The 115,343-nt window shown below is 52.0% G+C and carries 108 protein-coding genes, 1 tRNA gene and 1 pseudogene (2 of these 110 only partly in view); 53 read left to right on the forward strand and 57 right to left on the reverse strand.

The window, feature by feature from the left end; all coding sequences use genetic code 11:
- Positions 1 to 773, forward strand: partial view of an NAD(P)H-dependent flavin oxidoreductase gene (locus tag HALO_RS11650; RefSeq protein WP_035579469.1) — the 3' portion only. 187 nt of this gene lie to the left of the window's left edge; the window shows 773 of its 960 coding nt (coding positions 188-960); the start codon falls outside the window, past its left edge; its stop codon occupies positions 771 to 773.
- Here HALO_RS11650 and HALO_RS11655 read toward each other — a convergent pair.
- The 7 genes from HALO_RS11655 to HALO_RS11685 form a co-directional block, all read right to left on the reverse strand.
- Entirely contained in the window at positions 755 to 1,534 is a 780-nt protein-coding gene (locus HALO_RS11655) for an enoyl-CoA hydratase/isomerase family protein (protein ID WP_035579467.1), read from the reverse strand. The two genes, HALO_RS11650 and HALO_RS11655, sit on opposite strands and share 19 nt — an antisense overlap.
- Before the next feature lie 48 nt (positions 1,535 to 1,582).
- Complete coding sequence (locus HALO_RS11660) at positions 1,583 to 2,701, reverse strand: acyl-CoA dehydrogenase family protein (protein ID WP_050713449.1); 1,119 nt, start codon at positions 2,699 to 2,701, stop codon at positions 1,583 to 1,585.
- 7 nt (positions 2,702 to 2,708) lie between these two features.
- Positions 2,709 to 3,902, reverse strand: a complete 1,194-nt coding sequence (locus HALO_RS11665) for an acyl-CoA dehydrogenase family protein (protein ID WP_035579462.1) — start codon at positions 3,900 to 3,902, stop codon at positions 2,709 to 2,711.
- Complete coding sequence (locus tag HALO_RS11670) at positions 3,899 to 5,311, reverse strand: enoyl-CoA hydratase/isomerase family protein (RefSeq protein WP_035579460.1); 1,413 nt, start codon at positions 5,309 to 5,311, stop codon at positions 3,899 to 3,901. The genes HALO_RS11665 and HALO_RS11670 overlap by 4 nt, the downstream gene beginning before the upstream one ends.
- A gap of 62 nt (positions 5,312 to 5,373) precedes the next feature.
- On the reverse strand, positions 5,374 to 7,383 hold the full coding sequence (locus HALO_RS11675; RefSeq protein WP_035579458.1) for a TRAP transporter permease: 2,010 nt from the start codon (positions 7,381 to 7,383) through the stop codon (positions 5,374 to 5,376).
- 50 nt (positions 7,384 to 7,433) lie between these two features.
- Positions 7,434 to 8,594, reverse strand: coding sequence for a TAXI family TRAP transporter solute-binding subunit (locus HALO_RS11680; protein WP_050713450.1), 1,161 nt, complete (start codon positions 8,592 to 8,594; stop codon positions 7,434 to 7,436).
- A gap of 224 nt (positions 8,595 to 8,818) precedes the next feature.
- A complete protein-coding gene (locus HALO_RS11685) occupies positions 8,819 to 10,519 on the reverse strand; it encodes a SulP family inorganic anion transporter (protein WP_035579455.1) in 1,701 nt (566 codons plus the stop codon).
- Between the two features lie 246 nt (positions 10,520 to 10,765).
- On the opposite strand from HALO_RS11685, the gene HALO_RS11690 reads away from it, so the two are divergent.
- A complete protein-coding gene (locus HALO_RS11690; RefSeq protein WP_050713451.1) occupies positions 10,766 to 12,427 on the forward strand; it encodes a methyl-accepting chemotaxis protein in 1,662 nt (553 codons plus the stop codon).
- On the opposite strand, the gene rarD is transcribed toward HALO_RS11690, so the two are convergent.
- Positions 12,398 to 13,306: an EamA family transporter RarD gene (gene rarD / locus HALO_RS11695; RefSeq protein WP_035579450.1), complete on the reverse strand. Its 909-nt coding sequence runs from the start codon at positions 13,304 to 13,306 to the stop codon at positions 12,398 to 12,400. The genes HALO_RS11690 and rarD overlap by 30 nt on opposite strands.
- Positions 13,307 to 13,378: 72 nt before the next feature.
- On the opposite strand from rarD, the gene HALO_RS11700 reads away from it, so the two are divergent.
- Positions 13,379 to 14,206: an amidohydrolase gene (locus HALO_RS11700; protein ID WP_035579448.1), complete on the forward strand. Its 828-nt coding sequence runs from the start codon at positions 13,379 to 13,381 to the stop codon at positions 14,204 to 14,206.
- Positions 14,207 to 14,208: 2 nt separating this feature from the next.
- On the forward strand, positions 14,209 to 14,913 hold the full coding sequence (locus HALO_RS11705; RefSeq protein WP_050714166.1) for a pseudouridine synthase: 705 nt from the start codon (positions 14,209 to 14,211) through the stop codon (positions 14,911 to 14,913).
- A 182-nt stretch (positions 14,914 to 15,095) separates the two neighbouring features.
- Here the strand turns inward: HALO_RS11705 and HALO_RS11710 are convergent, their stop codons facing one another.
- The 6 genes from HALO_RS11710 to gloB form a co-directional block, all read right to left on the reverse strand.
- Positions 15,096 to 16,679 (reverse strand): ABC transporter ATP-binding protein, encoded by a 1,584-nt coding sequence (locus tag HALO_RS11710; RefSeq protein WP_035579446.1) that lies wholly within the window; start codon positions 16,677 to 16,679, stop codon positions 15,096 to 15,098.
- Positions 16,672 to 17,748 carry an ABC transporter permease gene (locus tag HALO_RS11715; protein WP_035579444.1) on the reverse strand — a complete coding sequence of 359 codons (1,077 nt, stop codon included), beginning with the start codon at positions 17,746 to 17,748 and terminating at the stop codon, positions 16,672 to 16,674. Before HALO_RS11715 ends, HALO_RS11710 begins: the two co-directional genes overlap by 8 nt.
- 2 nt (positions 17,749 to 17,750) lie before the next feature.
- Positions 17,751 to 18,824 (reverse strand): microcin C ABC transporter permease YejB, encoded by a 1,074-nt coding sequence (locus tag HALO_RS11720; protein ID WP_035579443.1) that lies wholly within the window; start codon positions 18,822 to 18,824, stop codon positions 17,751 to 17,753.
- Positions 18,825 to 18,900: 76 nt separating this feature from the next.
- A complete protein-coding gene (locus HALO_RS11725) occupies positions 18,901 to 20,880 on the reverse strand; it encodes an extracellular solute-binding protein (RefSeq protein ID WP_035579441.1) in 1,980 nt (659 codons plus the stop codon).
- Positions 20,881 to 20,923: 43 nt separating this feature from the next.
- A complete protein-coding gene (locus HALO_RS11730) occupies positions 20,924 to 22,147 on the reverse strand; it encodes a transglycosylase SLT domain-containing protein (RefSeq protein ID WP_035579439.1) in 1,224 nt (407 codons plus the stop codon).
- A gap of 30 nt (positions 22,148 to 22,177) precedes the next feature.
- Entirely contained in the window at positions 22,178 to 22,945 is a 768-nt protein-coding gene (gene gloB, locus HALO_RS11735; protein ID WP_035579436.1) for a hydroxyacylglutathione hydrolase, read from the reverse strand.
- A gap of 111 nt (positions 22,946 to 23,056) precedes the next feature.
- Here gloB and HALO_RS11740 point away from each other — a divergent pair, with 111 nt between their 5' ends.
- The 4 genes from HALO_RS11740 to nudC are packed head-to-tail and all read left to right on the forward strand — an operon-like array spanning position 23,057 to position 25,919.
- On the forward strand, positions 23,057 to 23,944 hold the full coding sequence (locus HALO_RS11740) for a class I SAM-dependent methyltransferase (RefSeq protein WP_035579434.1): 888 nt from the start codon (positions 23,057 to 23,059) through the stop codon (positions 23,942 to 23,944).
- Positions 23,937 to 24,407, forward strand: coding sequence for a ribonuclease HI (rnhA, locus tag HALO_RS11745; protein WP_035579432.1), 471 nt, complete (start codon positions 23,937 to 23,939; stop codon positions 24,405 to 24,407). Before HALO_RS11740 ends, rnhA begins: the two co-directional genes overlap by 8 nt.
- Complete coding sequence (gene dnaQ / locus HALO_RS11750; RefSeq protein WP_035579430.1) at positions 24,407 to 25,144, forward strand: DNA polymerase III subunit epsilon; 738 nt, start codon at positions 24,407 to 24,409, stop codon at positions 25,142 to 25,144. The genes rnhA and dnaQ overlap by 1 nt, the downstream gene beginning before the upstream one ends.
- Complete coding sequence (nudC, locus tag HALO_RS11755; protein ID WP_035579428.1) at positions 25,137 to 25,919, forward strand: NAD(+) diphosphatase; 783 nt, start codon at positions 25,137 to 25,139, stop codon at positions 25,917 to 25,919. The genes dnaQ and nudC overlap by 8 nt, the downstream gene beginning before the upstream one ends.
- A 25-nt stretch (positions 25,920 to 25,944) precedes the next feature.
- Here nudC and HALO_RS11760 read toward each other — a convergent pair whose 3' ends face one another.
- The gene (locus HALO_RS11760) at positions 25,945 to 26,256 is read right to left on the reverse strand and encodes an SCP2 sterol-binding domain-containing protein (RefSeq protein WP_035579427.1); all 312 of its coding nucleotides are present in this window, start codon (positions 26,254 to 26,256) and stop codon (positions 25,945 to 25,947) included.
- 189 nt (positions 26,257 to 26,445) lie between these two features.
- Here HALO_RS11760 and sohB point away from each other — a divergent pair, with 189 nt between their 5' ends.
- A complete protein-coding gene (gene sohB, locus HALO_RS11765) occupies positions 26,446 to 27,489 on the forward strand; it encodes a protease SohB (RefSeq protein ID WP_050713452.1) in 1,044 nt (347 codons plus the stop codon).
- Between the two features lie 16 nt (positions 27,490 to 27,505).
- Here the strand turns inward: sohB and HALO_RS11770 are convergent, their stop codons facing one another.
- Positions 27,506 to 27,826, reverse strand: coding sequence for an ArsR/SmtB family transcription factor (locus tag HALO_RS11770; protein WP_008956925.1), 321 nt, complete (start codon positions 27,824 to 27,826; stop codon positions 27,506 to 27,508).
- 250 nt (positions 27,827 to 28,076) lie between these two features.
- Between HALO_RS11770 and HALO_RS11775 the strand changes: the two genes are divergently transcribed.
- The 3 genes from HALO_RS11775 (at position 28,077) to HALO_RS11785 (ending at position 31,774) form a co-directional block, all read left to right on the forward strand.
- Complete coding sequence (locus tag HALO_RS11775; RefSeq protein WP_269449294.1) at positions 28,077 to 30,050, forward strand: propionyl-CoA synthetase; 1,974 nt, start codon at positions 28,077 to 28,079, stop codon at positions 30,048 to 30,050.
- Between the two features lie 186 nt (positions 30,051 to 30,236).
- Positions 30,237 to 30,905 carry a 7-cyano-7-deazaguanine/7-aminomethyl-7-deazaguanine transporter gene (locus tag HALO_RS11780; protein WP_050713454.1) on the forward strand — a complete coding sequence of 223 codons (669 nt, stop codon included), beginning with the start codon at positions 30,237 to 30,239 and terminating at the stop codon, positions 30,903 to 30,905.
- 65 nt (positions 30,906 to 30,970) lie between these two features.
- Positions 30,971 to 31,774 (forward strand): alpha/beta fold hydrolase, encoded by an 804-nt coding sequence (locus tag HALO_RS11785; RefSeq protein ID WP_050713455.1) that lies wholly within the window; start codon positions 30,971 to 30,973, stop codon positions 31,772 to 31,774.
- Between the two features lie 35 nt (positions 31,775 to 31,809).
- On the opposite strand, the gene HALO_RS11790 is transcribed toward HALO_RS11785, so the two are convergent.
- A complete protein-coding gene (locus tag HALO_RS11790; RefSeq protein ID WP_050713456.1) occupies positions 31,810 to 33,195 on the reverse strand; it encodes a 3'-5' exonuclease family protein in 1,386 nt (461 codons plus the stop codon).
- 40 nt (positions 33,196 to 33,235) lie between these two features.
- On the reverse strand, positions 33,236 to 34,402 hold the full coding sequence (locus HALO_RS11795; RefSeq protein WP_035579415.1) for an ABC transporter substrate-binding protein: 1,167 nt from the start codon (positions 34,400 to 34,402) through the stop codon (positions 33,236 to 33,238).
- A gap of 152 nt (positions 34,403 to 34,554) precedes the next feature.
- Between HALO_RS11795 and HALO_RS11800 the strand changes: the two genes are divergently transcribed.
- Positions 34,555 to 36,261 (forward strand): potassium/proton antiporter, encoded by a 1,707-nt coding sequence (locus HALO_RS11800; protein WP_035579413.1) that lies wholly within the window; start codon positions 34,555 to 34,557, stop codon positions 36,259 to 36,261.
- Between the two features lie 49 nt (positions 36,262 to 36,310).
- A tRNA-Ser gene (locus tag HALO_RS11805) sits at positions 36,311 to 36,401 on the forward strand.
- 133 nt (positions 36,402 to 36,534) lie between these two features.
- Here HALO_RS11805 and HALO_RS11810 read toward each other — a convergent pair.
- The 4 genes from HALO_RS11810 to HALO_RS11830 form a co-directional block, all read right to left on the reverse strand.
- Positions 36,535 to 37,218 carry a tyrosine-type recombinase/integrase gene (locus HALO_RS11810; protein WP_231896704.1) on the reverse strand — a complete coding sequence of 228 codons (684 nt, stop codon included), beginning with the start codon at positions 37,216 to 37,218 and terminating at the stop codon, positions 36,535 to 36,537.
- Between the two features lie 53 nt (positions 37,219 to 37,271).
- On the reverse strand, positions 37,272 to 37,610 hold the full coding sequence (locus tag HALO_RS11815; RefSeq protein WP_231896705.1) for a DUF2303 family protein: 339 nt from the start codon (positions 37,608 to 37,610) through the stop codon (positions 37,272 to 37,274).
- A gap of 647 nt (positions 37,611 to 38,257) precedes the next feature.
- Positions 38,258 to 38,548 (reverse strand): helix-turn-helix domain-containing protein, encoded by a 291-nt coding sequence (locus HALO_RS11825; protein ID WP_088701400.1) that lies wholly within the window; start codon positions 38,546 to 38,548, stop codon positions 38,258 to 38,260.
- Positions 38,538 to 38,855 (reverse strand): hypothetical protein, encoded by a 318-nt coding sequence (locus tag HALO_RS11830; RefSeq protein ID WP_035579411.1) that lies wholly within the window; start codon positions 38,853 to 38,855, stop codon positions 38,538 to 38,540. The genes HALO_RS11825 and HALO_RS11830 overlap by 11 nt, the downstream gene beginning before the upstream one ends.
- A gap of 844 nt (positions 38,856 to 39,699) precedes the next feature.
- Between HALO_RS11830 and HALO_RS11840 the strand changes: the two genes are divergently transcribed.
- Positions 39,700 to 40,896 carry a DUF3800 domain-containing protein gene (locus tag HALO_RS11840; RefSeq protein WP_050713457.1) on the forward strand — a complete coding sequence of 399 codons (1,197 nt, stop codon included), beginning with the start codon at positions 39,700 to 39,702 and terminating at the stop codon, positions 40,894 to 40,896.
- An 86-nt stretch (positions 40,897 to 40,982) separates the two neighbouring features.
- Complete coding sequence (locus HALO_RS11845) at positions 40,983 to 41,582, forward strand: hypothetical protein (protein ID WP_050713458.1); 600 nt, start codon at positions 40,983 to 40,985, stop codon at positions 41,580 to 41,582.
- Positions 41,583 to 41,740: 158 nt separating this feature from the next.
- On the opposite strand, the gene HALO_RS11850 is transcribed toward HALO_RS11845, so the two are convergent.
- On the reverse strand, positions 41,741 to 42,367 hold the full coding sequence (locus HALO_RS11850; protein WP_050713459.1) for a tyrosine-type recombinase/integrase: 627 nt from the start codon (positions 42,365 to 42,367) through the stop codon (positions 41,741 to 41,743).
- A gap of 189 nt (positions 42,368 to 42,556) precedes the next feature.
- On the opposite strand from HALO_RS11850, the gene HALO_RS11855 reads away from it, so the two are divergent.
- The 4 genes from HALO_RS11855 to HALO_RS23525 all read left to right on the forward strand — a co-directional run bounded on the left by HALO_RS11855 (position 42,557) and on the right by HALO_RS23525 (position 48,717).
- A complete protein-coding gene (locus HALO_RS11855; protein ID WP_050714167.1) occupies positions 42,557 to 45,355 on the forward strand; it encodes a hypothetical protein in 2,799 nt (932 codons plus the stop codon).
- A gap of 76 nt (positions 45,356 to 45,431) precedes the next feature.
- Positions 45,432 to 46,325: a hypothetical protein gene (locus HALO_RS11860; RefSeq protein ID WP_050713460.1), complete on the forward strand. Its 894-nt coding sequence runs from the start codon at positions 45,432 to 45,434 to the stop codon at positions 46,323 to 46,325.
- 523 nt (positions 46,326 to 46,848) lie between these two features.
- Positions 46,849 to 47,049 (forward strand): hypothetical protein, encoded by a 201-nt coding sequence (locus HALO_RS11865; protein ID WP_092490835.1) that lies wholly within the window; start codon positions 46,849 to 46,851, stop codon positions 47,047 to 47,049.
- Between the two features lie 993 nt (positions 47,050 to 48,042).
- Entirely contained in the window at positions 48,043 to 48,717 is a 675-nt protein-coding gene (locus HALO_RS23525) for a hypothetical protein (protein ID WP_050713461.1), read from the forward strand.
- A 111-nt stretch (positions 48,718 to 48,828) separates the two neighbouring features.
- On the opposite strand, the gene HALO_RS23745 is transcribed toward HALO_RS23525, so the two are convergent.
- The 13 genes from HALO_RS23745 to HALO_RS11940 form a co-directional block, all read right to left on the reverse strand.
- Positions 48,829 to 49,170, reverse strand: a complete 342-nt coding sequence (locus tag HALO_RS23745) for a tyrosine-type recombinase/integrase (protein WP_269449327.1) — start codon at positions 49,168 to 49,170, stop codon at positions 48,829 to 48,831.
- A 447-nt stretch (positions 49,171 to 49,617) separates the two neighbouring features.
- A complete protein-coding gene (locus HALO_RS11890; RefSeq protein ID WP_008958466.1) occupies positions 49,618 to 51,930 on the reverse strand; it encodes a heavy metal translocating P-type ATPase in 2,313 nt (770 codons plus the stop codon).
- A complete protein-coding gene (locus tag HALO_RS11895; RefSeq protein ID WP_008958467.1) occupies positions 51,923 to 52,381 on the reverse strand; it encodes a hypothetical protein in 459 nt (152 codons plus the stop codon). The genes HALO_RS11890 and HALO_RS11895 overlap by 8 nt, the downstream gene beginning before the upstream one ends.
- A 27-nt stretch (positions 52,382 to 52,408) precedes the next feature.
- Positions 52,409 to 53,746 carry an APC family permease gene (locus HALO_RS11900; protein ID WP_008958468.1) on the reverse strand — a complete coding sequence of 446 codons (1,338 nt, stop codon included), beginning with the start codon at positions 53,744 to 53,746 and terminating at the stop codon, positions 52,409 to 52,411.
- 220 nt (positions 53,747 to 53,966) lie between these two features.
- Positions 53,967 to 54,311, reverse strand: coding sequence for a hypothetical protein (locus HALO_RS11905; protein WP_022522184.1), 345 nt, complete (start codon positions 54,309 to 54,311; stop codon positions 53,967 to 53,969).
- Positions 54,312 to 54,351: 40 nt separating this feature from the next.
- Positions 54,352 to 54,558, reverse strand: a complete 207-nt coding sequence (locus HALO_RS11910; protein ID WP_035586996.1) for a DUF2933 domain-containing protein — start codon at positions 54,556 to 54,558, stop codon at positions 54,352 to 54,354.
- Between the two features lie 236 nt (positions 54,559 to 54,794).
- Entirely contained in the window at positions 54,795 to 54,920 is a 126-nt protein-coding gene (locus HALO_RS23610) for a hypothetical protein (protein ID WP_269449295.1), read from the reverse strand.
- A 166-nt stretch (positions 54,921 to 55,086) separates the two neighbouring features.
- Positions 55,087 to 55,497: a hypothetical protein gene (locus HALO_RS11915; RefSeq protein WP_157693169.1), complete on the reverse strand. Its 411-nt coding sequence runs from the start codon at positions 55,495 to 55,497 to the stop codon at positions 55,087 to 55,089.
- Between the two features lie 131 nt (positions 55,498 to 55,628).
- Positions 55,629 to 56,399 (reverse strand): copper resistance protein B, encoded by a 771-nt coding sequence (locus HALO_RS11920; RefSeq protein ID WP_050713463.1) that lies wholly within the window; start codon positions 56,397 to 56,399, stop codon positions 55,629 to 55,631.
- A gap of 9 nt (positions 56,400 to 56,408) precedes the next feature.
- On the reverse strand, positions 56,409 to 58,232 hold the full coding sequence (locus tag HALO_RS11925) for a copper resistance system multicopper oxidase (protein ID WP_026001905.1): 1,824 nt from the start codon (positions 58,230 to 58,232) through the stop codon (positions 56,409 to 56,411).
- Between the two features lie 68 nt (positions 58,233 to 58,300).
- Positions 58,301 to 59,635 carry a sensor histidine kinase gene (locus tag HALO_RS11930; protein ID WP_208458210.1) on the reverse strand — a complete coding sequence of 445 codons (1,335 nt, stop codon included), beginning with the start codon at positions 59,633 to 59,635 and terminating at the stop codon, positions 58,301 to 58,303.
- A complete protein-coding gene (locus tag HALO_RS11935) occupies positions 59,622 to 60,287 on the reverse strand; it encodes a response regulator transcription factor (protein WP_009288249.1) in 666 nt (221 codons plus the stop codon). Before HALO_RS11935 ends, HALO_RS11930 begins: the two co-directional genes overlap by 14 nt.
- Before the next feature lie 14 nt (positions 60,288 to 60,301).
- The gene (locus HALO_RS11940) at positions 60,302 to 60,802 is read right to left on the reverse strand and encodes a cupredoxin domain-containing protein (RefSeq protein WP_050714168.1); all 501 of its coding nucleotides are present in this window, start codon (positions 60,800 to 60,802) and stop codon (positions 60,302 to 60,304) included.
- Between the two features lie 560 nt (positions 60,803 to 61,362).
- Between HALO_RS11940 and HALO_RS11945 the strand changes: the two genes are divergently transcribed.
- Together HALO_RS11945 and HALO_RS23350 are read left to right on the forward strand one after the other, a co-directional pair.
- The gene (locus tag HALO_RS11945; protein ID WP_050713465.1) at positions 61,363 to 62,613 is read left to right on the forward strand and encodes a hypothetical protein; all 1,251 of its coding nucleotides are present in this window, start codon (positions 61,363 to 61,365) and stop codon (positions 62,611 to 62,613) included.
- Positions 62,614 to 63,514: 901 nt separating this feature from the next.
- A complete protein-coding gene (locus HALO_RS23350; protein ID WP_231658664.1) occupies positions 63,515 to 63,856 on the forward strand; it encodes a hypothetical protein in 342 nt (113 codons plus the stop codon).
- Positions 63,857 to 64,005: 149 nt separating this feature from the next.
- Here the strand turns inward: HALO_RS23350 and HALO_RS11955 are convergent, their stop codons facing one another.
- Both HALO_RS11955 and HALO_RS11960 read right to left on the reverse strand, forming a co-directional pair.
- A complete protein-coding gene (locus HALO_RS11955) occupies positions 64,006 to 64,749 on the reverse strand; it encodes a copper resistance D family protein (RefSeq protein ID WP_223828031.1) in 744 nt (247 codons plus the stop codon).
- Between the two features lie 165 nt (positions 64,750 to 64,914).
- Entirely contained in the window at positions 64,915 to 65,286 is a 372-nt protein-coding gene (locus HALO_RS11960) for a copper resistance CopC family protein (protein ID WP_050713467.1), read from the reverse strand.
- A gap of 362 nt (positions 65,287 to 65,648) precedes the next feature.
- On the opposite strand from HALO_RS11960, the gene HALO_RS11965 reads away from it, so the two are divergent.
- From HALO_RS11965 to HALO_RS11970, 3 genes and pseudogenes are all read left to right on the forward strand, one after another.
- Entirely contained in the window at positions 65,649 to 66,200 is a 552-nt protein-coding gene (locus HALO_RS11965) for a hypothetical protein (RefSeq protein WP_008957444.1), read from the forward strand.
- Between the two features lie 36 nt (positions 66,201 to 66,236).
- A complete protein-coding gene (locus HALO_RS23615; protein ID WP_008957443.1) occupies positions 66,237 to 66,371 on the forward strand; it encodes a hypothetical protein in 135 nt (44 codons plus the stop codon).
- Positions 66,372 to 66,500: 129 nt separating this feature from the next.
- Positions 66,501 to 66,962, forward strand: a pseudogene (locus tag HALO_RS11970) (transposase); the annotation flags it as partial.
- Between the two features lie 182 nt (positions 66,963 to 67,144).
- On the opposite strand, the gene radC reads toward HALO_RS11970, so the two are convergent.
- The 6 genes from radC to HALO_RS11995 all read right to left on the reverse strand — a co-directional run bounded on the left by radC (position 67,145) and on the right by HALO_RS11995 (position 70,828).
- Complete coding sequence (gene radC, locus HALO_RS11975) at positions 67,145 to 67,642, reverse strand: RadC family protein (protein ID WP_050713469.1); 498 nt, start codon at positions 67,640 to 67,642, stop codon at positions 67,145 to 67,147.
- Positions 67,643 to 67,726: 84 nt separating this feature from the next.
- A complete protein-coding gene (locus HALO_RS11980) occupies positions 67,727 to 68,338 on the reverse strand; it encodes a lambda exonuclease family protein (protein ID WP_050713470.1) in 612 nt (203 codons plus the stop codon).
- 33 nt (positions 68,339 to 68,371) lie between these two features.
- Positions 68,372 to 69,127 carry an ERF family protein gene (locus tag HALO_RS11985; RefSeq protein WP_050713471.1) on the reverse strand — a complete coding sequence of 252 codons (756 nt, stop codon included), beginning with the start codon at positions 69,125 to 69,127 and terminating at the stop codon, positions 68,372 to 68,374.
- Positions 69,128 to 69,149: 22 nt separating this feature from the next.
- Complete coding sequence (locus HALO_RS23105) at positions 69,150 to 69,320, reverse strand: hypothetical protein (RefSeq protein ID WP_157693170.1); 171 nt, start codon at positions 69,318 to 69,320, stop codon at positions 69,150 to 69,152.
- A gap of 120 nt (positions 69,321 to 69,440) precedes the next feature.
- Positions 69,441 to 70,409 (reverse strand): DUF932 domain-containing protein, encoded by a 969-nt coding sequence (locus HALO_RS11990; protein ID WP_050713472.1) that lies wholly within the window; start codon positions 70,407 to 70,409, stop codon positions 69,441 to 69,443.
- A gap of 80 nt (positions 70,410 to 70,489) precedes the next feature.
- Positions 70,490 to 70,828 (reverse strand): hypothetical protein, encoded by a 339-nt coding sequence (locus HALO_RS11995; protein ID WP_050713473.1) that lies wholly within the window; start codon positions 70,826 to 70,828, stop codon positions 70,490 to 70,492.
- 155 nt (positions 70,829 to 70,983) lie between these two features.
- On the opposite strand from HALO_RS11995, the gene HALO_RS12000 reads away from it, so the two are divergent.
- The 6 genes from HALO_RS12000 to HALO_RS12025 all read left to right on the forward strand — a co-directional run bounded on the left by HALO_RS12000 (position 70,984) and on the right by HALO_RS12025 (position 78,001).
- Positions 70,984 to 71,430, forward strand: coding sequence for a LexA family protein (locus tag HALO_RS12000; RefSeq protein ID WP_050713474.1), 447 nt, complete (start codon positions 70,984 to 70,986; stop codon positions 71,428 to 71,430).
- Complete coding sequence (locus HALO_RS12005; RefSeq protein WP_050713475.1) at positions 71,427 to 72,704, forward strand: Y-family DNA polymerase; 1,278 nt, start codon at positions 71,427 to 71,429, stop codon at positions 72,702 to 72,704. The genes HALO_RS12000 and HALO_RS12005 overlap by 4 nt, the downstream gene beginning before the upstream one ends.
- Before the next feature lie 453 nt (positions 72,705 to 73,157).
- Entirely contained in the window at positions 73,158 to 73,382 is a 225-nt protein-coding gene (locus HALO_RS12010) for a helix-turn-helix transcriptional regulator (protein ID WP_231896707.1), read from the forward strand.
- Positions 73,383 to 73,397: 15 nt separating this feature from the next.
- A complete protein-coding gene (locus tag HALO_RS12015) occupies positions 73,398 to 74,873 on the forward strand; it encodes a YfjI family protein (protein WP_050713476.1) in 1,476 nt (491 codons plus the stop codon).
- 180 nt (positions 74,874 to 75,053) lie between these two features.
- Positions 75,054 to 76,088, forward strand: a complete 1,035-nt coding sequence (locus tag HALO_RS12020) for a YagK/YfjJ domain-containing protein (RefSeq protein ID WP_050713477.1) — start codon at positions 75,054 to 75,056, stop codon at positions 76,086 to 76,088.
- 671 nt (positions 76,089 to 76,759) lie between these two features.
- On the forward strand, positions 76,760 to 78,001 hold the full coding sequence (locus HALO_RS12025) for a hypothetical protein (RefSeq protein WP_050713478.1): 1,242 nt from the start codon (positions 76,760 to 76,762) through the stop codon (positions 77,999 to 78,001).
- Positions 78,002 to 78,338: 337 nt separating this feature from the next.
- On the opposite strand, the gene HALO_RS12030 is transcribed toward HALO_RS12025, so the two are convergent.
- The 4 genes from HALO_RS12030 to HALO_RS12045 form a co-directional block, all read right to left on the reverse strand.
- The gene (locus HALO_RS12030) at positions 78,339 to 79,457 is read right to left on the reverse strand and encodes a hypothetical protein (RefSeq protein ID WP_050713479.1); all 1,119 of its coding nucleotides are present in this window, start codon (positions 79,455 to 79,457) and stop codon (positions 78,339 to 78,341) included.
- A 23-nt stretch (positions 79,458 to 79,480) separates the two neighbouring features.
- Complete coding sequence (locus tag HALO_RS12035; protein ID WP_092490838.1) at positions 79,481 to 80,683, reverse strand: tyrosine-type recombinase/integrase; 1,203 nt, start codon at positions 80,681 to 80,683, stop codon at positions 79,481 to 79,483.
- Between the two features lie 505 nt (positions 80,684 to 81,188).
- On the reverse strand, positions 81,189 to 81,599 hold the full coding sequence (locus HALO_RS12040) for a hypothetical protein (RefSeq protein WP_035579409.1): 411 nt from the start codon (positions 81,597 to 81,599) through the stop codon (positions 81,189 to 81,191).
- Between the two features lie 201 nt (positions 81,600 to 81,800).
- Positions 81,801 to 81,986, reverse strand: a complete 186-nt coding sequence (locus HALO_RS12045; protein ID WP_035579407.1) for a hypothetical protein — start codon at positions 81,984 to 81,986, stop codon at positions 81,801 to 81,803.
- A gap of 165 nt (positions 81,987 to 82,151) precedes the next feature.
- Here HALO_RS12045 and HALO_RS12050 point away from each other — a divergent pair, with 165 nt between their 5' ends.
- The 6 genes from HALO_RS12050 (at position 82,152) to HALO_RS12075 (ending at position 85,730) form a co-directional block, all read left to right on the forward strand.
- On the forward strand, positions 82,152 to 82,811 hold the full coding sequence (locus HALO_RS12050; RefSeq protein WP_231896708.1) for a metallophosphoesterase: 660 nt from the start codon (positions 82,152 to 82,154) through the stop codon (positions 82,809 to 82,811).
- A gap of 137 nt (positions 82,812 to 82,948) precedes the next feature.
- Positions 82,949 to 83,329 (forward strand): VRR-NUC domain-containing protein, encoded by a 381-nt coding sequence (locus tag HALO_RS12055; protein WP_050713480.1) that lies wholly within the window; start codon positions 82,949 to 82,951, stop codon positions 83,327 to 83,329.
- The gene (locus tag HALO_RS12060) at positions 83,329 to 83,520 is read left to right on the forward strand and encodes a hypothetical protein (RefSeq protein WP_035579403.1); all 192 of its coding nucleotides are present in this window, start codon (positions 83,329 to 83,331) and stop codon (positions 83,518 to 83,520) included. Before HALO_RS12055 ends, HALO_RS12060 begins: the two co-directional genes overlap by 1 nt.
- The gene (locus tag HALO_RS12065) at positions 83,517 to 83,885 is read left to right on the forward strand and encodes a hypothetical protein (protein ID WP_152561132.1); all 369 of its coding nucleotides are present in this window, start codon (positions 83,517 to 83,519) and stop codon (positions 83,883 to 83,885) included. The genes HALO_RS12060 and HALO_RS12065 overlap by 4 nt, the downstream gene beginning before the upstream one ends.
- Before the next feature lie 148 nt (positions 83,886 to 84,033).
- Positions 84,034 to 85,206 (forward strand): XRE family transcriptional regulator, encoded by a 1,173-nt coding sequence (locus tag HALO_RS12070; RefSeq protein WP_035579399.1) that lies wholly within the window; start codon positions 84,034 to 84,036, stop codon positions 85,204 to 85,206.
- On the forward strand, positions 85,206 to 85,730 hold the full coding sequence (locus tag HALO_RS12075; RefSeq protein WP_035579397.1) for a DUF4411 family protein: 525 nt from the start codon (positions 85,206 to 85,208) through the stop codon (positions 85,728 to 85,730). Before HALO_RS12070 ends, HALO_RS12075 begins: the two co-directional genes overlap by 1 nt.
- A gap of 388 nt (positions 85,731 to 86,118) precedes the next feature.
- Here the strand turns inward: HALO_RS12075 and HALO_RS12080 are convergent, their stop codons facing one another.
- Genes HALO_RS12080 through HALO_RS12095 form a run of 4 tightly spaced genes read right to left on the reverse strand, consistent with a single transcriptional unit; the run spans position 86,119 to position 89,877 of the window.
- On the reverse strand, positions 86,119 to 87,609 hold the full coding sequence (locus HALO_RS12080; protein ID WP_050713481.1) for a tripartite tricarboxylate transporter permease: 1,491 nt from the start codon (positions 87,607 to 87,609) through the stop codon (positions 86,119 to 86,121).
- A gap of 15 nt (positions 87,610 to 87,624) precedes the next feature.
- Positions 87,625 to 88,071: a tripartite tricarboxylate transporter TctB family protein gene (locus HALO_RS12085; protein WP_231896709.1), complete on the reverse strand. Its 447-nt coding sequence runs from the start codon at positions 88,069 to 88,071 to the stop codon at positions 87,625 to 87,627.
- Between the two features lie 29 nt (positions 88,072 to 88,100).
- Positions 88,101 to 89,063, reverse strand: a complete 963-nt coding sequence (locus tag HALO_RS12090) for a Bug family tripartite tricarboxylate transporter substrate binding protein (RefSeq protein WP_009287855.1) — start codon at positions 89,061 to 89,063, stop codon at positions 88,101 to 88,103.
- A gap of 55 nt (positions 89,064 to 89,118) precedes the next feature.
- Entirely contained in the window at positions 89,119 to 89,877 is a 759-nt protein-coding gene (locus HALO_RS12095; RefSeq protein WP_035579391.1) for a GntR family transcriptional regulator, read from the reverse strand.
- 146 nt (positions 89,878 to 90,023) lie between these two features.
- Between HALO_RS12095 and HALO_RS12100 the strand changes: the two genes are divergently transcribed.
- The 12 genes from HALO_RS12100 (at position 90,024) to HALO_RS12155 (ending at position 103,706) form a co-directional block, all read left to right on the forward strand.
- Positions 90,024 to 90,821, forward strand: coding sequence for an amidohydrolase family protein (locus HALO_RS12100; protein WP_231896710.1), 798 nt, complete (start codon positions 90,024 to 90,026; stop codon positions 90,819 to 90,821).
- Between the two features lie 553 nt (positions 90,822 to 91,374).
- Positions 91,375 to 92,313: a sugar ABC transporter substrate-binding protein gene (locus tag HALO_RS12105; RefSeq protein ID WP_035579387.1), complete on the forward strand. Its 939-nt coding sequence runs from the start codon at positions 91,375 to 91,377 to the stop codon at positions 92,311 to 92,313.
- 234 nt (positions 92,314 to 92,547) lie between these two features.
- Positions 92,548 to 93,495 (forward strand): ABC transporter permease, encoded by a 948-nt coding sequence (locus HALO_RS12110; RefSeq protein ID WP_035579385.1) that lies wholly within the window; start codon positions 92,548 to 92,550, stop codon positions 93,493 to 93,495.
- A 16-nt stretch (positions 93,496 to 93,511) separates the two neighbouring features.
- On the forward strand, positions 93,512 to 94,471 hold the full coding sequence (locus HALO_RS12115) for an ABC transporter permease (protein WP_050713483.1): 960 nt from the start codon (positions 93,512 to 93,514) through the stop codon (positions 94,469 to 94,471).
- Positions 94,468 to 96,048 (forward strand): sugar ABC transporter ATP-binding protein, encoded by a 1,581-nt coding sequence (locus tag HALO_RS12120; protein ID WP_081899072.1) that lies wholly within the window; start codon positions 94,468 to 94,470, stop codon positions 96,046 to 96,048. The genes HALO_RS12115 and HALO_RS12120 overlap by 4 nt, the downstream gene beginning before the upstream one ends.
- A 71-nt stretch (positions 96,049 to 96,119) precedes the next feature.
- On the forward strand, positions 96,120 to 97,199 hold the full coding sequence (locus tag HALO_RS12125) for a maleylacetate reductase (protein ID WP_035579382.1): 1,080 nt from the start codon (positions 96,120 to 96,122) through the stop codon (positions 97,197 to 97,199).
- Positions 97,196 to 98,581 carry an amidohydrolase family protein gene (locus HALO_RS12130; protein WP_050713484.1) on the forward strand — a complete coding sequence of 462 codons (1,386 nt, stop codon included), beginning with the start codon at positions 97,196 to 97,198 and terminating at the stop codon, positions 98,579 to 98,581. The genes HALO_RS12125 and HALO_RS12130 overlap by 4 nt, the downstream gene beginning before the upstream one ends.
- A complete protein-coding gene (locus HALO_RS12135) occupies positions 98,578 to 99,516 on the forward strand; it encodes an NAD(P)-dependent oxidoreductase (protein ID WP_035579378.1) in 939 nt (312 codons plus the stop codon). The genes HALO_RS12130 and HALO_RS12135 overlap by 4 nt, the downstream gene beginning before the upstream one ends.
- Before the next feature lies 1 nt (position 99,517).
- Positions 99,518 to 100,381, forward strand: a complete 864-nt coding sequence (locus HALO_RS12140; protein ID WP_035579377.1) for an intradiol ring-cleavage dioxygenase — start codon at positions 99,518 to 99,520, stop codon at positions 100,379 to 100,381.
- Between the two features lie 59 nt (positions 100,382 to 100,440).
- Positions 100,441 to 101,031 (forward strand): malonic semialdehyde reductase, encoded by a 591-nt coding sequence (locus HALO_RS12145; protein ID WP_035579375.1) that lies wholly within the window; start codon positions 100,441 to 100,443, stop codon positions 101,029 to 101,031.
- Positions 101,032 to 101,148: 117 nt separating this feature from the next.
- Positions 101,149 to 101,886 carry a sulfite exporter TauE/SafE family protein gene (locus HALO_RS12150; protein WP_050713485.1) on the forward strand — a complete coding sequence of 246 codons (738 nt, stop codon included), beginning with the start codon at positions 101,149 to 101,151 and terminating at the stop codon, positions 101,884 to 101,886.
- Positions 101,887 to 101,924: 38 nt separating this feature from the next.
- Positions 101,925 to 103,706, forward strand: coding sequence for an ABC transporter substrate-binding protein (locus HALO_RS12155; protein WP_035579372.1), 1,782 nt, complete (start codon positions 101,925 to 101,927; stop codon positions 103,704 to 103,706).
- A gap of 67 nt (positions 103,707 to 103,773) precedes the next feature.
- On the opposite strand, the gene HALO_RS12160 is transcribed toward HALO_RS12155, so the two are convergent.
- From HALO_RS12160 to HALO_RS12175, 4 genes are all read right to left on the reverse strand, one after another.
- The gene (locus HALO_RS12160) at positions 103,774 to 104,577 is read right to left on the reverse strand and encodes an SDR family NAD(P)-dependent oxidoreductase (RefSeq protein WP_035579370.1); all 804 of its coding nucleotides are present in this window, start codon (positions 104,575 to 104,577) and stop codon (positions 103,774 to 103,776) included.
- A gap of 270 nt (positions 104,578 to 104,847) precedes the next feature.
- Positions 104,848 to 106,026 (reverse strand): toxic anion resistance protein, encoded by a 1,179-nt coding sequence (locus tag HALO_RS12165; protein ID WP_035579368.1) that lies wholly within the window; start codon positions 106,024 to 106,026, stop codon positions 104,848 to 104,850.
- Positions 106,027 to 106,089: 63 nt separating this feature from the next.
- Entirely contained in the window at positions 106,090 to 107,031 is a 942-nt protein-coding gene (locus HALO_RS12170; protein ID WP_035579366.1) for a hypothetical protein, read from the reverse strand.
- 111 nt (positions 107,032 to 107,142) lie between these two features.
- Positions 107,143 to 107,331, reverse strand: a complete 189-nt coding sequence (locus HALO_RS12175) for a YgaP family membrane protein (protein ID WP_035579364.1) — start codon at positions 107,329 to 107,331, stop codon at positions 107,143 to 107,145.
- Between the two features lie 458 nt (positions 107,332 to 107,789).
- On the opposite strand from HALO_RS12175, the gene HALO_RS12180 reads away from it, so the two are divergent.
- From HALO_RS12180 to HALO_RS12190, 3 genes are all read left to right on the forward strand, one after another.
- Complete coding sequence (locus HALO_RS12180; RefSeq protein WP_035579363.1) at positions 107,790 to 108,911, forward strand: endonuclease/exonuclease/phosphatase family protein; 1,122 nt, start codon at positions 107,790 to 107,792, stop codon at positions 108,909 to 108,911.
- A 319-nt stretch (positions 108,912 to 109,230) separates the two neighbouring features.
- On the forward strand, positions 109,231 to 110,538 hold the full coding sequence (locus HALO_RS12185; protein WP_035579362.1) for an ATP-grasp domain-containing protein: 1,308 nt from the start codon (positions 109,231 to 109,233) through the stop codon (positions 110,536 to 110,538).
- Between the two features lie 573 nt (positions 110,539 to 111,111).
- Positions 111,112 to 112,017, forward strand: a complete 906-nt coding sequence (locus HALO_RS12190) for an extracellular catalytic domain type 1 short-chain-length polyhydroxyalkanoate depolymerase (RefSeq protein WP_035579360.1) — start codon at positions 111,112 to 111,114, stop codon at positions 112,015 to 112,017.
- Positions 112,018 to 112,292: 275 nt separating this feature from the next.
- On the opposite strand, the gene HALO_RS12195 is transcribed toward HALO_RS12190, so the two are convergent.
- Positions 112,293 to 112,667, reverse strand: a complete 375-nt coding sequence (locus tag HALO_RS12195) for a hypothetical protein (protein ID WP_035579358.1) — start codon at positions 112,665 to 112,667, stop codon at positions 112,293 to 112,295.
- A 194-nt stretch (positions 112,668 to 112,861) separates the two neighbouring features.
- Between HALO_RS12195 and HALO_RS12200 the strand changes: the two genes are divergently transcribed.
- Positions 112,862 to 115,343, forward strand: partial view of an HAD-IC family P-type ATPase gene (locus HALO_RS12200; RefSeq protein WP_035579356.1) — the 5' portion only. 251 nt of this gene lie beyond the right edge of the window; 2,482 of the gene's 2,733 nt are visible here — the first part of the coding sequence; it begins with the start codon at positions 112,862 to 112,864; its stop codon lies beyond the right edge, outside the window.

Below are 115,343 nucleotides of genomic sequence, written 5' to 3' on the forward strand. Positions count from 1 at the left end.
ACTACGACGAACAGAACCCCGAACAACCCTCAGCGCCCTTTGCGGTGAACCAAATCGTGCACCCCACCAATGATCGCCTAGAGCACGATGTCGCGCTATGTGCCGAGTTCAAGGTGCCGCTGGTCATCACTAGTCTGCACGCACCTAACCAAGTGGTGGAAAAGGTGCACGCCTATGGCGGGCTGGTGTTTCATGATGTGACCACGTTGCGGCACGCCAAGAAAGCGATTGAGGCGGGGGTCGACGGGCTGATACTGGTCTGCCACGGTGCGGGCGGCCATGCCGGACGCTTAAACCCTTTTGCGTTTGTGGCCGAGGTGCGGCGCTTCTACGACGGGCCGCTGGTGCTGGCGGGGGCGATTACCCAAGGCGAACAGATCGTTGCCGCTCAAGCGCTAGGCGTTGACTTGGTGTATATGGGCACGCGCTTTATTGCCACCCAAGAGGCAAACGCTCAAGCCGCCTATAAGCAGATGGTGTTAGACGCCGCCGCGGGGGACATTGTCTATACCAACCTGTTTACTGGGGTGCACGGTAACTATCTACGTCAGAGTATTGAACAGGCAGGATTGGACCCGGATGCGCTGCCTGAAGGCGATAAAAGTGCTATGCGCTACGGCTCGGGGGGTAGCAGCAAAGCCAAAGCGTGGCGGGATATCTGGGGGGCGGGGCAGGGCGTAGGCAGTATTTCCACACTTAATAGCGTGGCAGAAGAGATAGACACGCTGCGCCAGGACTACCAGCAAGCGCTGAATCATTTACGCCGGCTTTGACGAAACGCCGCCAGGCGTATCTGGAAATCTTCAGAGGCTTTGCACTGATCCTGTAACTCGCCCTCCAACGCCATCGTGTCATTCAGCGAGCGTTGTGCGGCTTCACGCAGGGCGCATTTGGTAGCGCTTAATGCCTGGGACGACTGCGCGACCAGCGCTTGGGCCAACGAACGCGCCTCCGCTAGCACCTGGTTATCTTCGACGACGCGGTTAGCCAAGCCGAGTGCGACGCAGCGCTCACCCGCAATGGGGGTTGCCAAGGCGGCCATTTCAAACGCCTGAGCATGGCCAAGCTTGCGTACCAGATGCCAGCAGGCGCCCCCGTCGGGAATCAAACCAATATTGATAAAGGCAAGCTTGAGATAAGCAGAGCTGCCCATCACCACCATATCGCTGGCGAGCACATAAGAAACGCCTATACCTGCAGCAGCTCCGTTAACGGCCGCTATCACCGGCTTATCCATCGTCATTAAACTGCGCAGGGCGGGTAGAAAGAGCGTTTCCAGCCGCTCGCTGGCGGGCTCAGCCGTGGCTTTCTCAAACTCCGCCAGATCAGCGCCAGCGCAAAACGCGCTGCCTTCCCCACGCAGAATCACGCAGCGAACCTGTTCATCAATTGCCACTGCCGCTAGCGCCTCATTGAGTGCCAAGGCGGTGGCTTCATTGAGGGCATTACGTACCTCTGGGCGCGCAATCGCTACTTCGACGATGCCATCATCAATAGCGCTGACAGTGACTAACTCGCTGAGAGGGTCTGGCATATAGCGCTCCACTTTAACTTTTCAAGGCAACATTGTTAGGCAATATCGTTAGGCAACCTTTAATAGTTCGCTGACCGTTTCAAGGTGGTAGTCGCTGTCGCCTAAATGGTGATCGAACATTACCAGATGCTTGGCGTAACTGGCGACATAACACTCTTCGGACATCCCCATACCGCCGTGGAGTTGGATCGCCTGTTCGGCAATAAAACGCGCCGATTCGCCGCAGTACGCCTTGGCCGCGGCAATTTTATAATCCCGCTCACTGGCTGGCAGGGTTAGGCTAGTGGCAGCTAAAATCGCCATTGAGCGCGACTGTTCCAGGTGCAGATGCATATCCACCATGCGGTGCTGAAGCGCCTGGAAGGTAGATAGCGGCATGCCAAACTGCTTGCGCTCTTTCAGGTAGGCCAGGGTCTGATCGCAGGCCTCTTCCATTGCACCGATAGCTTGGGCACACAGTGCGGCACGACCAAGGGCGAGAACCTCGGCCAGCGCATCGCCGACATCGTCACTCAGGCAGTTGGCTGGCGGCAGCGTGACGCTGTCCAGGGTCAAATCACCGGCGGGCTGGTCGTCGATAGTGCGGTAAAAGKGCGACGATGTGCCCGGTGCATTCGCAGGGACGATAAATAGTCCTAGCTTGCCGTTATCCAATCGAGCGGAAACCAGACTAGCCGCTGCTGCTTCAAGGTTCAGGACGACATCTTTTCTGCCGCTTAACTGCCATTGCCCATCTTGCTGGGTCGCTTGGGTAGCGATCGCCAAGGCGTCGTAACGGGCGTTGTGCTCTTGCCATGCAAGGGCTAGCTGGTGTTCGCCTTCAAGCAGCGGGGTTAGCCACTGGGTTTGCTGATCGCTATTGGCAGTTAACGCCAGCAGTTGACCTGGCAGCACCAGACCGGCCAGATAGGCTTCTGGCACCAAGCCGCGTCCCAGCGCCTGCATGATAATCATCAGGTCGGTGCCGTCGCCGCCTAATCCGCCGACGTCTTCGCCAAAGGGCATATGCAGCAGGCCCAGCTCGGCAAAAGTGCGCCATAGCGCAGAAGCACCATTGGGAGTAGCGGCAAGCATAGTACGGCGCTGTTCGGGCGAAACCTGGTCGGCCACCAAACGGGTGAGCGTCTCTTCGAGCATGCGCTGCTCGTCGGTTAAAGCAAAATCCATGGTGACCTCACATGTTTAAAATGGTTTTGGCGACGATACTTTTCTGTATCTCGTTGGCACCGCCATAAATCGACAGCTTGCGACGGTTGAAGTACTGGGCGCTGGCGGCTGCGCTTTGGGCGCGCTCGTCATCCAGGCTGCCTTCGCCATGCAGGAAGTCGGGGAAGAATGGCAGTGCGGCGGGGCCAAGGGCACGGCGGGTGAGTTCGCTTAGCTCCTGGCGAAGCTCTGAGCCACGTACTTTGAGTAGTGAGCTTTCTGCACCGGGTACGCCGCCATCCCGGGCCGCGGCAATCACGCGTAGGTTGGTGACTTCCAGCGCCATCAATTCAAGCTCGGCTTTGACGACACGGTGGCGAAAGCTGGGCAGCTCCAGCAGCGGCTTGCCGCGATGCTCGATTCGGCTGGCCAGTGACTTTAAGTGACGCAGCGCCTGCTTGGCGTGGCCAAGCCCTGCAATGCCGGTGCGTTCGTGGGTGAGCAGGAATTTGGCGCAGGTCCAGCCCTGGCCCTCTTCACCGACACGGTTTTCAACCGGCACTCGAACGTTATCTAAAAAGACTTCATTAACCTCATGGGCGCCATCCAGGGTAATAATGGGCCGCACGGTAATGCCAGGGGTTTGCATATCAATCAGCAGAAAACTAATGCCTGCCTGCTTTTTCGCCTCTGGGTCGGTACGTACTAAGCAAAACAGCATGTTGGCGTGCTGGCCTAGGGTCGTCCACGTCTTCTGGCCATTCACGATATAGTGGTCGCCATCGCGCACCGCGCGTGTATTCAGTCCCGCCAAATCAGACCCTGCGCCGGGCTCAGAGTAGCCTTGGCACCACCAATCCTGGTTGCTCAAAATACGCGGCAGGTAATGCTCCTTTTGCTCAGCGCTACCGAATTTCATAATCACCGGCGCCACCATATTAACGCCAAAGGGCACGACTGTCGGCGCGTGGGCCGCGGCGCACTCTTCATCAAATATATGCCGCTGCACGGGCCCCCAGCCTGGGCCGCCATGCTGTTTAGGCCAGTTAGAGGCTAGCCAGCCCTGTTCGCTGAGGAGGTTCTGCCAGCGCAGGTGATCATCGGCACGCAGGTGGCGCCCTAGGCGCACGCGTTCACTAATATCGCTGGGCAGCGCATCGGCTAGAAAATGGCGAACCTCTGCGCGAAAGGCCTGCTCTTCGGGGCTAAAGGTGAGGTTCATCGGGGGGTGTCCTTTAGGGTTGATTGACGGTGAGGCCCACCTAAGTGACGCGGGTATCCCAGTACTTCCACCGCCAACAAATCGATATCGCTCTCGCGGTAGCAGAAGCCGTTCTTTGCGATGCCGACGCTCGCCTGTTCAAGGGCAGTTTGTCTGTCGCTCGCTGTAGCCTGCTGGCTAGCAAGTTGCAGCGTATTCAGAAGGCTTTGCTGTCGGCTGACCACAACGTTTAACCGCAATGCTTTAAGAGTGAGTGCCGCTCGCTGTTGGGTAAGTGGCTCTGCGCTTAAGTTGACCAGCTCTACCATGCTGCCGTTTTCAGCAACGATAAGGCTTAGCGCGCTATCGCTGCCGCGGCTGATGCCAATGTTTTCTAGTGCGATGGTAGGGAGCGCTGTGCCTGATTCCCTCGCTGCATTTGGCGCCAATAGGCAGAGTTCAGTAGCGTTGTCTGGTGCACTGGTTAGGGTAATGCCCGCCTTTTGTGCGGCTTTTTGCAGGCGCTCAAACAGTGGATCTTCGCCGATTAGCGCAACGTGTTTAAACGCGTCGGCTTTCTCAACCTCAGGCACCATATGGGGGCTACGCGCAGCGAAAAAGAGATGAATCAGTCCGGCGCGTTGAGGGGAGTCCATACAGGCCAAAAACAGCTCCCGCTCACGGCGCAGGCCGTCTTGGAGTGATTCAGCCGTCACAGAGGCCTCCACAGCTTCCACAATGCGAAACGGTGAGAAGAGCTCGGCAGCGTCTTGATGCAGCCGTTCCAACATAGCGGAGATTGCCTGGGGATTAGCCGTTGGCGCTGGCAGTTGGCCCGTAACACGTGCCATTGGGTTGTCTGCAAGCACTGCTTGGGCCGCAGCTAAACCCGCTTCAAGCGGTGTTTCAGCACTGCTAATGGCGTCGATAATGCCTGCCTCAAGTGCTTCTTCTGCTTCCACAAAACGCCCGCTGGTGATCATCTCTAAGGCGCGCTCAACGCCTACTAAACGCGGTAAACGCTGGGTGCCACCAGCGCCGGGCAGTAGACCCAGCTTAACCTCCGGAAGACCCACCCGGGTTCCCGCCAGTGCCACTCGATAGTGGCAGCCCAAAGCCACTTCCAATCCACCGCCCAGGGCTGTGCCGTGCAGGGCGGCAATCAGCGGTTTTGGGCAGGCTTCCAGTTGGTTAATCACATCGGGCAGCAGAGGGGCTTGAGGCGGCTTACCAAACTCACGAATATCTGCCCCGGCAATAAAGGTGCGGCCATCGGCGAGCACGACCAGCGCTTTAGCATCTGCGTCAGCAACACCCTCTTTAAGCGCATCGACTAAGCCACTGCGTACCGCGTGACTTAAGGCATTGACCGGCGGGTTGGCTATTTGAATAACGCCTATATCGCCGTGACGCTGATAATGAACGGACATAGTTAGGCTCTCGTATTTCGCATGATAGTGAATTGAAAAGAGTACGCTTGGTGCCCCATCTGTTACGCAGCAGAGGCGCTTTGCGAACGCCGATGGTGGCGCTGGCTTAAGCGTGCCATCAAAACACCGGGTACCAGCGCGGCTGCGGCCAGACCGATCAATTCCCACTGGCTAAGCGGCACCATCCCACCACCCGGTAGCGCCAGGAGCAGGCCAGCGATCAGTATCAGGGCACGAATCACGATCTCTTGCAGTGCGCCATAGCCCAGTCGACCAACCCCCATCAGGTAGCCCTGCATGGCAGAGGCAAACAGGATGATGCCGATGACCGCCTGGATAAAGACAGCCACGATCATCAGCGGCGCGCCCTGCATAATCAGCGCGGGGTTGAGTACGAATAGGAAGGGAATAAAGTAGATCACGCTACCCAGACGCATCGCCTGCAGGCCCGTTTCCATGGGCCGGGCACCGGCCACGGTAGCCGCGGCAAAGGCACCCAGTGCCACTGGCGGGGTAATAAAGCTCAGCATGCCCCAATAGAGAATGAACATATGTACGGCCATGGGATCCAGTCCGCCGCCTTGAATCAGTGCAGGGGCTAGAGCAACGGCGAGGAAGATATAGGCAGCCGTCACGGTCATGCCAATACCCAGCACAAAACTGGTAACTGCGCCCATAATCAGCAGCAGCGGCACGCTGCCACCGGCAATATTGATAAAGTCGTTAGCGATGGTGCCGGAAAGGCCGGTCATCGAAAGTGCGCCCACCAGCATGCCCACGCCAGCCAAAATAGCGATTAACTCGGCAAACAGCTTGGCCGCAGACGACAGCGTATCGGCTACATCCTTCCAGCCCCAGCGGTTATGTTTGGAAAGCTGGTTGAGCACCAAAAGCAGCGCGGTGGCGTAGAAAGGTGCCACGGCTTCGCGCTGCATAATCAGCAGCATCCAAACTAATAAAGCAAAGACAAAAATAAAGTACCAACCCTCTTTGAGGGTTTGCCATAGCGAAGGCAGTTCAACGGCGGGCAAGCCTTTAATGTCGTGGCGGGCCGCGTAGGCATCAATCTGAATAAACAGACCCAAGAAATACAGAATTGAAGGAATGACGGCAGCCAGTGCTACCGCGGAATAGGGAATGTCGAGAAACATGGCCATGACGAAAGCGGTTGCGCCCATCACCGGTGGCATCAATACACCGCCGGTTGAGGCGCAGGCTTCCACACCGCCAGCAAAGGAGCGGCTCATACCGATACGACGCATGGCGGGAATCGACAAAACACCGGTGGTTAGTACGTTACTAATAACGCTGCCGCTCATCGAGCCCATCAGGCCGCTGGAGAAAATCGACACCTTAGCGGGGCCGCCGCGCACATGGCCCAGCAGCGCAAATGCCAGGTTGATAAAAAACTTACCGCCGCCGCTTTTTTGCAGCACGACACCAAAGACCAAAAAGCCGATCACCAGGCCCGCGAACGCCTGCAGCGGCACCCCCATGATGCTTTCGGTACTCATGGTGTGGTACATAGCGGTCTGTTCAAGCGTCGAAGGAAACGCCTGGATAGGGCCGGGGACGATATCCGCCACCAGCGGGTAAAGAGAGAAGACCCCCGCAATAATAGCAATCGGTAAACCGCCTGCCCGGCGGGCCGCTTCGATAATGAGCAGCCAGTAGGCATAGCTGGCATAAATAGCGATCTCAGGCGCAGAAAACGCCCAGCCGCGCTCTAAAATAGGGACTGCGTTATAAACAAAATAGCCGCCAACGATTAGCGTTATAGCGCTCAATAGGTAGTCGTACCAAGGGATAGGCTGTTCTTGTTGGCGACTCCGCATGGGCCAAAGCAAGAAAACCAGCGGKAGCAGTAGTGCCACAACGGCATAGTAGAACTGTGTTTCCAAGCCGGTTACGAACGTCAGCAAGCCAACGTTGAAAAGATAATCCAGCGTCATCGCCATCAAGATGACGGTGACCGTGGCGGGGATCCAGCGCAGCGCAGGGGGAAGCTGACGAATTTGGCTGATTTTTTCTTTAACCTGCTGATTATTGGCAGGTGAGGTATCTGTGGTCATGAGGGCATCCGTCAATCAGCAGGGGGCGGCAAGTGCCGCCCCGTGGCGTATTACTCGAAGATCGGTTCGAAACCGGCATCGCTAAGCGCGGTGGCTCGGGCTTCCATCCAGTCGGCAGTAAACGCCTCGTCATCACTGGGGGCGTCTTGCATAAAGCTTTCCCAGGCGCTTAGCAGTACATCCTGACGTTCAACCAGCTCATCCTGATGGGCCTGCATTTCATCAGTCCATACGTCGATCTCTTTGTAGTACTCCACGACCGCATCGTGGAACGGCACTACCCATTGAAGATCTTGCTGTTCCAAGGCGTAGCCAAGCGCCCCTGGGGCGTTATCTTTGTAGTCGTCGAAATTTTCCTGCATGGCCTTGATTAGGCCATAAGCGACGTTGTCATCCAGGTCTTGGTTGGCGACCACAATGGGGTATGGGTAGCTAGCGCTGGGCACCGGGTTTTCGGCGCTGATGCCACCAGCCCCAGAAGTGACTTCGTGCGGGCGGAAGTAGGGCGCAACGGCGGCCATGCGCTCCCAGCCTGCTTCGTCGTTGGGGTCTAGCACTGGCCAGCTAATGCCGCGCGGACTACTGGCCAGCTGCTGGGCTGGCGGGGTCMCCGTGGTGGTAAAGGAGGCATCCACATCGCCAGCGATAATGCCATCGAACGAGCGCCCGTAGCCGGGGTAATCAACCCGCTCTACGTCATCCCAGGTCAAGCCACCAAAGGCAAGGTAAGCTTCGGTGCCTTTATTGAGCGCATCGTCACCGCGGATATAGGCGATGCGCTTGCCGGCCAGGTCAGCGGGCGTTTCAACGTCCAGGTCGCCCGCAACCGCAAGAGAAAGACCAAAAGAGGCAGTGGAAGTGGTAATGACGCGTAGTGGCTGAGGACCCCAGTCGCGGTCGGCAAACATCATTACCCCTTCAGCGCCGTAGTAGCTGGCGATCCCGCAGGCGCAAAGGTCAACGCGGCCCTGCTTAAGCGGCGTCATCCGTGAAACATCGTTGTCCCCCGGCAGGATACGCACTGATGAATCGTATTTGTTCTGCAGCATATTGCCGATGGCGACGGCTTGGGCATAGCCGCTTGAGTTAGTGCCATAGGCCGTCCAGGCCATGGTGCCGGGGAGTTCAATGTCACTGGCGTGGCTGACTGCTGCGCCGAGTAGCGATAAAGGTAAGGCGGCGATGAGTAGGCGGTGAGCAAATGGATGCATTGGGATGCTCCTTTATTGTGGTTGTGTTTAAGGTTTTAGTTACGTTTTGCTACATAGTGTTTTGCTATGCGGTACTTGGTTTTGCTAAGTGGTCGGCTGATAGTAGAGAAGCCGCTGGGTGGCTGTCAATGCTGTTGTCAGCAGCGGTGCCCGTTGGTATACAACAGGTATAAAAAAACCAGGCAAAAGCCTGGTTTTTCAGAGCGGTAGCGAGAGCAATGCAGTTAAGAAAATTCACGCCAAGCGGCGTAGGTGCTTAAAAACACCCGCCCGGTAAGCGCATCCAGAAAGTCACTCTTCTTTAGCTGATCCATCACCGGGCCTTTGACCTCGGATAAATGCAGTTTTACATCGGAGTCTTTTAAGCGGGCGTTGATGGCATCCAGGCTTTCTAGCGCCGAGGCATCAATCAGGTTAACCGCCGAACAGATCAATACAACGTGCTCAAGCTCGGGGTGGCTCGCTACCAGGTTATAGACGGTGTCTTCCAAATAGCGGGCATTGGCAAAATAGAGGCTCTCATCAATGCGCAGCAGGGCAACGGTATTGACCGTCTCGACATCGTGGCGGGTAGTATTTCTAAAGTGTTCGGTGCCGGGGACGCGGCCTACCAAGGCGCTATGAGGGCGGCTGGTGCGGTACAAAAATAGCGCAATAGAGAGCGTTACCCCGCTGATGATGCCCGCCTCAACGCCTTCGCACAGTGTCAGCAAAATCGTCACCGCCATGGCGGCAAAGTCGCTGCGGGAGTAGCGCCAGGTTTGCCGCAGCATGGGGATGTCCACAAGCGTCAAAATCGAAACGGTGATCGTTGCGGCCAGGGTCGCGATGGGCAGGTAGTAGAGCCAGCCGGTGAATGACATAGTGACCAGCGCAATACCTAGCGCCGCAAAGGCACCTGCCGCAGGCGTTTGTGCGCCTGCATCGTAGTTGATGACCGTGCGGGATAACCCCCCAGTGACTGGCATGCCGCTGGAAAGCCCGGCGGCTAAATTGCTGGCACCAAGGCCCACAAGCTCCTGATTGGGAGAGATACGCTGGCGCCGCTTCGCGGCCAACATCTGGCCCATGGAAACCGACTCCACAAAGCCGACCAGACTAATCAGCAGCGCGGGGATCACAAGTGCCCGCCACAGTGAGTAGTCTCCCAATGGGAAGCTCAGTGCGGGTAACCCGCCTGGAATTTGTCCCACAACGCTGACGCCTTTATCGCCCAACTGCCAGTACCAGGTAACCAGGGTGGTAATCACGACGGCAAAGACCGGCCCTGCTTTGGCAATCAAGTCTGCCAGGGTGCGTGGCAAGCCCATTGAGTGCAGGGCGGCTTTACCATGGCGTCGCATAACGATCAAAAACAGCAGCGTTCCACTGCCGATCAGTAAGGTGGGTAAGTTGAAAGTGGCTAAATTAGGCACCAGGGTGACAAGGCGTTCCACCAGGGTAAAGCCACTACTCTCAACCCCCAGCAAGCTGCCCAGCTGGCTAGCAGCGATCAATATGCCCGACGCCGTTAAGAAGCCGGAAATAACCGGGTGACTGAGAAAATTGCTGAAAAAGCCCATTTTAAGCAGCCCCATGATTACCAGCATGCCACCGGAAAGCAGGGACAGGATGAGCGCGGCCTGTAAATAAGTCTCTGTGCCTGTGACCGCCACGGAGGAGAGTGCGGCACCGGTCATCAAAGCGATGATGGCGACCGGCCCGACGGCAAGGGTCTTGCTGGTGCCAAACAGGGTATAGACCAGTTGCGGCAGGATGCTGGCGTAGAGGCCTACCACTGCAGGCAGTCCGGCTAGCAGCGAATAGGCCAGCGACTGGGGAATGACCATCACCGTGACGATCAAGCCCGCCAAGAGATCGGCCCCAAACAAGCGTTTATGGTAGTGGGGTAGCCACGTCAGGATCGGCAAATAGCGCTTTAGCATGGGTTCCAGGTGTTATCGGAGTGGCAGAATAAAGAGAGTAAGGGATATTCCATTTCATTGCAGTGCTTATATTCATTTCTACTGCGGTAAGCCAATGATGAACCAGCGCTTATACACTTTCGTTCTGCCCCCAAAGTGCTACTTCTTTCATTAGCGTAACACGCTAAGCTTAGCCGCAAAGGGGAGTTAAGCCCCCTAAAATAGGGTTTTCGATACTCAATAACGTCAATAAAAAGAGTACTGCTCATGCGCTTACTGCGATTGTTAGTTCCGGGGTTTTTGTTGGCGCTGTCCGTAGGTCTTGTCGTACAGGGCGGTGTCTGGATTTATCTGGCGCTCCTGTCCGCTGCACTGGGGGGCGGCGTTGTACTGCTCAGTGCGCTTGAAAGCGTGTACCGGGCCGACCAACGTCGTCTTGAACAGCGCCAGCGTGGCTTTAAGCCCCTACGTGATTACCGTTCGTTACGTGGTATGGCGTACCGGTTAATGAATCGCGCCAGCAGTACCGCGATTGCCTCGGCAGAAGTGTCACACTATGCCGACCTGATGGATCAGCGCCTTTCCAAGCAAGAGGCCATGGCCCGTGAGGCTTCATCGAGCATGACGGCGATTAATGCGGCCATTATGCAGGTCAGTGCCAGCGCCAGCCAGGTGGCGGCACTGGCAGAGAGCGCCCGAGAAGCTAGCCATCACAACCATGCTGAGCTGGACGATATAATCCAGGATATGAGCGACGTTGCCGACCGCTCCAACCAAGCATTGGAAATGCTGACTGCGCTGAACGATAAGATTGAGCGCGTGCGCAGCGTCACCTCCATGATCGAGGATATCGCTGAGCAGACCCATCTGCTATCGCTCAATGCGTCAATTGAAGCAGCACGTGCGGGGGAGCACGGGCGTGGGTTTGCGGTAGTCGCGGGTGAAGTGCGTAATCTGGCACTAAAGACCTCAACCGCGACCCAGAGCGTCGATGAATTAGTTAAGGATATGCATCAGAGCGGTCAATCGGTGGTCGCTACCATGGGTCAGTTAATGACCCGCATCAGCGAGCGTTCCAAAGGATTGCAAGTGGTCGGCAATAGCCTGGGTACGATGACCCAGGAATTCGATCAGGTGCAGAGCGAAATTACCCGGGTTGCCGGTGCGATGGAGAACACACGCCAGCATAGCCAAACCGTGGCGGATGGCCTTAGCCAGCTAGAAGATGATGTGGATGAAGGCAACCGTAATATGCATGATTTGGCCGAGCAGGCGCGGGCGCTGATGGAAGCCGCAGAAGGCGTCGATGGGGAACTGGCTCAACAGCATTTAGAAGGGCGCCACCAGCAGGTGTTCCGCGCGGCACGCTCAACGGCCAATAAATTGGGCAAGTTGCTGGAAAAAGCGATAGCCAGSGGGGAGCTTTCAGATACCCACCTGTTCCAGCCCCAGTATGAACAGATTCCGGGTACGCAGCCGCCACAGTATACAACCGGCTTTGATAGTTTCACCGATAGGTATCTACCTGATCTGCAGGAGCCTTTGCTCACTCAGCTAGGTTTGAGCTACGCAATTGCCTGTGACCGTAAAGGCTATGTGCCTACCCATAACAAGGCAGTTAGCCTCGCGCCAACCGGTGATTACGCCCACGATCTAAAATTCTGCCGCAACAAACGCATTTTCGATGACCCAACCGGCAGCCGCTGTGGCGCTCATGAAAAGCCGTTACTGCTGCAAACCTACAAGCGCGACACCGGCGAGATCATGCACGACCTCTCGGTACCGGTGTATGTCCAGGGTAAGCACTGGGGCGGTTTCCGGGTTGGCTACCAGCCTGAGCGTGATATAGCGGCTCCCCCTGCGTTGCAGTCAGAGACCGCTCCAGCGCCACCGCTTGCACTAACTAGCCGCAGCGTAGCGCGGGCGTGACTGCCACGCCGACCAGGAGTAAAGCGCGAGCCCGATCCAAATAAGCACAAAAGTGGCCAACTGGATAATGCCCAGGGGCTCGCCGAAAACCGTTAGCGCGATGAGAAATTGGATACTGGGATTGATGTACATAAGAAAGCCAATGGTCGCTAAGCGTAGCCGACGGGCCGCGCCGGCAAAAGCCATAAGCGGCAATGCGGTCAAGACACCGCTGGCGATTAGCAGACTAGTGGTAGATGTATTTTGCAAAAAGTGCGAACTGCCGTTCCAGCTTAGCCAAGTCAAGGCGATCAGGGCGAGGGGAAATAGCAACAGGGTTTCTACAAACAGTCCTGATAAGCCGTCCAGCGGCACCTGCTTACGAAACAGGCCATAACTGCCGAAGCTTAACGCCAGCATCAGGCTAATCCAAGGCAGTTCACCCAGCATCACAAACTGGATGGCAATGGCCACGCTGGCCAGCCCCAAGGCGACCAACTGCAACTTTGCCATCACTTCCCGCAGCACCAGCATGCCCAGGGCGACATTCACTAGCGGCGTTAAGAAGTAGCCCAAACTTGCCTGCAGTACCTGCTTAGACTCCACTGCATAAATATAGATACCCCAGTTAAACGCAATCAATAGCGCGCAGGCCAACACGCGGCCAAGCCGCTTGGGTTCACCCAGTGCAGTGACCACCGGCGGCCAGCGGCGCAGTAAGGTAATCAAGCCGACCAAGAAAAGACACGCCCAAATGATACGGTGAATCAATATTTCAAAGGCGGGAACGCCGTCAAACAGGGCAAAAAAGAGCGGAAAGCAGCCCCACATGGTGTAGGCGGTTAGCCCAAACATAACGCCTTTGACGGCAGCGGGATCGCGTGTTGGAGTAGGAAGCATAGCAGCCTCATTATTTAAAGATGCTAATCTAGCATAAACTTTGCAATCACACTGGCGGAATGGAGGTGTTCAATGAGTGACTCTGGAAACAGCCAACTTAGCAGCACGCTAGTGCAGTGCGACCTGCGCTGGGAAGACCCCCAGGCCAACCACGCCCATCTTGAACAGTTGCTAGGCGAACTGGATGGCCGCGATACGGATCTGATTGTATTGCCGGAAATGTTTGCCACTGGCTTTACCATGAACTCCCGCGAGATGGCTCAGCCGATGGCAGAGAGCCAAAGCGTTGCTTGGCTGCAGGCCCAGGCGAAGGCGCGCAAATGCGTGATGACGGGCAGCGTGGCGATTGAAGAGCAAGGCGAGTTTTATAATCGCTTGATCTGGGCCACCCCAGAGGGCGACTTAACCCACTACGACAAGCGCCACCTGTTCCGTATGGCCGGTGAGCATGAGCGCTATGGCATGGGTAGTGAGCGCAAAGTGGTGGAACTCAACGGCTTTAAACTGCTGCTCAGCGTTTGCTATGATCTGCGTTTTCCTGTGTGGATGCGCCAGCAGCCAGCAGAGGGGGAGCATTTCGAGTATGATGCGCTGCTGTGTATTGCCAACTGGCCAGCACCGCGTCGTCACCCTTGGCGCACGCTGCTACAGGCCCGTGCGGTAGAGAACCTAAGCTATGTGATTGGCGTTAATCGCGTTGGAGAAGATGCCAAAGGGCTTGCCTATAGCGGCGACTCCCTGTTGGTCGACTTCAAAGGCGAAGCGTTAATTGATAAACCTGCCCATACCCCGTTTATAGAGACGGGCACGCTGGATAAAACTGCCCTTGATGCTTTTCGTGAAAAATTTCCTGCCTGGCAAGATGCCGACCATTTTAAGCTGCTGCCAGGAGTCGGTTAATGATGCGCCTTGATCGCTTTTTGAGTGAAMCCTCACCGTTAACCCGCAGTCTCGCCAAGCGGGCACTCAAAAATGGCGAAGTGACCCTGAACGGTGAGCCGATCAAACAGTCGGCGACCCAAATCGATACCGATAATGATGTGGTGGTACTCAACGGCGAGCGGCTAGCGCTGGTAGGCGTTCGCTACATTATGCTGCACAAGCCCGTCGACGTTGAATGTAACGCCCGCCGCGGTCTCTACCAAAGAGCAATCGATCTAATTGATCTACCCAAAGCGGATCGGTTGCAGCCGGTAGGGCGGTTAGATGTAGATACCACGGGCTTACTGCTATTAACCGATGATGGTCAGTGGTCTCACCGCGTCACATCTCCGCGCCATCGCTGCGCCAAGGTGTATATCGCCGAGCTAGCCGAGCCTATGGAAGGCGCCGCGGCGGAGTGGGCGATTGGCCAGGTCGCCGATGGCCTGATGCTGGATGGGGAAGAGACACCGACCCAACCTGCAACGTTAAGACTTCTTTCGCCTACCCAGGCGGAGCTCACCATTACCGAAGGGCGCTATCACCAGGTGAAGCGGATGTTTGCCGCCCTGGGAAACCATGTGAACTCACTGCACCGAAGTTCCATCGGCGATTTAGCGCTGGATGAGAACCTGGCGCCTGGCGAGTGGCGGGAATTAACCAGCGACGAAATCGCGCTTTTCTGAGTGCCGGTTTAAGGTCTGCTTTAGCCGCTTCCTCAATGGATGAGCGGCTTTATTTTTAATTTAATATTTATACCGTTATCTTACGTTTTCGCCCCAAGTTATTGCCTGGAGATTGTGCGAATCAGGTGGAAAGTCGTAGGCGGAAACTGCCTTCCAGCAGTTCCGTTAGCCGTTGCTTCGTCTTAAGGGGCTAGGTGGGCAGCAGCAATCAGCGCTTGGGTATAAGCGTGCTGGGGCGCTGAAAGCACCTCTAGGCAGGGGCCTTGTTCGACCACTTCGCCATCCTTGAGCACCATAATGCGGTGTGCCATGGCGCGGACAACGGCTAAATCATGGCTTATAAACAAATAGCTAAGCTGCCGCCGCGACTGTAGGTCACGCAGTAGCGCGACTAACTGCTTCTGCACGGTACGATCTAGCGCTGAGGTCGGCTCATCCAGCACCAGCAACTCTGGTTCTAGGATAATCGCTCTGGCTACGGCAATGCGCTGGCGCTGACCACCGGAGAACTCGTGGGGATAGCGGGCGGCACAGCTTTCGGGCAAACCTACCTCGTGCAGGGTTTGATTAACCCGCTGGGCGACTTCTTCAGTGGTGAGGTGAGGGTAGTGAAAGCGCAGGCCCTCACTAACGATATCGAACACCGGCATACGGGGTGAGAGGGCGCCATAGGGGTCTTGAAACACCATCTGCAGCCTGTGGCGATGACGGCGCAACGCATCGCCGGTCAGGGAGCTTAGCTTATCGGTACCAAGGCTAACCTCGCCATGGCTGGTAACCAGTCGCATGACCGCCGAGGCCAGCGTGGTTTTACCTGAGCCGGACTCGCCCACAATGCCCAGAGTCTCTCCCGGCGCAATATGGAAATCGGTTGGTTGAACGGCTACAAAAGCGGGCGGCTGGCGCTTAAATAAGCCGGTTTTAGGGCGCTTAAAGCTGACGCTTAACTGACGAGCGGTTAATAGCGGCGCTGTTTGCTCAATGGCTTGGGGCCGACCCTCCGGCTCGGCAGCCAGTAACGCTTTGGTGTAATCACTCTGCGGATGCTGAAAGACCTGCTCCACCGGGCCGATTTCCTGAATGCGCCCCTGGTACATCACGCAAATTCGGTCTGCATAACGGCGAACTAGGTTTAAGTCGTGGCTGATAAACAGCATACCCATGCCATGGTGATCGCGTAGTTCACGCAGCAGAGCGAGAATCTCCTGCTGTACCGTGACGTCCAGCGCAGTGGTGGGCTCATCGGCAATCAACAGTGAGGGATTGTTGGCAATCGCCATGGCAATCATCACCCGTTGACGCTGCCCACCCGAGAGCTGGTGGGGCCAGGCGTCCAGCAGTTCGTCCGGGCGCGGTAGTTTTACTTGTTCCAGCAGCTCTTTGCTGCGCTCACGGGCCGCCTGGCCGCGCAGTCCTTGATGCAGCCGTAACGCTTCACCAATCTGCTTACCCACCCGATGCAGTGGATTGAGCGAGGTCATCGGCTCCTGGAAGATAAAGCCGACGCGATTACCGCGTATAGTGTTCCACTCAGTTTCCGTTAAAGTGGCCAGATTGGTATCACCCAGCCAGCGTTCGCCCTGAACGCTAGCGTTACTGGGCAGCAGATTTACCATACCCAGCGCCGATACCGATTTGCCGGAGCCTGACTCACCGACAATAGCCAGGGTTTCGCCCGCATTGAGAGTGAGTGAGAGTGACTGGACCACCGGGTTGCCATCAAAGGCGACATCAAGATGTTCAATGCGCAGCAGGGGATTATGCATGCTGAGTCTCCTGGGCAGGCCCAGCTTGGCGCTGCTGCACGTGACGAGGATCAAAGGCATCGCGCAAGCCTTCGCCGATAAAGACCAGCAGCGAGAGCATGATCGCCAGGGTCATAAACGCCGTGATACCCAGCCAAGGAGCGTGAAGATTATTTTTACCCTGGGCTGCCAGTTCACCTAGCGAGGGAGCGCCGGGGGGCAGGCCGAAACCGAGGAAATCCAGTGCGGTGAGCGTGCCAATTGCACCGGTAAACAGAAACGGAATAAATGTCAGTGTCGCGACCATGGCGTTGGGCAGCACGTGGCGCCACATGATCAGGCGTGACGGCAAGCCCATGGCTTTGGCCGCGCGCACGTACTCGAGATTGCGCGCGCGCAGGAACTCGGCGCGCACGATATCCACCAAGCCCAACCATGAGAAAAGCAGCATAATCCCCAGTAACCACCAAAAACCTGGCTGAACAAAGCTGGCCAAAATAATCAGCAGGAACAGCACCGGCAAGCCGGACCAAATTTCGGTGAAGCGCTGCCCAATCAAATCAATTTTGCCGCCAAAGTAGCCCTGCACGCCGCCCACCACAACGCCGATGACTAATGACCCGGCGGTGAGTACCAGGGCAAAGGCCACCGAAAGACGAAAACCATAAATGACCCGTGCCGATACATCCCGCCCCTGGTCGTCGGTGCCCAGCCAGTGGCGGCTATCCGGTGGAGCCGGGGAAGGGCGGGTCATATTCATATCCAGAGTCTGATACGAAAACGGAATGATAGGCCAAAGCGCCCAGCCGTGATCTTTAATCTGTTGTTGAACAAAGGGATCCAGATAGTCCGTTCGGGTCGGCAGGAAGCCGCCAAACTCGGTTTCTGGGTAGTCCACCTGCATGGGAAAGTACCACTGGCCTTCGTACTGCATAATGATCGGTTTGTCGTTGGCAATCAGTTCGGCAAACAGGCTAACAATAAACAGCGTGGCAAATAACCAGAGTGACACCCGGGCACGACGATTGGCTTTAAAAGCGGCCAGCCGACGGCGAGTGATAGGTGCTAAACGTGACGATAAAGCGGCCATTATCACGACTCCCGAGTCGAAAAGTCGATACGCGGGTCTACCCACACGTAGGTCAGATCGGAAATCAGCTTGAGGATTAAGCCGATCACGGTATATAGAAACAGGGTGCCGAAAATTACCGGATAATCCCGCTGCATCACCGCTTCAAAACCGAGCAGTCCCAGCCCATCCAGGGAGAAGATCACTTCGATAAGCAGCGCCCCGGTGAAGAAAATGCCGATCATCGCAGCGGGTAGGCCGGCGATAATAATCAGCATGGCGTTGCGAAACACATGGCCGTAAAGCACGCGCCGCTCGTCGGCGCCCTTAGCGCGAGCGGTAATCACATACTGCTTGTGAATCTCATCAAGGAAGCTGTTTTTGGTAAGCATTGTCAGGGTGGCAAAGCTGCCAATCGAGGCGGCGATTACCGGCAGCGTGATATGCCAGAAGTAGTCTTTGACCTTGCCCCAGGCTGAAAGCTGGTCGAAGTCGGGTGAGGTCAAACCGCGTAAAGGGAATAAGTCCCAGTAGGTGCCCCCGGCAAACAGGACAATGAGCAGGATGGCAAACAGGAAGCCCGGAATGGCATAGCCGACAATCACTAGTCCGGATGACCAGACGTCAAATCGGGAACCGTGACGCAGTGCCTTTTTGATGCCTAACGGGATGGAGATTAAATAGACCAGTAACGTTGTCCAAAGTCCTAATGATATGGAGACCGGCAGCCGCTCTATCATCAGTTCGGTGACCGGGCGGTCACGGAAGAAACTGGTGCCAAAATCGAGGGTGAGGTAGTCCGCCATCATGCCGATAAAGCGTTCATGGGCGGGTTTGTCAAAACCAAACTGCTGCTCTAGCTGTTCGATAAAGCGCGGATCAATGCCCCGGGCACCTCGGGAGTCGTCGCTGACCTGGACGTCGGCGCCGCCCATATCCAAGCGAGTGCTGGCCATGGCGTCAGCACCCTCAAACCGCGCCAACATCTGATCAATTGGCCCGCCCGGCGCCGCCTGAACAATCATAAAATTGAGTAGCATGATGCCGAACAAGGTCGGAATCATTAGCAGCAGTCGGCGTAAGGTATAGCGGGCCACAGAGCACTCCGAGGTTTATGACGATGAAACCGTTAAGGATAAGCCGTTGCAATCAGTCGTTGTCATCGCGGCCGTGTTAGCGTCCGCGTTGACGGCGCTGTAGTGCTGCTTCACGGTCGGTGTCTACCCACCACGCATCCATATCCATGGCGTACTCTGGGAACGGCTCGGGGTAGCCAAACTTATCCCAAATGGCGATACGGGTCTCCCCTGAGTGGTAGTGGGGAATCACATAGAACCCCCAGCGCAGCACACGATCCAGCGCGCGGGTGGCGGTATCCAGCTCTTCACGGCCATCGGCACTAATGATCGTTTCCACCAGGGCATCGACCGCAGGGTGTGCCAGCGCCATCCGGTTGCGGCTTTGCGGCGCCTCGGCGGCGGCACTGGTCCAGAAGTCACGCTGCTCATTGCCCGGATTGTTCGACTGAGGGAAATGACTAATCACTATGTCATAGTCGTAATTGCGCTGCCGATTTAAATATTGATTAATATCAACGATACGCAGCGATGTCTGCACCCCTAAGCGGGCCATATTGCGCAGCATGGGTTGAACCACCCGTTCAAGTCCAGAATCGTAAAGTAAGACTTCCAGACTTAAAGGACGTCCGCTGTCTTGGTTGACCAGCACGCCGTCCTCAACCCGATAACCTGCCTCACGGAGTAAATCAAGCGCTTTACGCAGCCGTTCGCGTAGCTCGACGGGCTCATCGATAGGCAGCGGCTCGGTAAACAGGCGATCAGAGCCATGGGAGGCCATTAACTCTTCACGGAAGGGCTCCAGCAGCGCTAGCTCTGCCTCTGAAGGCAGCCCGGTGGCTTCCATTTCAGAATTTTGGAAAAAACTCTCGGTGCGTTGGTAAGTACCGTAAAAAATATTGGTATTAAGCCACGGGAAATCGAAGGTAAGGCTCAATGCTTCTCGTACCCGTGGGTCTTGAAACTTCTCCTTCTGCAGGTTGAAGACAAACGCCTGCATCATGGATGGATTAACGTCCGGCACGGTAAGTCGCTTGACCAAGCCCTCTTCGTAGGCAGGAAAGTCGTAGCCAATTGCCCAGGTGGCGGCGCGGGCATCGGTACGAAAATCGGTCAGACCGGCTTTAAAAGCTTCCCAGGCAATGTCGCGGTCACGGTAGTAGTCGTAAATGATGCGATCGATATTGTAACGACCCACGTTGACCGGTAAATCTTTACCCCAATAGTTCTCATCGCGCTGATAAACAATGCGCCGACCAGGGTCGACTTCGCTAATACGGTAGGGCCCGGAGCCTGGGTGCGCGACTAGGGTGGGTGAGGTGAATTCCCGGGGCTCCCAATAGTGGCGGGGGAGTATGGGTAACTGGGCAATGATTAACGGCAGCTCTCGGGACTCGGTATCGTTAAACGTAAAACGCACCTGATGCTCGTTTAGCGCGATGGCTTCCTCTACCCCAGCGTAGTAGCTGGCGTAAAACGGGTTGCCTTCTTCGCGGAGCAAGTTAAGCGAGAACACCACATCATAGGCCGTAACCGGCTCACCATCCTGGAAACGTGCTTCAGGGCGCAGGTCGAACTCAATCCACTGCCTATCTGGATCAAGGCGTACACCCTCAGCCAGTAAGCCGTAGAGGCTAAAGGGCTCATTAGGGTTGCTGGCCATTAGGGTGTCGTAGATTTGTGAAATGCCGGTAACCGGCGTACCGCGAATAATAAACGGGTTTGTCGAGTCAAAGCTGCTGCCCACGGCGGTATGGGTAATGGTGCCGCCTTTGGGGGCCTGCGGGTTTACGTGAGGGAAGTAGGGGAAATCTGCTGGTAGCTCGGGGCTATCGTACAGCGATAGCGCGTGAACGGTTTCAACCGGCACCACGTTATGCGCGTCGGTATTTAAATCACCCACCACGTTGGCGCTGGAGGTGGTGTCAGAAGCATCGCTATTAGTCGCTGTTTCTGAAGCGCTGGCCTCTGAAACAGTGTTCTCTGAAGCGATGCTCTCTGAAGCCAGTACCGATACGTTGAATAGCAGGCCACTGATGAGTAGAAGCGATTTCGCAAAAAACAAACCACGCGGCATTGGTGACATCCCATGTGAACAAAGCCAACTATGTTAACCCGGTTTAACGCCCTGAAAGTGTCAGCAGTTGGCCTGGTTGTAAAGCGCCGGGGCGGTCAATCGCATTCCAGCGGATAAGGTCTTGCTGGTTGACATTATAACGGGCTGCAATCGCCGAGAGGCTATCGCCACTTTCAACGCGGTGGGTATCGGCGCTGCCATTTTGTGCAACCGCTTGGCGACTGTCTTGTGCTTGACTACCGTCTTGTGAGAGTTGCGCGAGCATCTGCGTGTCGACCTCTTCAGGTACCAGCAGGGTCTGAGCACTGCGTGGATCGATACTGCCATTCAGCAGGCCTGGATTGAGCTCGGTTAACGCCGTCTTACTGACATTCAGCAGCTGCGAGGCTTCCGAGAGCGTCACCGCGTGGGTCAGCTTCACTTTCGCGAAGGCTGGGTCAACGTGTATTTCCGGTAAGCTGACGCCGTACTCCTGAGGATCGTTAATGATCGTCGCGATGGCTTTCAGTTTGGGCACATACTGCATGGTTTCGTAGGGCAGCGAGAGATCCCAATAATCGCCGTTTAAACCTTGAGCCTGGGCCTGATGCTGAGCACGGTTAACGGTTCCGGCGCCTGCGTTATAAGCGGCTAATGACAGCATCAGATCACCTTCGTACCACTGATCAGCCTGCATTTCCAAGTAGTCCAGCGCTGCCTCGGTGGAGGTCAAAACGTCTAACCGGCCATCGTAGTTTCCATTACGTACCAACCCCAACGCATCCCCGGTACCGGGCATAAACTGCCATAGCCCAGCGGCACCGCGGTGGCTCCGCGCGCCTGGGTCAAAGGAGCTCTCTACAAAAGGAATTAATGCCACTTCACCGGGTAGACCGCGCTCACTAACCTGCTGGGTAATCCAGGCGAGCCAAGGGGTAGCGCGTTCGGTGATAGTGGCAATATTTTCGGGGCTTGAACGGTAGTACTCAATCCACTCGTCTACCCGCGCTTGGGCCTCGGCGGGTAGTGACTTCTCTTGCCACTGAAAGCTTTTACGCAGCGTTGTCCAGGCGTCTTGAGGCTCCAGTTCCAGCGCTTCCCAGAAGTGGATCTGGAACGGCGTTGGGCGTGGCTTTGTAGCGTCTACTGGGGTGCCTGTTGATGCAGTTGGTCTTTCATAGGCTGTGGCAGAGGCTTGAGAGCTTGCCGCAGCGGCTAACATTAGGCCCATAATTACGGTACTGCCAGCGCTCAGCATCAAGCGCTGGCGAATCGTTCGATAGGTCATAGTGGCATTCGTTTGGTTTCGATAGCGTTCTTAAAAACGGTTCTTCCACTCGCGTAGAGTGGTGAACGTAGCGAGATCATCATTATTAACACCCTGGGTACCTGCCGCCTGGCGCACGCTATCAGTGCCCACGCGGAGGTAGGGATTAATCTTCAGCTCGCGTCCTATCGTGCTGGGTAAGGTGGGGCGATCCAATGCCCGCGCCTTCTCACACTCCTGCAAAGCGTGTTTGACGTCTTCGTTTTCAGGATCCGCAGCACGAGCAAACGTTAGGTTTGCCTGAGTGTACTCATGGGCTGCAAAGACCAGTGTATCTTCAGGGAGTTCCGCAAATTTTTTCAGCGCGGTATACATTTGCTCCGGCGTACCCTCGAATAAACGACCGCAACCGGCGCAGAAAAGTGTGTCACCGCAGAACAGTAGCGCAGGGATACCGGCGGTGAAGTAGCTGATATGATCCAGCGTGTGGCCGGGTGTCTCCATAACGTCAAACAAACGGCCCATAATGCGAACTTCGTCGCCGTCGCCCACGGTTTCATCAATGCCTGCAATGTTAGGATTGGCCGGGCCGATCACGTGAGGCGAATAGCGTTTAATTAATTCCGCTAAACCACCGGTATGATCATGATGATGGTGGGTAATCAGAATACAGTTTAGGGTTAGCGACTCACGCTCAAGAAACTCGATCACCGGGGCAGCTTCACCGGGATCCACCACGCAAACGCTTTGACTATTATCTTGTCTTAATAGCCAAATATAGTTGTCGCTAAGGGCGGGGATCGGTGTCACGCTCATCATCGACGAGATCCTTTAAGTTACGAAAAAACACATCAAACTTTGCGCTTATCAGCGCTAAATCGGTGCGTAAAAGACGTTAAAAAGCCGTTACTGTGGAGGGAAGCGCTGTTCATGTCAAATTCGACGACGGCCACGACACTGGCTAAGCGCTTACAAAGTAGCCAGCCTTATTGGCAAACAGAGGCGGGGCGTTCGCTTTGGGAAACTCAGCGCGCCTGCTTAGGGCCCGTGGTGGAATCGCGGGTGGGCGGCCACAGCTTGGAAATGAGCATGGGGCCGACACTGATGACCATGTCGGCCATTCCACACCCCATACGCTGGTCGCCTACGCGTCAGTTAGCCGATACCGATAGCACCTTAATATGTCCGCCGGATCAGCTTGCGCTGCCGGATCGCTGTTTGGACGTAATGGTCATTCACCACTGGCTTGAGCATTTAGCTGATGCCCACTTCACGCTTCAGGAGGCCGCACGGGTGACCGCCGATAACGGCATTATGGTGCTGTTTGGTTTTAACCCTATCGGTGTGAGCGGGCTTGCCCGGCAATTGCGAAAGGGGCAGCAGGCGTTTCCCTGGAACGGTAGCTGGCGCTCCGCTAGCCGCCTGCGCGACTGGTTGGCGTTTGTCGACTTTGAGGTGGAGCGAGTAGACTATTGCTGCTTTCGGGGGCGGATGAATGCCAAGTGCGGTGAATATTGGGAGTCGTTAGGGCGGCGGCATAACCTGCCGTTGGGCGAAAGTTATATGATTCAGGCTCGCCGACAGCAGCGCCAAGCGCCGGTGCAGCGCCTGAAATTTGGCTTGAAGGCACCGGCATCCCCGGCGTCGTTGGGTGTTACCCGCTCAGGCACATCTGCCCATTACTCGTCTTATCAAGAGTATCCGACTCAAGTGGCTCCCGCTAAAAGGCATGAACCTGAGTCGCAAAAAACCGGGCCATTTAAAACTAAGTCACGCAAAACTGTTTCATTTCAACCAGGGGATCAAGAGTTTGACTAAAGAGGCGGCCGGAGATCTACCCCGGGTAACGGTGTATACCGATGGAGCGTGCCGTGGCAATCCAGGCCCCGGCGGTTGGGGCGTCGTGCTGGCGAGTGGCGAGCATGAGAAAACCTTGAAAGGTTATGAGGCGGATACCACTAATAACCGCATGGAGTTAATGGCGGCGATCATGGCACTGCGCACCCTTAATACCCCGTGCGAAGTGGCGCTATGGACCGACTCCCAGTATGTTCGCCAGGGTATCACCCAGTGGATTCATAACTGGATCAAGCGCGGCTGGAAAACTGCTGCCAAGCAGCCGGTCAAAAATGCCGAGCTGTGGAAAACCCTGCACGAAGAGACCCAGCGCCATAAAGTCGAGTGGCACTGGGTAAAAGGGCACAGCGGGCACCCAGGCAACGAGCGTGCCGATTCGCTGGCCAATGAAGCGATTGATGAGCACCAAAAAAGGAGAGCATGATGCGTCAGGTGATCTTAGATACTGAAACCACGGGTATCGACCCCAAAGATGGCCATCGCTTAGTCGAAATTGGTGCCATTGAAATGGTCAATCGCCGCTTCACTGGTCGCACTTATCACCAATACATCAACCCCGAGCGGCATATCGACGCTGAAGTCGTCGACGTTCACGGGATTGATGACGCCAGAGTTGCTAACGAGCCGATATTCGCTGCAATTGCCGATGAGTTTTGGGCGTTTATCGAAGGCGCAGAGCTGGTGATTCATAACGCCCCCTTCGATGTGGGCTTTATTGACCACGAGCTCGGCATGTTGAATCGGCAGCGTAAATCCCCTCTGTTGGGGCCCGTCAGCGATCATTGCAGGATACTCGATACGCTGACTATGGCGCGCAAAATGCACCCCGGCCAGCGCAACAGTCTTGACGCATTATGTAAACGCTACGATATCGACAATGGCCACCGGGTGCTGCACGGCGCCCTGTTAGACTCTGAGATTCTCGCTGAGGTCTACCTGGCGATGACCGGTGGGCAAACCGCGCTGACCTTAGACGCGGCCAGTGCCGCGGAACAAGAACAGGCGGATACCTCCAATGAAGGGCTGTCGATTCAGCGTGTCTCCCTAACGCCTGGCCAACTGCGCGTGGTGCGCCCAACCGACGAAGAACAAGCGGCCCATAAGGCCAAGTGCGAGGCGCATAAGCTGCATTGGTTTGAGGGTGCGGCCAGCGATGCTTAGGCGAGAAATTCCCCATCATGAACAAGCCGGGCGGGTAATTCGTCTATCGCGCAGCCTGTTGGCGCCCGCACCGCTAAGCGGCAGCGAAGCATTAACGCCGTTGCAGCCCTACCAACCCTGGACAGAGCAGATGCAGCCGCTTTGCTACTGGGATGACGAACCGGTGGCGCTGCTCGTTGAGCCCCAGGCCGGAAGCGGTTGGATTGACGGTCGCCAATGGATGAGCGAACTCTCCACCGGCTGGTTTAGCCTGCTCTCTACGGCGCTACAGGTAGGTGCTTGGTTAGAGAACCATCGTTTCTGCGGACGCTGTGGTGCACCGGCCACCAAACTCACAGCGGAATTCGCGATGCACTGCCACGCCTGCGGGCACCGCAACTATCCGCGTATTTCCCCGTGCATTATCACCCTGGTAACCAGCGGGGAAGCGATGCTGCTTGCCCGTGGCCCGCGCTTCCCACCCGGGCGCTACTCCACCTTGGCAGGTTTTATCGAGCCAGGGGAGTCAGCGGAAGAGGCGGTACACCGCGAGGTGTTTGAGGAAGTGGGCGTGCATATCGATCAACTGCGTTATCACCAAAGTCAGGCGTGGCCATTTCCGCACTCGCTGATGTTTGGCTATTTTGCTGAAGCGACCACTCGGCGCATTCGTATCGACGGGGTAGAGATTAGCGATGCGGCGTGGTTTTCACCCCGTCAGTTGCCCTCTCTGCCGCCGCCTTACTCGATATCCCGCGAGTTGATCGAAACGCATTTGGCACGCTGGCGCGAGTAAATGGCGCCGCGTGCCGATATCGCCATTACTCGCTAGGGAATAAGCTTGTCAGCTTTGTGGCCAACATGACATTGCCGGTGGCTTTCAGCTTGCCGGTCATAAAGGCCGTCATGCCATTGATCTCGCCACTCATAATGCCTTTCAGCGTGTCAGTGGTTAGGCTTAAGCTGACAGAAGGATCGTCGTGCTCACCCTCTTGTACGTCCAACGTGCCATCTTGGATGTTTAAGTAGTAGCTGCCAGCATCGGTAAAGTGAAACTGGAAAACTTCATTCATGCCCTTTGCTGCTTGCGGACTGAAACGCGCTTTTAGCTTCTCAAGGGTAGTGTTTGACATAACATATCTCTCAGTTAGGTAGATGAACTTAAGTAGATGGGACTAAGGCTAGCGACCACCGCCAATATAAACAATCGCAAAGGCAAGCGAGGTTATTTCATACGTGCGTTCCAATCAAGCACTGTCCCGATCAGGTATATGCCAAAGTACACGTCATAAAGGAATCAACCCTCTAAATGGAGAACGTCAATGAGTGAATGGGTAGCAGAAATAGGCACCTTTGTTGTGCAAACCACTATCGTGATGGCGCTGATAGGCGTTGGCTTGCTGCTGATTGCGCGCACCAAGCAAGACAAAGAGAGTGACCTGAAGCTCACTATCGAGCCGCTAAACGATCAGCGCCGCCGCCGTGGTCGGCGTTTACGGCTGGCTGCTACCTTGCCGGGGGCGCGTAAAAAGCTGCTGAAAGTATTTCGTAGCGAAGATAAAAAGCGCCAGAAGGGGCATAAATCGGAGCAAGATGCTGCCCCAGCGTCGCAGGTTTGGGTGCTCGACTTCCACGGCGACCTGAAAGCCTCCCAAACTGAGCATTTTGCGCAAGAGGTGTCCGCTATTATCGACGTTGCCGCTAAACAGGATGAGGTAGTGGTGCGCCTTGAGTCTGCGGGTGGGCTAGTGCATGCCTACGGCCTGGCAGCCGCCCAGTTAGACCGGCTGCGCACGGCAGGGCTGACCAMCACGGTGTGTATCGATAAGGTGGCAGCAAGCGGTGGCTACTTGATGGCGTGTACCGCACAGCATATTAAGGCCGCGCCCTTTGCGGTGATTGGCTCTATCGGCGTGGTGGCACAAGTCCCCAATATTCACCGCCTGCTCAAGCGCCACGATGTTGACGTTGAGCTGCTTACCGCCGGCAAATACAAGCGCACCTTGACCGTGCTGGGTGAAAATACCGAAGAGGGCAAAGCAAAGTTCTTAGAGGATTTAGAGAATACTCACCGCTTGTTTAAAAGCTATGTGGCAGAACGGCGCCCCACCATGGACATCGATACACTCGCTACGGGCGAGATTTGGTACGGCAGCGAGGCATTGCCCCAACAGCTTGTTGACAGCGTAGGTACCAGCGAAGCCTATTTGGTTGAACGCATGACCGAGGCGCAAGTCTTCCTAGTGAAACTAGAAGCACCTAAAACCGTCAGTCGGAAACTGGGCTTGGCCGTGTCGGAAGGGATCGAAAAAGCGGCGCTGAAGGCGCTGGGTGTAATCGACGCCGCTGGGTGGCAGCGGCGCTGAGATTAACCTTAAAACATCAGGCAGCGTAATGGTGTGCCAAGGTGGCGATTACTGCCTTGGCACTTTCACTGCTTAATGAGTAATAGATCGTTTGTGACTCCCGCCGGGTATCGACGAGCTCATCACGCCGCAAAATAGCCAGATGTTGAGAAAGCGCTGACTGGCTTAACGCAAGTTGTTGATTAATTTGCGTTACTGACAGCTCTTTCTCGGCAAGAAGGCAGAGTATTTGCAGCCGTTTCTCGTTGGCCAACGCTTTAAGCAGGTTAGTACCCGCTTCAATCGCGCGACAGTTATGTTCAAGCAGGCGTGTGGCGGCGCTTGTAGAAGCAGACATAAAGTTCTCCTTGCCTACACTGTTACATCAGCGTTTTATAAGCATTGTTATACGTTGTCGAGGCATCGTCGCGTCGCGAGGATTAAGTTGTTTAATGATCAGTAATTTAGCGAGTTTTGTCCAAGCTGCTGTTTAACGATTAATCAATGGTAGTTGTTCGCCATCTTGTCGACAATGTCGAGGGCTGTCTAGCGCTTTAGTCGCTATTTAGCCCATAGTATGAGGGTGAGGCGTCGGTTTCCTTTGTAAAGTGTCAACAATCCTTTTTGATCGCTACTACAAAAAAGATAGGGACACCATGAGCCGCTACCAACACACCTTCCAACGCTCCATCGAACACCCGGAATCGTTTTGGGCCGAGCAGGCCAAACGTATTCCCTGGTACACGCCGCCGCAAACCATACTCAGTTTTGATGGCCAGCACCCTGCACAAAAACATGCACGCTGGTTTAGCGACGGTGAAATGAATCTTAGCTACGCTGCGCTGGATTACCATGTTGAAAATGGCCGCGGTGACCAGGCGGCGATTTTTTGGGATTCGCCCGCCGCCGAGGCCAAGCTAACCATTAGCTACCGGGAAATGCGTGACAAAGTGGCGTACTTCGCGGGGGCGCTGACCCAGCTAGGTGTCACCAAGGGGGATCGTGTGATCATCTATATGCCGATGATCCCCGAAGCCCTGGTGGCTATGTACGCCTGCGCCCGTCTTGGCGCCATTCACTCGGTGGTGTTTGGAGGCTTCGCCCCCCATGAACTGGCGGCACGCATCGAAGACGCCGAACCTAAAGTGGTGGTTGCCGCTTCCTGCGGTATCGAATTGGGCAAGGKGTTGCCCTATAAGCCAATGGTAGACCAAGCCGTTGCATTAAGCGCCCATAAGCCGGATGCCTGTGTGGTTTATCAACGCGCAGCACACCGTGCTGAACTGGGAGCAGGCGATCATGACTGGGAAACGCTGGTCGCCAAGGCGCCGTTTGCAGAGTGTGTCCCGGTAAAGGGCACCGACCCGCTGTATATCCTGTATACCTCGGGTACCACTGGAAAGCCCAAGGGGGTTATGCGCGATACGGGTGGCTACGCGGTGGCGCTGGCTTATTCGATGCAGGCGATCTACGCCATGGAGCCCGGCGACGTATTCTTTACCGCCTCGGACGTGGGCTGGGTCGTCGGGCACTCGTATATTGTTTATGCGCCTTTGTTAGTGGGTTGCACCACAGTAGTGTACGAAGGAAAACCGGTAAAAACTCCTGATGCAGGCAGCTTTTGGCGGTTGATTGAAGAGTACCGGGTTAAGAGCTTCTTTACCGCGCCCACCGCCTTTCGCGCGATTAAGAAAGAGGATCCCGATGCCAAATTGCTGCAGAACTATGATATCAGCAGCTTGAAGCACCTTTACGTGGCCGGTGAACGCCTTGATCCTCCTACATTTCATTGGCTGGATGACCTTTTKGATGTGCCGGTGATAGACCACTGGTGGCAAACCGAAACTGGCTGGCCGATTGCCGCTAATTTGCCGGGCATTGAGTCAACGCCGACCAAAGCGGGGTCAGCGACATTCCCGGTTCCCGGCTTTAATGTACAGGTGCTTAATCGCGACGGTGAGCAGGCCAAACCCATGGAGCAGGGCAGTGTGGTGATCAAACAGCCCATGCCTCCGGGGTGTTTGACCGGCGTTTGGCGGGACGAAAAGCGCTTTCATAGCGCCTATATGGCGGCGTTCCCCGGCTACTATTTAACCGGCGATGGCGGCTATTTTGATGAGCAGGGCTATCTGTTCATTATGGGCCGCACCGATGATGTCATTAGCGTCGCGGGTCATCGGCTTTCAACAGGGGAAATGGAAGAGGTGGTCGGTGCCCACCCAGCGGTGGCCGAGTGCGCTGTAATTGGGATTCATGATGATCTGAAAGGGCAGCTGCCAATCGGCTTAGTGATTCCCAAAGATGGCTTTGATGGTGATGAAGCCACACTAGAAGCCGAACTGATTGCGCGGGTTCGCGAACACATTGGCCCGATTGCCTGCTTCAAGCAGGTGTTAGTGGTAGATCGTTTGCCCAAAACCCGTTCGGGTAAGATTTTGCGCAAGCTGCTGCGCACGATTGCTGACGGTCAAGAGTTTGCTATTCCCTCCACTATTGATGACCCCACCAGCTTGGCGGATGTTCACGCCGCCATGCGTGAGCGCTCGGTAGGCGCGGCGGACAGAGCCACTCCGCTGGATTGACGTTTGGCAGGCCCAAGCCGCCCGAGATTGAGGGCGGCTTTCATTAGCCGACTTTTAATACCCCACAGAAGCCGTATAATGCGCTCCCCAGAACAGCGCCAGCTTTATCAACGTTGATGTAGCGATGCGCTTACTACCCCGAGGGTTCCCTAACCCCTCTTCGCTATTAAAAAAAGGTCTACCCGTATGTTTGCATTGAGTGAAACTCAGCACCGCCGTTGCCTAATGGTGATGGTGGCTTTCCATATCGGCATTATTGCCGCCAGTAACTATCTCGTTCAGCTGCCGTTTACGCTGTTTGGTTTTCACACCACCTGGGGGGCGTTTAGCTTTCCGTTTATTTTTCTAGCGACCGATCTAACCGTGCGTCTGTTTGGTAAAGGGCCCGCACGGTCGATTATTCTGCGCGTGATGCTACCCGCGCTGCTGGTCTCTTATGTGGTCTCAGTGGTGTTTCCCCGTGGCAGCTTTGCCGGTATTGAAGCGCTGTCGGAGTGGAATCTGTTTGTTGCCCGTATCGCACTGGCTAGTTTCTTGGCCTATGTGATCGGCCAGCTGTTGGATGTTCAGGTGTTTGACCGCTTGCGCCAGTGGGCATGGTGGGTGGCGCCGGTCTGCTCAACGGTGCTGGGTAACCTGGCCGATACCTTTGCATTCTTCTCGGCGGCGTTCTATAACAGCCCAGACCCGTTTATGGCCGCCAACTGGATCGAAATTGCTGCCGTCGACTATGCCATTAAACTCGCCATCAGCCTGCTGTTTTTCCTACCGCTGTATGGCTTGCTGCTTGCCTGGCTAACGCGCCGTTTGGTGGTTTGGACAGGTCAGGKGGACGCCGCACCCCGAACGGCGTAATGGCGTAATGGCGTAATGGCGTAATGACGTAAACACCACACAGACCGCAAAGCTTAGGAGCTAGCATGACTGCCGTTGCCACCGTTGATCTGCATTTTATCGATATGCCCGCCGAAGAAGCCGCCGCGGATACCACCCCACTGGTGATTATTCACGGCTTGCTGGGAAGTGCCGATAATTGGCGTTCGCACTTGAAAGKGTGGCAGCGCAGCCGCCGTGTGATTGCGCTGGATCTGCGTAACCATGGCCGCTCGCCCCATGCAGAAGGCATGCGTTACGCGACCATGGCGGATGACGTTATAGCGCTACTGGATAAGCTTTCGATTGAGCGCGCTCACGTGCTGGGCCACTCCATGGGCGGCAAAGTGGCGATCAGTCTGGCGCGCTTGGCGCCCGAGCGTGTGGCATCGCTGATAGTCGCCGATATTGCCCCAGTGGCTTATGAACATGGCCATGACGATGTGTTTGCCGCGCTGGACAACGTGCGGAAAGGGCAGCCCAAAAACCGCCGTGAAGCCGATGACCTGCTGGCTGAACATGTGGATTTCCGGCCCACAAGGCTGTTCTTAGCCACCAATCTGGTGCGCAATGACGATAACGTGATGGCGCTTCGGGTAGGCTTAGATGAGATCAAGCGTGGGTATGGCGACATTATCGGCGTGCCGGATGGCGAGCAGCCCTACGATGGCCCAGCGCTGGTGCTGCGTGGCGGCGATTCCCACTACGTGGCCGACGATATGCTGCCCGCACTGCGTGAAGTGTTGCCCCGCGCCCGTGTGGTAACGCTTAAAAATGCCGGTCACTGGCTACACGCCGACCAGCCGGATGCCTTTCAGCAGGCGGTCGAGGCGTTCGTCGACGCCCAGTAGATGCACGCGCAGTCATACAAACAGGCGCTGCCTTATCAGAGCGGAGTGACCGTTAAGCCGTGCTGCTCTGGATAACGCAAGAAACGGTTCAAAATTCGGTAGCTATCCACATCGAAGCTTGCGGACGTTTCCGCAAGCGTTTGCGCGTTGTTAAAACTGGTCGCGCTGCCTAGATAGCACCACTGGCGAACGACATGCCATGCAGACCCTGTAGCGCCCGCTGACTTCTCCTCAATAGCAATACTGCCCGGCCAGGGCCACACGTTGACCTGAAGCTGGGTGAGTGCTTTTTGCGCCCGCTGGGTATGCGCTGCTATCGACTCCTGACCATTGCACGCTCCACGGCACTTGCCCACCTGATTGGCAAAACAGCGCCCCTTACCTTTTTCCAGCCCCAACACCCGAGGGCAGAGCTGCTGCTCTTCAGCAATGGCGCGCAATGCATTCTTGGCCTCGCGTGCATTACGAAACAAGCCATACAGCGTGCCGCTTATAGGCTGGGTCAGGGCGTTACCGCTAAGCAACTCAGGGTGGTCGGCTTCCTCCGCCCAGTGCCMGGTAGTTAACTTGCGCTGTTTGCGTAGCTGCCGGTTCATAATCGGCATTAACGTTTTAACCAGCTGCGCCTCACGCAACTGGGCGCCTAAATCGCCAGCGGTCTCTTCCCACTCGATATGCTGAACCTGCTGGGCGAGGCGCATCTCTTTGTCGTCCTGGTGGTCGCGTTGAAAATGCCCTAGTACACGGCTGCGCAAGTTGACGCTTTTGCCCACATACAGGGGCAGCCGGTTGTGGCCATAAAACAGGTAGACGCCAGGGCGGGCGGGCAAATCTTGCAACTGGGCGCTATCCAGATGGGCAGGTAGCGTGCGGTGGCGGCGTTCATCGCCCAGCAGGCGCTGCCACGCTTCGTCGCTGTGTTCTGCCTGCCATGCCTGCCACAGCGACCACAGTGCATCCACATCGTCTCCGGCACGGTGGTGGCGGGTGGGTGTAATGCCGTAGCGGTTAAGCAGCGCTTTCAGATTGTGCTGACGCTGTTGGGGCGCTATCCGTCTTGATAACCGCAGTGTGCATATCAGCGGCGCCCGGAAATCCTGCCCAGCACGCTTAAATTCGTTGCGCAGAAAACTGTAGTCAAAGCGCGCATTGTGGGCCACTAATTGCCCGTCGCCCAACCACTCTCGAAGCGACTCGGCTATCTGTGCAAAGCGTGGCGCATCAACAAGCATGTCGTCGCAAATCCCGGTCAACTGGGTGATCTGCGCGGGTACCTTGCACTCCGGATAGATCAAGCTCGACCAGCGGTCAATCAGCTCGCCATTGATGACTTTAAGGGCGGCTATTTCGGTGATTCGATCCCGCGTCGCGCGGGTGCCAGTAGTCTCAACATCAACAAAAATTAAAGCTGTTTCGCTCATGGGCCGCCAGGTTCGTGGATAAAGAGCTATCAATACGCGGTTATAGAGTGTGGGGATTTACCGCCAGGCGCGATACTGGCAGCGTGTCTTCAATAATGCCCGCTTGTTGCAAAAAGGTTTCAAAGCCAGCGTAGCGTCGGCTGTCCAGCGCTGCAGGGCTCAATGCCATACGGCGCAGAATATCCTCCCAGGCGTTGGCGTTAATGTCATTGTCGAGCACAGGGTGCGCGCTAACCAGCAGATCCCAGGCTGCGTCAGGGTTGTCAATAATCCAGTGGCTCGCCTGCTCAAGGGCAAGCACGAAGCGAGACCAAGTATCAGCGCGGCGGGCAAGCGTATCGCTATTGGCCAGCACCACCAAGCCGTCATTGCGTGGAATATCTAACTCATCGAAGCGAATGACGTGGGTGTTAATACCCTCAGTCGCCAACTGCTGGGGAAGGTAGTGGTAAAAGCCATCGGCGACGGCGTCAATTTGGCCTTCACGTATCGCCCGGATGGGATCAAAGTGCAGGTTGACCGGTGGCGTAAAATCATCGGTTTGCTGCACCGAGCGGGGCAGTAAACGCGGAATGCTCAGATCGCGGCCTTCACCGGTGGTATAACCGTAGTGTAACCCTGCCAGGGTACTCTCTGTTTCTGCCTGCTCTTCACCGGTCACGATTACCGCTGTTAACGACGTTTCAATCAATGTCGCGATCCGGGTGATGTGCGCGCCATTATGGACTTGCAGATGAAGCAGCGGCTGACGGGTTAACGCCAAATCGACTTCGCCTGCGGTTAGCAGCTTGATGGCGATAGAAGGGTCGGCCGGTGACTGAATCTCCACCTCAAGCCCCTGGGCAGCATAAAGCCCTCGCTCTTTAGCAATCACCAAGGCCGCATGCTGCGGGCTCAAGTACCAATCCAGCATCAGCGTCACGCGTTTAACCGGGGGAGGCTCAAGCGGCGGTGCTGGAGTTTGCGCCATGGTGGGCACTTCCTCTTCGCTTTCGCTGTCAATGTTTCGCCAAAACGCTTCCGGCACCTCGACGTCTGTATCCAGCGTCAGCGGGTTCGTTTCTTGAGGAGTCTCTTGTTCAGAGCTCTCTTGTTGAGGGCTTTCTTCGCTCTCTTCATTAGCGTAAATAACTGAATTAGAAAACAGTAAGGTAACGATGAGACTCAATAGAATGGGGTGCCACCAGCGTGATAGGCAACGCAACATAGTCAGTAACTCCAGAGGTCGTAACGGCGAAGTGTAGCCGCCTGGGAAAGCTTCTGACCAGCCCTTTGACAATAAGAGGGCGCGGAGAAGAGACAGTAAATTCAACGGTTACATGCAATAATAGCGCTGTATTGATGTAGAGACGGAGAGTCATGGACGCAATTTATATGTTCTTTTTGGTAGGCGGTTCGCTAATGGCGCTCAGTATTCTGGCCAGCCGTTTATCGTCGATGATGGGTGTGCCGCTGCTGCTGATCTTCCTTGGGCTAGGCATGCTGGCAGGGGAAGAGGGCGTGTTGGGCGTCGTGTTTGACGACTACTCCATGGCCTTTGCTATCGGCCACCTCGCGCTTGCCATGATTTTGTTAGACGGTGGCTTACGTACCCGCCTCAAAACCTTCCGGGTAGGTTTTAAACCCGCGCTCTCTCTGGCTACCTTTGGGGTCTTTATCACTAGCGCCATTGTTGGCGTTATCGCCATGTGGATTTTTGACCTAACCATCATTCAGGGCCTGCTGGTTGGAGCCATTGTGGGTTCCACCGATGCTGCAGCAGTTTTCTCCATGCTGAGCGGTCGCGGCGTTAATCTCAACGAACGGGTAGGGGCAACGCTGGAGATTGAGTCGGGTACCAACGACCCGATGGCAATTTTCTTAACCCTGATGCTGGTCGAGCTGTTAGTGGGGGATATTGGCGGCCCCGTTCAAACGCTGCTGTTTTTCATTTCCCAGTTTGGTATTGGTTTGATTGTTGGCCTGGGGGGCGGTTGGCTGAGTGCCAAGCTGCTACGCTGGCTCGATTTAGCGCCGGGCCTTTACGCCATGTTAGCGCTGGCACTGGGGTTCAGCGTGTTCGGTTTAACCAGCGTGCTGGGCGGTAGTGGCTTTTTGGCGATCTATCTTGCCGGCTTGATGATTGGTAATCAGCCCGGGCGCCACCTTAACTTTATTCTACCTGTGCACGATGGCTTGGCGTGGCTAAGTCAAATCGGCCTGTTCCTGGTGCTTGGCCTGCTGGTCACCCCCAGTGAATTGTGGGACGTGGCACTGCCCGCTGGTTTAGTGGCGCTGGCGCTTATCTTTATTGCCCGCCCACTGGCCGTGCTGATCACCATCAAGCCGTTCTTTAAGTTCCGCTGGCGGGAAACCTTCTTTATCGCCTGGGTAGGCTTGAGAGGGGCGGTGCCTATCGTACTGGCGATATTCCCGGTCATCGGCGGGGTCGAAAACGCCTCGCTCTACTTTAATGTCGCGTTTGCTGTGGTGTTGATGTCGCTGCTKATTCAGGGCGGCTCGCTGACGCTGATGGCCAAGTGGTTGAAGGTGGAAGTGCCGGTAGGCACCGTGCCTAACCGACGCGGCCCGCTAGGCATATTGCCGGAAAACGACTTTGAGCTGTTCGTGTACGGGGTCGAGAACCAGGATTTAGAAGACGTGCCCATTCGGCTGCTGCGTTTTCCATCAGGTGCTTTGATTTCCGCGCTGTTCCGCGACCACGCCATGCTGCACCCCAAGGGCAGCACACGCTTGAAGCTGGGCGATGTGATTTGTGTGATCGGCCGCTCAGAGGACTTGTACGCGCTTAACCGACTATTCAATGGCGATGCCAAGCTCAAGCAGGAGCGCGCCTTCTTCGGTACCTTTACCCTGGATGGCAGCGCGCAAATGCAGGACATCGCCCAAGCCTATGGCCTAACGCTCAGCCCCGGCGAGCAGAACATGACGCTGGCGGAGTTTATTGCCCTGCGCGTGGGTGGCCACCCGGTGGTCGGGGACGACGTGGATTGGCACGGCATCCATTGGGTAGTCAGCGATATGGAAGGCGGCAAGATTACCCGCGTCGGGTTACGTTTGTACTAAAAGGCGTTGACTTCCAAGGAAAAGCTGTTAGTATACGCACCCATAAGCCGGAGGGATGGCAGAGCGGTTGAATGCACCGGTCTTGAAAACCGGCATAGGTTAATAGCCTATCCAGGGTTCGAATCCCTGTCCCTCCGCCACTTATTCAAGGGAATCAGCTACTTAGCTGGTTCCTTTTTTTATGTCTAAGCATCGGAAAAGGGCGAAAATATAACGAGGGGAACACCTACCGTTATACTGCTCCAGCCAGACCAGTGCATAATAGACTAAAGTCTAGTCTTCTAAGAACTCTCCCGCTCCCAGCGTGCTTACCGTCAACACTCGCTTGGCACGTAGATAGACCTCAGTCGTTCGCCGGTCGCTGTGCTGCAAATTGGTCATGGCGTTATAGCCTTGGTCATCTGCATCAGTTGCGTGCTTGGCGCGTATATCATGCTCGGTAAACCGTTCGATATGGCCCTCATGCATCGCCTTACGCATCCCATACTGCCAGCGGCTGTGAAACTTATCCTTGTTGTAAGGCATGCCGTCCCGCTTACAGGACAGCGTAGGGCCTTGCTTGCCACGGCCTAGGTTGTCGGCCTTTATCTCCTGCACTAAACGCCTTAGCTCATCATCCCAGGGGATCACAGCTTGTTTGCCTGCTTTGCTGCTGCGTAAAGCGATGCCGTCTGGAGTAAGTTGGTCTAGGCGCAGAGTGAGAAGGTCGCGTTGACGTAGTCCGGTTTTGTACTTCAGCAGGGCATAGCGGCGCACCCACGGGGAAGTGAATTTCAGGAAGCGGCTAAACTCAGCGTGCGTGATATAGCGGTCACGCGGCTTGAGCTTGAACTTGGTCACCGGATCGGCGGGGTTGTGCTCGACAATTCCCCAGCGCTGGGSATATCGAAAAATGTGCTTGAGCAGAGCCAACTCATGGTTGGCCTGCGTTTTGGACTGAACGCCGCGGGCGTCCATATAACGATAAATGTCGTGAGCCGTTATATCTCTTGGCTCGCATTCAGCAAATACTACATACGCTCCAGCACTTCGCCTTTGCTGTTTTCAAACGCCAGCAGGTGGCCCCAATCTTCTATCAGCTCGACCATTTCCTCCTGGTCGAAGGTGCTGCCATCGGCATTTAGGTAGGCAGTGAACTCTGGTGTTTTGGGCAGGTTCAAGGTAGCGGAATGATCGCAATGGCCAGGGCGCTCAGTAATGCCGATATCCAGATAAGAGCATGCCGCCATGGCGTCGCGGAATACAGGAGCTTCACTCTGGCGACCCGCCACGTAGGCAATAAAGTCTTTCAGACCCTCGGTTTTGAATTGCCCACGAAAGCGGCGGCGCTGGTCTTGATACTTTTCCATGTCCACCAGTGTTGACGCACATGACCGTTTCGGTGGTGTGTTCTTCCGACTGTGTGCCGTGTTCGGTCGGAATCTTGAAGGCCAGCTTGTGGGTAACGCCGACCCGGGCACCTGAGCCAATGTTCTCGACTGTTAGATCAATCGACACTTTGGCTTTCTTCTTCGGGTTGTCCGTTGCCAACGCTGCTGCGTGGCTAAGGACTTTACCCAGGCGTTCAGCCAATACGCCGTCTGGTCACATCGGTTGGGTGTGACATACGAGTACTACGTAGCGAGGGTGGGTGTGAATGGGAGGCATCAAAAAGGCCACCTCAGTGGGTGGCCTTAAATCAGCGCGTATTAAGCGATGGTGTTACGTTAGCAGTCTTCTGCAATCCAACGATTTTCTTGGGTCGTCGTAATTGTTTCGCTACTAATCAGCTCGGTCTTGGAGGTAGTGTGCTCTTCGCTATGCTGCGTAATGGTGATATTAATCTCAACATCTTGATCACCGTATGAATTAGACGCAGAAGCATGAACTGTGTTGCCGCTCTGCGGGGGCGAGCCTCATTGAGCTTGAGGGTGATTTTTTGCATATTTCAACAGTAGCTAAATTTCAACTGCTTAGATAGATGGATATAGCGTAGGTTTAATGCTTTTCTGCCTCATTACGAAAGGTCAGTCAGTGCTTCAGGGTGTTTTTCAGCTACTCGTAGCAATGTGCGTGCAGTGCCGGTAGGCACGCGACGGCCTTGTTCCCAGCCGCGAAGCGTACCAGGGCTTACGTCCAGCAGCTTAGCAAACTCACCTTGAGAGAGCCCCATGCGATGGCGAATTTCTGCGGCCTTGGGTACTTCTACTTGCGTCTCACGAGCGGCTTTGCCTTGCTTCATTTGGCGTATGGAAGCCAGCAGCGTATTGCCAAGCTCTTCACCGGTCATAAAGTCATCACTCTGCATCTTCAATCTCCTCTTTAATCTGCTTGAGGATGTGAGAGGGGATATTCCCACGTACTGATTTAGCGTATATCACCAATAGCCAAATCTTTCCATCCGGTAAGCAGTTGTAATGAATGACACGTACGCCGCCGCTTTTCCCTTTACCCTGTAGCTTCCAACGCACCTTTCGGCACCCACCCGATCCTGGGATAACATCACCAGCTTCAGGGTTTTTGGCTAACCACTCGAAGAAGGCTGTTCTTTCAGCTTCACTCCAAAGTGAGTCAGCGCTGGCTTTAAAGATATCTGTTTCGGCGATCGTGTACATAAGCCTATTGTGCGTCACTGACGTATAAATGGCAAATGCAAATTTCCAGATGGTGTACTAGATAGGTGGAGGGGGAGATAGATTTGGGGAGGTAATTGAGGGCTTCAGATCAGTTTGGATTCAGGATAGCAGTAGGAGGGGATAGTCAGTAATATCAGATAACGGAAAGGCGCAGTATTGGGATGGGAACAGAGCTAAAACACATGAGTATAACCGAGTATCAGTTATACTGATGCATTCTAAGTTACTGTTATATTTGGAAAAATAGAGGCTAATTCTCTGGTCTTGAAAACCGGCATAGGTTAATAGCCTATCCAGGGTTCGAATCCCTGTCCCTCCGCCAAGTATTACGACTAAGCCGCTGATTTCAGCGGCTTTTTTGTTGCCTGAAGGTTTTTGACCCACACTTTGACCCACACCTTGCAATTGGCTCTCTTCGAAACGACTGGGACGCCTATGGACAGTTCTTCTATCCATGAAGGCGTCTACAGGCATACCACTGAGCATCCTTTCCCAAAGCTTCACCCACATGACAGTCCTAATCTGCTATTCCAAAGATGACACAGACTGCAGACATCTTTATTGTAGTCTTAAGAATTATGAGTATTTGCCATAGACAGATTTCGACCCTGAGCGGACATCCCGTCAGAAGCGGCATGCTGCTTCTGCTGTGTTATGCGGCTGGTACGATAATCTATTCTATGCAGCCTATTTATAATCAATTTTTTTAATATCAATGAGAAAGATTGTTAATAAAGGGCTGTATTATCTCAATAAACGCGCCGTCGGGTTTATTGAGGTTATGTGGACGGGTTTATAATCACTGTTAAGTATCAAGGATCTTATGAGCAAGAATAGTAAATCTAAGAGAGATGCCAAAAAAAAGGCGAAAAAGCATCTGCAGAACAAAAAGCAAGATTTAGCCATGCGCGAAAAGCAAAAAATCCCAACGATCTTTCTTGATGAATCAGGAAATACAGGCTCGAATCTACTTGATCCAGACCAGCCTGTTTTCACTCTATCTAGCTGTGTATTTTCTGAAAAGGAATCTGAGAAACTGCTAGCTCTTGTAGATTCCAATTCTCCACATGAAGCACATTTCAAAAATCTGAAACGGAGAAAATCTGGTCAGGATGGCATCATTAGGTTAATGAGTAGCCAGTTACTAAATACAAAAAATGTGAAAATAAACATATTTTTAAAGGAGTTCATGGTAACAACTAAGATCGTCGATCTTCTTGTCGAGCACATGTTACACCTGATGGGCGAAGACCTCTATTTAAACGGAAGGAATATCGCTCTTTCAAACATGCTTTATTACTGTTTGCCATCATTTTGTGACAAGGATATGGTTCAATCTATGTACAAATCCTTTGTGGTAATGATTCGAGACCAAAAGCAGGACGATATTGACAACTTTTACAGCAGTCTTGAAAAGGTAAAAGAGTCTTCGTCTAGCGAGGATTTTAAAGAAGACATTGACTTTATTATAGCTACGAAAAATTGTATCCACGATGCTCTTAACGGAATTGACAAATTTTCCTTAGATCCATCAATACCAGCATTGTTTAGTCACTGCGCTCAATGGGGAGACGCATATCCGAAAGGTTTTCATATCATTCATGATGATTCTCATAGCATAGAAAAGCAAAGACTCTTGTTTGCACAATTTATGGACTGGACTCAGGACGAGGTGGAGCTTGGTTACGATCGAAGGAAATATAACCTCCCTCTTAAAGGAAAGTCTTTAAAGTTCGCTAGCTCCAAAGATTATTCACAAATTCAGGTAGCAGACATCATAGCTAGCTCATTTTCATACTGGGCTGCAGGAGTTAGTCGCGGCGAGACCGAGGATTACTTATTTTTAGAGCTTAACAAGCTCAATTTAGATCGATTTATCGGCCACAATAAAATATGGCCAACAATGGATGTAACGCCAGAGGATTTAGGCACAGTACATGATGGTGGTCTGAATGCTGCAAACTATACGCCGTTCTTTTTAGAAAAAGCCATCCCGAATCCAGATGTTGCGAACACTTAACAAGTCAATTAACTACGCGCCTTTCAGGCGCCGGACGCAGCAAAGCTGCGCCGGTTATTGAGGCGTTATGTTTCTAGGAGAGAAATTTGAGTATCTGCCTCAACCTTACATCAGCAGACATCAGCCTCACTAAAGATTTAGTGGCGATCATTGGAACTTTCGGGGCGCTGGCAATCGGTATCCTTGGGTTGAATACATGGCGTCGTCAGCTGCATGGAACCTCCAAGTTCGAAGTTGCTAAAAATATACTTACAACAACTTACAAGATTGAGGACGCGATTCAGGCGGTAAGGAGCCCAATGCTTCATCTGCGAAAAGAGGAAGTTGAGGCAGGCAGAGCCCTGGAGCAAGAGCAACGAATATACTCTGAACGGTTGCAAAGGCTGAATGAAAAGCGAGCGGAATTGAGAACCTTGGCTCTCGAAGCACGAGCCATATGGGGAGAGCAAGATCACTTCGATGCACTTCAAAAGCTTATCGGTAAGCTCCATTCCGAAATTTGGCTCCATTTCTGGTTAAAGGGCGCTTATGCAGGGCCTGGTGCCCAAGTAGATCGAAGCCCCGAGCGAGTAGCCGCGAATGATAAAATTGTCTATTTCATTAATGATGAAGATGACTTTACTCAGCAGATCAAAAATGCTGTCAGTGATATTGAGTCAGTTTACAAGAAGCGGCTCCGCGAATGACGAAACATAACCAAGCAATTAAGTACGCTCCCTGCGGTCGCCGGACGCTCGTTCCTCGCGCCGCTTATTGCGGGCGTTATATCAGCGCCTACTAAAAGGCCGCTTTTGGCCGCTAATAGCCGGACAAAGACGGCCCAACAGGCCGTCGTTTATCCTCATCAAACCTCTGTCTGTTCTGCCATTTCCAGCGCGTCATCTACCTCTATCCCTAGATATCTGAGGGTGCTTTCCAGCTTCGTGTGACCCAAGAGCAGCTGTACTGCCCTTAAGTTTTTCGTACGTCGGTATATCAGAGACGCTTTGGTGCGGCGCATTGTGTGCGTGCCATAGCTTGAAGGATCTAAACCTATTTCGGTGACCCAGGCTTTCACGATACGGGCATATTGGCGCGTGGACAGATGCTTTGTGCTATTAATGCGGCTGGGAAACAAGAAGTCTTCGCTTCTGAGTTGAGCAAGCTTTATCCAGTCCACAATAGCGATACGGGTTTGCTCGGTTATTTCGAACTGGACAGGTCGATGCGTTTTTTGCTGCATCACGATGGCTCGTGGAGATATGCACGCACCATGGGCTATATCTCGTAATCGTAAATTGACGAGGTCGCAGCCTCGTAACTTGCTATCGATGGCTAAATTGAAGAGGGCAAGGTCTCTCGTCTTTTTGGCAAGCTGTAGGCGCACACGTATGGCCCAGATATCTCGAAGTCGCAGAGGCGCCTTCTGCCCAACTAACTTGCCTTTATTCCAGGGTGTAGGTGTACGGGAGATTTCAGTCACAACGTTCATAGCATGTTCCTCCATCAGGTGGAGGTCAAAGAATGGCTCAATTCACGCTTGTTATATGCTAAGGTTAATTTGCGGTCTGGGCCCGACCCAAAGCGACCCATCCAGCCAACGCGGCATGCTGGTTCATCAGTGTTAGCACCTCAATGTAAGCGGTACTTTGAGCCAATCCAAAATAGGGACTATAGAAAATTGTTTGAGCATATCAAGAAGAGAATAATTAAAGGACTAATCGAAGAGATATCCTGCTTAGACGCAACAGGAATTGAACTGGTTGGTCATAACTATATTTCTCAGCGTGAAAAACAGACTCTAATTCACCATGGTCTAAATAAGGATTACATGCCTTCGGGTTACACAGTAGACACATTTTCTGATGACTCTTCGATTGTCGGAGAATACAGTGCCGAGAAAGGCTACTTCGATTATTCGGGGAAAAAAGATTCACCTGTTTATTCAAAAATAAATAAAGATATACGTCATGCTTTGGGCCATAAAGGCAACTCCGCTCCAGAAAAGATATACCTTATTAGTAATCAAGAAGAGAATTCATCTTTTCGCGCAAAGTTTAATGCTACACAGATTGGTCAGCAACACGCGGAACGGCTCATAATAATCGATGCAAGAGAGCTTGCTAAAGGCGTATATGAGCAGTCAATAAACAATCCGGCCGCTGCCGATTTTTACAAACAATATTTTCCAACGTTCTCTCAAAATATGGATAATTATGAGTACTTTGGGAAATTACCAAACGCTTGTGATGAATATGTATACACTGATGAGATTAACGATGCCATTAGCAATCACTTTAATACTGGAAACAGTGTTTGCGTACTACATGGAATCAGCGGGTCAGGGAAGACCCAGTCGGCTATCGATTTCGTCAGAAGAAATGAATTAAATTTGCCTAATTATATTTGGATTGGAGGTGAGGATTGGAATCGAGATACTTCACTTAGTTCTGTGCATAGAAGTAGAGGTGGGGCGCCAGTTAATGTCGCTGGGCTATTTAATTCTGAAAAATCTATCCTTGTTATCGATAATTTTGGATCCGGCCTTGAAGAAAGTGATTTTGAAGAATTGAGGTCGGGGTTTGAAAAAGGAGGGGTTGTTCTAGTTACTTCTCAAGTTTCTGTGCCGCAAAGTTCAATATACCTCTCTATTCCACAATTCTCGATAAATAGTGCCCTCGAACTACTAGGGGAAACAGGTTCTTCAGCCTCTGAGTTATGCAGAGAATTCATATCAAGATGCCGTTTTTCACCACTAATTCTCTCGATGACCAAAAAGCTAGGCGATGAACAGGGAATCGATAAAGAAACTATCTATAGGGAAATTCTAGACGAACCAGAGTTGGTCGATGACTCTAGTGGCGCATCAATTGTAAGGAAAATTCTTTCTAGCTTGCCTCAAAGTTCTCTTGATGCGCTAAAAAAAATAGCTAATTCAGGAATAAATTCTCATGATATTGAATTTTTGAGGAAATACATTGGTGTTCTAAGATGCAATTCTCTGCAAAAGTTGTCAATTCTTGTTCCCGAGAATACACCTGGAGTTCTTCGAGTTCATGAGCTTATATCTATTGCTGTTCAAGACGAATTAAATAGCTCACTTTTAGTTTCTTCGGTTGAGGATTATATATCATCAAATGCCGGTGATATGACTCCAAGTTTTCTTCGACAGATACATTTGTGTTCCGATATTATACTCAAAGAGCATCAGCGACGTGGATCTAGAGATATTGACTGGCTACATTACTCCCTACTGCAGTTAGAAGGAGATATAAAAGTAGAGCTTCATAGTGAGATACATGAAATCGCTCTTACCGAGAACGATAGTTTACAAAAGATTAAGAGCGTTATAGACGCTAAGGAAATTCATTCGTATACGATTGATGATAACGAGGAGAGGAAAAGCTATTATAGTGACTGCGCCAATTTATATGACGATCTCCTAAATAAAAATATATCTGAAGAGATACAACTGGAGCTCCTTCATCATAAAGGTAAGTCTCTTAGACGTTCAGGAATGTATACTGAAGCCTTAGAATCATTCAACCAACTGCTAGTGTTAAAGCCTGAATGGCATGCAACTTATGGACAGATTGCTCACTTAGGAACTCAAAATGGAGTAGAGAAAGATGTAAAGGACGCTGGTGAAAAAGCTATGCGAACTCTACTAGGATTTATCCAAGATGAACTGTTTTCAGTCCCCCTCCGTGTCTCATTAGCTGCTCTTGCTAGATTAAGATCATATGGAAAAATTGTTCGAGAGATTAATGAAAAAAAAGATTTAGTAAAGAAGCTGGCTGATGTGATATCTCTGTCGGCCTTAGAAGGCCTAGGTCAATTTTATGAGGCATTCGTCTCTTTTACATCAATGTTTGGATATAAGCATAGCATTGCGTGCGTCAGAATCGCAGAATCCATACCGGAGTTAATAGCTATCCCGCCAAATCAAGTTGAAAAAAGGCAATGGGTAAGCGCATGTGAAGCACTTACCAATTCATCAGTGGCAGCCGGAAGAGAAAATAACGTGAGGCTTGCCAAGTTATTGATTGATTCGGCTTTATCATTTGCAAATGAAATTAGCGGCAGTGAACAGCTCCGCTCATATGATGGAAGATGCGTGGCAAAAACATATAACATAGGTTTGGAACCAGAAAAATCAATAATAGCAATAATGAAAGTTCCCGAGGAAGAAGTAAATCATTGGTTATTATATGAGAAAGCAAAAGCACACTTAGAGCTAGGGGAAGGTAACTATGAAGAAGCGTTATCCAGTGCTAAAGAGTGTTTTTCTTCAGCAAAAAGCGATGATAAAGCATCTGCAAGAATATCTATCTATCATGACCTGCTTAGTAGTTGCTATATAAAACTCGATGATCATAAAAATGCAACTCGAGAACTTCGGGAAGCAATTGAAAATTGCTCCAATGAAAAATATAGGGCCGACCTGGAGCTTCGGTTGAAAGAACTCTCCGAATGCTAACAAAGCGCTGCTGTCGGACAAGTTTTCCGCTGCGCTCCAAACTTGCCGCAGAGCGCGGCGTTAGGTTTTCGATATTATGATCGACTCCGAGTCATATGAAGATACATTAAAAAGCTATGAATCTGCCCTCGAATGGATGCAGAAAATTGGTGTCAATCTTGGTGCTGGACGGACATCGCATTACGAGAGCCTTGTCAGCTATTGGGCTGAATCATATAGAACAGCTTCGATTGAAGAGGGAAAAAGGATCTTTCCGAGCTTTGTGAATTCGATGCTGGAAATTCACGATTTTGTGAGCGTCTACAAAGCCTTTAAAGATATTCCTGCCGCAAAGCTTGGAGGCATTGGCGCAAAGCTCAATAAAGCAGTGAATGGGCCAATAACTTTAGAGGAGGAAACTCCAGCTTCCACAACAGCTAGGAACTTTCTGTTTGAGGCGTTGGTTGCGGCAAGACTCCATGCTCCAGTTCGAGGCGCATCTGCAATTCTCGATGCGCCGTCAGATACCGGGGTGCTATTTGGCGGCAACAAAATTTGGGTCGAATGCAAGCGTGTAACATCTGAGAGAAAGATTGAGAAGAACGTCAGAAAAGCCTCACGCCAGTTAGAAGAGGTGTTACATAAGAAGATGGGGGCGAGGAACAGAGGAATGGTCGCCCTTGATGTATCGAAAATCTTTAACCCGGGGGATCGCATCTTCGTCCGTGAAAGCGACGCGCATTTGCTTCAATCTGTCGACCGCTTAATGAACGATCTAATTGAACGCTTTTCTCCAGTTTGGCAAAAGGTTTATGAGAGACGGGATCGTAAAGTAATTGGAACAATCGCGCGTTTTGCGTTTATGTCTGTATCAGAAGAGCGCAACTTGCTGGTTCATACAACTCAGTGGGGAGTGAACCCCCGTGTTGGTACGTCTGGTCAGAATGAAAATATACAGGAAGAGCTCTCTTTCGCTTTAGATATCAACTGAAGTTAATGAGATCGAAACCTAACCAGTCGCTGTTGCCGGACAGTTTTTCCTCTGCTTTGCAGCTCATAAACTGCCGCAAAGCTTCGCGTTATATCAGAGACGACTAAAAGGCAGCTCCTGGCCGATTCTTGCCTTCTAAAGGGAAGTTTGCTGGCTGATCAAGCCATCCCTTTCAGAGCTGAGTAAAGGTCTATTTTCGTGAAGAAAAACTCCCTCTGCTTCACTTGATCGGTAAAGCAGAGGGGAGGGCTGTAACGTGAAGGCTTGTATTGCCAGAGGATAATCTTGCAAATACATATAAAAAATTGCTTATGATCAGAGTTTTTATGCTTATGCGCAATTTTCAGAGACGGGTGATAATGTTGAAGTGCATGCGCATTTTTCTAACGAGCCTTACTAGCAGGAAATGGTATTTACCCCATTTATATCAGTGGATTAGATGATTTTTGGCAAGGTAGGGCTTCCCAGATAAAACTCGCATGCGCATGAAAAAGTTTGTTAAATTACCTGAGAGGTCTTAAGCATGCACGAATGGGATGACGATATCGAGGCGCTTGATATGAGCGCTGCCGAAAAAAATGGCCTGCAGGTTTCTCGAAATTATATAAAGGCAGCGCAAGACGGAGAAATAAGTGATGAACAAATGGGGGCTTATAGCTATGCTAATGAGTTTAATAATTGTTTCGTTAGTCATGATCTGGAACCAGTTTCGAGAGGACCTTGATAAACCGCCACTTCATTCCTTGGCGTTTCACTGGCTTTTGAATCGCTTGCCCCCAAAATAAATACTGTCCTAGCAAGCGCTCATTCAACGTTAATTGCATGATCAGTTCCATAGCTACTCAATGGCCGGTGTATCTCATCACAGATGCGATCACATGAGAGGAAAGCGCTTAACAGTGGCTTTACATACCTCATCTGACGACTCAATATCTCACTCAGGATTCAACTCTGGCGAGTAGGTCGAACATATGCAAACGGTGTGCATTCACTCAACGACTTTTTGCCTGAAAGGTGTATCCTGGCGTTATCGAGCACTACAAAGTGAGAATACAGTTTTTTGCGCACTTAAAACTCGTCAAACGCTTTGATCACCGTCTTAGCTGTCACTGACCTCGTTGTGGTATGGCAGATCATTTTCTAGCAGCTCTGAGCCCCTCAATACGTTCAGCCTGCGGCTACATAAGTAAGCGGTTACATTGTATGCCCGGTGAGACTCCACGCGCAGGGTATCGACTAAGTCATTTTTTCAACGCTCGGCGAAGGTTCATCCTGCTGGCGGCTTCTTCTTCAAAACAAGTCTGCCGGGATCGAGTCTGATGAGGCTATGTTGTCCTGCAGTTGCTGATGATCACGATCGTCCAAGACAGGCGTGAGACCAAGGCAAAGCTTGTCAATCAATTAATCAAGGCCTGACGCTTCCCATTGCTTGAGCCATAGTGATGAGGCATTGCTGCGAAGCTCCGGTATCTCTCTAATGTGGTTCTATGACCTTGATGGCTAAACAAGATGGCATGTGAGCGGCAGCGTAGAGCAGGCTACTACCATGTTCATTAGAGAGAGACAGCGTCAGTGAGGAGCGCAGCGAAACGCTGCAACATGGTTCCAGTAACACAAAAAATCTAAAAAATAACTTAATAATTAATAGATTAAAAATTCCATGATTTTGATGATGCTAAGCTAGCATTACATAATGGCTATCATATGGGCGAGTATCATGAGCACTCAAACGAAAAAAAGCGAAGTCAAAATACTTCATGGCAGTCGGAGCTACGTTCTTCATGAGCTTCAAAAAATTCACTCTGAAAAACTCTTGGCCATTCAGGCAGACCATTTTAAAGCCAGTGAATTTAAGCAATTCGGGGATAATATCAGCAAAATCGTTTTGGCCATGCGAGGTGTTTTTGCTGAAAAAATCGAACAAAAAGCACTATTTCAAATAGTGGAAATCCTTACAAATGTACCGGTAGCAAAGCCACACCTGCTTCAGGAGGTCAGTATGAGCATCAGCGCTCGCAAAGCGGTTATTAACAGTGGGGAATGGCTCTCTGCAGCACAGATAACGGAGTTAGCTGACCCTAGTGCTAGTGACCCCAGTGCACAGCCCAACAGGTGGAAAAAAAAAGGTCAGATCTTTGCCATCAAGCATAATGGTGTAAATTACTATCCAGGCTTTGCACTCGACTCGACTGCAGGCTACCGACCATTAAAAGCAGTGAAGGAAATTATCGATATTTTCAAAAGTACAAAAGGTAGCTGGGAAATGGCCTTTTGGTTCCAATCTAGTAACAGTTGGTTAGGCGGCCTTAAGCCACAAAATTTATTAGCGAACGATGCTCAAAGTGTCATATTTGCGGCCCGCAAAGAGGTCGAAGAGATCGTACATGGATAAACTGGCCAAGCTTGCTGAGCTTAGCCGATACTGCAAAGAGCTATATGTTGCTGACAGGTTCTGCTTTTGGCCGAACAACGACGGCCCAGGATAGGTCGTCGTTTGTCCTTATTAAACTTCAGTCTGTTCTGCCATTTCCAACGCATCATCGACCTCTATCCCTAGATACCTGACGGTGCTTTCCAGCTTTGTGTGACCCAGGAGCAGTTGCACTGCCCTTAAATTTTTCGTTCGACGGTATATCAGCGACGCTTTGGTGCGTCGCATCGTATGCGTACCACATACTGACGCCTCCAGACCTATTTCAGTGACCCATGCTTTCACGATACGGACATACTGGCGTGTTGAAAGATGCTTTGCGCTATTGATGCGGCTGGGAAACAAGAAATCTTCGTTTCTGAGTTGAGCAAGCTGTATCCAATCCATAATAGCAATGCGGGTTTGCTCGGTTATTTCGAACTGGACAGGTCAATGCGTTTTTTGCTGCATCACCATGGCTCGTGGTGATATGGACGTACCATGGGCTATATCTCATACTCGTAAATTGACAAGGTCGCAGCCTCGTAATTTGCTATCGATGGCTAAATTGAAGAGGGCAAGGTCTCTCGTCTTTTTGGCAAGCTGTAGGCGCACACGTATGTCCCAGATATCTCGAAGGCGCAGAGGCGCCTTCTGCCCAACCAACTTGCCTTTATTCCAAGGTGTAAATGAGATTTCAGTTGGAACGTTCATGGCATGATCCTCCATCGGGTGGAGGTCAAAGAATGGGTTGCCTCAGATGTCATGGCAAACAACCCATAAAGGAAAAAGTTGAGATCAAAATGTTCGGGCTAATGCACGTGAGGATAATATCCATAGTGAACATGAACAACTGAGTGATTTATCTTCGAGTAGATATTGTTACTTAATAGCAATCATCCTAAGTCGTAAAGCATTGCCAATCACGCTCACTGAAGAGAGTGACATCGCCGCCGCCGCGATAATCGGTGATAACAGCATACCTGTGAAGGGGTACAAAATCCCTGCGGCAATGGGGATGCCTGCCGCGTTGTAAGCAAAGGCAAAAAAGAGATTTTGGCGAATATTACGCATGGTGGCTTTTGAGAGCTTATGCGCCGTGGCAATACCGGTAAGATCTCCTCGCAGTAGAGTAACCCCAGCGCTTTCTATCGCCACATCGGTGCCGGTTCCCATGGCAATGCCGACATCCGCTGTAGCCAGCGCAGGTGCATCGTTCACGCCGTCGCCGGCCATGACAACAATGCGCCCTTCATCACGGAGACGCTGAATCACTCGGCCTTTATCCTCTGGAAGCACTTCAGCTTCGACCTCATCAATGCCTAGCCGACGTGCCACAGCGTTGGCGGAGGTGCGATTATCGCCTGTCAGCATCACCACTCGAATGCCGTCAGCCTGGAGTGAACGAATGGCTTCTTCGGTGGTTTCCTTGACCGGATCGGCAATGGCGAGCAGCCCAGCTAAATTCCCGTCGATGCTCGCAAAGATGACAGTAGCACCGTCGCTGCGCAATTGATCGGCATGTGTGTCTTGAGACTGGGTGTTAACGCCCTCGCTTTCCATCAATAGCCGGTTGCCCAGGGCAATACGCTTGCCATCTATCTGGCCTATAACGCCCATGCCATTGGGAGCCTCGAAGTCCAACGCTTCTGTTAATTTTACCTCTGCCTCTTTAGCCTTTTCGACTATTGCATGGGCCAAGGGGTGCTCGCTGCCTCGCTCAAGACTAGCTGCCAAGCGCAAAAGCTCCGATTCAGCAATGCCTTCAGTGAGAATCAACTCGGTCACTCGTGGTTTGCCTTCGGTAAGCGTGCCGGTTTTGTCGACGACGACGGTGTCGACCTTCTCTAGACGTTCAAGAGCTTCGGCATCGCGAATCAACACGCCTAACTGGGCACCGCGCCCTACACCGACCATAATTGACATGGGGGTAGCAAGACCTAGCGCGCACGGGCAGGCAATGATCAGAACACTAACCGCCGCAATAAGGCCAAACGCCATCGGCGGGGTAGGGCCCCACAATGACCAGGCGATGAAAGCCACAACAGCAATGAGAATAACGACGGGTACAAAGATGCTGGCGACTTTGTCGGCAAGCCCTTGAATGGGTGCGCGGCTGCGCTGGGCGCTGGCGACCATTTGCACAATCTGCGACAGCATCGTGTCCTGGCCCACCTTGTCAGCGCGCATGACAAAGGATCCTTGACCATTGATGCTGCCGCCAATGACGCCATCGCCGACTTCCTTTTTCACCGCTAGTGGTTCACCGGTAACCATGGATTCGTCAACGTTGGAGCGACCTTCCATCACTTCGCCATCTAATGGCACCTTATCGCCGGGGCGCACCCGGAGACGATCCCCTACCTGAACCTGGTCAAGAGAGATATCTTCCTCATTGCCCTGATCATCAAGGCGTCGAGCGGTAGCAGGCGCCAAGTCGAGCAGAGCACGAATAGCGCCAGAGGTTTTTTCACGAGCGCGTAGCTCTAATACTTGTCCCAGTAAAACTAAAACGACAATCACTGCCGCTGCTTCGAAATAAACGGCCACCGAACCATCGGCTTGACGGAAGGCGTCGGGAAAGATGCCCGGTGTGAGGGTGGCCAGCAAACTGTAGAGCAACGCGGTGCCGGTACCGATCGCGATTAGCGTGAACATATTAAGGCTGCGATGCACTAGCGAACGCCATCCGCGTACAAAGAATGGCCAACCTGCCCAGACGACTACCGGCGTTGCCAGCAGCAGTTGAATCCAGTTAGAGGTTTGCTGGGAAATAAAATGCATAAGGCCAAACACGTGGCCACCCATTTCTAGGGCAAACACGGGGAGGGTCAGTACTAGGCCGATCCAGAAACGCCTGGTCATGTCCTTGAGTTCGTCCGAAGGGCCGGTGTCAGCAGAGACGGTCTCAGGTTCCAGCGCCATGCCACAGATTGGACAGTCGCCTGGGCCTTCTCGTCGAACTTCTGGGTGCATCGGGCAAGTATAAATAGACCCCGAGGGTACTGACGCTTGTGACTGTTTGCTTGGCTCAAGATACGCATCAGGCTTGGCAATAAACTTTTCCTGACACTTTTCTGAGCAGAAGTACCAAGTCTTACCCGCGTGATCGGCACGGTGGCGGGAGGTATGGGGATCAACGTCCATGCCACAAACAGGGTCTTTCACCTTTGTCTCGTTATGGTCTTCAGACATCGTTCATTCTCCCCGTTTGGCGAACAAGGCGCATGGCTTCGTGCTCTTCAAGTGCTAAAAGGGAATCTAAGAGCTCTTTAGCCTCAGGAATTTCCGCTTTGCCAACGAGGGTTCGATAAAGGTTTATCGTTTGTTCATGGAAATCAAAAACCTCTCGGCAAATGTCGTCAACACTTAGCGTGGAATAGGGCGCATCGCAGGTACGATGCGTACGGATAGGTTTATGCTCCAAATAGTCATAAACGTAGGTTTTTAATGCTTTCGCGTCAGCAGTCTGTTCAAAGCGCGCCACAACGCGCTGCATTTCCGCTTCCTGTGCAGCTAAGTAATTGAGCAACATGCGAGCGCGCTCTTCTTCGTGTATATCGGCGCAATGAGCAAGGCAAGCTGCAAGATGCTCGTGTAACTGACGGGTCCAATCGATCAATTCACCAAAGGTTCTAACGTCCATTTGGTACCTCCTATAACGCTATTAACGTTAATGAGTGTGAGAGTGCTCGCTATCGTTTGAAGCGTCGCGTTTGGATAGGAAAATCCATTCGCCGAGTAAAAGAGTAGCCATTACTACGCCAGCAACGATGAGCACCATGGGGTCCGAGATGGCTTTTACCCATAAAAAGCCGATTAACACGACAGCATCTAGTAGTATGGCAATGCTAGGAATAACAGGATTAGCCCCCACTCTGTCCTTGAGATGACGAAGCACACCCCAGTGGATGGCCATATCCATGATCAGGTAGAAAATGATGCCTAATGCTGCGATGCGGCTCAGGTCAAAAAAAGCGGTGAGCACTAAGCCAAATACGATGGTGTACACCAGTGTATGCTTTTGTACACTGCCGGGCATGTGGAAATGGCGGTGAGGAACCAGCTTCATTTCTGTCAGCATGGCGAGCATGCGTGAAACGGCAAAGACGCTGGCGATGATACCGCCCGCCGTTGCCAACATGGCGAGAATGACGGTAAACGCAACTGCCGCTTCACCCAGTGCGGGACGGGCAGCGGCGGCCAGGGAGTAGTCTTGGGTTTCGATAATTTCAGGCAAAGATAGGTTGCTGGCAACGGCAAAACCGACAAGGGCATAGATCACCACGCATAGCGCAATCGAGATCGTGATAGCTTTGCCAAGATTCCGCTTAGGATCTTTAAGCTCCGAACCACTATTGGTAATCGTCGTGAAGCCTTTAAATGCCAGTATGCCGAGCGCCGTAGCACCTAAAAAGCCCGTTATCGTAGGCGTAGGTGCATCGTTGCCAGCACCCATTTCGATGGAGTCGGCAATAAACACGCCGACAATACCAAACACTATAATGCCACCTATTTTGATAAATCCGAGCACCGAGGCGACGGTCTCGATCAAGCGGTTGGCGGATAAATTGATCAAAAAGGCTATTAGCAGTAAACCAACCCCGAGTAGGGGCACAAATAGTGAACGATCCCCCAGGTCAAACAACTCAAGCGTGTAGGAACCAAACGTTCTCGCCAAAAAACTCTGTGCGATCACCATGGAAAAATACATCAGGAGGGCATGAAAGGCGGTGGGAAGCGTCGGGCCATACGCTTTCTGTAAATACATGCCAATCCCACCTGCTGATGGGAAGGTATTGGACATTTTAACGTAAGAATAAGCGCTGAAAGAGACAATGACGGCAGCGGCCAGAAAGGCTAGAGGAAATAGCCGACCAGTCATTTCGGCCATTTGGCCGGTTAGCGCAAAAATACCGGCCCCAATCATCACGCCGGTGCCTAATGCAACGGCACCGACCAACGAAAGACTGTTTTCTTTATATTGTGGCGTTCTATCCTGCCCAACCATGAAAGCGACTCCTTGTATTAACGGCAACCACAGCAGCAATAACTGCCGAGGACTCCTGTGCGGTGTTTTTTGATGCTATATAAATTAAAAATAGAACCTATGTGCAGCCACATGGCAAATGACTAACGGAATGTCTGATTTTGCGAGGCCACAGGCAAGCAGCTCTTMCCCTAAACTAGCTAGTCTTGCTCCTGGTTGTGTCATGTAGCCGTTATGACTATTAATGACAGCTCCAAGGTTCCTGTTTAGCGTTGTCTTTAACGTTCTGATCGACGAAACGGTAATACTCCTTCTTAAAGCGGTTCCACCGATCAGCGCTGACCTGTATGTCATGGAGCTTGAGAATTTTTTCAACGTCATCGATGCAGAGCCTCAGCGCATCGTAAGCAAGGCTGATATTTCGGTTTTTCTCGTTGTAGACCACCTTATCCATTCCATAGAGTCGGTCGATATCTGACAGCGCTTCTTCAATGCGTTTGGATTTACTAGGCTTGATTTTTAAATTCCGAGTCACCAGTGTGTTTTTGGAAACACCCAAGCGGTGCTCTTGTTGTGTCGTTTTCATGGTCTTTCTCCCAGGCGCGTACATGTATATATAGAGTGGTTCAGTCCTTGTCTATTTTGTCCTTATGACCGCCGTGGTGTTTATGCATGAAAATATGCATCAGTGGGCATGCTGCCAAAAAGAGGAAAGGTAAGAACTGAAATAGGTGGAGACGGTGCTCGGTTCCAATCAGGTATCCCGCCCAAATGACAAACCCAGCAAGTGGCACCCACAACATCAGCAAACGACTACTTGTACTGTTACTCATAATCACCTCAGTAACTCGCCCAAAGAGCCAACAGCAGTTAAGGCCGTTGGTTTGGGAAAAATCAAATAAATAACCCCAATAACAGCATGGATGATTTGTCTGAACGCAACCTGAACAGCATCGGAGGGAAATATGATCCTGATCAAGCGCCTCGCAAAAAGTAGGCGATAATTACCCAAGCGGTATCCATAGCCTCATTCCCATCATCATTAGGTTTTCGGTGAGCGATACAAAGCTTAATGGGTATAAAGCCCCACGGTGGTCTCTCCCACTTGGGTTTCCAGGGCAGAAACATACGTCGAGCCGATTGCCAAGGCCATAACCGTCATGCTGACCAAGGGAATCTTCTTGTTATTCCACATGATGACACCTCTTTATGAATTGTCTTGTTTTTACGCCGATTGCGGCACTATAAAGTTAGCGAAAATTCCTGAATTAAAGCTGAATTTGTTTGCCGAGATACTAGTTTTTCATAAAAAAGGTCAGCTCATGGCTGACCTTCTTAATTCATGTCAAGACTAAAGGATATCAATAGGCGACATGTAGTTCATAATAACTGTTATCATCACTGCCTCCCCTTGATCTTCCTGTTACCTCAAGCTGATAATTACCCGGTTGCAGCTGACGAACAAGTTCGAAGCGCCCCCGTGGGCTGGAAGCTTCTGCTACCTGCTGTCCCGCCTCATTATAAAGAACAGCTGAAATGCGGTTGCCAGTGCTGGTAAATCCTGGAAAGTGCTCACTCACTACTTTCAGTGTAGTCGCTTGTTCAATGTTAATATTGAAACGCTTAGGTTGCCCCTGGGCAAGCATCTGTGTAGAAGATACGCCTCTTTCTAGTAAGGGAAGATTCTGTGTTGTATTGCCTAAGCTCGCTAATACAGGTGTAGAGAGGATACTTGCTACTACTGCACTAAAAACAATTGATTTAACTTTCATGATAACTACTCCAGTGGTTGGTTACATGGTTATATTAGCTGGGGTTTTTGAAATGAAGCTGAATATAAAAATAAAAATAATAAAAAACGCCACCATTTGGTGACGTTAAAAGTTACACACTGTCAGAGTCGTTAGAACATTAGTTTAACACCGGCAACAACTCCAGTATCTTCAGTGTTGTCGCCACTGGCTCGGGAGAGATCTGCAGTGTCGCCGTATTCTTTCTCCCAATAGGCACCGATGTAGGGGGCGAAGCGTCGGGTCACTTCGTAGCCTAGCCGTAGGCCAGCACGAACCGAGTTAAGGCCTTCGCCCACGCCAAATTCTTCAACTTCACTGGCGGCCACGGCAATTTCGGTGCGCGGCTGTAGGTAGAGCCGCTGAGTCAGGCGCAGATCGTATTCGCCTTCAAAACTGGCGGCTACGTCGCCATCTTCACTCACTTGTAATGCCACGTCGGTTTCAATGCCGTAGGGCATTACGCCTTGCAGGCCGACAACCCCATAGGTGCGTTCAGCGTGATCATCGGAGAAAACACCGCCTTGATAACCGATCCCCCCCTGTAACTCCCAAAAATCAGCCACTAAACGACTATAGAGTAGTTCCAAAGACTCAAACTCAGCATCTTCGCCGTCGCCCTGGACATTTTCGCCTTCTGACTTTAGGTAAATGCGGTTGATATCGCCGCCGTACCAGCCTTGAAAGTCCCATACCACGGCTTCTGGGCCTTTATCAGGCACGCTATATTCGAGCCGATCAAACAGTGCCATACCCATATTATGTTCCTCAGTGGGCGCTGGCCAACTGTCTGGTGCCGCATAGCCATCTTCGGCTTGAGCGGTCGTGGCGGCGGCCATGCCAAGGGCGGCGCTGGCGAGGGTTAAGTAGCGCTTAATTTTCATACTGCCTCCTTAAGAAACTTGAACAACGCGGAACATGCCAGCATCCATGTGATAGAGAAGGTGGCAGTGGAACGCCCAACTGCCCTCTGCATCTGCGGTGATCAACGCAGATACGCGCTCACCGGGCTTCACATTTAGGGTGTGTTTGCGTGGTATCAATTCCCCTTGGCCGTTTTCTAGCTCCATCCACATACCGTGGAGGTGAATAGGATGCTCCATCATGGTGTCGTTAATCAGAATTAGGCGCAGCCGCTCATCTTTCTCAAAATGAATAGGGCCGGTCACTTCGCTAAACTTCTTACCGTCGAACGACCACATATAACGCTCCATATTGCCGGTCAGGTGCAGCTCAAGCTCACGGCCTGGCTCACGGCGATCAGGCCATGGTGTGAACGCTTTGAGATCCCGGTAAACCAATACGCGTCGTTCGTCAGGATCAATGCCGATTCCCGCCTGGTTATAGCGAGAGCCCGGCTGAGCTTCACCGGCGAGAAGCAAACCATTTGCGCCTATTTTGGCCTGCTCGGCTGCCATCCCCCCCATAGTAGAGTGATCCATGCCTTGCATGTTGGACATACCGGAGTGATCCATCCCAGCCATGCTGGAATGATCCATCCCCGACATGTTGGACATGCCAGAGTGATCCATCCCCGCCATGTTGGAGTGATCCATACCGCCCATACCGTGGGCACCCATGGCTTCCATACCGCGGTCTGCAATTTGACGGCGTTCAGGAATCTCCGCCTGCATGCCTTCACGTGGAGCTAGCGTGGCGCGTGCATAGCCGCTCCGATCCATGGCTTCGGCGAAGATGGTGTATGCCCGGTCGTCTTCAGGTGAAACCAGCACATCGTAGGTTTCAGCCACGCCAATACGGAACTCATCAACAGGAACGGGTTGCACCGGTTGTCCATCAGCGGCCACCACGGTCATCTTCAGGCCAGGTATACGAACATCGAAAAAAGACATGGCTGAGCCGTTAATCACGCGTAGTCGTATCCGCTCACCAGCTTTGAACAAGGCATTCCAGTTTTCTTGAGGAGAATAGCCGTTGAGAAGATAAGTATAAGTACTACCGGTGACATCGGCGATATCCCGCGAACTCATGCGCATTTGAGCCCACATGCCGCGCATTTCAGCGGTCTGAGCAAAACCGTTGTTACGAACATCGGCAAAGAAGTCAGCAATCGTGCGCTCTTGGAAGTTGTAATAGCCTTCCATGGTTTTCAGATTACGGAACACCGACATCGGGTCTTCAAAAGTCCAGTCGGTGAGCAGTAACACATGCTCACGGTCGTAACGGATAGGCTCACGCTCGGCAGCGTCGATAATCAATGGCCCTGCATGGCCAAGCTGCTCCTGCATACCGGAATGACTGTGGTACCAGTAGGTACCGTTCTGACGGACGGGAAAACGGTAGGTAAAGGTTTCACCAGGGGCGATACCTGCAAAGCTAACGCCAGGCACACCATCCATTTCCGGCGGTAGAATGAGACCATGCCAGTGGATGGAGGTGGGCTCGTCCAGCAGGTTGGTGACACGCAGTACTGCGTCTTGACCTTCTTTCAAACGAATCAGCGGGCCAGGACTGGTACCGTTAATGGTAATTGGTTGGGCTTCTTGTCCGTCAATAGGCAACGATTCACGGCGGATCGCCAGCGATACCTCGGGCCCTTCTTCAACGCCCTGAGCATAGACGTTGGTACGGCCCCAGGGGTTTGCCCAGGCGGGAGTTAACCCCATTGCCGCAGCAGAACCTAAGCCTAAGGCAGCGCCTCCTTTTAACACTTGCCGACGAGAAAGAGGGTGAGAAATGATACTTGAGCGTGCCATGTGTAACTCCCATCAATGGTGAATAGCACCATCTTGATGGAAGAAGCTGAAACAAAGCTGAATGATGATTAATTGACCACTTCAGCCGTCAAGGGCAAAGCAATCGTCACTCGTAAACCACCCAGTGGGCTTCGTTCAAACTGAGAGTGACCTGAGTAGCGGACGATTAACTGTGCAAGAATCGAAAGGCCTAAGCCGTAGCCAGGACGGCGCTCATCCAGTCGTGTACCACGCTCTCCCAGGCGTGAAAGTTCCTCTTCTGCAACGCCCTGACCATCATCATCAATAGTTAGCGTAAGTGCAGTTACAGTGACTGCAATATCGCAAAGAACGCGCCTGCTCGACCATTTTCCTGCGTTATCAAGCACGATGCCTAATATTTCTGAAAAATCGTGAGATTCAATGGGAACTTGTTCTTCCTCACGTGCTGAGTGAGTCAGGTCGAACATACGCTCAGGATAGAGGCTACGGAACATCTCAATCAGCCGTAAGCTATCACGAGTAACGTTGGCCATTCGTCCCGCATTAGGGCCTGCAATACGTGAACGACGCAGCTCCGCATCCAACTGGGCGTTAATGTCTTCAATACGGCTGAGTAGTTTATGGCGCCGGTTGTCATCAATAGGCCGGTTGCCACGCAGTACTTGAGTAACGGCTGCCAGCGGTGTTTTTAATGCGTGTGATAGGTTGGCGACCGATTCTCGCGAGCGCTTCAGACGAAGATCAATGTCGTCCATGAACCAGTTCAACTGGTCGACTAATTCATCTAGCTCCGAAGGGGCTACTAATGACAAGCGATCACGTTTGCCTGATCGCAATGCTTCAAGTTGTTGGCGCAGTTGCCAGAGTGGTATGAGTCCACGGTTAACCGCTAGCATGTTGAGTATGATGAGCATCCCTAAAAGCACGGCGGCGATCCCACCGACCCACCAGTGTAAAGTTGCAAGCCCTGATTCTACTTGGGAAAAATCCTCGCCCACCAATAGCACACCCTGCGTGCCCTGCCACTCAAAATGGCGGCGATAGACGAGCATGTGCTGTGTTCCGCGATTCACATCTATTAGGGCATCGCCGCTCTCATCTAGCAACGGAGCCAGCTGTTGCTGCCATTGCGGGTCAGAAGCGCTGACCGAGCCATTGAAACGGAGTACGTAGAGATGATGAAAGACTTGATAGCCTTGGCTAACCGAGTCGAGCGCAGTCGGTACAGCCGTTTGGTCTTGCTCTAGCTGCGCGACCGCGTGGTTTGCTTCACGTTGTAAGCGTTCACCTAAAAAATCCCTTGCCAGGCTCTGTAAAAAGATCCCGTGCAATAGCCACGTGGTGACCACCACCAGTAGCGCGACGCCGCCTAACCATGCGAGTAGCCGAATGCGTAAACTGCGTCTATCAATGTGAAGCAAAGAAATACCCCTGACCACGTCGCGTTTGAATGACTGATTTACCGAGATAACGGCGCAGACGAGCGATGTAGACTTCCACCAAGTTAGGKGCGGCAGCGTCCTGATCCAAGGCGTAGAGCTGCTCTAGTAGCTGATCTTTCGAGTGAATACGGTCTGGATGAAGCATTAAGTAGCGCAGTAATCGAAACTCCGTTGCTGTTAGCGAACGCCACGTTTCTCCTTCTAAGCACACGCGTTGACCCGCCTCATCCAACGAGACACCGTTAAGCGTAATCACATGAGATAACTGGCCAGACTGCCTACGCAACAAGGCCTTCAGGCGAGCCATAAGTTCGGCTTCGTGGAAAGGCTTGGTGAGATAGTCATCGGCTCCGGTTTCAAGTCCGATAACTTTATCTTCCCAGGTATCGCGCGCCGTCAAAATCAAAATAGGCGTACTGCGCTTCTGCTTGCGCCAATGAGCGAGAAGATCTAACCCCGACCCATCGGGCAAACCGACATCTAAAATAGCCAGCTCATAATCCTCGGTTGCCATCAGCGACTTGGCCGCTTTCAATGAAGCGGCCAAATCAACCAGGTAACCGTTGTCCTTGAGACTCTCTGCCAAGCTTTCTGCTAACAAATCATCATCTTCGAGTAGCAACAGTTTCATGGGTCTGCGTCAGATTAGAGAGAAAAATTACCGTACATGCCGGATTCATAATGACCAGGAATGTTACAGGCATACTCTAGCTCGTTAACATTGTCAGGGACACTCCATAATAAAGTCCCGGTTTCACCAGGCGCAATGGTGACACCTGCCATGTCCATGCTGGCCATATCGTGACCGCCGCCGTGTGACATATTCGACATATCGTGGCCTCCGCTGTTGGCCATGTTTAGCATCATTTGACGATGTTCTTCTTGGGCTTCTTTGCTACCAATCACAAACTCATGTTCTAAATTGCCGGTGTTGGTGATTTCAAATTTAACAATTTCACCCGCCGCCATTTCTAGCGTTTCAGGGTCGAACCACATATCGCCAGCATCAAGAGTGATCGTGCGGTCAACGTCAGCCTCGGTTAGGTTATTGCCACCACCGCCGTGGCCGGGTGCAGCCAGCGCCGCGCCCGTGATCAGACTTAATGAAAGGGCAAACAAAGACGTTGTTAAAAGAGTGTAGCGCATGGTCATTTACCTCAGAGGTTATTGTCACCCGTTCTTTATACGGTGTTAACCTGAAACGAGCCTGAACCTACAGTAAAAATATGACTTGCCGGATAAGTAGCTATCACGAAAACTTGCAAGCGCAAGGCCTTATTTCGGGACCTTTTTTAATTCAATACAGCATCTTCCGCTTAATAGTGAAATTTGTTCAGTTGCCGATGTCGGCAGCAGGGATGCTCTTGGTCATCACTGCGCATCATTGTCGGCAGAAAATAGTTGCCCCTTGTTGATGATGATGGTAGCGCTAGTTACTTTTATCGCTATGACCGGACGTCGGCTTTCCACTTCATCTATATTAACCCTTGTGTCTACATTTCCTGAAAGTTTTGCCACAAGATGTTAATGCGAGCGTACAAGCACCATGAGCGCTCATCATCGACGTTGATCTATCAGCAGAAGGTGTAGCTCGTTAAATATCGCCCTCATGAACTCAATGACCAGCCGATGCTGGCCAGTTTGATCTAGATCAGCGTGAAAAAACCAGAGGACAGCTCTTGCAAAAGACCAGTGGCTCCCCAGGGATGACAGAAGCAGAAAGGCTGAACCAGCACTGCACCTGTATCACTCTAGACCGACGAGCAGCCACCCAAAGTCTTATCGACCAGTTGGGCGACGATGCCGATGAGGCCTTTATCCGTTCGACCTGGCATCAACTTTTCTCGAATGTCGCTGTCTTTGTCCCATCTCAGGTTCTGGAGCAGATGAGGGCCACTGTTCAGGCCATAGAAAACGCCGCCGCTCTTCCCGACTATCAGCGGCAAGTACTGTCTTGGGCCCCGCAAAGTGCACAGTTAAACCCCGGCCCAGTAGGTGTCTTCATGGGCTATGATTTCCATCTCGGCGAGGACGGGCCTCGCCTCATCGAAATCAATACCAATGCCGGAGGTGCATTTCTTAACGCGATCCTGGTACGGCCCCAACTGCAGTGTTGTGGTGATGCTAAAAGTGCGGCCGGGTCTGCCGACTTCGAGGCTAAAGTGATAGCCCAGTTCGAGAGCGAATGGCGTGCCCAGCGTGGCAATGGACGTCTGGAGAGGATAGCTATCGTTGATGATCAGCCTATGGGGCAATACCTCTATCCTGAATTCAAACTTGCCCAGCAGTTATTACGGCGTCATGGCATTGATGCTCTCATCCTCTCGCCTGGCGACCTTCGGTATGAGTCAGGCATGCTATACAGCGGCGGTAAGCGAGTAGATATGGTTTACAATCGCTTAGTGGATTTTGGGCTCGAAGCACCCGGAAACTCCGCCTTACACTCTGCCTGGTTGGACGGAGGCGCAGTCATAACCCCAAATCCCCATGCACACGCATTGTTCGCGGACAAACGCAACTTGGCTGTGTTATCAGATCCCGCGACGCTTATGGCTTGGGGGTTGAGCGCTCAAAATGCCGAATTACTTCGCTCTTGTATTCCCCGTACCTTACAGGTCAGCGCTGATAATGCTGATACCCTTTGGCAACAGCGACGGCAGTGGTTCTTCAAACCTGTCGCAGGCCACGGAAGTAAGGGAGTGTACCGGGGAAGTAAACTCACCAAAAAAACATTCAGCCAAATCTTGGAAAGCGACTATATTGCCCAGGCCCATGTGCCTCCCTCCGAACGCCTCGTTCTGGTCGATGGACAGCGTAAAAATCTCAAGGTCGACGTTAGACTGTATACCTATCGCGGCACACTGTTAATGGCCGCAGCGAGACTTTATCGAGGACAGACGACCAATTTCCGTACGCCAGGTGGGGGATTCGCACCTGTGCTTCTCATGAAAGATTAGTTATCAAAAATATGATCTAAAGAGTTTGTCCCACAACTTATGCGATTATCGTGATAGGGCGTGGAACTCATCTTGCAAGGCGATCGCCTCACTTCGGCCCGCGATTAGTTATTCGGAAATTGCTCCCAGCAACCTTTCAATTGCGCGCAAGTTTTTCCTGCATTTGGATTTAAAGCCTGGAAACTTACAATATTATCAGCTACGCGGATGAAACCTCGTCAATGAAGGCTGCCCTTAAAGGGGTATCTCTGGAGCGATATAGATAGCCACCTAGCCGAGCGATGGCCTTCATATAGAAACCATGTCGCGTCGCTGACCCAGTCGAGGCGGTGGAATCGACCGGTCGACCAGAACTAATAAATGATCAGTAAAGAACCGTTGCTAGCAAGGCAGCCGGGAACTGATGCCTAAGAATGATCAGTCCGGATACGATGTAGCCGAGCATAATGCCGATGGTGAGTCGATCGGCTGTGGTGAAGCACATATCCTCAATCCGGTAGCCAGTTTTTCAGATTCCATCATATACGTGTGTGCTAACGCACAGATCGTGTGATGTCAGACCCTGAACATGATGGTGCGGGTCCGTGTCGTTTGATCGCCAAGGTATCGGTCGCGTTACTATCCGCGCTAGATAACGAATAGTGCATTATGGAAATACAATCCTAATAATGTCAGGAAGGGTCTCCTCATGAATAGAGTCAACACTGCAGCAATGGCTTTTTGTCTTCTCGCTGTTCTGCCTAGGGCAGCATCCGCCCAAAACTCAGAGTACGGCCCACAAGGGGGTGTCCGTGAGTTTTCGATCTCTGGAACTGGCAGTAACGATCGGAATTTTAATAGCGGAAACTTCGGCGTGAGACTGTTGATCTTGGTTGGTATCTGAGGGATAACATGGTTGCCGGTGTTCGGCAAAGCGTCAATTACGCCGATGTCGAAGGCGAAGGCGGGCGTCACAGATGGTTTCTGGAACGGCTCAACCCGTGGTTACCTAACCCATCAGTTCCTTGATGGTCGTGCGCGGCCCTTCGTCGGTGCTAGCCTCGGTGGTATCTATGGAGACGGCGTCAAAGACAGCGCCTTCGCGGGACGGGAAACGGGTATGAAATACTATGTTCTGCCCAAGGCCTATTTCCTCGCTCGCGCTGAGTATCAGTTCCTGTTCAGCGATACCGACGATGCCACCGATGCGTTTCAGGAGGACGGTATCTGGGCTTATACGATTGGTCTGGGCTACAATTTCTGAACCACATCAAGATGCCACGAACCACCACGGCCACGTGGCGGGTGTGCATCTCTTGTCGCGCGCGGATGGCATCGGCCTTGCCTTCCGGATAGCGTTGCTTATAGCTATTAAGCTAGGTTCTTAACTACCTAAGGTGGTTGTCCTGACGGTCACCCATTCGGTGATGTCACCCTTGTCAGCACCGCCGTGATCAGCAGGATAACCACGACCAGCACCACCTCCAGCGCAATACTGCGCTGCAAACGTCGTGGGGCTGTTGCATCGCCGCTCTCAAAGGCAGGTACAAGCCGCCACTTGTTCGCGGCAGCAAATAACAGCAGCACCGCGACAATCAATACTTTGCCGATCAAGAACTGTCCATATGCCGTGGTGAGCAGGGGTGTGAGACCGCCTGTTAGCAGCGTGGCCAAAGTGACGCCCGCCAGTACCAACACGCCAACTCCGCCCATGGCGAGTTGCCCGAAACGGGTCAGAATGCGGGCGGTATTGCCGTGGTTGTAATGTTGCCCCACTAAGTGGAACAGCGGCCACAGCGAGGCTACCCAGAATGCTGCCGCCATCAGGTGAACGATCAGCAAGACAGCCAGAACGAGGCGTGGGGTGTTTACTGTATGCCCCACCTGCACGAATGCCAGCATCACCAATAAAACGCCTACTAGGCTCAAGCTGTTGGCTGTTTTCGAGAACGCTAAGTTATTAAGCTGAATCGCCTGGACCAGCAGCAAACCAGCTACCACCAGTATTAGTCGACCCCCGGACGCGCCATCGAACACGATCCCGAGCAACATTGGGTTGGTTGCAGCCGCTATATTGCCGCCTCCAAGGTAACCAGCTTCTAAAGACCACTGGAACAGAATCAGGATGACCCCCGCCCAGGCAGAAAGGACACCCATGCGGGCGACGCGCCTCCGGTCGTGATCAGGGAGCCGGGGAAACGCTAGACGAAACAACACGGCCCCCGTCGCGACTAGGGCGCTAAGGTAAATCCCGGCCGCCACGAGAATCATCGCGACGGTCCAGACATCGAGGCTATTTTCGGAGAACCACCAAGCCACGGGTCAGGGCTCGACCGAGAAGTTAAAACCGTCGGACATCATGTGTCCGTCATCCAATAGGCCGCGCCAGTGCACCTGGTAGTCCCCAGCCGAAAGAATTTCACCGGGCTTCACGACGTAGCGTTCGACCTGTTCACTGCCTGGCTGACCATCAAGAGGAACGGGGCCGTTTGGGCCTGTCACTTCAAACTGGGTGATGCGCATCATGCCACCAAACTCGATGCCAATCTCTGCTGGGGAATCCTGAATGGTGACGCCATCCTTAGGCGAAGTGCTTGCGCCCCCTTCATGGGCCAGCACTGGGATTGCTAGCGACAGCAACAGCGTTGCTAAGGTAGCGTGAATGATAGGGAGCGAACTCGTCTTCTTTTGCATACCGTATCCTTATATATTTTTAGGGTTGAATGGATGCCGTTACTTCATCGCGGAGGCGCTAAAACTGATTCGGCTGAGCCTTCTTACATCGTTCATCTGCCCTGTTTGGCGAACAAGGCGCATGGCGTCGTGCTTTTCTTCATGGAAATGAGTCGGTGTTATAACGTGCCAACCTACCTGAAACAGGGCTGAAAATGGCGGAAAAAATGATCTGTGACAACACTTAGGTATTGGGATCGGTTTCTCCTTTACCTTTGGGCCACCTATAGGTTGTAGGCTTATAACGAAAGCTAACTCCGCCTTCTTCCATTTTTAATGGATAAGGCGATGTCTCGACCAGCAACATGATAAGAGGAAATATCATGGTTAAGCACAAGATGATCTTTGCCATTGGTCTGGCTGCAAGCCTCAGTGTCCCCAGCAGCGCCATCTTCGCTCAAGGTATGAGCCAAGGCGCCCAAGGTCAGGGCAATATGATGGACGGCCAAGTCGGTATGGGTTCGGGCATGATGATGGGCAGTCAAGAAGGCATGTACCCAGGAATGATGATGGGAGGGCAAAGCGGGATGATGCCTTGTCCAATGATGGAAGGCATGGGGAGTATGTCCGGCATTGGCGGTATGCTCGACGAGCAGCAGATGAGTACCATGCGTGAGATGCGCCAAGAACACCGCGCGGCCCAGCTTGAGCGGATGGGCGAATTGATGAACCTGCGCGACGACATGATGCAAACCATGCAGACTGAACGCCCTGAACCAGAGGAAATAAAGGCGCTGCATGCTCAAATGGCCAACCTTCATGGCGATATGATGGCTGATAACGTGCGCATGCATAATCAGATGCAGGACTTACTGACCGATGAGCAGCGTGAACAGATGAGAGGAAGCATGCCCAGCCACCATGGCCCGCAATAAGCCTTGGCGATTGCCTCTTTTTTTAGGAGTGATGGCATGATGAACGCGGAATGTTTTGCTTTTATGGGGTCAATGGGGTGGCTAGGCTGGTTGATGCCCCTGGCCATGCTGTTATTAATTGGCTTGGCGATCGCTTCGCTGGCCAAGTACCTCTTCAGTCGTTCACGCTAAGGAGTTGAAAATAATGCAACATATGAGTCTGGATTCATAGAATAACCGCAGCACTTTGGATCACACAGTAGAGGAAGGAGGGCCAGCGCCGGTACCCTCTCGACTTTACCGACCAAAGTGAAGCAGAGAATGGGATACCGACAACTGACCCAGGCCCAACGATACCAAATTTTCGCTTACCTTGAGACTGGCATCAGCCAGCGACAGATAGCCAAGGCTATTGGGGTTCACAGCAGCACCATTAGCCGGGAGATAAAGCGCAATGGGCTTACTGCTGGCTATGCGCCTGAGCAGGCTCAATTGAGAAGTGATCAGCGTCGACGCAGCGCCTGGAAAGTGACGAAGCGACTGCCCAGCCTAATTCGATGGGTCACTGATCAACTGATGGACGAATGGAGCCCCCAGCAAATTAGTGGCTTCATGGCGAATGCCAACGGCGTTTGCGTAAGCCATCAGTGGATCTACGCGTTAATCTGGGACGACAAGAAACACGGCGGCGAATTATGGAAGCGACTCCGCCTACCACACCAGCGGCGCTATCAGCGCCGATTGGCCAAGCATGCGGGATTGGGCAAAATTCCACACCGGGTTCTTGAAATCATAGCACTTTCAGCCGCTTTCTTTTATACCCTGTGAGAAATCCAGGTTAGGCGTATATGCGAAATATCTAAAAGACCGCTTCTGGCCGTTTTCTGCCTTTACCCAAAAAAATAAAGCTGGCCTAATTACTGGAGCTGCCTCGCTGGGCAGCTCCATTTTATCCCAACATTCACCTACAAATACCCCATTTCCGCAAACGACTTACACCCATCACTTCCCACGACCACGTGATCAATCACACGTATATCCATCAGTCCCAAGGCTTCCTTTAGGCGATCAGTAATACGCCTATCAGCCTCACTGGGTTCGGGATCTCCGCTTGGGTGGTTGTGAACGAGGATAACGGCCGCAGCGTTGTAGGTAAGGGCGGCTTTTAGTACTTCACGTGGGTAGACGCTGGCCGCGTCGATGGTTCCACGGAATAGCTCTTCAAAACGGATAACGCGGTGCTGACTATCGAGGAACAGCACGCTAAACACCTCGTGCTCGTAATCTTGAAGCAGTAACTGCAGGTGCTCAAACGCCTGGGAGGGCTGCGTGATCTTACGGCCTTTGGCGAGTTTGCGTCTTGCGAAGCGCTTGGCCATGGTGATGATGTCGGTTTCGGTGACGGGAGAAGTGACTAGGTAGGTGCCTGTCACTTCCCCGGCTTTAAGTTTGGCATGTGTCATGATTGTCTCCAAAAAAATGCCGGGGTGGTGGCCCCGGCATCTATGTCATTAGATAGCGTGTTGAATATTGAGGKAAGGGTTCCGTCACGCAGCCATCACTTGACTCATGCGCCGCTCCATTTCTTCATGGAAAACCTCGACCCGCTCAGCAATGGCGCGAATCATAATGTCATCACGGTAGGCACGTTTGATAAACAGCGGCATACCTGGCCAATAGCTCACAAAGTCGATCCATTCCCGTTCGCTGACCCATAGCCCGCCCTGGCATTGGGGCACGTGCTCATCGGGTATTTCGCCGCCGAGCAGTACCTCAATCTGGAACTTAGGTAGCTTTGTTTTGATTTCCAGCAGACCGTTAGCACCTACCAGACTGTCAGGCGAGTAGCCCACACCGTGGTTGAGGATAATGCCCACTTCCTCTGGTTTAGGTTCGCCGGTGGCATCCGTGTAAAGCGAACGGGCAACTCCTTCCATCGTATGCCCACGGCGGGTATGGGCATTGCCTTGAAATGGCTCGGCCAGTTCGCCGGTTATCCGTTCACCGATCAACTGGTGCATATAGGTAATCGCCCCGGCACCCAACCCACCTGGGCCTTTACCCTTCACCAGCAAGACCTTGAGCTCCGACATGGTGACGCGACCTAGCCGCGCCGCCAGCCACTCTGGGGTGCCTTGTTCCATAGTAAGCACTTGCATGGAAGTCTCCTGTAATAAGGGGTAGAACGTGGATTACTTAACCGCCCGTTTAGAGAGTGAGGCGCGTAGCTTGTCGAAGTCACCCTGGGGCACCTGTACAGCGGAGCCATACTTACCGCTGAACCACTCCTGCGTAGTTGCAGGGCATTGGCTAATCAGCCGCTGGATCTGTCCCGCCTGAAAGGGTGTCACTAGCTTGATGCTCGCTTTGGTACTGGTCTTGCCGTTATCGTCCTGCCCCCGGGTGGTGATATTAAGTAGTGCGCAGAGTACGTAGCGCTTGCCGTAGCTGGTGGACGAGCCAAACGCCTGTACAGCGTTTTTGTTACCGCTTATATCAGCGGGGAGCAGCATACTGGTTTCTTCACGGTGGCCATCCTTATGCATCAGTACACCGGTGATCTGAATACCGCGTTCCTGGGTCTGAATACGAAAGCTCACTGCAAAGCCGTGCTTTTGCATAATGGGGCGCACGGTATCGACGATATCTTCCAGCGTGGCGTAGCAGCCGTTATTGGTTTGTCCACGCTCTTCAATGCTGGGGAGTTCGGTCTGCATGGCTGCCATAGCCGCGCTATAGGCCATCATGGCCTGGCGATCCATGACCCTTTCCTGCATCTGTAGCAAGCGCTCCATTTTGTCGATATCGACGTCCGGGTTGAGCGCCGCACGCTCAATCACCTGGATGATGGCGGTGCTTTCCACAAGGKGAGGGGTGGGTGCTGCAGGAACGGCTTGTAAAGAAGATGCAGATGACTCGTGATTTACCACATTAGTTTTGGTGGCCATGACAAGGCTCCTTCAATAGGGGTTAAAGATCGGCGGGAAGCTCACTGGGAGGAACGGGGCATAGGCGTAGCTCGGTGCGATACAGCTGGCCCTTTGCCATGACGTAGGTCTGGGCAAAGGTTTGGTCTTGGGTGAGTAGTCGTTCCGTCAACTGGGTTAAAGCGATATCTAAATCGGGGCTAAGAGAGGCCATGATGTGCTCCACGTAAAAAACAAAAAGCCCAGCCTGTTAGGGGCTGGGCTTATTGCGCTATCCAATGAGGGGTAAGACAAAACCAATAAAATCAGTAGCAGTAGAGTGAGAAACAGCAAATCAGCTCACCAGAGCAAGGGCTGTTTGCAGTGCCTCCTGCTTCAACTGAGCCCCTTGGCCGAACCACGCTGAATCCAGTCGGGTATCGTTGCTACGTGCACGCTTGTCGTGATCCACGTACTCGGTAACGGCATTGAGCAGACCCCACGCAGTATCTTTGGCAGTGTCGAGGTGGGAACCGCGGCCTTCGCCTTGGTAGAGCTTCTGTACCTTGTTGAGTGCCCGGTAGTTAGGCAGCTTGGAAGGGTCATCTATCGGCTTATCGATACCGCAGAGTACCGACTGAAAATACTGCTGCGCCTCGCGTTGGTCGATCTTGCGTTCAGCTAACGCCTTCATGCGGTACATGAAGTCGTTCCACTGGGAAACGGAAATACCCAGCTGGCTTTTTACTGCACGAGGATCGAACTCCGACCGGTGGGGTACCTTCACCGCCTGCGACGTACCATCGACGGCGATCTGCAGCGTGTTGTTACACACCACCCGCACCGTGGTGGGTGTCGCCATGGTGGCCAGCGTGCCATCACACGACGTTGCCAAAAGCAGGTAGTCGTTGACCTCATCCTGGCCTTTTAGCGAGGTGCTTAAGCCACTGCGTGCCAAGGCCCAGAACTTACGCCCACCTTTAAGCACACCTGCGGTTTCCAGCTCATAACCGGCGTATTCCGTCAGGTCGCGGTAAAACTCCAGGATCTCCTCGGGCTGCACCACCTTATAACGCTGGGATACGACCGATAGCGGCGCCTTGGTATCCGAGCGGTAGAGCACTTTCTGCTCGGGGAACGAGTGAATACTGCCCAAGTGGCTGGCACCCTCGGCAATAAAGCGCACCGGGGCTTCTTCAATATGCCAGTTCATACCGGCCTGTTGCTGCCAGACCTCTAACGGTTGTTGACGGGATAGCTGTTGCCCCAGGCCGTGCCAAGGGGTAGCGCCGACGTAGGCCATTTGTTCAACGAGATGAGCCATGGGTAAGTCTCCAAACATAAAAAACGCTGACGAATCGCCAGCGCTATGGGGTGAGGTAGTAAAAGCACAGCCAGTCGCAATCAGTGGGCGGCGGCCAGCGGAGGATGGGACTGTCGAAACGAATGCCCACAGGCGAGACACAGCCAGGGGGTGCCGGAGCCAGGTGGCAACCACTGCAAAAAAAGTGACGTTGTAATCCGAACGCCTGATCGGCCACCGGTAACCGCACCTATCAGGGCGGCCGGGAGTTTCGCGAGCGGAAAACGCGCCGTAGCAAGTGATAACGTTTGGGTAGCCGCGGTAGCGCGTAAGGCACCAATCGCGCCGCCCACAAGGCCCCCGCTGACAACGCCTATACGTTGGGCGGTATCAAGGTTAATCAGGCGTGTGGCGGCACAGCGTTTACAAGGTGGGGGCATTAGCAACACTCCTAGGTGACACAAAGCGATTTATGGGGTGGATTCATAGGAGTGATATAGGTCTGAAAGTTTTTAGCGTTGACTCTTAAATGGTTGCTTGGCTAGCCCTCTTTATTGATACTGTTTATGCATACAGTAAAAAGGAGAAGCCTTTCATGTCATTGAACGTTTCACTGCTCGGCCGGGCAGACGCCGTGGCCTCGTCACTACCCTTACCGCTCTATTCAACCGCCGTACGCGCAGGGTTTCCTTCGCCCGCCGATGATCACTTGGATACTGAGCTTGATCTGCACCGCTACGTCGTGAAGCGGCCTGCTTCAACCTATTTTGCGCGGGCGGAAGGGTATTCAATGATCGGGGACAGCATTCACCCTGGGGACTTATTGGTGGTAGATCGCAGCCTGGAAGCGCTGCCTGGTCGGATTGTGGTGATTTGCGTCGATGGGGAAATGACGGTTAAGCGACTGGAGCGCGTTGGCCAGCGTACCTACCTCAAAGCAAGCAATCCTAATTTCAAGCCGATTCCCCTTGATGGACGCGAATCCCAAGTCTGGGGCGTGGTGACCGACGTGATTCACAATCTGCTGAGGTCACTGCCGTGATTGCGCTTGTTGACTGCAACAATTTTTATGTCAGTTGCGAGCGCGTCTTTGATCCAGCGCTGGAAGGGCGACCGGTAGGGGTGCTGTCGAATAATGATGGTTGTGTCGTTGCCCGTAGCAATGAACTCAAAGCCCTGGGGGTTGAGATGGGGACTGCCATGCACTTGTTACCGCCGGCGATACGCCGCCAAGCCGTGCTGCTGTCCAGTAACTATGCGTTATATGGCGATATGTCCCAGCGGGTGACCGAGGTGCTAGGCGAGTTTTCACCCCATGTGGAGGTGTATTCCATTGATGAGAGCTTTGTCGGGTTTCAGGGCTTCGACCCCGAGAGCCTGGAGGCACGTGGCAAGGCCATACGTGACACCGTTCGCCAGTGGACGGGCATACCCGTATGCGTGGGCTTTGCGCCGACCCGCGTACTCGCCAAAGTGGCGAATCAAGCGGCTAAAAAACATCCCGCCTACAAGCAGCACGGGGTGTGTAAGCTGACCGCTGATAGTGAAGCGACCAAGGCCCTGCTAAAGCAATTGCCGGTGACAGAGCTGTGGGGGGTGGCACGCCGCACCGGTGAACGTTTAAGAGTGATGGGTATTGAGACCGCATGGGATCTACGCGAGGCAGACCCTAAGCGTATTAGGGGGCGATTTAGTGTGGTGCAGGAACGCATCGTATGGGAGCTACGCGGGCAATCCGCCATTCAACTTGATGACATGAGTCTACCCAAACAACAAATCATGGTGTCGCGTTCATTCGGAAGGCTCACCAGCAACCCCCACGATTTGCGCGAAGCCTTAAGGCACCACGCTGCTAGGGCAGCCGAAAAGCTGCGCAAACAGAACAGCGTTACCAGCGCCGTGATGGTATTTGTGCGTACCAACTCATTCCGTACCGACTTACCGCAATATCAGCAGCGTGTAGTCGTCTCCCTTGAAAGGCCTACCGATGATAGCCGCGACATCATCGCAGCGGCGGTCCAAGGCCTAAGGCGTCTCTGGCGAAAAGGGTATGCCTATCATAAAGCAGGTCTCATGCTGCTCGATCTATCCCCCAAGGCCAACCGCCAGCTCACCCTCACCGAAACCCCGCAAACCGACGAAGAGGCTAAACGTAGCGAACGCCTGATGGCGACGATGGACAAGCTGAATCGAGAGCTAGGTAAAGGAACGGTACAGCTGGGCCTACCCTGTAAAGGCAATGCCTGGTCGCTGCGCAGTGAGCGACGCACGCCACGCTACACCACACAATGGGGCGAGCTTTTAAGAGTTAATTAATCTCTTTACTGAGTGCCATCACTGGCAAAGTGACCAAGCTACAACCGAAGCACTGATTGAGGATAACACCGTTGTAAGTTGCTACTCCTGCTACTTTGTAGCAGGAGTAGCATACAAAGCAGTCCGCTTCAGCATTTGTTGGCTAGATCCCCGCCACGCCTCATGAGCGTGCTATATCAATTAGTGGGAAAACATCGAACTCTCACAAAGTTTAATAAAAGCTCATTTATGTGCTTTGAACAGCAATAGCGGCTTGTTACAGATAGTTACTGAGTCGACAGTTTATGCCTACCTGCAATGCTTAATAAGCTTCTCAAATTTGACGTCAAAAAAGGTCAAATTAAGTCATGTGATTTTTTTGATGTATGCAGTCAAGATGTCTCTCACAAGCAGCGCAAACAGGGTATCTGAATTGATACCTGCTACTTCTAAACAAAACAGAGGTGTCATGTCATGCAACATCAAGAATTGCAATCCCCGGTTATGTTACGTCTAAAGCATGTTGTTATACGTACTGGCCTTTCAAGGTCAACAATTTACAACATGCTCGATGAAAAATCTTCTAGTTATGATCCTGACTTTCCTAGACAAGTAATAATGAGTAAGGCAGCAGTAGCGTGGGTAGAGCACGAGATAGATGCGTGGATTAACAACCGTATTCAAAAGCGCAATGCTTAAAAAGGAGTTAAATCCATGACCGTACACAGAACACCATTAAATAAAAAGAGTCAGCCAAAAAAAACTGACATAATTGATAACGCGGCACGAGAGTTGTCGCATAATATACAAATTGACCAAAAAATGGCGTTAGCTGCTTACATAAGTGCAGCGTCAACTGCCCTGCAAGGTGTAATAGATGTGAAGTGGCCTGATGGAAGAATATCACCTACTTCACTAAACACACTTACTTTAGCTAGTTCTGGGGAGCGTAAAACGACAGCTTTTTCAATAGCCCACAAGGTGGTTTTTGAAAAAAATAGTATCTTATCGGATTATAATGACATTACGGTTCAAGCGTATGAAAGAGAAAATTGTTTGTGGACTAGGAAATATAAATCAATTGAAAATAAGATTGGTAGAGATGTTCTTAAAGGTAAGGATACACGTAAGTTTGAAGATATGCTTAATGAGCTTTTAAGGGAAAAGCCTGAAAAACCCTTAGTAATTGATTTTATTTATAAAGATGCTACATCCGAAGCATTAATGAATGGAATTTCAGAAAGGTCAAAGTTCGTCTCACTTATTTCCAGTGAGGGCGCAGGTATTTTGAATGGAGGTGCGTTTAGAAACTTCTCAGCTATTAATGATCTATGGAGCGGTGATGCTATAAAGGTTGATCGAAAATCGTCTGCATCAAGTTATGTTAAAGGGGCTCGATTGACGGTGGGGATTATGGTTCAGCCAGGCGTAATGGATGCGTTTAACAAAAAAGGTAACAATGAGCATCGTAACTCAGGATTATGGGCTAGATTCTTAGCTTTTGTACCTGAGAGTCGTATTGGACAACGTACTACTGGTACGTGGAAAAGTTTATCGAACTCAAGTTTGTTTGATAAAAAAAGTGAATTTTTTCTGAACAAACAGATTGAAATTCTTAAGGGAGAAAGCGAACGTTATGTCATGAGCCTTTCTAATGAAGCCAAGCCGGTGTTTGAACGTATATGTGTATATATAGAGTCGAATTCCGTTCTGGGAATGAGGTATTCAAGTTTTGCTGATTTAGCTTCCAAGATGCCCGAAAATATTATTAGGTTGGCAGCCATCATGAGTGCGTTTGATGAGGGCATAAAACAGCCAATTTCAGTAAATTCTATAAACCGTGCCATTCAAATAGTGATGAATTGCGCAGACGATTTTATACGTGTTTTTTATGTGCCGACCAAAGAAGAAATAGACGATAATACCTTGACTAATTGGCTAAATTCAAAAAAGAAGCTCGGCTATCGTTACTTTAAAAAGAACTATATTAGACGGCATGTTAACCCTAGCTTAAGAAGCAACGAAAGGTTAGAGCCTAGCATTCAGCGATTGGAGTCTAAAGGTGTGCTTTGCACAATATTACTTGGGAATGTTCAGTGTGTAGATACAGAGCCTTTGTACGCATATGATCCAATTGCTGCAAACCGTGAGATTTTTGGTACAAAATCAATTTTTAACCAGAAGTATTGACAATAACTTTAAATGGTTATTGTCACTGTTGAAGTGAAGGCTGTGGGAACGCGCTGAGGTTATTTCGATTTAGTAATTTGGTATATATGTTATTACCTTCTACTGGTTCTTGGTAATGGATTTGTTCTGGCTTTATCAACTTATATAGGTGCGTATTAATTATTGATAGGAGGTTATTAAATGAATACATTTAGCTCAGGTAATGCATTGAAAAGATTTGATTTAAATAAAAGCCATTCCCTTGAAATTAGCAAAGAAGAAATACATGGATATTGCATACAAGTTGTTGCGATAATAAAAAGACTGGAGGATCTAGAGTGGCCTAAGTTCAATAGAGCAGAATCTAAAAGAAGTTCGTGTTGGACTAGTCTGACCGCAAAAGAGTTTAGCGGATTAATTACTCTAGGCATGAAAGCTAGAATTGATGAACAACACATAATGAGCACGCATCCCTACTTAAAGTGCTTTTCTGAATTCATAAGGATAGTTGCCAATAAAAATATAAGTCAATGTCAAGAGTTAGAAAGTAAGTTGGATCTAGTTAACAGATGCTCCGAATTTATGCAGAATGCAATAAATTCTTTAGAATATCGTTTGTTTAAATACAAACAAAGGAAGGCACAGCAATATCGAGTTAATAGTGCGCATGAGTATATTGATTTGATACGAGCAAGTTACTCAAGAATTATGTGTATTAGAATAGATTTTTCTTATCGCAAAGGTATGTTTTTAGAAAGCGATAGATTTAATAGTCATGTGGAAAATGTTAAGTCGCAGTGGAAGCAAATGCGTACTGCCCTTACTCAAGGGATCTTAGTCCCGGATATGGTTGGGTATATATTAAGACTTGAGTATAGCTTTCTAAAAGGTTTTCATTACCATGCGTTGATAATTTATAACGGCTCGCTGCGGCAGCAGGACATCGTAATAGGAAAGATGTTAGGAGAACACTGGGTTAATAGTATCGTTCCCAACGGTGATGGAAGATACTTTAATTGTAATGGCTCAAAAAACAGGTATCGAAAACTGGGGGTTGGTACGATAAATTATTACGAAGATGAAAAATATGATGTATTAAAAAACATTGTTGTAGACTACTTAGTGAAACCCGATGATGTTATGAGTTTTATAACACCTAATGAAAGAGTTTTCTTTAAAGGTGTAACGAAAAAGCCCAGGCTTTTAGCAAAAGGAAGGCCAAGAAAGAAACTGTAATAAACGTTCTTTTTTTTCTATACATGGCAGTGTCATGATGCTCATTATTAAGCGTCTGGATGAGCTAAAAAGGACTCTATCTATTTTATTATTAGCTCTGTAAATATATTCAGTAGTGTGCTCTTTTCATTCCTCACACCTTAATGGTAGTGTGATGAACGAAGGAATGTACTCGTTAGTACCGCCGTAAAAGGTATATAGAAGCGTAAGTGATATGGAAAAGCCGCCCCTTTAACATCGTACAGCTTAGGTGTAAGTTAACAGCTTCCAAAATTGTCGATGTAGGGGGGGCTACAGCGACTAAGCGACCCGCCTGCTGCAGATGAGATATGTCTGTAAGCGTCCACAATTTCATCTTTTGGAGTGACTGGCACTAGCCACTCTAATGACTTCTGATCATTGGGAAATGCCATGAACGAACTGGCATCGACGCAGGGCTAACGATTGGATCATCTATTTCTTATCTCGTTTCTGCAATTGGCGTTGAGTGATTATGTCGAAGAGCAGGGGCTGCTACAGACGGCGCTGCTGTTCTGACGCTTGAAATAAACTCTACCGACTTGAATCAGTAGTTGAGAGATACGCTTGCTTACCAAACGGGAGAGAAGGGTACCAAACGCGATACCATCATCTATACTTTGATGAAGTCACCCCACAACCGAGCCCTCATCATGTCTMCCTTCCGTTCAAGCATGCGCTGGCTGACAGCGCCGGTAATGGTTGGGCTGGCCATCCCTGGCCTGGCCAGCGAGATATTCGTTGACGGTAACTTAACCCACCAATCCCGAGTGCTCGCTCTCGATACCCATGATTCGGCCAAGCTGTTCGATGCAGTCGTCAACATCGACTCACTGGGCGACGATGCCTTCGAGCTGGTCATCGAATCGCCGCCGAGTTTTCTCGAGCCTCTAGCAGCCGGCTGGCGGCTAGTTGCCGCTACCGACGCGCCGATTTATCCTCTGGGACGAGCAGAACAGCAGCTTGTGAACTCAGGCCTGCTCGGGCATCTGACAGCGCTTGATACCGATGAAAAGGGCACCTTGAGGCTATCGCTTGAACCCGCCGAACTGGAGGACGTGGTTGAAGACGGCACACTGACCATCATCGTCGTGGAGCGGGTCMCCTCCGAAGCGGATGATTTTCCGGTAGAAAGCTTACTTGGTAATGCTCCCCTTGCTAAAGGTCGCTGGCTGCCGGCCACCTTTCATGAGCATGGCTGGGAGCCGTGTCCACCCGAAAGCACCGCCTTCGAGCATGAGACAACGCTGTACTTCACGCCCCAAGCTAGCGCCACGATTCGCTTACAGGCCACGCTCGCCTTGAAACGGCAGATGACGTTTCAAGGCGGTCGTTTGAAAGAAGCTCAACTGGAAGGCCGCCTGTGTCAGGGCACTGAAATCACCCCACGTTTCGAACAGCAACTCCAGATAGACGAACCGGTCTGGACACGCCACCAAGGGCCCTTCTACCGCATGGTGGGCTGGATACCTATTATGTTCTCCGTGAATGCCCGGCTCAATGCAATACTGACCACTAGTGGACGCCTTACGATAAGCGACCCGATTCACCTACACCATGACAGTGCTGGTGGCTTGCTGCTTCAAAACGGCGAGTGGCAACTACAGCAGCGCCCATCTCAACATCAAGACCCTCAGCTGCCCTCACTGGAGCTGGATACCAGGCTCAATGCAAGCTTCGCCTTCAAACCACGTCTGGAACTGATTCTATACGGTAGAGGCGGTCCTTACCTGGAAGCCAACGCCACCACGAGCGCCGTCTGGCAGCCTGACCAGCAAATCCTCAGCGATCTCAGCTTGATTCTGCTCGGCGGCCTTACGTACCGCAACAGCCTGTGGAGCGATGACTGGGAAGACGAGGCACTGGAGCCAGCACTGTACCGATGGCCAGAATAGGAAAGCAGGTGGTTCCTAATCTTCTTTAACACGCTCTTATCCCACTTGTTCCACGCTGGCTCAGACTGGATATAATGGTCCTTTGGTTTGTGTGCACTTTACACAGGAAATGCAATGTGTGCTTGTGTACCACGTAGCCAAGGAACTGATGTTACCGTTCTTAGTTTTAGTAACGAATTCAGCGGCTAATGATAGATTTGATTTGGTCCTGCGATTACAACTTATGCAGACAGATGCACACCTTCTTCATGGATCGCTTAATGCGATTTTGATTAATAGCAGCATAAAAGCGGTCAGATAGGGCGGATTATTTAGCGGCACCATTTAACGTTACTTTTTAGAAATTCGGTAGCATAAATGGAACCAAGTGATTGATCATACCCTTTGGCATGACCTGCGCTTGGATTGCTTTCTCTTTTATAAAGGTTTTGCTTGGTTTTAATGTTTTTTTAGATTCTTTTAGGTGATTTGTGTAGAGATTGTAGGCCAGTTCATTGATATTTATAATAGATGGTGATAGTGATTCATGATAATTTTGTTGGATATTGGGGGAGGGGAGCCGCATATTCTGAAATGCTGAAGTTTCAAGGACAGCCTTTAAGCAAAATTGTAAAGGTGTCTTTGCAATCTCTTTGTTGTGAATTTTTATATATTCTTCAAAGATATATTTCTTAATTATATTGTTAAATTCAGTGGTATTGGCAGCACGACCTTTTTTAAGTAAAATATATCTCTCCAAGCAAGCACGATTAAGTAATTTTAGATCCTCTCCCATCCATTCGTATGTAATATTTACACTTCTGAGAGACTCGATTTTTTCTTCTTTTTCAAATGCTTTTAATTTTTCTTCTTTTTCAGCTTTATCTTTTTTAATTAAAGCATCTGGATAAAGTGTACAAAGGTTAGATGAGCTAATCCATAACTCATCAATCGTGAAAGAGATATTGCTTTGTTCTGTAGGAGGGAACTGAATTGTTTTCCCTCTAATTTTCTGACTTGGTATTGAACTTTTTTGTCTGAAAAAATAGAAACTTGCTTTTAAATTCAATTGTTTGATAGCAGATAATTTCTTTTTATCGTCATTATTGATGATAAAATATTTTGCGCTAACCAAGCGGATAGAACCATCGGTATTTAGTTTTGCAAATTTATCAAAATTTTCTAAGTGACAGATTTTTGTGACTAATATGTGCTGATAGGCCATGCTATCTATAACTATATAGTCATAATCTTGTACTTCTTTATATGAAGTAGCGTTGTTATTGAGAATGTCAGAATGCGCCATAAATGGCGGGGTGAAAGTGTGATCAATAGACAAACAATAGAGGTGAAGCTTGTTGCTAGGTTTGTAGAATAAGGGTGTGTTGTGTATCACAGCTTTGCTAAGCAACTGCTTAATACTGACATCAGCCACATCAGCTGCATCTCTAAAAAGGAAAAATTCTTCTGAAGTCATATCGAACCTAGCTGCTTTAGTTTTCAATTTAAATCAGTACAAATATAGTCAGACCAATCCTGCATCATGCGTCTGCGTTTATCAAAAAGATCACCGCGACGGTAGGCTGCTTCCACCTTATTCTCAATGGCATGAGCTAAAGCCATTTCTGCGACATCCCGTGGATAGCTAGTCACTTCTCCCGTCCAATCTCGAAAGCTTGAGCGAAAGCCATGAGGTACATAATTGCCTTTTTCACCACTAGGCCCATAGCCAAGCCCACGCATAAACTGAAGAAGCGACATATTTGATAACGGCCGGGCGGGTTTCATCCCCGGAAAAATAAAGCTATTGCCTTTGATGCGGGGTAGGCACAGCAACAGATCCATTGCCTGCTTGGAAAGTGGCACTCGATGTTCACGATTAGCTTTCATGCGCTCTGCTGGAATTTGCCATGTAGCTTTTCCAATGTCGATTTCATGCCATTCAGCGTTGAGCACCTCTGATGTACGCGTAGCAGTCAGTATTAGAAACTGTAGTGCTTTTGAGGACATGCTGCCGTAAAGCTGAATCGAGCTTATAAATGCCGCTACTTGATCGTAAGGCATAGCAGGGTGGTGATTCACCTTTTGTATACGCGATGGCTTAGCTAGTAGTTTATCGAGATGACCTCGCCAGCGGGCGGGGTTAACCGGGTCGCGATACTCATGCGCCGCTGCATAGTCCAATATGTTTTCGATACGCCCCTGCACTCGCTTAGCTGTCTCGTTTTTGACMCTCCAGATCGGCGTTAATATTTTCAAAATATCTTGGGTAGTTACATCTTCAATCGACTGATTGCCAATAACCGGCCGCACATAGGTTTTAAGCGTGCTTACCCATTGACGTGCATGCTTAGCATTTCTCCAGCTGCGGCGGTGTGATTGGATATATCGCGCCGCGCAGTTGGTAAATGTTACAGGCTCCGCTTTTTTTTCATTCTTCTGTTCACGAGCTGCTAACGGATCGATGCCTTGCTTGACGAGTTTTCGATGATCGGCGGCTATTTCCCGAGCTTCTGATAGCGCTACGTTTGGGTATGCTCCCAAGCCCATATAGCGTTGCTTGCCATTTAGCTTAAAGCGATAGATCCAACTTACTGACCCACCGGCGGTTATTTGAAGATATAAACCTTGGCCGTCGCCAGTGGAGCCTTTTTGTCCTTCTTTTGCGAGCTTCTGAACGGCCTTGCTAGTGAGCTTACCCATGGTGATTCGTCCTTGGTAAAGCGATTGGTCAAACAGAGGATAGCATAGCTGACCCACATTTTGACCCACACCTTTGTTCTGTCTTTGATGGGATGGCTATGGAAGAGTATGGATATGTAAGGTTATTAATTTGTTTAAAAACAATAATTTAAATATTGAAATGGAAGCTATTGGATGTGCTGTATGCGGACTGTCCCTCCGCCACCTCGATACTAAAGCCCCTGATTCGTCAGGGGGGCTTTTCTAGGCTCTTCGCTTCCTCCCAAGTAAGCCCTTTATAAAATGCACCGGTCTTTCACTGTAATCCGGAAGTTCGTAATGCGCGCACTGGTGCACGCGCTCTTAAATCCTTCCCGCAGATTTCCAAGTCGTTCACCATCTGCCTTCGAGACCACCCATTCGTTTTCCTTCTTCGTCTGGGGGTGTCGCAGCTACCACCTTAGCGGGATTCGGCGTGGCTTTCTATTCCCGTACTTGCAGCCGATTACCTAAGGCAAATCAACCGTCATTCATGGGGTTGAATGATTGCTTGGTAATCCGCCTTAGGCAGTGCCTGCAGGTTCATATACGACACGTGAACGGCCATTTCCGTCAGCGTGAATGTCGCCAGCTCGTCGATGAGCGAAAGGGCAAGATCGTAGCTGGAGAGGCTGGTGGCAATCCCTGGTGTCCAGTGGTGAGCTTTGATGGCGCGGGCTATCAGCACATCTCTATCAGCATCTAGTGGGAATGCAGCGCCTCGGTAGGCTTCACGCCAGTGGTCGCAATAACAAGCAACGACAAACTCCCGGAAGGTATTAATCAGCATTTTGTGCAGCGCTTCGACGTTTTCGACGCCCGACTCTGGCAGGTTGCTGTATTCCCGCTGCATCTGCTCGAGCTGATCCCAACGTTTGTGGTAGGCGGCCTTGTCCAACGCTTTCCCCTTATCCCTAGTTTAGAAGCCACCAATATAGCGATATTGGATGGCTTTGCTCAATTCCTCTTTGGCCTGAGACTGGGCTTTCTATTTTAGGGGATTGCTATGAAAAAGGTTTCGCCTATTCGCCATTATCAGATGAGCAGTAATGCGATATGCCCTAACCGATAAAGGGTAATAATCACTCTTCATCAAGCCTCAAGTGATCAGCTTTAATAAGCGTTCCCACTTGTTGAGAGCAACCACTCCGTTTGTGCGCCCGAGCTGCACACAGGTATCGTTAAAAGCAGGCTTACGAAGGCCTTCTATATCGGGAAAATCAATCAAAGCGATTCTACACGTTTCACATTCGTATTCTTCAAAGCTGTAAGTCGTTTTCTTCATGTAGAGCCTCTGAAAGCGTCGCCTTGCCTTGCGACATTGAGCTGCATTCTTTGAATGCTCGACCAGACCGATGGGGGGGTGGCGTGAAGAGTTCAAAGGCGGAAGGGCTTGGGAGGTGATTTATCATCGTTATATGGATTGGAAACTCAATCAGGAGCTAAGGCTATGAGCTTGATTCAAAAGCACGGCCAGAACATGAATGGAAGAGATTTTATCGTTGGTGACATTCATGGGCAGTACGACCTGCTGCTTGAGTCCATGGCGCGCGTTGACTTCGATAAGTCAAAGGATCGGTTGTTTTGTGTAGGCGACTTGATCGACCGGGGGATGGATTCTTTCGAGTGCTTATCGCTAGCCTTTGAGCCTTGGTTTTTTGGCGTGCGTGGCAATCACGAGATGTTGGCCATAGATGCGCTTGAGCATGGTGGAGAGGCGGAAGACCTTTGGATGATCAACGGCGGCACCTGGTCGATAACTGAGAATATGATCGAAGTCCGGCAAATTCTTCGTGAGGCGCTGAAGTATCTGCCTTACGCCCGCCAGATAGATGTTTTGGGGCAGCAGATTGGCATCGTTCATGCCGAGCCGCCTGCGGACTGGTCGCAGGTTGAGATGGCGGATGATGTAGGCAAAGKGGCAATGATATGGGGCCGGACTCGTATAAAGAGAAGGGACACGACGCCAGTGGTCGGCATCGATGCTGTAGTGGTCGGGCACACCATTGTTGAGCAACCTACTTGGCTGGGCAATGTGTTCTATATCGTCACGGGTGCTTTTCATACGGGCCGGTTGACGTTGATCAATGCCCGAGAGGTGTTGGCATGAGCTGGCGCTAGCAAACCACTGCCAAAAAGCTACGCCGTCCTCGAGCACTAACCAAAAGCGGCGCGCCCCGGGCAAAACCTGTTGATTGGGAAGGGCAGGAGCAAGCCGTCCTGATCCGTTGGCTGTATGGCGAGAAGATGCGCGGTCATCCGGTAGGTGAGTTGTTTGATGCCACCTTCCACGTGCCCAACGGTGGCCACCGCAATAAGAAAACCGCGAGCGACCTAAAGCGCCAGGGCGTTAAGGCAGGTGTGAGCGATCTCCCCGTTCGCCAAGCCCGCGGCGGTTGGTTTAGCCTGTACCTGGAGTTCAAGGCCACCCCGCCCAAGGATGCGCCGTTAGCCGATAGCCAATTCAAGTGGCTGGAAGATAGCGAATATGAGGGCTATTGCGCCGTGCTGGCGCTAGGGCTTGAGGAGGCAAAAGCAGTGCTTAGGGAATACGCTAGTTGGCCCCGTACGCAAATAACCGGCGAACGGCTGGCGCTGGAGAGTGGTACCGAGTGGAGGAAGGGGTGATGACACAGCAGAAGGGGAGCCAGATGCAGTTTGATGATTGGAAGCGAGTAGCAAACCCCTGGCGTGTCGTAGAGGCGGCAAAGAGTGATAAGCGAGCGCGTGATGCTGCAGTATCACGCATCATAGACACCATGCTGGAACTGCAGCTGGATTATCGCCAGATAACCCCGGTTTCCAGCCGTTCAGTGTGACGGCTCTAGCAGGTGAGGTACCTGGAGGTGGTGGCCGCAGTGACCAGGCCATGCTGGCCGCGCTTCGCTACCACCCTCAAAGCCAATGGCATAAAGCCTGCGGCGTACTGCTCGATCAACTGCCCAAACGCCAGGCTGCTGCGATGCTGATACAGGCCGCTCGCATTCGCCCCGAGAAGATTGGCCATAGCATTTGGATGGTGACTGCCAGGCAGATGGTTGAGCGGCAGGAGGTGTTGCTTAGGGCGCTTGGGCTAAATGAGGGAGTAAGGCATTTTGAGAGTGTTGAGGTGTTGCAGGTGGCGGGTAAGCGAGGGCGTAAGCGGCTTTGGCAGGTGTTGGCGGTGGGGGAGGTGCGCCAATGAACTACCTTTAGATTATGCAGGCATATATCGGTCTAAAATCACGAATAGACCACAAATATTTGACGTATTCATTTTGCTCTTCGACCTGGCTACGGTTACTCTGGTCTTCACAAATGAAGTGACTAACCAAATTAGGCCATAGAGAAAGATGAGCATCCCAAACCCAGACATACTCAGGTGGGCGCGTGAAGGGGCCGGGCTGAGTCTTGAAGAGGCAGCGAGAAAGCTTTCTCTGAAGAGCAAGGGCATGTCTGGTGCTGAGCTATTGTCAGCATATGAGACGGGTACAAAATTGCCGACCCAAAAAAAGCTAATGGATATGGCAAAACAATACCACCGTCCGTTCATTACTTTCTTTCTCTCAGAGCCGCCCATGAGTGCTTCTATGGGCGAGGATTTTAGACTGCTTCCGGATACACAGTTTGACGAGCACGAGGGAAGTGTTAAAGCACTTGTGCGAGACATATACATTCGTCAGTCTATAGTCAAAGAGGCGCTGATTGACGGTGATGAAGATGTTGGCATTGAGTTTGTCTCAGAAGGCAGTACAGATACGCCAATAAAAAAAGCCTGCCAAGTTGCAATCAATTATTTTAATATTAATATAGAAAATTATCGCCGCAATGCAAATCCACATGATGCCTTCAACTACCTAAGAAGATGTGTGGAAAGGAAAGGAATTTATGTTCTTCTTGTAGGCGATTTGGGGAGCCACCACTCATCCATTAGTACTGAGGCTTTTCGCGGCTTCGCTTTGTCTGATCCAATAGCGCCTTTTGTAGTTATTAACCAAAATGACTCGAAAGCAGCTTGGAGTTTCACGCTCTTGCACGAAGTCGTGCATGTTTGGCTGGGAAAAACGGGCATCAGTGCTCAGAATAACGAGCATATTGTTGAGCGATTCTGCAATGATGTTGCTAGCAACCTACTAGTGACTAGTGGTGAAGTCATAAAGCTATACGATGAAGCCATGCACTCAGATGAGGATTTCCTGCCTGCGCTGCAGAGGCTTGCTCAAAATTTGAATATTAGCGCCTCACTCGTAGCTTATCGGCTATTTAGGCAAAATATGATTTCACAAACTGAATGGGTTCAAGTTAGAACTGAGCTGCGAGATCTTTGGCTCAAGAGTAAAGCTCAACAAAAATCTAAAACGTCAGATGCTGGAGGTGACTTTTATAACACGCGCCGACATCGTGCGGGTGGGGCTCTAATTGAGCTTGTACGTCGCTCTTTGCATGATGGCGTTATTACAGAAACGAAAGCAGGCAGAGTGCTCGGTGTGAGCCCAGGTAATGTTGCTCAAATGGTGGGGCTGTGATGTCTGCACAAAAAAAAGAAATTTTCTTGCTCGATGCAAATATCATCATCCATGCTCACGATCTATATTATCACATGGATCGAGTTCCGGAATTTTGGCGGTGGTTAGAGTTTCATGCTGATAATGGGTCAATCAGAATGCCAAAAGAAACTCATAGCGAAATCAAAGGCGGTGTTAAAGCCCAGCATGTGCAATGGGCTAAACATAAAGATGTGCGAAAAAGCTTAATTCTGGCTGAAGACTTCGAAATAGCTCTTCTTAATAGAGTTATTAGTGAAGGGTATGCCTCTGATTTGAACGAAATTGAAACTGAAAAGATTGCAATGGATCCTTTCTTGGTAGCTTATGCACTCAAGGATCCACAGAATCGAATTGTAGTGTCTAACGAGGTCTCAAAGCCGAGCAAAAAGCGTGCCAATCGAAAAGTGCCAGATGTCTGTGATGCTTTGGGCGTTCGGTGTTGTAATGTTTTCACTCTTCTCCGCGAGTTAGATTTCCGTACGGACTGGCAAAAAGTAATTTGATGGTCTGAGTCATCTAAGATTTGTCTCATAGATGCTTACAGCTTTTCATCAGGCTATAAGGACACATGTAAAATATGTCCATGTTTTTTGCTGGTCAAACAATATGATATAGTCAACATTTTGAAAAATCGAAAGCTACAAGTATTGGCTAAATAAAGATATTAGCTTTTATGGGTGAAAGCACGCGTGAGAGTCAATGCATGTCTGGGAGGTTAGGTGTGTATTTATTCTTGTGATGTCGAAGTTGTTAGCTAGTTAATACTGTCTTTGAATATGCAGTAAGTCCATGACCGTTTCTGGCTGATACAGAGCAGTCAGGCAGGACTGCTGCCTGACTCCCATGAGCAATCCTAGTCAATAAATCTGTGGGATTACTTTCATCGCGTTGTTAATTCTGACGCCCTTTTTTTAGTATTTTCCAGGCCTGGGTGAATAACACCATCAACAGCAGGGCGATGATTCCCTGCGAAATAGGACGAGTAAATAGGGATCCCCAGTTATCCTGGGAAATCAGCATTGCCAAACGTAAGTTTTGTTCCGCCATTGGCCCTAACAACACTCCCAGCACTACTGGCGCAAGTGGGAAGGCTAGTCGATGGAGTAAATAACCGAGCAACCCAAAGGCTAGCATTACATAGAGGTCTGTCATGTTCCCTTTGACGGTATAAACACCCACGGCCATGAGCACCAACGTCGTTGGTACCAAGAGTGCGGTGGGCATGCGCAAGACCTGAGCAAATAGGCGGGTGGCCACCATGCCTCCTAGTAACAGGAGTAGCATCGCAGTAAACAGCATTTGCCACATGAAACCGAAGACCACATCAGGCGACTTCGTAAACAGTTGTGGGCCGGGCTGAAGTCCATGAATCATCAGCGCGCCGAGCACTAAGGCAGCAACCAAATTGCCAGGAATCCCTAATGTTAGGGATGGAATCATTGCAGAAGCATTGTCGGCACTGTTACCTGATTCAGCTGCTGCAACCCCCACAGGATTGCCCGTGCCGAAAGATTCGGGGTTCGTGGACTTGCGCTTCGCTTCGTTATAACTCAGTAATGCTGCCAGATTGCCACCGGCACCTGGCAAGATACCTACACTAACGCCTATCATCGACGAGCGAGTCCAAGTGCGCCAGTGCTGACGTATCAGTCCCAGTGCGTTGCCGCTAGCATCAACCTTGAAGCTTCCTGCATCATAGTAAGTCGCGTTGCTTTTCTCCGCCATCTCCAGTACTGGCGGTATCGCGTAGAGGCCGATGAGKACAATGATCAGGKCGAACCCCCCACTTAAATAAAGCGAATCGAACGTATAGCGTTCCGCTCCACTGATTGTGTCAACGCCTACAAGGCCGATGATTACGCCCAAAAGGGCGCTGAGCATGCCTTTGCTGATATCACTGCCCACCAATACGGCGATGCTTACAAGTCCGAAAACGGCTACCCAGAAATACTCGGTGGGCCCAAAGGCAAGCGTGACCTGTGCCAAAAGGGGGGCTAGCGTCATCAACGCTATGGCGCTAATAATTCCACCGATGGCGGACGACCAGCACGCGGTCTTGAGAGCCAGCCCGCCCTGGCCGTTACGTGTCATAGGGTAACCGTCGAATGTTGTCGCGATTGCAGCTGGCGTTCCTGGGATTTTTAGTAAGATGGCCGGAATAGCTCCACCGTACATTGAGCCATTATAGATACCTGCTACCAACCCTAGAGCAATTACAGGATCGAACCCATACGTCAGTGGGAGCATGAGAGCGATTGCCATGACCGGGTTGAGCCCAGGTAGGGCTCCGATCAAGATACCCACCAAGGTGCCGACGAAGAGGCTGACTACGGAGCCAAGTTGCAAGGCCACAGGTAGTGCGTTGAACAGGGAATCAAACATATCGTGTAACCCTATTTAGGAAACCAGGAAAAATTCGACGGGCAAGGGTCGTTTTAGCACCATCGCAAAAAGCCCGTATAAGAGGATGATGAAGCCCACCGTAATACCTAAAACCACGATGGGGCGCCTTTCACCCAGTACCAGAGCCAGCAGGATGATGAACAGGGTGCTAGTGGAGTAGAAACCCACGGTTGGCATGGCTAAGTAGTAGATCAGGCAACAGGCGACTGTCGCCATAAACCTTCCCGGATGATCGATTAAGGCGGCGGCGCTGCTCAAGCCGCCATTTTGATGCGTTTGCACCACGCCCTTAAAGACCAGAGGAAGTGAGAAAAGGCACATCAGAATGCCAACTCCCATGGGCACGTAAGCTGCACCGGCATCAAAGCCACTCCCCACCCAGACCACCGTGCAGCCAAAGATGAGGAAGGCGATGCCAGAGATAATATCTCTGAAGTTCATGAGCAAGTTACCGTCCATTCAGGCATGAATTAGTTTTTCTTAAGCCCAAGCTTTTCGAGCGTCTCTCCAATCGCTACGGTTTCCTGATGCAGACGCTCACGGAGCTCTTCACCTCGTACGAGATTCAGCGTCTCTCCTTGAGATGTCAGGAACGCTTGGAACTCAGGATGCTCGACGGCGCTAGCTACGGCATCGGCGATGACATTAACGCGCTGTTCATCCATGCCCTCCGGTGCCAGCATCATGCGCCATAGCACGGTTTCCAGTTCAGGATGACCGAGTGCTGCTAGGCCTGATGCCTGGGGTAGTGCTTCGTTATCGTCGGCTGAAGTCACGAGTAAGCACTTTGCTTTTCCGTCCTCAACATAGGGAAGTGCGGGTGTGATGGAGCCACCGTAGATATCCACGTGTCCACCCAGGAAGTTTTGGAGGGTCTCACCAGCGCCGCCAAAAGGAATAGGGCGGGCTTCAATGTCATAGGCTTCAAAGATACGCTCTGCTGCCAAGCGCATGGTTCCACCGACCCCGTCATTGCCGTAGGTGTACTGACCAGGGTTATTCTGTAGCTCGGCAAGGAATTCCTCACCTGTTTCAGCTGGAAAATCGGGGGCTACACACATAGTGTAAGCACTCTGCGAAGTGCTGGTGATCGGGGTCAATGTCTCGTAAGAGTACTGAACACGCTGCATGTGCGGTACGGTAGTGATAGGACTATTCCAGGTAGAAAGCAGCGTGTAGCCATCGGGCTTGGCACGGGCAATCTGGTTGACCCCAATAGCACCACCTCCACCAGCGACATTAAGCACAGCAAGTGACTCTCCTAGCTCTTCTTGCAGGTACTGATTGAGCATGCGCGCAACGTTGTCAGTGCCGCCGCCGGCTGGTGCCGGTACGATTATTTCGATGGGACGATTCGGATAGTCGTCAGCCATGACAGGCATAGCGGTAAACGCTGATAGCGCAACTAAAGACGTAAGCTGTAATGTTTTCATTGTTAGTTACCTTTTTTTGGAATGCAGGGTGATGAGGTGTGCATTTAATGCGATCTCAAGCAGGTTGATCACCGAGCGTGACACGGTAGCGGAACCGCTCTGGCCTTCCGTGTACTCGTCGAAACTCGATGACTCTGCCTGCAGGATTGCGGGCAATGCGCTGGATGGCGGCGACCGGAGCCCCAGTGGCTAGTTCTAGATGCTTTGCACTGGCCTTGGTGGCGGTGCCGAACGACAGCTCGTCGGTTGCCGACGAGATCAAAATCCCGAATTCCTCCAGAAATACGGGATACAACAAAGGGCCCATCGCTTTTGGGTTTAGCGACAACAGCCCGTTGAAATCGGGTAAGCGTAGATAAATTTCTTCAAACAGCAGTGGGTCGCCTGACCAAAGGCGGACACGTTCCAACTTTATACAGTGGCTGACTGATTCTTCGCCGAAGGCCTGCTTTACGTCGGCGGGAAGGGCGACTTCCTGATGACTGAGAATTCGACTTTCCGGGATAACGGGTACATCGGGATCTTCCACATCATGTACATGGAAAAAACGAAACAGATCGGCTCGGAAGGCGGGTTGCTTAACGAAAGTGCCGGTACCTCGCCGCCGATCCAGCAGCCCCTCATCGACCAGCTGCTTCAGGGCCATCCGCATGGTTGCTAAAGCAACGCCATACTCTTCGGCTAAACGGTTCTCCGAGGGAATCATGTCGCCTGGTTTCCACTCACCATTGGCGATCCTTGAGCCTAATTGATCACGGAGTTTGGCGTACAGGGGTAATCTTCCGTCCGTATTAGCAGAGAACTTGGCTTGCATAGGGTCACCCAGTGGTTATCTTGATTTCTTGAGGTCATTGAAGACCCGTGTATACTTCCAGTCAACCAGTTCTCTAGAGAACTAGACTTATGTATAACAGCTCAGGGATACGAAATCCCCAGTCAGAACGTAATGAGGTGCCAAAAGTGAAATTAGGTTTTGATTGTCATGCTCATGTCTACGGGGCTGTTAAGGAAGCCAACGGGTCTAACTACAGTCCATCCCGTCCTGCACCACTTTTGAATTGGCAAGAAAACCTAGAAAGCTGCAAATTAAGAGGCGGGGTACTGGTGCAGCCGAGCTTTCTGGGAAACGACAACCGGCAACTGCTTGAGATTCTCTCCAGACTAAATCATGCGTATCGCGGAGTCGTTCAGCTAGCCAAGGAGACGACGCTAGAGGAGATAGCCGCCCTTGATGCTGCAGGTATTGTAGGGGTGCGATGGAATCTCATTGAGGGGCGCAGCGCATTGCCAAACCTCAAGGATCCTCAATGGATAGACTTTCTAGATAATATTAAAGCTATGGATTGGCATCTTGAGCTGCATCTGGAAGGGAACCGGTTACCTGAAATTTTTCCAGCATTACATGAGCATGGCGTGAAATTAGTCATTGATCATATTGGGCTGCCAGTCGAAGACGTTCCTATGCAAGACCCAGGCTGCCGTCTTCTGCTTGCGTCAGGACAGGCAGAACGAACCTGGGTGAAGCTCTCAGCCCCCTATCGTTCCCCTGTGTGTGATCTTAGACCGCATGTCCAGGCTTTGTTGCATCATCTTGGGCGTGATCGGTTAGTGTGGGGTAGTGACTGGCCGTGGACGCGCCATGAGAATAAACACACTTACCGCGATACTTACGGATGGCTCAATGACTGGGTTAGAGATGCTGATGATCGTCAGTACATTCTAGATACTAGTCCTAAGGCTTTGTTTCAACTAGGGTAATCCTCGACATTCTTCATTGACGGTACTGAGCGAACCACTGCCGGGTAGTGCTAGTAGTTTATTGACTGCTAGCTAAACCATAAACCCACGAGATTCATGAGTTGCCAAATCAATGTGCGGTGTGCGGTGTCGTCATCACATTATTCTTGGCAGCCAGGGCGAGTTAGCAAGGAGAGCTTCTTCGGCTAACACATCAAGCCACAACTGCACGGATATTTTACTCAAGCACCCGCTCATCGACAGAGTCTTGGCTTGCTCAAGTGGTAAATAGCTGTCGTCTTTTCCTACTCATAATAGTTTTCCTGCTCAGCGATACGTTTGCCAACGCTGACTGGCTGTCAAAAAATGCACGCTGAACACCTGGTGTTCATACTCCTGTTGACGTCGCTGCCTAGCATTACCTTGCTACGCAAGGAAATTTATTAAAAAAACCAATTTGGTCATTTCTCTACTTCGGTCACGTTGTGCCGAAACAAAGCCCAGCAGTAAGCTCCTTACTCAGGCTTACATAGCCTGCAAGATAAAAACAATTAATAACGCTAGGAGAAACGCAATGTTCAAGAAAACCGTTCTTGCCGCATCAGTCATCATGATATCGACCACGGCAGCTCAGGCTGAAGGCCCTTACCGCATCGGTATAACCCAAAATAATGTAGGTGTTGATAGCTATCAAACCACCTATGAAAGTGCTTTTGAAGAGGCCGCCGAGCGTGAAGGCAATGTCGATATCGTGGTGTTAGATGCCGGTGGTGATGTTGCTCGTCAGATTGGCCAAATGCAGGACCTCATTCAGCAGCGAGTTGATGCCATCATTATTTGGCCGACCAATGGTCAGGCCGTTATTCCGGCGATTCGTCAAGCGCATAATGCAGGCATTCCTGTGATCGTTACCAACTCTAAAATTGCTGAAGCGGGGCTAGAGTACATCGCTGCCTTCTCTGGGCCTGATAACGTACAGCAAGGCGTTTCCTCTGCCGAGATGATGTGTGACGCCTTAGGTGGCGAAGGGCAGATCGTACAAATTGCTGGCCAGCCCGGCTATACCACTGCGATGGAGCGTGCAAAGGGATTTGAGGATCGGCTAGCTGAAGCGTGCCCGGGTGTTGAACTGATGGAAACGCAACCAGGCAACTGGAACCGTGAACGTGCTCAGCGTGTTATGGAAGATTTTTTGACCAAATACGACCGTATTGACGGCGTTTATTCGGGCGATGACAACATGGGTGTTGGCGCTCTGAATGCGGCTAAAGGCGCTGACCGAGCTGATGAGATTATTTTCATTGGCGCCACTAACTTCGCCGTTGGCTACGATGCGATTGAGCGTGGTGAGTATTACGGCTCTATTTATCAGTCTCCCGTAGATGATGCTGAAGCTGCTCTGCAGACAGCACTGGATGTTCTGGCGGAAGAAGACCTGCCGAAGATGAATTTCTTCGATACCCCCAAAATCACCGCTGAAAATCTCAGCGAGTTCGACCGTCCCGTTTTCTGAGGTAAGGCATGCTGCCCGGAGTGACTGCGTTTAGTGTGCAGTTTCCGGGATACAGCATGCGCCTGAAAGCAGGGTTTCCTGCGCGTGGAGTGCGCGGAAAGCATCAATGGAAATATGTTTGCCCATTGCGCTAACCGGTCTTTCCAAGTGATTTTATAACAGGTGATTAGCATGGCTTCCGCTGAACAATCTAAATCCAGGCTGCCGACAGGAAAGCTTAGTAAGGCTAGCGTGATGAGCTTTCTGTCAGCTCAGGGAATTCTCATTTTTTTCCTGCTCGGCATGTTCGTTTTCTCTTTCTTTTCTGAGCAGTTTCTTTCCCAGTCGAACATTATGACGGTGATCCGCCAGGCCTCGATTATTGGCATTATCGCGGTAGGCGTCACCGTGGTGATCATTGGTGGAAACTTGGATCTTTCGGTGGGATCGATGCTGTCATTTTCGACGGTGCTCGTCGTGGATTTACACGACAAGATAGGTCCCACCAATGCCATCCTGATGATGTTTGCATTGACGCTTATGATCGGTGCCGTCAATGGTTTTTTAATCGGCTTTCTGCGCCTTAATTCGCTCATTGTGACGCTTGCCATGCTGTCGGCGATCCAGGGCTTTGTGCTGATCTATAGCGGCGGCCAGAACGTTGATATTGCTAACCAAGATGGCACGTGGTTCGCCTTCTTTGGTCGTGGCTATATCACGGGAATTGCTGTTCCTATCCTGCTGTTTGGGTTGTTGGCCATTCTGGTTCAAGTAGTCATGTCCTACACCGGCTACGGGCGACGTATCTTTGCTGTCGGTGGCAACCCAATGGCTGCCGTTTACTCGGGTATTCGCAAGAACTGGTGCGTCTTCAGCACTTATCTGATTTCAGCCTTTTGCGTGGCATGTGCGGCACTGGTGCTTGGCTCTCGTGTTATGGGTTCCCAAAACAACGTTGGCCAGGGATACGAGCTGTTGGTGTTGGCCGGCATCATTCTCGGTGGCACCAGCTTACTGGGTGGTTCAGGCAGTATTTGGAAAACTGTGATTGGTGTACTGATCCTGGGCTTTATTCAGAATGGGCTGCTGTTGATGGGCTACCCCTATTACATCCAGTGGATCGTGACCTGGGTAATTATCATCCTGGCCGTATGGCTGGACCTCGCTAACAAGCGTAAGCGCTTGTTGACGACCCACTCATAACGCGGAGGAGTGACAGATGACTTTTTTAAAAGGGTTCTTCCGTGGCAAAACGGCTATCCAACCGATATGGGTCTTCGTCCTAGCCATCTTCATTTTTTTCAGCTTCACGTCAGAGTACTTTCTGTCGTTTGGCAACATTTCTAATATTTTGGTGCAGACGTCCACTATCGGCCTAATCGCATTAGGCATGACCTTAGKCATGATCAACGGCAACATCGATTTGTCGGTTGGGGCAACCTTAGGGCTGGCTGCTTCACTGGCGGTAGGKTTGCAGGAAACCAGCATGATACTGGCAATCCTTGTGGCACTCGGCTCAGGCATTCTGCTGGGCGCCATTAATGGTTTCATCGTTTGGAAAACGGGTGTTAACGCTTTCATTGTCACGTTAGGGGCCATGCTGGGGGTGCGGGGCCTGATTTTCTTGTACACCGGTGAGCAGTCGTTTTATGCATTGAATTTCGCTTTCTCTGACTTCGGTGCCAGCACCATTGGGCCTTTTCCAGTACTGGCGATTATCTTCCTGATTTGCACACTGATCATGCACTTGGTGCTCACGCGAACGGGCCATGGCCGTAATACCTTTGCGGTGGGTGGCAATCCGGAAGCCTCGATTGATGCGGGGATTCGCTTGGGGCGCCACATGATGATCAATTTCATTATTGTTGGTTTCTTCGCTGCATTAGCTGGCGTGCTGCTCGCCAGCCAAATGGGCGCGGCAACTCCCAATTTAGGTCGTGACTATGAGCTCTGGGTGATTACGGCCGTGGTGTTAGGCGGTACCAAGTTGACCGGTGGCTACGGAAGTATTGTTGGCACTCTGGGTGGTGTACTCGCCATTGGCATTCTGCGTAACGGCATGAACTTGATGCAGGTGCCCGCTTTTTATGTGCTGGTGATCCTCGGCGTCATCCTTATTTCCGTACTGATTATCGACAAGAAGCTCAATGTACCCTCGGCTAAGGAGGTGCGGATATGAGCCCTTCACAAGAAAACCTGTCTCAAAATTTAAATGAACAAGGCAGTGCCACGAAGCGGCAGCCGGTCAACGCGGATCCGATACTTCGTCTAGAAGGGATTACCAAACGTTTTCCTGGTGTGGTTGCTTTAAATAACGTGGATTTTGACGTGCGGCCCGGCGAAGTGCATGCGCTGCTGGGTGAGAATGGTGCAGGCAAGTCGACGTTAATGAAGGTACTGGCGGGTAAGCACCAAGCCAACGAAGGCAAGATCATTCTTGGTGGGCAAGAGATGGCTTTCGAAAATCCCAAGCACGCTAAGCGCGCAGGGGTAGTGCTGATCCACCAGGAGCAGTCGCTGGTTTCCGAGATGACGGTAGCCGAAAACATCTTTCTCGGCAGCCTGCCCAGAAAGCCATTCAATCGCGTTGATTGGCACAAACTGCGTGAAGATACCAACGCTATTCTGGCGGCTCTCAAATGCAGTTTTCAACATGACGACCTAGTAGGGTCGCTATCGATTGCCAAGAAGCAGATGGTTGAGATCGGTCGCGCGCTGGCGTTTACCCCGCGAGTAGTGGTGTTTGATGAGCCGACGGCATCACTCACCGACTACGAAAAACCCGTGCTGTATGACGTAATTAATTCGCTATGTGAGCAAGGTGTAGGGATTGTTTATATCTCCCACCGCATGGATGAGATTTTTCACCTATCGCACCGCATTTCGGTACTGCGTGACGGTGAGTACACCGGAACCGTCAATACGGCAGATACCAACGAGGACGAGATCACCCGAATGATGATCGGTCGCAGCTTGGAGCTCGATCATGCCAGTAAACCGAGTGATTTCGGCGACAACATGCTGGAAGTGCGCAACCTCTCGGTCAAACGAGTATTCGAAGATGTCAGTTTCAATGTCCGTAAAGGCGAGATTGTCGGAATGTATGGCCTGGTGGGGGCGGGGCGTTCCGAAGTTGCAGAAACGATCTTCGGTTTGCGCACGCCCTCCGCCGGTGAAGTGGTATTGGACGGCAAGGTGGTGGCGTTTCGTAACTCCCATGATGCGGTGGTCAATGGGGTCGCGTTAGTGCCGGAAGACCGTAAGGATCAGGGGTTGATTCTGGGTATGAACTGTCGCGATAACATGACCCTGGCAAGCCTCTCCAGTGTGTCGTCGTTGGGCTTTATGACGAGTTCAGAAGAGCGCCAGGTCTACGATAAGTATCAACAGGCGATGAAAATCAAAACGCCCAGTTGGCGTCAGAAGGTGGGCAACCTAAGCGGTGGTAATCAGCAGAAAATTGTTATCGGCAAGTGGCTACATACCCACCCTAAATTACTCATTCTCGATGAGCCTACCCGCGGTATTGATGTGGGTTCCAAGTCGGAAATCCACACCCTCGTGAAAGATCTGGCCAAATCCGGCTATGCAGTGTTGGTGATCTCCTCAGAGATGCCGGAAGTCCTAGGGCTGAGTAACCGCATTATCGCCATGTATGACGGCCGCGTGACCGCTGAGTTTGATGGCGACAACGTCAGCGAGGATGAGCTGGTACAAGCGATTACTGGGATGGGCAAGCAGGCACAGGCGAGCTAGCTCGCCTGTTGCGACGGGTGCGCTCTGTCAATCGCGCACACATACCACATCAGACGTATAAGGAATGTTTCATGCAACCCTTTGTTTATGATGGCCTGCCATCCCGCGTGGTGTTTGGCCAAGGAACCCTGTCACGGCTAAGAGAAGAGCTTGAGCATCTCGGCTGTACACGCGCCCTGGTGCTGGCAACGCCCCAGCAGCACGAGCAGGCAAGACGCGTGCTCGAGCAGTTGGGTGAGAAGGGCGTTGGCGTTTACGCAGAAGCCGCCATGCATACGCCGGTCGAGGTGACCGAAAGTGCCTTGCAGGTGGTGAAAGCGCTAAACGCGGATTGCACCATTGCTATTGGGGGTGGCTCGACCATTGGCTTGGGTAAAGCGATTGCGCTGCGTACGGGCTTACCTCAGATCGCTATTCCCACCACCTATGCCGGTTCAGAGATGACGCCGATCCTGGGTGAAACCCGCGATGGTATCAAGACCACTCAGCGCACCTTGGACGTACTGCCGGAAACGGTGATTTATGACGTTGACCTCACCTTAACGTTACCCGCTGTGATGTCGGGGACTAGCGGTATTAACGCCATTGCCCATGCAGTAGAGGCACTTTATGCCCGCGACTGTAATCCGGTGATTGCGCTGATGGCGGAGGAGGGCATCGCGGCGCTGGCAAGAAGCCTGCCCGTAATAGCTAGCGGCCCTACCCATGCTGAGGCGCGCTCTGATGCGCTTTACGGCGCCTGGCTGTGCGGCATTTGCCTTGGCTCGGTGGGTATGTCGCTGCACCACAAGCTTTGCCATACCCTGGGCGGTTCCTTCAACCTACCCCATGCGGAAACGCACACCATTGTGCTGCCTTATGCGCTGGCTTATAACGCGCCTGCGGTGCCTGATGCGATGGCTCGTATTAGCCGCGCGTTGGGCTGTGACGATGCGGCCGCTGGCCTCTATGACCTGGGGCGTGCGGTCGGTGCGCCCAGTGCACTCTCCGAGTTAGGGTTTAGCGTGGAAGATGTTGACCGGGCCACTGAGATTGCTACCCGCAACCCTTACTGGAATCCACGTGACGTCGAAGCCAGTGGCATTCACCGTTTGTTAAGCGATGCCCAATCGGGTCTTCGACCCCAGGCGGGTAGTGGGGGTGGGCAATGAACAAACTGTTTATTAACGCCACTCTTGTCACTATGGATCCGCAGCTGGGTGAGCTAAGCGATGGCCAGGTTCTGGTTGAGGGTGACCGTATTACCGCCGTGGGTCATGACCTGACCGCCGACCCCAAGGCACAAGACGCCGAGGTGATTGACTGTGACGGAGGTATCCTTATTCCCGGGTTGGTTAATGCCCATATGCATACCTGGCAGACCGGCCTGCGTGGCGTTGCCGCCAACTGGACGCTTCTTGAGTATTTTCGCCACGTACACCGGGGGCTTGCCGCGCTATTCMCGCCGGAAGACATCTACATTGCCACCCGCATGGGCGCGATTAATCAGCTTAACTGCGGTACCACAACGCTGGGTGACTGGTGCCACAACAACCCGACCCCTGCGCATACTGACGCGGCGGTAAAAGGCTTAAAGGAGTCCGGTATTCGTGCGCTGTTTATGCACGGCTCGCCCAAGCCCGACCCAAAACCTGGTCAGCCGCACTTTAGCGAAATTCCCCACCCGCGCCATGAAATAGAACGCTTGTTGAGCGGTGAACTGGGAAACCCGGAAGGGCTTGTCACCTTAGGCATGGCCATTCTTGGCCCTCATTATTCGACCCTGGATGTGACCCTGCAGGACTTTGCCTTGGCCAAAGAGTTTGATCTGGTCGCCTCAATGCATCAGGGCGGCGGCGAGGCAGTGGCGCCCGGTGCATGGGACGAAGTGGAAGCGCGTGGTTTGCTTGGCCCCGACATCAACATTGTGCATGGCCAAAGCCTGGATAATGGCCAGATATCGCGGTTCTGCGCCAGCGGTGTGACGTTCTCGATTGCGCCGGAAAATGAGATGACCCAAGGCCACGGCTTTCCGGTGACGGGGCTGGTGCGCCAATACCGAGGCGTGGTGTCACTGGGGGTTGATCTTGAGTCTGTATTGTCAGGTGACATGTTCAGTGTAGCGCGCATGGCGCTGGGTATGCAGCGTGCCCTTGATAACGATGCATCGCGTCGTGAGCAAGGCAAGATTCCTGATACTTCCACGATTACCACCCGAGAAGCGCTGGGCTGGATCACGCTGGATGGGGCGAAAGCCCTCGGTCTTGACGACCGCATTGGTAGCCTGACCCCTGGCAAGCAGGCCGACCTGGTACTGCTGGATAGTAATCAGCTGAATATGCAGCCAGTCAACGACCCTGTTTCTACGGKGGTCATGCAAACAAGCCTTGCCAACGTCGACAGTGTGATGGTGGCTGGGCAGTTCAAAAAACGTGGCGGCCGTCTGTTAATCGAGACTCAGCAGGGTATCGCTGAGCTTGCCAAATCTGGCCACCGTATTCACTCCGAACTGCTGGCGCGTGAAGCGCAATCGACACAGGAGGCAACCCCATGACAACCGTTTCCACAACGTCCCCTTCGTCCTCTAAAGTGGCTTGGGTAGGCTTAGGTAAGCTGGGCTTACCGATGGCCGCCAGAATTATTAAATCAGGCACCGCGGTAGAAGGATTTGACCTTTCCTCGGAGCGGATGGCTTTAGCAACGCGTATCGGTATTACCCCCCATCAGAACCTGACTAGTGCCGTTGCCGATTGTGCACTGGTGTTTGTCTCGATCCCCGATGACCGCGCACTGATCAATCTCTGCATTGAATCGGGTGAGCTTGTGCGTCACATGATGCCCGGCACTATTTTGATTGAGACCAGCACGGTAAGTGTTGAAGCCTCTGCACGAGTGGCCGAGGCGGCGAAGGCCCATGGCATTGCCTATTTGCGCAGCCCCGTGTCAGGGAATCCGGTAGCAGCAGAGGCGGGCACGCTGTCGGCGATGGTCTCTGGCCCACGCGAAGCGCTGGAAACGGCTAAACCCGTATTTGACGCCTTTACCAAGGCGCAGTACTGGCTGGGCGATGAAGAGCAGGCCCGGGTGGCCAAACTGGCGATCAACCTGATGATTGCAGTGAGTGCCGGGATGATGAGTGAAGCCCTGACCCTGGCGCGCAAAGGCAACATTGAATGGGACGCCATGTTAGAGCTTATATCTGACAGCGCGGTGGGTTCGCCCATGGTGAAGTACAAGGTACCACCACTTTTAGAGCGCGACTTTACCTCGACGTTTTCCGCCGCCCAAATGGCCAAAGATCTTGATCTGATACTCGATTGTGCCCACGGCTCAGGGGTGTCTACGCCGCTGGCAGCGCAAATGCGCGAAGCCTATACCGCGCTCATCGCCACGGGGCATGGCGATGATGACTATATCGCCACCGTACACCACACCGAGCGCCTTTCAGGGCTGGGTGAACCGATGCCAGCAAAGCATGGAGGGCAATAAGATGCGTAACTTAACAGCCGACAATATTACCGCAGCGGTGATCGATGAGTTTTCCAGCTGTGATGATGAACGGCTTAAAACGCTGCTTAATGGCTTGGTTAAACACCTGCATGCCTATCTGCGCGAGGTGCAGCCCAGTGAGAAAGAGTGGACCCAGGCAATTGAGTTTCTAACCCGTGCGGGGCAGATGTGTGACGACGAACGCCAGGAGTTCATCCTGCTGTCTGACACTCTTGGTGTGACGATGCTGGTCGATGCGATTAACCACTCGAGCAGTGATACTAACATTACCGAAAGTACTGTGCTGGGGCCTTTTTACGTGGCTGACCCTCCCCAGGCGAATCAAGGTGATGCCATAAATTGGGGTGTTGAAGGCGAGCCGCTATTCGTCGAGGGCAACGTGCACGATGCCCAGGGTAAACCGTTGGCGAATGTCACCATTGATGTGTGGCAGTCCGACAGTGAAGGCTTTTATGACGTTCAAAAGCCTGAGCTGGAAAACGCCTCATTACGCGCGCGCTTTCATACCGACCGCCAGGGTCATTATGCCTTCTGGACGGTGACTCCTTCACCTTATCCGATTCCCACTGACGGGCCTGTGGGCAAAATGCTCGACATCACCGGGCGTCACCCATATCGACCTGCCCATGTACATTTCATGTTGATGGCACCGGGGTATGAAACCTTGGTGACCCAAATCTTCGCTGAGGACGATCCCTACCTCGATTCTGACGCGGTATTTGGTGTCAAAGATTCACTGGTCAAGGAGTTTGCTCAGCAGCCGGCGGGGCAGGCGCCCGACGGTCGGCAAATGGAAACGCCTTACCGCTACTTTCACTACGACTTCGGTTTGAAGACGGCCTGAACGTTTCACCCTGAACGTCCAGCTCGTACTGAGCTGGCTAAATCGAAAGAGGAAATAACATGACAACGATTGATCAAACGGCTATCGCAACCCTGTTTACAGAAGCACGCACCCACAACGTTTGGCAGGATCGTGAGGTCAGCGAGGAGACCCTGCGCGAACTGTATAACCTGATGCACTTTGGGCCCACTTCTATGAACTGCCAGCCCTCGAGAATTATTTTTCTGACCACCGATGAAGCAAAAGAGCGCCTGAAGCCTGCTCTGTTACCGGGTAACCAAGAAAAAACCATGAAGGCGCCTGTGGTTGCTGTCATTGGCTTTGACACTGAGTTTTATGAGCATCTGCCGCGTATGTTTGCCCACAATAAGGATGCCAAGTCGCTGTTCGAGGGTAAGCCTGACTTTATTCACTCCACGGCCTTCCGCAATAGCGCCATTCAGGGCGGCTACCTTATTTTAGCAGCGCGTGCGCTAGGGTTGGATGCAGGCCCCATGTCCGGCTTCAATAATGCCGCCGTGGATGAAGAGTTCTTCCCGGATGGCAAAGTGAAGAGCAATTTCCTATGCAACCTAGGCTATGGCGATGCCAGCGCGCTGTTCCCACGTGGCGATCGTTTCTCCTTCGATGAAGTGTGTACAGTGCTGTAAACATTAGCATCGCTACGCTTAATTGTTTGCCTAAACGAAAAGGGGCCGTGACTGTCATGGCCCCTTTTTTCGATCGTAATAAGAGGAGCTGCGGCTCAAGGCTGAAGAGGCTTTCAGATGGTTGTTGACTGGGTGTTTGTGGCGCTAATGGTGACGGCTGTGCTACTCACGGGTATTTCCAAGTCGGGTTTTGCCGGTGGGGTAGGCGTGGTGGCTGTGCCGCTAATCTCACTAAAGGCGAGCCCGACCTTTGCAGTGGCGGTGATGCTGCCGCTACTGATCGTGATGGATGTGTTTAGTCTAAAGGCGTGGTGGCGACAGCGGGTTGATCGTTTATTGTGGCTTATGTTTCCACCTGCGGTGCTGGGTGTGGCGATAGGCTATTTCMCCTATGGCTGGTTTGACGAAGCGCTACTGAAGCTATTGCTAGGTGTTTTTTCGGTGCTGTTCGGCCTGTGGGGGTTGTTCAAACCGCTGCGCGGAAAGCGGCTGCCTGGTTGGGTGGGGGGCTTGTGTGGTGGGGTGGCAGGGTTTACCAGTTTTATCGCCCATGCTGGCGGCCCTCCGCTTAACTTTTACTTACTGCAGTGCCAATTAACCAAGCAGCAATTTTTGGGGACGGCTGTCGTCTTTCTAGCGATTACTAACTTGGTGAAGCTGGTTCCCTATACCCTGCTGGGCTTGGTGAATATCGATAACCTGACGATAGCACTGCTGCTGATGCCTGTTGCGTGGTTGGGGGTTCGGTTGGGGCTGGTTATTCAGAAGCGCATCGATGGTGAGCTGTTTTTCCGAGKGATCCTGTGTTTACTGATTTTGCTGGGCATTCGGCTAATTATGGACGGTATAGGCTGATTGTCAGCCTTATGGCTATGTGATGTTTTGGAGTCGTCATGAGAGACGGTCATGTTGAGATAAATGAGGCTAAACCAGAAGGGCCTTACGATAAGCTGTCGCAAATGCCCGCCTCAAAAATTTCTAATACAGAGTTCGCACGATTCATCGATTTCATTGAAAAATTCGAAGACGAAACTGAAAGCACGCTTTCCATGTCGTTGGGCTATCGAGAGATGCGTATGTTACTGCACGTTATGCGTAATCATCTTGCGGGAAGATTAACCACCCCAACATCATTGGCTGATGCGTCTGGCCTTACCTATGGGACGGCAAAGCGCGGCATCGAAAGCATCATGCAGCGCGGTCTGCTGATCTCACGCCCACGCACTAAGTCAGGTAAAACGGTTTCGCTGCATCCTTCCGCCCAAATGATCCAGGAGTGGGAAAGCTACGCTGAGCGAATCAAGGGGTTCCTTGGGCCATTGTTCGGGATAGACCCGGCATCTGATACCGCCAGTAAGATATTTCTTGGCACCTCATCAATAGAGCGCGTGATATCGACCCCAGCCGTGCTGTCTGCACGACTGGAGCTGAAGGGCGGGTTACGTGTGCTGGCGCATGCTGACCCCACATTTATGGCCATGCATAACCTGAAGCGTCAATTGGAATCGATTTTTGGGCTGGAAATTCGTAACAAAGCAAAATCCATCGATAATTTGCTAGATGAGATTTTAGACAATGCCCGTTTGGCTAAGTCGCGTTATGACGTCGTGGCCTGTGACCTACCCTGGTTTGGTGAGCTAGCGGCGAGTGGAGTGCTTATGCCTCTCGACGCGTTAATCAAACGCGATGATTATGATCTCTCCGATTTCCACCCAATGGCTATTCAGAGCTCCAGATACGCAGGCAGCCAGTACGGAATACCGGTTCAAACAACCCCCGAATTGCTTTGCTATCGCCAGGATATTTTCGAAGCAGCGCAGTTGCCGCCTCCCACCACAACGGAAGCGCTGGTTAAAGTGGCAAGGCAGTTACATGCCCCTTCCAAAGGACGTTACGGTATCGCCTGGAATGCGGCGAGAGGAACGCCCCTTGGGCACACCTTTAGTTTTTTAATGGCGAAGTTCGGCCAGCCGTTGCTTAATTTACCCATCTGTCAGGGCGGTTATGACTTTCAGCAAGCCGCGGGCGAGCAACTGCGACCTATGTTCGACTCAGATGCCGCTTATCGGGCCTGCGAATATATGCTGGATATTTTGAAATATTCGCCGCCTAATATTCTCACTATGTCCTGGTACGAGCGAGCCAAATCGTACGCTTCTGGGGAAGTCAGTATGGCCTATTGCTATACACTTCTGGCGCCTCTGTTTGAGTTAGATAAGCAATCACCGGCGTATGGCAACACTGGCTACTTACCCCATCCAATTGGCAATCACGGTCGCGCTATAACTCCCATCGGCGGTTATGCCCTGGCCATTCCTGCTAACTTGGCACCAGAGCGAGTTGAGGCAGTCTGGACGGCGCTTAAGCACCTGACCTCTGCCAACATGTCCAAGCTTTATATTATGAATGGCAGCCTGGTAACGCCTCGCTTTAGTGTCAGCCAGGATCCTGAAGTGTCTGCATTATCGCCGCTGATTAAAATCGTCAATGATATGGCTAAACAGGACATTTTACAGGCCTGGCCACGCCCGCCTGTACCTGGAATAACTGACATCATTAGCATCGCGGGGAATGAGATATTCGACGTGCTGGATGGACGGCGCTCGATCAAGAAAGCGCTCTCTATTGCTCAAGAGCGTGCCGATAAGGTAATGCGAAGCAGAGGCGTTTACTGATTGAGCGGCAAAATGAACGATCCCCATGTTCCAGTAAGCAAAACATGGGGACGATCAACGCGGGTAGCTACTGCATGATCATACCGCCATCGATCATAAGCAGTTGTCCTGTCATGTAATCCGATTCCTGACTGGCCAGAAAAGAAGCGGTACCGACCACATCTTCAGGGTAAGAGTAACGCTTCATTAGAATCATTTTCTCAGCAAGTTCATCCATCGACTGTCCCTGCTTATCGAATTTGCCGATGCTAACCAAATCTTTATCGAGCTGTTCCCATAGTTCAGTGCGCACTACGCCGGGGCCATAGCCATTAACGGTAATATTGTGATCCACGAGCGCTTTAGCACCGCCGTTGATCATGGCTAGCACCGCATGTTTGCTGCAAGAGTAGGGGACTACATCGTCAAACGCTTGGCGAGAAAGAATCGAGCCAACGTTAATGATTTTATAAGGGCCGTTGTCTTTACCCTGGCTGATCATCTGCTTAGCGGCTTCCTGCATGCCAAGCAGGCAGCCCAACGCGTTAACATCCATAATCTGGTGCCAGTTTTCCTCGGTAATATCGAGAAACATCAATGGCTTGTTGATACCCGCATTATTGACCATCACGTTCAAGCTGCCAAAGGCGTCGACAGTGGCTTTAACAGCGGCAGTTACTTCAGCACGGTCGGTCACATTGAGTTTGACCGCAATGGCGTCGCCGCCGTTTGCCTTGATACGTGCGGCAACTTCTTCGCACCCTTCAAGGTTGATATCCGCCACGCAAACGTTTGCTCCTTGTGCAGCATAGTGTTCGGCAACGGCGGCCCCCATGCCACGTGCAGCGCCGGTAATCAAGCAGTTTTTACCTTTAAGTCGAGTGTTGTCCATGAGCTTACCTTGTAAGTTTTGTTTTGGGTCAGTCCACGCTACCAACGTTAATTAATCCTGGTGACTTGGCGCATGGAGCCTTTGTTAACAAGGGCTTCCGTCGTTTATTCGTCAATGCGAATGACAGTTTTTTATTACCTTGTGTTGACATATTCTCGGGATGTCGTCTTCGCAATGACAGGTTGGTCTGTTGCTAATATGACCAGATTGGACGTTTCAGTGGGCGTTGCGATGGGAAAGCGAATCTAATGAGAGCTTGATGACATCTTCTTAGTCGTTGGCAGTGGGGTCGTACTTGTGTTGCGCCTGATTACCTTCGCTTAGACGCTCAATGGATGCGTTACCTTGCTTCGCCAGGGTTGCCAAGCGGTTGATCTGCTCGTCCAGGCGGGGTAGGGCTTCCTGACGATAGTTTGAGAGATCATCAATGGCGCCCATCACCTCCCCAAACGCTTCCTCAAGCACTTGCATGTCGAGCATTGCGGAAGAGGCTCGTTTCTGGATGTCTACGCCTTGCTGGCGCAGCGCCTTGGCAGTGCCGCCAATCATCTGCGAGGTGGTCGTGTTGAGGGCTTCGACGCGATCCAGCACTAGACGCTGGTTGGCCATTGCCATGGCGACCGTCACTGCCACGGTGAGGGCTGAGACGGTGACATTGATGGCTCTGTCCACACCGCGCATCAATTCCCGGTTGTTGCGGATGATCACTTCCAGCGCCAGCACACCCTGCTGGCTTACCGCCAGCTGCTGCTGGAGATCAACGATGCGCTGCCGAAGTGGAAACAGTAGTTCTTCCTCAAGAAATTGACGCCGTGGGTCATCGCTGTCTCGGGCGGCTATCTCGTCGCACAGGCGTTGATCAATCAAGCGCCCCAGGGCGATCTGGCGGTTCAGCTCGGTTAGGATGTCATTGAGGGCTTTCTGGTCATCGCTCAGCGTCAGGTTGTCACGATGTAGCATGTCGCGACCGCTTTCCAGATCCTCAATGATCGCATCCAGGGCTTGCTGAGCATTCTCAAACTTATGGAAATAGCGCTGTAGCCGACTATCGATACCGGGAATGATCGCTAGAACGCGATCCAACGCGCTTGGCATCAGGCGATGACGTGAAGGGTCGAGACCCTCCATGCGGCCGCGTAGATCGGTCAGTGCCTTGGCAACGGGCCCTCCTTCATCGCCCTGGTGGGCCAGCTTGCGCAGTGGCGTTTGTAGCATGGCGCTGCGGTGGGCGGCCTGCTGTTGCAACTCAAGGCCCATCTCGTCCACGGCCCGGCGCTGGCGAACAGTTGACGCCTCGTCACCCTCGGCAAGGATATCCTCGACAAAGCGGTCGGCCATCGCCTCAAGCTCAGGGTCGCCGGAGCCGGCTTGACTCGTGCCCAACTGGCTGGCGATCTCGTCCACCGGGGGCAGGGAGAGGCGAGGTTGGTCATCGGATTGCTGCGTCATGGGCATCTCCTGAGCTGTCTAATAAAAACGTATGAATACCGCTCGCAGCCAGTGGCCGCTGGATTACTCCTTACGGGCATAGCGATCCGCGCCTTCGACAAATTGGCGCAGATCCTCCAACGCCTTCTCGGTGGTGACCGAGGCCTGTGGTCGTGCCGTCTCAATACGCGCCATGGAAACGGCGGTATCATCAAGCACGGTCAGGGCGGATTCAATGCGGGCGGAGAGCTTATTTAGCCGATGTTCGGTCTCTACCAGCAGATCCAGGCGTCGCACCAGCGCGGCGCGTTCTTCATCGCTTAACCGTTTGCCCTCCCGGTCCAAACGATCCCGAACGTAATTACCATCGACGCTAACCACCCCGCGCGCCTGCGAAGCCATGGTCGTCAGCGTATCCACCGCGCCGAAACAGACCTGGGTAACCAACCCCCGCGAGCGCTCGAAGGCCAGCTCGCCAGTTTGGAATCGGCCACTCAGCACGTTCATTACATGGCGGTAGCGGCTATAGAGGCGATCTGAAAGGATCGCTAGGTCAGGGCGCTGCACGTCAAGTAGGCTCTGTTTGGCTTGACACATGGCGAGCACAAGGTCGTCGGATCCCACGGGCGGCCTTGCTGGATCAAGCACTAACACGCCAGCTTCATAGGCCTTGCGCTCCTCTTGGGCACGGCGCTGATGGGCTTCGGCCTCTCGTTGTGCTTCCCAGCGACGTTCGCGGCGGCGGGCCAGCCAGCCGCGCAGTCTTCGCTCGATAGGCAGCGCCACAGGAATGGCAACAATACCCGCTAGCCAGCCCAATAGGCTCGGGCTGAAACCACCCCATAGGGAGGTCAGCCACAGCAGCATACTGATAAAAGGGATGATCAGGCAGTAGCGGGCGATGACCTGCAGGCGGCCCTGGGTCGCCACTGGAAGTGCCAGCCCAGGGTTGAATAGGCCAACCAGTAGCCAGGGCAGGCAGGTCATAAACAGGCCATAGGAAAATCCCTGCAGGAATCCCAACATAGATGCGGCTATCCTTCGGTCATGGAACGCAAACACGAAGTGTAGAGTAACTGAGGTTGGGACGCTAAGCACCCGTTGGGCAACTGCAGGGCATTGGCTGACGCTGAGGTGTTATTTAACCTTGCAGGTATTGATGCCCAGTAGCTTGTAGGCTGGGCAAAAGTTAAATAGCCCGGTGGCTAACGGCACCACGCCGATCCAGCCCCAAACACCGATGGTTCCGGTTAGGGCCAGTACGATCAGTGCAATGCCTACCAGGATGCGTAAAATCTTATCGATACCGCCTACGTTGCTAGTCATGACAGGCTCCTCAAAAAAACTGGGTTCAAGTGCTTAAAAATAGCCGCAGTAGCGGCTGTCAGTGCCAGGGCAGTGGTGCTGGTTTATGGGCGTTATTGATACGATTACCTCGTTGGGTTTTTAGGCATAGGTATCAATCATTTTTATTGGCTTTTGATATAAGTTAATAACCTGTACTTATATAACGAGCATAGCCGCCTTTTTGCTCATGAACACGAGGCAAGTGGTCGCAGCTTGATCTATATCAAGCCTGTGGGGCTTTTAGTGGTTGCGAACAGCTGTATCGCTGGAGAAGGGCGCAATTACTTGGATGGGCAGGGGCCATGACGGCGTCTTCCAGATAAAGAGCATGCGTCTATCCGGAGAGGGGTATGCTTAAATCGTCACAATATCTGCGGCAATCTAGGCCGGTATAACTGGGATTCTCCTGGTTACCGTTGCTGCGTTTGAGAGGTTTCATGCTGTTAAAACTGCTTCTCTGGGTGATCCGTTTATTGGTGATCTTGATGTTAGTGGTGGCCTTGCTGCCATTAATACCCAGCGGTCAATGGTGGGTCAGGCTGTGGGATTTTCCGCGCCTGCAGCTAACGGGCGCGCTGGTTCTGCCACTGCTGCTCCTGGGTGTGCACGCGTGGCTTAAGCGTCCACGAAAAGAACACGCCGTGTGGGGCGTTGTCATCCTAGCCATAGCGGGGTGGCACTTAACGCACATCCTGCCGTTTACATCCGTTTGGTCGACCGAGGTGCCTACCGCTGAGGTACAGCCTGGTGAAAACCGGACGACGCTCAAAGTGCTGACGGCCAATGTTACTTACACGAACGATCACTACGCTGAAGTCCTGGAGATGGTTCAGCGTGAAGATCCCGATCTACTGCTGCTAATTGAAGTCAATAGCGCCTGGGCCGAGGGACTGGCGCCCCTTGATGAAGATTATGCCTATCGAGTAGGCGAGGTACGCGGTGAGGGCCTTGGGATAATGCTGTGGTCACGAATTCCGCTGCTGGAAGATGAGGTTAAGTATTTGGTCTCTGAGCGTAGGCCCTCAATTTTCGCGACCATCGACGCGCCAGGCATTGGGCCCGTGCGCTTTGTTGGCGCCCACCCGGTGCCGCCAGGCTTAGAGGAGAGAACCGTCAGCAACGAGGATAAACGTCGGGACAGTCGTGAACGCGATGCAGAGCTGATGCTCATTGCCCGTAATGTTGAACAAGACCCGGACAACCGCTGGATCGTCACTGGGGACTTCAATGACGTAGCGTGGTCTGACACCACTAAGCTTTTTGCCGATTTGAGTGATCTTAAAGATCCTCGCCGTGGTCGGCGACTGCTCAGCACCTACCATGCAGAACACCCATGGTGGCGATACCCGATTGACCACCTGTTCGTTTCTGATGGGTTCCATCTTATTGATATCGACAGAGTGAAGGTGCAGGGTTCGGATCACTTTGGTCTTTCTACCACGCTAACCGTTGGTCAAAAAGATCAAGGAAAACCAGAGGCTTCTCCCGAGGAGGAGGAGGAAGCTCAAGAGATGGTCGAGGAAGGAGCTGAAGACGCTGCCGAGCATGATGGTGGTTAATCACAGGCAGCTAGGGGCATCGATAAAGCCGGGTTTTTGTTAATTTTTAAAATAGGTGGGGCTATTGTGCCCTAGAAGACAGGCAGAATTATTCTTTAATAATCTTTAGATAACTTCTACAGCTATTCAACAGGAATTCTACAGTTTAGTTGCCATTTGTAACCGTATCGACTAGCTTAATTACTAGGGGTGCGCTAAAAAATACCCTAATGCTGGCTTACTCAATCGCCACTGAGCACCACTGACTGCGGCTCAGCTCACTTGGTGCGCTCTAATCCCAGCGCAGTCAATTTGGGTCAACCAGCAAGGAGGACATTGAATGTCGATAACATCAGAAAAGCAATTACCCGAAGCAGTAGCGGCTTGGCGTGATCCAGAATTGGACTCGGTTAAAGGCACTGAGACCCCTAAAGATCCAAATAAGGGTTACATCGCCCTACTTGGCTGGAGTGTGAACGCGATCAAGGCTGCGCAAAAATTTGACCGCCGCTATGTCGTTGTTGCGCCGGAGTGGGCCGCGGATTTTTGTACTGCTAACAATATCCCTTTTCTCCCCTGGGACTTCATTCGACTGAATGATCGGTCGATGGAAATTGCTGAAAGATTGAAAGAAGAAGGCGTGGACGTTGCCATCCCGCTGTTTGAGGAAACCGTTGAGTGGTCCGGCGCGATCAACTCCGTGCTCCTTGATAGTCCGCGGATGTTCGGACAGTCCATCCTTTTCCGCGACAAGGCCCTAATGAAGCGCCGTGCTCAGTTGGGTGGCATTCGTGTCGGGATCTTTGAAGAGGCTCATGAGAAAGAGGACATCGTCCGCTTCATGAAACGCGTCAACCAAACGCTGCTCAAATTGGACGGTGATCCGGATGACCCGATTCACGTCAAAGCATTCGACAAAGCCGGTTGCCTTGGCCACCGGATGATTCGGACGATAGACGAAATCGAGAATATTCCGGATGACGAATATCCGCTGCTGATGGAAAGTCACTTAAGCGGCTGGGAGTTTGCCGTAGAAGCCTGGATTCACGATGGCAAAATTCAGTTCCTGAACATTTCTGAATACGTGACGCTGGGCTATTCGGTCTTCGTACCCGCGACCGCGGAACTGGAAAGCTGGCGCAATGCGATCACCAAGCAGATTGAGTTGCTGATCAAAACGTTCGATATCCAGTTCGGTTTGATTCACCCCGAGTACTTCGTCACCGCTGATGGTGAGATGTACTTTGGCGAGGTTGCCTATCGTCCGCCTGGCTTTAAAGCGTTTGAGCTGATCGAAAAAGCCTACGGGTTCAACGCCTATCAGGCGTCGATGCTGGTGTTCGATCCGAAAAGCAGCAAAGAGGAAGTGGCTGCCTTCTTCCCACGCGAAGTGGTCGATGCGAAGGGTTATGCCGGTTGCTTTGGTGTATACCCTCGCCGTCGTGTTGTCAGCAAGCTGGAAATGCCGGAAGAAACGATTAATCATCCGTATTTCGAGTCACACGAACTGGTCGCGCCAACTGAAGAGACCGTTCCTGACCGCTCGGCCTTCGGGACGCATTGGGGCTTGCTATTCTTCTTTGGTGACGACCCCATCAAGATGCGCGATTTGCTAAAAGCCCAAGAGGATCTGGACTTCTACGTCTAACGTTCGTTAACGCAATGCGCTGATCTATGGGCGCGTGTATCAGTATCAGGAGTACTCAACCTCCCGATGCTGATATACGCGCCCTTTATTTTTGTCTGCGCTCCGAGAGAAAATTGATGCATCCTATATTTATATTAAAAATCAATTGCTTATTATTTTTCTGACTTTTTCTTTGTTGTGCACCATACGGTACTGACTGGCTAGACGCGTTGGTACTACCGTGCTAAGTTATTGTTAATAAACGGTCTAACATCTGACTGATAACACTTGAAGTGTTTTTGGTCTGCCTGAATGCTTAAAATTCCACTGCTATGTTCGATAGCGCACGGTAAGTGTTTGCTTTAAGGGCCATCCTACAGGTGAGCGAGGCAAAGGATATGCCTACACAGGGACGTTGCGCTATGCGCTGCAGGGGACGCAGCGCCCCTTTCTCACAGTAAACCGATTGTTCGATAGTATCTCATTCTTCGTACCGCGCTTTGTCCTTGGCATCAGGGATCGTTACCTGGCGCTGTTCTCAACGGGTGGTTTCTATCCTCGGTTTGGCAGAAGTAAACTGGCAAAGGAGGGCATATGCCGACATCTTCAGTTAGCCTTGATCGTCTGACCGACATGAAGCAATTCGGAACTGACCCTGGGTCGTTGCATGCGGATACTTACATACCTAAGAACTTCCCAAAGAACGGGCCGCTCGTGGTCGTGCTACACGGCAGTACCCAGTCGGCAGAGAGTTATAATCGCGGTTCAGGCTGGTCTTCCCTCGCTGACGAATGCGGGATAGCACTCCTGTATCCGGAGCAAAGAAAAACCAATAACCCGCTTAGTAGCTTTAACTGGTTCAAGTCTGGCGACAGCCGCCGGGGAGATGGAGAACCGCTCTCTATTCGCCAGATGATCGAGCAGGTCGTTGATGATCACGCCATCGACCCGTCGCGCATCTTCGTCACCGGGATGTCTTCGGGGGGCGCCATGACATCTGTGATGCTGGCCACCTATCCTGAGGTGTTTGCAGGTGGGGCGATCATCGCTGGTTTACCCTACCGCAGCGCGGACAACCTTATAGAGGCGATGGTTCGTATGAAGGGGTATGGGGGCCCATCGGATCACAGGCTCGACGCGCTTGTGCGCGAAGCCTCGACCTTTGAAGGCCCTTGGCCAACGATATCGGTCTGGCATGGCGGTAGCGATTCGACCGTCGATAATGCCAACGCCGATTCCATCGTTCGGCAGTGGCAGCAGATCCACAAGGTTGAAGGGCCACCGACACGTGTAGAGGAACTCGATGGTTTTCCCCGCCAGATCTGGTGCAATGCGGGTGGGCAGGAGGTGATCGAGGAGTACATCATCAAGGGAATGGGCCACGGCACACCGATCATGGCCGGTGGAGACGAAGGCCTAGGGGAAGCAGACAAGTATATGCTGGAAGTCGGCATTTCTTCGACCCGCCATATAGCGCATTTCTGGGGCCTTACGGAGTAGTGGAGCGGTGGTCGGGCGTGTCCCGCGGCCACCGCTCTTTAAATCTGCGCATTACCTCCGCCCCAGTCACATTTGCCTAACATAGCTGCCTGGGGCGTACTCCATGTCGGGTAGCCTTTTGAACCAATGCCTGGCGCCGGAGCTAGATGTCCTGAGTGCTCCTTCTTAGCCTCGCCAGTGAAGCCCGCACAAACCTATCCAGACTGCCGCATTGAGTATCGTCGAACAGCATAAGCACTATCCCCCTCCAACGATTGCAGTATTTATTTCAAGTCCTATAGTTCACACCAAATACGCTCTCGGAAGTCTTCACTAAGCTCTGACACGTTGCGCATACGGTTAAAAGTGGCTTCTGTCATATCACCAGCAATTTGGTGATAGCAAGACGCTACTGATTCCGGTGTCAACGGCCCATTGAGGCCCAGCATGCAGTGGGTGAGCTTGCTATATACCGGTGCCATGGTCGCAAGAAAATCGATTTCATGGCGCAATGCGTCGTTAAGTGTTGCTAGCCAAAGGCATTGCAGCTTGGCCGCCGAATGGGTCGTTTCAGTCCACGGCTGATACCAAAAAGTGAGAAAGTCTTTGTTATCGAGCATGTTGCTATTGGCGATGTTAAGAGCGGCGTTTGGAAACGTTGATGTTGTCATTTTCTTGGCTCCTCAAGTGAAGTAATAAGTATAGTGCTCATCAATTTCACAGCCGTATTTAATAGCCGCTGGTTTGACCGACATCAATGTTGTAGTGGGGTAAATAATGGCTAATGAAATGTGCCGTGGCGGTAGTGCTCAACCTGTAGCGGCGATGCCTGATTCCCTCTGTTTTTGCTGCTTTAGGAGACGGTATGGAGACACCCACTGCCGAAAACGGAACGTTATTAGATAACCGACCAGCGGAGGTTCATGCTCGGCATGCTGATGATGTCCTGGCCGACTTGGCGACTTCGCCTTCAGGACTAGCGGTCGATGAAGCTTCAAGGCGCTTGGAGAAGTACGGACGTAATCAGTTACCAGCAGTGGCTGGTCGACACCCGCTGCTTCGCTTTCTTTCTCATTTTCATAACGCGTTGATCTATTTCCTGTTAGCGGCCGCTGGCGCTGCATTGCTGCTGGGGCATTTTGTCGATGCAGCGGTCATTGTGGCAGTGGTATTGATCAACGCTGTGGTCGGCTTTGTGCAGGAAGGCAAGGCGGAAAAAGCGCTCAGTGCCATCCGTAACCTTATCGCACCGCACGCTCATTTAGTCAGAGAAGGAAAGCACGTCGAAGTACCCGTCGATGAAATCGTTCTGGGCGACATCGTATCCTTGGAGGCAGGAGATCGAGTGCCTGCAGATCTGCGTCTTATTCGTGCCAGTGCATTGCGAATCGAGGAAGCTATCCTGACCGGCGAGTCGGTGGCTGCAGAGAAGCGGGTGACACCAGCGCCAAAGGAGGCCGCACTTGGCGATTGTCACTCCATGGCTTACTCGGGCACGTTGGTGGCCACTGGGCAGGCGACAGGGGTTGTGGTGGCCACCGGGATCGATACTGAGATCGGACGAATCAGTACGCTGCTGCGCGATGTTCGACCACTCACTACGCCACTACTACAGCAGATCAACCGCTTCGGGACGCAGTTCACCTGGATTACCTTGGTCGTGGCGGTCGTATTGTTTGCCTTTGCGGTGCTAGTGCGCGGGCATATCTGGTCGGAGGCGCTGATTGCCGTGGTGGCCTTAGCCGTCGCGGCGATCCCAGAGGGGCTGCCTGCCGTTATTACCATCACGCTCGCTATCGGCGTGCAGCGTATGGCACGGCGCAACGCCGCTATTCGGCAGCTTCCTGCGGTGGAGACGCTGGGAGCTACGTCGGTTATCTGCTCCGACAAGACCGGCACGCTAACGCGCAACGAGATGACCGTACGTCGGTTGGAAGCCTGCAGCGGCCGAATGATGGTGTCCGGGTCTGGCTATGTACCGGAAGGGCGACTGACAGCGGAGACAGCGGCGAACGTGGAGGATACACGGCCAACGGATATCGACTGCCTGATACTGGCCGGGCTGCTGTGTAACGATGCCCAGTTAAACCATACCGATGGAGAGTGGCATGTGATTGGCGACCCCATGGAAGGGGCGCTGGTGGCGTTGGCCATAAAGGCTGGCCTGGAACCCGAGTCTACTCGGCATGAGTGGCCCCGCCTTGACGAGATTCCTTTCGATGCCAAACATCGCTTTATGGCCACGCTCAACTGCCATGCATCTGAGGGGGCGCGTATTTTCGTCAAGGGTGCCCCAGACGAGTTGCTGCAACTATGCTCCCTTCAGGCGGGTGGCGAGGGAAGTAGGTCCCTGGAACGGGATGCCTGGACGGCACGCATCGCAGAGGCGGCTGCTCAGGGGGAACGGGTGCTCGGCTTAGCGACTAAGCGGGTGTCGTCCGGTACCCACAAGCTAACGTTTGCTGACCTCGATGACGAGTTGATTTTTGTTGGCTTAATAGGCTTTATCGATCCGCCACGAGAGGAGGCAATGGCCGCTATTAAAGAGTGCCACTCCGCCGGCATTATGGTGAAAATGATTACCGGCGATCACGCCGCGACAGCCGCGGCTATTGCTCGTCAGTTAGGGCTCGATGACGACCCGCACGTACTGACGGGGCGAGAGCTCGACGATATTACCGATAGCGAGCTGACTGGCATTGTTGCCGCGACCAGTGTTTTTGCCCGAACCAACCCCGAACACAAACTGCGCATTGTTCGAGCGCTGCAATCGACTGGCGCTATTGTCGCCATGACCGGTGACGGGGTTAATGATGCGCCGTCATTAAAACAGGCGAATGTCGGCGTCGGCATGGGACACAAGGGCACCGATGCGGCAAAAGAGGCATCGCAGATGGTTCTGCTCGATGATAATTTCGCTTCTATTGTGGCCGCTGTAAATGAAGGCCGAGTGGTCTACGACAATATTCGCAAGGTGACAGCGTGGACGTTACCAACTAATGGGGGGCAGGTGCTGGCTGTCGTTGCCGCGATTCTGTTTAATTTCGCTATGCCGATGTCAGCGGTCCAGATCCTGTGGATTAACCTTATCACGGCGGTCACACTAGGCTTGTCTTTAGCATTCGAAGGGGCCGAACCGAATGTTATGCAGCGTCGGCCGCGGCCAGCGGGGCAGGGCTTACTGACCACTTTTCTGGTCTGGCGCATCGTGTTTGTATCTTGCCTGTTTCTAATTGCAGCACTGGGTATTTTCTTCTACTCACTGGGCCGTGGGGACGAGCTAGCCATGAGCCGCACCTTGGTGGTTAACACTATCGTGGTACTGCAAGTGTTCTATCTGTTCAATG

This window comes from Halomonas sp. R57-5 (assembly GCF_900070345.1).
GTDB lineage: Bacteria > Pseudomonadota > Gammaproteobacteria > Pseudomonadales > Halomonadaceae > Vreelandella > Vreelandella ventosae_B.

Coding starts and splice junctions, on each gene's coding strand:
- HALO_RS11700 (WP_035579448.1), top strand. CDS start 13,379: ATGAGTGACTCTGGAAACAGCCAACTTAGCAGCACGCTAGTGCAGTGC.
- HALO_RS12045 (WP_035579407.1), bottom strand. CDS start 81,986: ATGAAGAAAACGACTTACAGCTTTGAAGAATACGAATGTGAAACGTGT.
- HALO_RS11830 (WP_035579411.1), bottom strand. CDS start 38,855: ATGTACACGATCGCCGAAACAGATATCTTTAAAGCCAGCGCTGACTCA.
- HALO_RS11905 (WP_022522184.1), bottom strand. CDS start 54,311: ATGAAAACGACACAACAAGAGCACCGCTTGGGTGTTTCCAAAAACACA.
- HALO_RS11670 (WP_035579460.1), bottom strand. CDS start 5,311: ATGTCCGTTCATTATCAGCGTCACGGCGATATAGGCGTTATTCAAATA.
- gloB (WP_035579436.1), bottom strand. CDS start 22,945: ATGATGAGCGTGACACCGATCCCCGCCCTTAGCGACAACTATATTTGG.
- HALO_RS11655 (WP_035579467.1), bottom strand. CDS start 1,534: ATGCCAGACCCTCTCAGCGAGTTAGTCACTGTCAGCGCTATTGATGAT.
- HALO_RS12095 (WP_035579391.1), bottom strand. CDS start 89,877: ATGCAAGCCAAGTTCTCTGCTAATACGGACGGAAGATTACCCCTGTAC.
- HALO_RS11965 (WP_008957444.1), top strand. CDS start 65,649: ATGGTTAAGCACAAGATGATCTTTGCCATTGGTCTGGCTGCAAGCCTC.
- HALO_RS12075 (WP_035579397.1), top strand. CDS start 85,206: ATGTCTGCACAAAAAAAAGAAATTTTCTTGCTCGATGCAAATATCATC.
- HALO_RS12170 (WP_035579366.1), bottom strand. CDS start 107,031: ATGTTGGGATTCCTGCAGGGATTTTCCTATGGCCTGTTTATGACCTGC.
- HALO_RS11865 (WP_092490835.1), top strand. CDS start 46,849: ATGCACGAATGGGATGACGATATCGAGGCGCTTGATATGAGCGCTGCC.
- HALO_RS11710 (WP_035579446.1), bottom strand. CDS start 16,679: ATGCATAATCCCCTGCTGCGCATTGAACATCTTGATGTCGCCTTTGAT.
- HALO_RS12140 (WP_035579377.1), top strand. CDS start 99,518: ATGCGTAACTTAACAGCCGACAATATTACCGCAGCGGTGATCGATGAG.
- HALO_RS12145 (WP_035579375.1), top strand. CDS start 100,441: ATGACAACGATTGATCAAACGGCTATCGCAACCCTGTTTACAGAAGCA.
- HALO_RS12160 (WP_035579370.1), bottom strand. CDS start 104,577: ATGGACAACACTCGACTTAAAGGTAAAAACTGCTTGATTACCGGCGCT.
- HALO_RS12030 (WP_050713479.1), bottom strand. CDS start 79,457: ATGACTTCAGAAGAATTTTTCCTTTTTAGAGATGCAGCTGATGTGGCT.
- HALO_RS11900 (WP_008958468.1), bottom strand. CDS start 53,746: ATGGTTGGGCAGGATAGAACGCCACAATATAAAGAAAACAGTCTTTCG.
- HALO_RS11925 (WP_026001905.1), bottom strand. CDS start 58,232: ATGGCACGCTCAAGTATCATTTCTCACCCTCTTTCTCGTCGGCAAGTG.
- HALO_RS12135 (WP_035579378.1), top strand. CDS start 98,578: ATGACAACCGTTTCCACAACGTCCCCTTCGTCCTCTAAAGTGGCTTGG.
- HALO_RS12105 (WP_035579387.1), top strand. CDS start 91,375: ATGTTCAAGAAAACCGTTCTTGCCGCATCAGTCATCATGATATCGACC.
- HALO_RS12060 (WP_035579403.1), top strand. CDS start 83,329: ATGACACAGCAGAAGGGGAGCCAGATGCAGTTTGATGATTGGAAGCGA.
- HALO_RS12120 (WP_081899072.1), top strand. CDS start 94,468: ATGAGCCCTTCACAAGAAAACCTGTCTCAAAATTTAAATGAACAAGGC.
- HALO_RS12195 (WP_035579358.1), bottom strand. CDS start 112,667: ATGACAACATCAACGTTTCCAAACGCCGCTCTTAACATCGCCAATAGC.
- HALO_RS12010 (WP_231896707.1), top strand. CDS start 73,158: ATGCAACATCAAGAATTGCAATCCCCGGTTATGTTACGTCTAAAGCAT.
- HALO_RS12015 (WP_050713476.1), top strand. CDS start 73,398: ATGACCGTACACAGAACACCATTAAATAAAAAGAGTCAGCCAAAAAAA.
- HALO_RS11920 (WP_050713463.1), bottom strand. CDS start 56,399: ATGAAAATTAAGCGCTACTTAACCCTCGCCAGCGCCGCCCTTGGCATG.
- HALO_RS11960 (WP_050713467.1), bottom strand. CDS start 65,286: ATGCAAAAGAAGACGAGTTCGCTCCCTATCATTCACGCTACCTTAGCA.
- HALO_RS11685 (WP_035579455.1), bottom strand. CDS start 10,519: ATGCTAAAGCGCTATTTGCCGATCCTGACGTGGCTACCCCACTACCAT.
- HALO_RS11955 (WP_223828031.1), bottom strand. CDS start 64,749: ATGGGTGTCCTTTCTGCCTGGGCGGGGGTCATCCTGATTCTGTTCCAG.
- HALO_RS12165 (WP_035579368.1), bottom strand. CDS start 106,026: ATGACGCAGCAATCCGATGACCAACCTCGCCTCTCCCTGCCCCCGGTG.
- HALO_RS11730 (WP_035579439.1), bottom strand. CDS start 22,147: ATGACCTATCGAACGATTCGCCAGCGCTTGATGCTGAGCGCTGGCAGT.
- HALO_RS12125 (WP_035579382.1), top strand. CDS start 96,120: ATGCAACCCTTTGTTTATGATGGCCTGCCATCCCGCGTGGTGTTTGGC.
- HALO_RS11740 (WP_035579434.1), top strand. CDS start 23,057: ATGTCAAATTCGACGACGGCCACGACACTGGCTAAGCGCTTACAAAGT.
- HALO_RS11910 (WP_035586996.1), bottom strand. CDS start 54,558: ATGAGTAACAGTACAAGTAGTCGTTTGCTGATGTTGTGGGTGCCACTT.
- HALO_RS11890 (WP_008958466.1), bottom strand. CDS start 51,930: ATGTCTGAAGACCATAACGAGACAAAGGTGAAAGACCCTGTTTGTGGC.
- HALO_RS12055 (WP_050713480.1), top strand. CDS start 82,949: ATGCGCGGTCATCCGGTAGGTGAGTTGTTTGATGCCACCTTCCACGTG.
- HALO_RS11995 (WP_050713473.1), bottom strand. CDS start 70,828: ATGCCCCCACCTTGTAAACGCTGTGCCGCCACACGCCTGATTAACCTT.
- HALO_RS11760 (WP_035579427.1), bottom strand. CDS start 26,256: ATGTCAAACACTACCCTTGAGAAGCTAAAAGCGCGTTTCAGTCCGCAA.
- HALO_RS12090 (WP_009287855.1), bottom strand. CDS start 89,063: ATGAAAACATTACAGCTTACGTCTTTAGTTGCGCTATCAGCGTTTACC.
- HALO_RS11825 (WP_088701400.1), bottom strand. CDS start 38,548: ATGCAGAGTGATGACTTTATGACCGGTGAAGAGCTTGGCAATACGCTG.
- HALO_RS12185 (WP_035579362.1), top strand. CDS start 109,231: ATGTCGATAACATCAGAAAAGCAATTACCCGAAGCAGTAGCGGCTTGG.
- HALO_RS23525 (WP_050713461.1), top strand. CDS start 48,043: ATGAGCACTCAAACGAAAAAAAGCGAAGTCAAAATACTTCATGGCAGT.
- HALO_RS12155 (WP_035579372.1), top strand. CDS start 101,925: ATGAGAGACGGTCATGTTGAGATAAATGAGGCTAAACCAGAAGGGCCT.
- HALO_RS11795 (WP_035579415.1), bottom strand. CDS start 34,402: ATGTTGCGTTGCCTATCACGCTGGTGGCACCCCATTCTATTGAGTCTC.
- HALO_RS11665 (WP_035579462.1), bottom strand. CDS start 3,902: ATGAACCTCACCTTTAGCCCCGAAGAGCAGGCCTTTCGCGCAGAGGTT.
- HALO_RS12180 (WP_035579363.1), top strand. CDS start 107,790: ATGCTGTTAAAACTGCTTCTCTGGGTGATCCGTTTATTGGTGATCTTG.
- HALO_RS11850 (WP_050713459.1), bottom strand. CDS start 42,367: ATGAACGTTGTGACTGAAATCTCCCGTACACCTACACCCTGGAATAAA.
- radC (WP_050713469.1), bottom strand. CDS start 67,642: ATGACACATGCCAAACTTAAAGCCGGGGAAGTGACAGGCACCTACCTA.
- HALO_RS11915 (WP_157693169.1), bottom strand. CDS start 55,497: ATGAAAGTTAAATCAATTGTTTTTAGTGCAGTAGTAGCAAGTATCCTC.
- HALO_RS11980 (WP_050713470.1), bottom strand. CDS start 68,338: ATGCAAGTGCTTACTATGGAACAAGGCACCCCAGAGTGGCTGGCGGCG.
- HALO_RS12000 (WP_050713474.1), top strand. CDS start 70,984: ATGTCATTGAACGTTTCACTGCTCGGCCGGGCAGACGCCGTGGCCTCG.
- nudC (WP_035579428.1), top strand. CDS start 25,137: ATGCTTAGGCGAGAAATTCCCCATCATGAACAAGCCGGGCGGGTAATT.
- HALO_RS12175 (WP_035579364.1), bottom strand. CDS start 107,331: ATGACTAGCAACGTAGGCGGTATCGATAAGATTTTACGCATCCTGGTA.
- dnaQ (WP_035579430.1), top strand. CDS start 24,407: ATGCGTCAGGTGATCTTAGATACTGAAACCACGGGTATCGACCCCAAA.
- rarD (WP_035579450.1), bottom strand. CDS start 13,306: ATGCTTCCTACTCCAACACGCGATCCCGCTGCCGTCAAAGGCGTTATG.
- HALO_RS11770 (WP_008956925.1), bottom strand. CDS start 27,826: ATGTCTGCTTCTACAAGCGCCGCCACACGCCTGCTTGAACATAACTGT.
- HALO_RS11940 (WP_050714168.1), bottom strand. CDS start 60,802: ATGCGCTACACTCTTTTAACAACGTCTTTGTTTGCCCTTTCATTAAGT.
- HALO_RS11725 (WP_035579441.1), bottom strand. CDS start 20,880: ATGCCGCGTGGTTTGTTTTTTGCGAAATCGCTTCTACTCATCAGTGGC.
- HALO_RS12020 (WP_050713477.1), top strand. CDS start 75,054: ATGAATACATTTAGCTCAGGTAATGCATTGAAAAGATTTGATTTAAAT.
- HALO_RS11895 (WP_008958467.1), bottom strand. CDS start 52,381: ATGGACGTTAGAACCTTTGGTGAATTGATCGATTGGACCCGTCAGTTA.
- HALO_RS11860 (WP_050713460.1), top strand. CDS start 45,432: ATGATCGACTCCGAGTCATATGAAGATACATTAAAAAGCTATGAATCT.
- HALO_RS12190 (WP_035579360.1), top strand. CDS start 111,112: ATGCCGACATCTTCAGTTAGCCTTGATCGTCTGACCGACATGAAGCAA.
- HALO_RS11945 (WP_050713465.1), top strand. CDS start 61,363: ATGACAGAAGCAGAAAGGCTGAACCAGCACTGCACCTGTATCACTCTA.
- HALO_RS12085 (WP_231896709.1), bottom strand. CDS start 88,071: ATGAACTTCAGAGATATTATCTCTGGCATCGCCTTCCTCATCTTTGGC.
- HALO_RS23615 (WP_008957443.1), top strand. CDS start 66,237: ATGATGAACGCGGAATGTTTTGCTTTTATGGGGTCAATGGGGTGGCTA.
- HALO_RS12110 (WP_035579385.1), top strand. CDS start 92,548: ATGAGCTTTCTGTCAGCTCAGGGAATTCTCATTTTTTTCCTGCTCGGC.
- HALO_RS11990 (WP_050713472.1), bottom strand. CDS start 70,409: ATGGCTCATCTCGTTGAACAAATGGCCTACGTCGGCGCTACCCCTTGG.
- HALO_RS11815 (WP_231896705.1), bottom strand. CDS start 37,610: ATGGAAAAGTATCAAGACCAGCGCCGCCGCTTTCGTGGGCAATTCAAA.
- HALO_RS12070 (WP_035579399.1), top strand. CDS start 84,034: ATGAGCATCCCAAACCCAGACATACTCAGGTGGGCGCGTGAAGGGGCC.
- HALO_RS11715 (WP_035579444.1), bottom strand. CDS start 17,748: ATGGCCGCTTTATCGTCACGTTTAGCACCTATCACTCGCCGTCGGCTG.
- HALO_RS23105 (WP_157693170.1), bottom strand. CDS start 69,320: ATGGCCTCTCTTAGCCCCGATTTAGATATCGCTTTAACCCAGTTGACG.
- HALO_RS23610 (WP_269449295.1), bottom strand. CDS start 54,920: ATGTGGAATAACAAGAAGATTCCCTTGGTCAGCATGACGGTTATGGCC.
- HALO_RS11840 (WP_050713457.1), top strand. CDS start 39,700: ATGAGCAAGAATAGTAAATCTAAGAGAGATGCCAAAAAAAAGGCGAAA.